This window comes from Sphingomonas sp. Y38-1Y, assembly GCF_032391395.1.
Lineage (GTDB): Bacteria > Pseudomonadota > Alphaproteobacteria > Sphingomonadales > Sphingomonadaceae > Sphingomonas.
Window position 1 is genome coordinate 3007631 of record NZ_CP135916.1, and the last position, 111947, is coordinate 3119577.

Annotated in this window: 109 protein-coding genes and 1 tRNA gene (1 of these 110 cut by a window edge); 35 read left to right on the forward strand and 75 right to left on the reverse strand. The window is 69.5% G+C overall.

Translation table 11 applies throughout. The features are described from left to right. Positions 1-210, forward strand: the 3' portion of a protein-coding gene (locus RS883_RS14270) for a phosphatase PAP2 family protein (protein WP_315760848.1). Its footprint begins 522 nt before the window's first position; 210 of the gene's 732 nt are visible here — the last part of the coding sequence; its start codon lies beyond the left edge, outside the window; the stop codon is at positions 208-210. On the opposite strand, the gene RS883_RS14275 is transcribed toward RS883_RS14270, so the two are convergent. Then, complete coding sequence (locus tag RS883_RS14275) at positions 162-1064, reverse strand: diacylglycerol/lipid kinase family protein (RefSeq protein WP_315760849.1); 903 nt, start codon at positions 1062-1064, stop codon at positions 162-164. The two genes, RS883_RS14270 and RS883_RS14275, sit on opposite strands and share 49 nt — an antisense overlap. A gap of 217 nt (positions 1065-1281) precedes the next feature. Between RS883_RS14275 and RS883_RS14280 the strand changes: the two genes are divergently transcribed. After that, complete coding sequence (locus RS883_RS14280) at positions 1282-2448, forward strand: nucleotide sugar dehydrogenase (RefSeq protein ID WP_315760850.1); 1167 nt, start codon at positions 1282-1284, stop codon at positions 2446-2448. Between the two features lie 104 nt (positions 2449-2552). After that, complete coding sequence (locus RS883_RS14285; protein WP_315760851.1) at positions 2553-5744, forward strand: helicase-related protein; 3192 nt, start codon at positions 2553-2555, stop codon at positions 5742-5744. 6 nt (positions 5745-5750) lie between these two features. Here the strand turns inward: RS883_RS14285 and RS883_RS14290 are convergent, their stop codons facing one another. The 4 genes from RS883_RS14290 to RS883_RS14305 are packed head-to-tail and all read right to left on the reverse strand — an operon-like array spanning position 5751 to position 9293. Beyond that, complete coding sequence (locus RS883_RS14290; protein ID WP_315760852.1) at positions 5751-6926, reverse strand: NAD(P)/FAD-dependent oxidoreductase; 1176 nt, start codon at positions 6924-6926, stop codon at positions 5751-5753. Positions 6927-6933: 7 nt separating this feature from the next. Further along, positions 6934-7113 carry a hypothetical protein gene (locus tag RS883_RS14295; protein ID WP_315760853.1) on the reverse strand — a complete coding sequence of 60 codons (180 nt, stop codon included), beginning with the start codon at positions 7111-7113 and terminating at the stop codon, positions 6934-6936. A 9-nt stretch (positions 7114-7122) separates the two neighbouring features. Then, entirely contained in the window at positions 7123-7590 is a 468-nt protein-coding gene (locus RS883_RS14300; protein ID WP_315760854.1) for a YaiI/YqxD family protein, read from the reverse strand. Beyond that, complete coding sequence (locus RS883_RS14305; protein WP_315760855.1) at positions 7587-9293, reverse strand: DEAD/DEAH box helicase; 1707 nt, start codon at positions 9291-9293, stop codon at positions 7587-7589. The genes RS883_RS14300 and RS883_RS14305 overlap by 4 nt, the downstream gene beginning before the upstream one ends. An 81-nt stretch (positions 9294-9374) precedes the next feature. On the opposite strand from RS883_RS14305, the gene RS883_RS14310 reads away from it, so the two are divergent. Continuing rightward, a complete protein-coding gene (locus RS883_RS14310) occupies positions 9375-9911 on the forward strand; it encodes a hypothetical protein (protein WP_315760856.1) in 537 nt (178 codons plus the stop codon). A gap of 34 nt (positions 9912-9945) precedes the next feature. Here the strand turns inward: RS883_RS14310 and RS883_RS14315 are convergent, their stop codons facing one another. Together RS883_RS14315 and RS883_RS14320 are read right to left on the reverse strand one after the other, a co-directional pair. Then, the gene (locus RS883_RS14315) at positions 9946-11217 is read right to left on the reverse strand and encodes a sorbosone dehydrogenase family protein (protein WP_315760858.1); all 1272 of its coding nucleotides are present in this window, start codon (positions 11215-11217) and stop codon (positions 9946-9948) included. A gap of 153 nt (positions 11218-11370) precedes the next feature. Next, positions 11371-11446 (reverse strand) — tRNA-Ala (locus RS883_RS14320). A 244-nt stretch (positions 11447-11690) separates the two neighbouring features. Between RS883_RS14320 and RS883_RS14325 the strand changes: the two genes are divergently transcribed. Together RS883_RS14325 and RS883_RS14330 are read left to right on the forward strand one after the other, a co-directional pair. Next, positions 11691-12929 carry a DUF2171 domain-containing protein gene (locus tag RS883_RS14325; RefSeq protein ID WP_315760859.1) on the forward strand — a complete coding sequence of 413 codons (1239 nt, stop codon included), beginning with the start codon at positions 11691-11693 and terminating at the stop codon, positions 12927-12929. A 202-nt stretch (positions 12930-13131) separates the two neighbouring features. Beyond that, complete coding sequence (locus tag RS883_RS14330; RefSeq protein ID WP_315760860.1) at positions 13132-13428, forward strand: hypothetical protein; 297 nt, start codon at positions 13132-13134, stop codon at positions 13426-13428. Positions 13429-13505: 77 nt separating this feature from the next. Here the strand turns inward: RS883_RS14330 and RS883_RS14335 are convergent, their stop codons facing one another. The 19 genes from RS883_RS14335 to RS883_RS14425 all read right to left on the reverse strand — a co-directional run bounded on the left by RS883_RS14335 (position 13506) and on the right by RS883_RS14425 (position 36266). Further along, positions 13506-14672: a deoxyguanosinetriphosphate triphosphohydrolase gene (locus tag RS883_RS14335; RefSeq protein ID WP_315760861.1), complete on the reverse strand. Its 1167-nt coding sequence runs from the start codon at positions 14670-14672 to the stop codon at positions 13506-13508. Next, on the reverse strand, positions 14669-17137 hold the full coding sequence (locus RS883_RS14340) for an SPOR domain-containing protein (protein ID WP_315760862.1): 2469 nt from the start codon (positions 17135-17137) through the stop codon (positions 14669-14671). The genes RS883_RS14335 and RS883_RS14340 overlap by 4 nt, the downstream gene beginning before the upstream one ends. A gap of 106 nt (positions 17138-17243) precedes the next feature. Then, positions 17244-18668 carry a cell division protein FtsZ gene (gene ftsZ, locus RS883_RS14345; RefSeq protein WP_315760863.1) on the reverse strand — a complete coding sequence of 475 codons (1425 nt, stop codon included), beginning with the start codon at positions 18666-18668 and terminating at the stop codon, positions 17244-17246. Between the two features lie 112 nt (positions 18669-18780). Continuing rightward, complete coding sequence (gene ftsA / locus RS883_RS14350) at positions 18781-20040, reverse strand: cell division protein FtsA (RefSeq protein ID WP_315760864.1); 1260 nt, start codon at positions 20038-20040, stop codon at positions 18781-18783. Between the two features lie 27 nt (positions 20041-20067). Then, positions 20068-21018, reverse strand: coding sequence for a cell division protein FtsQ/DivIB (locus tag RS883_RS14355; RefSeq protein ID WP_315760865.1), 951 nt, complete (start codon positions 21016-21018; stop codon positions 20068-20070). Continuing rightward, positions 21015-21950, reverse strand: coding sequence for a D-alanine--D-alanine ligase (locus tag RS883_RS14360; protein ID WP_315765149.1), 936 nt, complete (start codon positions 21948-21950; stop codon positions 21015-21017). Before RS883_RS14360 ends, RS883_RS14355 begins: the two co-directional genes overlap by 4 nt. A gap of 142 nt (positions 21951-22092) precedes the next feature. Continuing rightward, positions 22093-22965: a UDP-N-acetylmuramate dehydrogenase gene (murB, locus tag RS883_RS14365; RefSeq protein WP_315760866.1), complete on the reverse strand. Its 873-nt coding sequence runs from the start codon at positions 22963-22965 to the stop codon at positions 22093-22095. A 104-nt stretch (positions 22966-23069) separates the two neighbouring features. After that, positions 23070-23267 (reverse strand): hypothetical protein, encoded by a 198-nt coding sequence (locus RS883_RS14370; RefSeq protein WP_315760867.1) that lies wholly within the window; start codon positions 23265-23267, stop codon positions 23070-23072. Beyond that, on the reverse strand, positions 23264-24670 hold the full coding sequence (gene murC / locus RS883_RS14375) for a UDP-N-acetylmuramate--L-alanine ligase (protein ID WP_315760868.1): 1407 nt from the start codon (positions 24668-24670) through the stop codon (positions 23264-23266). The genes RS883_RS14370 and murC overlap by 4 nt, the downstream gene beginning before the upstream one ends. Beyond that, positions 24667-25758: a UDP-N-acetylglucosamine--N-acetylmuramyl-(pentapeptide) pyrophosphoryl-undecaprenol N-acetylglucosamine transferase gene (locus RS883_RS14380; RefSeq protein ID WP_315760869.1), complete on the reverse strand. Its 1092-nt coding sequence runs from the start codon at positions 25756-25758 to the stop codon at positions 24667-24669. Before RS883_RS14380 ends, murC begins: the two co-directional genes overlap by 4 nt. Positions 25759-25805: 47 nt before the next feature. Continuing rightward, on the reverse strand, positions 25806-27035 hold the full coding sequence (locus RS883_RS14385) for an FtsW/RodA/SpoVE family cell cycle protein (protein ID WP_409977353.1): 1230 nt from the start codon (positions 27033-27035) through the stop codon (positions 25806-25808). After that, positions 27032-28435: a UDP-N-acetylmuramoyl-L-alanine--D-glutamate ligase gene (gene murD / locus RS883_RS14390; RefSeq protein WP_315760870.1), complete on the reverse strand. Its 1404-nt coding sequence runs from the start codon at positions 28433-28435 to the stop codon at positions 27032-27034. Before murD ends, RS883_RS14385 begins: the two co-directional genes overlap by 4 nt. Beyond that, entirely contained in the window at positions 28432-29502 is a 1071-nt protein-coding gene (gene mraY, locus RS883_RS14395) for a phospho-N-acetylmuramoyl-pentapeptide-transferase (protein WP_315760871.1), read from the reverse strand. The genes murD and mraY overlap by 4 nt, the downstream gene beginning before the upstream one ends. Then, complete coding sequence (locus RS883_RS14400) at positions 29490-30869, reverse strand: UDP-N-acetylmuramoyl-tripeptide--D-alanyl-D-alanine ligase (protein ID WP_315760872.1); 1380 nt, start codon at positions 30867-30869, stop codon at positions 29490-29492. Before RS883_RS14400 ends, mraY begins: the two co-directional genes overlap by 13 nt. 211 nt (positions 30870-31080) lie before the next feature. Next, on the reverse strand, positions 31081-32496 hold the full coding sequence (locus tag RS883_RS14405) for a UDP-N-acetylmuramoyl-L-alanyl-D-glutamate--2,6-diaminopimelate ligase (protein WP_315760873.1): 1416 nt from the start codon (positions 32494-32496) through the stop codon (positions 31081-31083). Then, positions 32496-34196: a penicillin-binding protein 2 gene (locus tag RS883_RS14410; RefSeq protein WP_315760874.1), complete on the reverse strand. Its 1701-nt coding sequence runs from the start codon at positions 34194-34196 to the stop codon at positions 32496-32498. The genes RS883_RS14405 and RS883_RS14410 overlap by 1 nt, the downstream gene beginning before the upstream one ends. Beyond that, complete coding sequence (locus RS883_RS14415; protein WP_315760875.1) at positions 34193-34849, reverse strand: hypothetical protein; 657 nt, start codon at positions 34847-34849, stop codon at positions 34193-34195. Before RS883_RS14415 ends, RS883_RS14410 begins: the two co-directional genes overlap by 4 nt. Beyond that, on the reverse strand, positions 34849-35787 hold the full coding sequence (gene rsmH / locus RS883_RS14420; RefSeq protein WP_315760876.1) for a 16S rRNA (cytosine(1402)-N(4))-methyltransferase RsmH: 939 nt from the start codon (positions 35785-35787) through the stop codon (positions 34849-34851). Before rsmH ends, RS883_RS14415 begins: the two co-directional genes overlap by 1 nt. Beyond that, positions 35784-36266 (reverse strand): division/cell wall cluster transcriptional repressor MraZ, encoded by a 483-nt coding sequence (locus RS883_RS14425; RefSeq protein ID WP_315760877.1) that lies wholly within the window; start codon positions 36264-36266, stop codon positions 35784-35786. Before RS883_RS14425 ends, rsmH begins: the two co-directional genes overlap by 4 nt. Positions 36267-36606: 340 nt before the next feature. On the opposite strand from RS883_RS14425, the gene RS883_RS14430 reads away from it, so the two are divergent. Next, complete coding sequence (locus tag RS883_RS14430) at positions 36607-37911, forward strand: MATE family efflux transporter (RefSeq protein WP_315760878.1); 1305 nt, start codon at positions 36607-36609, stop codon at positions 37909-37911. A 32-nt stretch (positions 37912-37943) separates the two neighbouring features. Next, complete coding sequence (locus RS883_RS14435) at positions 37944-39164, forward strand: argininosuccinate synthase (RefSeq protein ID WP_315760879.1); 1221 nt, start codon at positions 37944-37946, stop codon at positions 39162-39164. 497 nt (positions 39165-39661) lie between these two features. Here the strand turns inward: RS883_RS14435 and RS883_RS14440 are convergent, their stop codons facing one another. After that, entirely contained in the window at positions 39662-42631 is a 2970-nt protein-coding gene (locus RS883_RS14440; RefSeq protein ID WP_315760880.1) for an L-glutamate gamma-semialdehyde dehydrogenase, read from the reverse strand. A 92-nt stretch (positions 42632-42723) separates the two neighbouring features. Here RS883_RS14440 and RS883_RS14445 point away from each other — a divergent pair, with 92 nt between their 5' ends. Together RS883_RS14445 and RS883_RS14450 are read left to right on the forward strand one after the other, a co-directional pair. After that, the gene (locus tag RS883_RS14445) at positions 42724-43176 is read left to right on the forward strand and encodes a MaoC family dehydratase (protein ID WP_315760881.1); all 453 of its coding nucleotides are present in this window, start codon (positions 42724-42726) and stop codon (positions 43174-43176) included. A 130-nt stretch (positions 43177-43306) separates the two neighbouring features. Continuing rightward, positions 43307-44482: an acetyl-CoA C-acyltransferase gene (locus RS883_RS14450; RefSeq protein WP_315760882.1), complete on the forward strand. Its 1176-nt coding sequence runs from the start codon at positions 43307-43309 to the stop codon at positions 44480-44482. Positions 44483-44919: 437 nt separating this feature from the next. Here RS883_RS14450 and RS883_RS14455 read toward each other — a convergent pair whose 3' ends face one another. The 10 genes from RS883_RS14455 to RS883_RS14500 form a co-directional block, all read right to left on the reverse strand. Continuing rightward, on the reverse strand, positions 44920-45339 hold the full coding sequence (locus RS883_RS14455; protein WP_315760883.1) for an Hpt domain-containing protein: 420 nt from the start codon (positions 45337-45339) through the stop codon (positions 44920-44922). Between the two features lie 73 nt (positions 45340-45412). Further along, positions 45413-45613 (reverse strand): sulfurtransferase TusA family protein, encoded by a 201-nt coding sequence (locus tag RS883_RS14460; protein WP_315760884.1) that lies wholly within the window; start codon positions 45611-45613, stop codon positions 45413-45415. Beyond that, positions 45610-46956 (reverse strand): ribosome biogenesis GTPase Der, encoded by a 1347-nt coding sequence (gene der / locus RS883_RS14465; protein ID WP_315760885.1) that lies wholly within the window; start codon positions 46954-46956, stop codon positions 45610-45612. The genes RS883_RS14460 and der overlap by 4 nt, the downstream gene beginning before the upstream one ends. Positions 46957-47224: 268 nt before the next feature. Next, positions 47225-48547, reverse strand: coding sequence for a PQQ-binding-like beta-propeller repeat protein (locus RS883_RS14470; protein ID WP_315760886.1), 1323 nt, complete (start codon positions 48545-48547; stop codon positions 47225-47227). Beyond that, positions 48544-49248 carry a tetratricopeptide repeat protein gene (locus tag RS883_RS14475; RefSeq protein WP_315760887.1) on the reverse strand — a complete coding sequence of 235 codons (705 nt, stop codon included), beginning with the start codon at positions 49246-49248 and terminating at the stop codon, positions 48544-48546. The genes RS883_RS14470 and RS883_RS14475 overlap by 4 nt, the downstream gene beginning before the upstream one ends. Positions 49249-49365: 117 nt before the next feature. Beyond that, the gene (panB, locus tag RS883_RS14480) at positions 49366-50235 is read right to left on the reverse strand and encodes a 3-methyl-2-oxobutanoate hydroxymethyltransferase (protein ID WP_315760888.1); all 870 of its coding nucleotides are present in this window, start codon (positions 50233-50235) and stop codon (positions 49366-49368) included. Between the two features lie 41 nt (positions 50236-50276). Beyond that, positions 50277-50717, reverse strand: coding sequence for a hypothetical protein (locus tag RS883_RS14485; RefSeq protein WP_315760889.1), 441 nt, complete (start codon positions 50715-50717; stop codon positions 50277-50279). Positions 50718-50798: 81 nt separating this feature from the next. Further along, entirely contained in the window at positions 50799-51146 is a 348-nt protein-coding gene (locus RS883_RS14490) for an arsenate reductase (protein ID WP_315760890.1), read from the reverse strand. Between the two features lie 15 nt (positions 51147-51161). Further along, positions 51162-51620, reverse strand: a complete 459-nt coding sequence (locus tag RS883_RS14495; RefSeq protein ID WP_315760891.1) for a DUF1465 family protein — start codon at positions 51618-51620, stop codon at positions 51162-51164. Between the two features lie 82 nt (positions 51621-51702). Further along, positions 51703-51900, reverse strand: coding sequence for a YdcH family protein (locus tag RS883_RS14500; RefSeq protein ID WP_315765154.1), 198 nt, complete (start codon positions 51898-51900; stop codon positions 51703-51705). Between the two features lie 163 nt (positions 51901-52063). Between RS883_RS14500 and RS883_RS14505 the strand changes: the two genes are divergently transcribed. Next, positions 52064-52219 carry a YdcH family protein gene (locus tag RS883_RS14505; protein WP_315760892.1) on the forward strand — a complete coding sequence of 52 codons (156 nt, stop codon included), beginning with the start codon at positions 52064-52066 and terminating at the stop codon, positions 52217-52219. Positions 52220-52479: 260 nt separating this feature from the next. Here the strand turns inward: RS883_RS14505 and RS883_RS14510 are convergent, their stop codons facing one another. The 5 genes from RS883_RS14510 to RS883_RS14530 form a co-directional block, all read right to left on the reverse strand. After that, positions 52480-52875: a PilZ domain-containing protein gene (locus RS883_RS14510; protein WP_315760893.1), complete on the reverse strand. Its 396-nt coding sequence runs from the start codon at positions 52873-52875 to the stop codon at positions 52480-52482. A gap of 87 nt (positions 52876-52962) precedes the next feature. Beyond that, positions 52963-53430: an RNA polymerase-binding protein DksA gene (gene dksA / locus RS883_RS14515; protein ID WP_315760894.1), complete on the reverse strand. Its 468-nt coding sequence runs from the start codon at positions 53428-53430 to the stop codon at positions 52963-52965. A gap of 638 nt (positions 53431-54068) precedes the next feature. Next, the gene (locus tag RS883_RS14520; protein ID WP_315760895.1) at positions 54069-54353 is read right to left on the reverse strand and encodes a hypothetical protein; all 285 of its coding nucleotides are present in this window, start codon (positions 54351-54353) and stop codon (positions 54069-54071) included. A 15-nt stretch (positions 54354-54368) separates the two neighbouring features. Further along, entirely contained in the window at positions 54369-54752 is a 384-nt protein-coding gene (locus RS883_RS14525; protein WP_315760896.1) for a hypothetical protein, read from the reverse strand. 175 nt (positions 54753-54927) lie between these two features. Continuing rightward, positions 54928-55386 carry a host attachment family protein gene (locus tag RS883_RS14530; protein WP_315760897.1) on the reverse strand — a complete coding sequence of 153 codons (459 nt, stop codon included), beginning with the start codon at positions 55384-55386 and terminating at the stop codon, positions 54928-54930. Positions 55387-55477: 91 nt separating this feature from the next. Between RS883_RS14530 and serS the strand changes: the two genes are divergently transcribed. The 5 genes from serS to RS883_RS14555 all read left to right on the forward strand — a co-directional run bounded on the left by serS (position 55478) and on the right by RS883_RS14555 (position 60109). Further along, positions 55478-56758, forward strand: a complete 1281-nt coding sequence (serS, locus tag RS883_RS14535) for a serine--tRNA ligase (RefSeq protein ID WP_315760898.1) — start codon at positions 55478-55480, stop codon at positions 56756-56758. A gap of 127 nt (positions 56759-56885) precedes the next feature. Beyond that, entirely contained in the window at positions 56886-57656 is a 771-nt protein-coding gene (gene surE, locus RS883_RS14540) for a 5'/3'-nucleotidase SurE (RefSeq protein ID WP_315760899.1), read from the forward strand. A gap of 10 nt (positions 57657-57666) precedes the next feature. Continuing rightward, on the forward strand, positions 57667-58743 hold the full coding sequence (locus RS883_RS14545; RefSeq protein WP_315760900.1) for a M23 family metallopeptidase: 1077 nt from the start codon (positions 57667-57669) through the stop codon (positions 58741-58743). After that, positions 58740-59765: a potassium channel family protein gene (locus RS883_RS14550; RefSeq protein WP_315760901.1), complete on the forward strand. Its 1026-nt coding sequence runs from the start codon at positions 58740-58742 to the stop codon at positions 59763-59765. Before RS883_RS14545 ends, RS883_RS14550 begins: the two co-directional genes overlap by 4 nt. Next, a complete protein-coding gene (locus RS883_RS14555; RefSeq protein ID WP_315760902.1) occupies positions 59762-60109 on the forward strand; it encodes a DMT family protein in 348 nt (115 codons plus the stop codon). The genes RS883_RS14550 and RS883_RS14555 overlap by 4 nt, the downstream gene beginning before the upstream one ends. Before the next feature lie 86 nt (positions 60110-60195). Here the strand turns inward: RS883_RS14555 and RS883_RS14560 are convergent, their stop codons facing one another. The 7 genes from RS883_RS14560 to RS883_RS14590 all read right to left on the reverse strand — a co-directional run bounded on the left by RS883_RS14560 (position 60196) and on the right by RS883_RS14590 (position 70592). After that, entirely contained in the window at positions 60196-61074 is an 879-nt protein-coding gene (locus RS883_RS14560; RefSeq protein ID WP_315760903.1) for a GNAT family N-acetyltransferase, read from the reverse strand. Beyond that, entirely contained in the window at positions 61071-62024 is a 954-nt protein-coding gene (locus RS883_RS14565; RefSeq protein WP_315760904.1) for a polysaccharide deacetylase, read from the reverse strand. The genes RS883_RS14560 and RS883_RS14565 overlap by 4 nt, the downstream gene beginning before the upstream one ends. A 47-nt stretch (positions 62025-62071) precedes the next feature. Next, a complete protein-coding gene (locus RS883_RS14570; protein ID WP_315760905.1) occupies positions 62072-64870 on the reverse strand; it encodes a DUF3857 domain-containing protein in 2799 nt (932 codons plus the stop codon). Between the two features lie 83 nt (positions 64871-64953). Next, a complete protein-coding gene (gene uvrC, locus RS883_RS14575) occupies positions 64954-66873 on the reverse strand; it encodes an excinuclease ABC subunit UvrC (protein WP_315760906.1) in 1920 nt (639 codons plus the stop codon). Positions 66874-67031: 158 nt separating this feature from the next. Further along, positions 67032-68084 carry an alpha/beta hydrolase gene (locus RS883_RS14580; RefSeq protein WP_315760907.1) on the reverse strand — a complete coding sequence of 351 codons (1053 nt, stop codon included), beginning with the start codon at positions 68082-68084 and terminating at the stop codon, positions 67032-67034. A gap of 49 nt (positions 68085-68133) precedes the next feature. After that, the gene (locus tag RS883_RS14585) at positions 68134-68790 is read right to left on the reverse strand and encodes a hypothetical protein (RefSeq protein WP_315760908.1); all 657 of its coding nucleotides are present in this window, start codon (positions 68788-68790) and stop codon (positions 68134-68136) included. Beyond that, positions 68790-70592 carry a DUF885 domain-containing protein gene (locus tag RS883_RS14590; RefSeq protein ID WP_315760909.1) on the reverse strand — a complete coding sequence of 601 codons (1803 nt, stop codon included), beginning with the start codon at positions 70590-70592 and terminating at the stop codon, positions 68790-68792. The genes RS883_RS14585 and RS883_RS14590 overlap by 1 nt, the downstream gene beginning before the upstream one ends. 157 nt (positions 70593-70749) lie before the next feature. On the opposite strand from RS883_RS14590, the gene RS883_RS14595 reads away from it, so the two are divergent. Beyond that, positions 70750-71895 carry a hypothetical protein gene (locus RS883_RS14595; protein WP_315760910.1) on the forward strand — a complete coding sequence of 382 codons (1146 nt, stop codon included), beginning with the start codon at positions 70750-70752 and terminating at the stop codon, positions 71893-71895. 215 nt (positions 71896-72110) lie between these two features. Here RS883_RS14595 and RS883_RS14600 read toward each other — a convergent pair whose 3' ends face one another. Both RS883_RS14600 and ypfJ read right to left on the reverse strand, forming a co-directional pair. Further along, positions 72111-72575 carry a GreA/GreB family elongation factor gene (locus tag RS883_RS14600; protein ID WP_315760911.1) on the reverse strand — a complete coding sequence of 155 codons (465 nt, stop codon included), beginning with the start codon at positions 72573-72575 and terminating at the stop codon, positions 72111-72113. 10 nt (positions 72576-72585) lie between these two features. After that, positions 72586-73476 (reverse strand): KPN_02809 family neutral zinc metallopeptidase, encoded by an 891-nt coding sequence (ypfJ, locus tag RS883_RS14605; protein WP_315760912.1) that lies wholly within the window; start codon positions 73474-73476, stop codon positions 72586-72588. Between the two features lie 136 nt (positions 73477-73612). Here ypfJ and RS883_RS14610 point away from each other — a divergent pair, with 136 nt between their 5' ends. From RS883_RS14610 to RS883_RS14620, 3 genes are all read left to right on the forward strand, one after another. Then, positions 73613-74776 carry a patatin-like phospholipase family protein gene (locus RS883_RS14610; protein WP_315760913.1) on the forward strand — a complete coding sequence of 388 codons (1164 nt, stop codon included), beginning with the start codon at positions 73613-73615 and terminating at the stop codon, positions 74774-74776. Between the two features lie 13 nt (positions 74777-74789). Then, complete coding sequence (locus tag RS883_RS14615) at positions 74790-75572, forward strand: 3-hydroxybutyrate dehydrogenase (RefSeq protein WP_315760914.1); 783 nt, start codon at positions 74790-74792, stop codon at positions 75570-75572. A gap of 278 nt (positions 75573-75850) precedes the next feature. Then, positions 75851-76501: a DUF4893 domain-containing protein gene (locus tag RS883_RS14620; RefSeq protein WP_315760915.1), complete on the forward strand. Its 651-nt coding sequence runs from the start codon at positions 75851-75853 to the stop codon at positions 76499-76501. Positions 76502-76760: 259 nt separating this feature from the next. Here the strand turns inward: RS883_RS14620 and RS883_RS14625 are convergent, their stop codons facing one another. Both RS883_RS14625 and RS883_RS14630 read right to left on the reverse strand, forming a co-directional pair. Continuing rightward, positions 76761-77342: an OmpA family protein gene (locus tag RS883_RS14625; RefSeq protein WP_315760916.1), complete on the reverse strand. Its 582-nt coding sequence runs from the start codon at positions 77340-77342 to the stop codon at positions 76761-76763. Next, entirely contained in the window at positions 77339-77899 is a 561-nt protein-coding gene (locus tag RS883_RS14630; RefSeq protein ID WP_315760917.1) for a hypothetical protein, read from the reverse strand. The genes RS883_RS14625 and RS883_RS14630 overlap by 4 nt, the downstream gene beginning before the upstream one ends. Positions 77900-78002: 103 nt before the next feature. Between RS883_RS14630 and RS883_RS14635 the strand changes: the two genes are divergently transcribed. Then, positions 78003-79328, forward strand: a complete 1326-nt coding sequence (locus RS883_RS14635) for an amidohydrolase (RefSeq protein ID WP_315760918.1) — start codon at positions 78003-78005, stop codon at positions 79326-79328. A gap of 45 nt (positions 79329-79373) precedes the next feature. Beyond that, positions 79374-80861 (forward strand): hypothetical protein, encoded by a 1488-nt coding sequence (locus RS883_RS14640; RefSeq protein ID WP_315760919.1) that lies wholly within the window; start codon positions 79374-79376, stop codon positions 80859-80861. Positions 80862-81179: 318 nt separating this feature from the next. Here RS883_RS14640 and recN read toward each other — a convergent pair whose 3' ends face one another. Both recN and RS883_RS14650 read right to left on the reverse strand, forming a co-directional pair. Continuing rightward, the gene (gene recN, locus RS883_RS14645; RefSeq protein WP_315760920.1) at positions 81180-82844 is read right to left on the reverse strand and encodes a DNA repair protein RecN; all 1665 of its coding nucleotides are present in this window, start codon (positions 82842-82844) and stop codon (positions 81180-81182) included. A 22-nt stretch (positions 82845-82866) separates the two neighbouring features. Further along, positions 82867-83697 carry an outer membrane protein assembly factor BamD gene (locus RS883_RS14650; protein WP_315760921.1) on the reverse strand — a complete coding sequence of 277 codons (831 nt, stop codon included), beginning with the start codon at positions 83695-83697 and terminating at the stop codon, positions 82867-82869. 143 nt (positions 83698-83840) lie between these two features. Here RS883_RS14650 and RS883_RS14655 point away from each other — a divergent pair, with 143 nt between their 5' ends. Both RS883_RS14655 and RS883_RS14660 read left to right on the forward strand, forming a co-directional pair. After that, on the forward strand, positions 83841-84662 hold the full coding sequence (locus tag RS883_RS14655; protein ID WP_315760922.1) for a class I mannose-6-phosphate isomerase: 822 nt from the start codon (positions 83841-83843) through the stop codon (positions 84660-84662). Between the two features lie 84 nt (positions 84663-84746). Then, entirely contained in the window at positions 84747-85313 is a 567-nt protein-coding gene (locus tag RS883_RS14660; RefSeq protein ID WP_315760923.1) for a glycine zipper 2TM domain-containing protein, read from the forward strand. Positions 85314-85367: 54 nt separating this feature from the next. Here RS883_RS14660 and RS883_RS14665 read toward each other — a convergent pair whose 3' ends face one another. Both RS883_RS14665 and RS883_RS14670 read right to left on the reverse strand, forming a co-directional pair. Continuing rightward, positions 85368-85589: a hypothetical protein gene (locus RS883_RS14665; protein WP_315760924.1), complete on the reverse strand. Its 222-nt coding sequence runs from the start codon at positions 85587-85589 to the stop codon at positions 85368-85370. Positions 85590-85620: 31 nt separating this feature from the next. Next, positions 85621-86223, reverse strand: a complete 603-nt coding sequence (locus RS883_RS14670; RefSeq protein ID WP_315760925.1) for a heme-binding protein — start codon at positions 86221-86223, stop codon at positions 85621-85623. Positions 86224-86303: 80 nt separating this feature from the next. Between RS883_RS14670 and RS883_RS14675 the strand changes: the two genes are divergently transcribed. The 4 genes from RS883_RS14675 to hslU all read left to right on the forward strand — a co-directional run bounded on the left by RS883_RS14675 (position 86304) and on the right by hslU (position 89255). Beyond that, on the forward strand, positions 86304-86864 hold the full coding sequence (locus tag RS883_RS14675) for a glycoside hydrolase family 108 protein (protein WP_315760926.1): 561 nt from the start codon (positions 86304-86306) through the stop codon (positions 86862-86864). After that, on the forward strand, positions 86861-87274 hold the full coding sequence (locus tag RS883_RS14680) for a holin family protein (RefSeq protein ID WP_315760927.1): 414 nt from the start codon (positions 86861-86863) through the stop codon (positions 87272-87274). The genes RS883_RS14675 and RS883_RS14680 overlap by 4 nt, the downstream gene beginning before the upstream one ends. Before the next feature lie 43 nt (positions 87275-87317). Next, a complete protein-coding gene (hslV, locus tag RS883_RS14685; RefSeq protein WP_315760928.1) occupies positions 87318-87869 on the forward strand; it encodes an ATP-dependent protease subunit HslV in 552 nt (183 codons plus the stop codon). Positions 87870-87962: 93 nt separating this feature from the next. After that, on the forward strand, positions 87963-89255 hold the full coding sequence (gene hslU, locus RS883_RS14690) for an ATP-dependent protease ATPase subunit HslU (protein ID WP_315760929.1): 1293 nt from the start codon (positions 87963-87965) through the stop codon (positions 89253-89255). Between the two features lie 147 nt (positions 89256-89402). Here hslU and RS883_RS14695 read toward each other — a convergent pair whose 3' ends face one another. The 4 genes from RS883_RS14695 to RS883_RS14710 all read right to left on the reverse strand — a co-directional run bounded on the left by RS883_RS14695 (position 89403) and on the right by RS883_RS14710 (position 91475). Continuing rightward, entirely contained in the window at positions 89403-89804 is a 402-nt protein-coding gene (locus RS883_RS14695) for a hypothetical protein (RefSeq protein WP_315760930.1), read from the reverse strand. After that, the gene (locus RS883_RS14700; RefSeq protein WP_315760931.1) at positions 89804-90220 is read right to left on the reverse strand and encodes a hypothetical protein; all 417 of its coding nucleotides are present in this window, start codon (positions 90218-90220) and stop codon (positions 89804-89806) included. The genes RS883_RS14695 and RS883_RS14700 overlap by 1 nt, the downstream gene beginning before the upstream one ends. A 68-nt stretch (positions 90221-90288) precedes the next feature. Next, entirely contained in the window at positions 90289-91020 is a 732-nt protein-coding gene (gene gloB, locus RS883_RS14705; RefSeq protein WP_315760932.1) for a hydroxyacylglutathione hydrolase, read from the reverse strand. Beyond that, positions 91020-91475 carry a VOC family protein gene (locus RS883_RS14710; protein ID WP_315760933.1) on the reverse strand — a complete coding sequence of 152 codons (456 nt, stop codon included), beginning with the start codon at positions 91473-91475 and terminating at the stop codon, positions 91020-91022. Before RS883_RS14710 ends, gloB begins: the two co-directional genes overlap by 1 nt. A gap of 90 nt (positions 91476-91565) precedes the next feature. Here RS883_RS14710 and RS883_RS14715 point away from each other — a divergent pair, with 90 nt between their 5' ends. Next, entirely contained in the window at positions 91566-92270 is a 705-nt protein-coding gene (locus RS883_RS14715) for an SIMPL domain-containing protein (RefSeq protein WP_315760934.1), read from the forward strand. Between the two features lie 104 nt (positions 92271-92374). Next, positions 92375-94828: a DUF2339 domain-containing protein gene (locus tag RS883_RS14720; protein WP_315760935.1), complete on the forward strand. Its 2454-nt coding sequence runs from the start codon at positions 92375-92377 to the stop codon at positions 94826-94828. Here RS883_RS14720 and RS883_RS14725 read toward each other — a convergent pair. Then, positions 94813-95283, reverse strand: coding sequence for a DUF6456 domain-containing protein (locus RS883_RS14725; protein WP_315760936.1), 471 nt, complete (start codon positions 95281-95283; stop codon positions 94813-94815). The genes RS883_RS14720 and RS883_RS14725 overlap by 16 nt on opposite strands. A gap of 85 nt (positions 95284-95368) precedes the next feature. Here RS883_RS14725 and RS883_RS14730 point away from each other — a divergent pair, with 85 nt between their 5' ends. Both RS883_RS14730 and RS883_RS14735 read left to right on the forward strand, forming a co-directional pair. Beyond that, positions 95369-95932 (forward strand): helix-turn-helix transcriptional regulator, encoded by a 564-nt coding sequence (locus RS883_RS14730; protein ID WP_315760937.1) that lies wholly within the window; start codon positions 95369-95371, stop codon positions 95930-95932. A 59-nt stretch (positions 95933-95991) separates the two neighbouring features. Next, positions 95992-98727 carry a TonB-dependent receptor gene (locus RS883_RS14735; RefSeq protein WP_315760938.1) on the forward strand — a complete coding sequence of 912 codons (2736 nt, stop codon included), beginning with the start codon at positions 95992-95994 and terminating at the stop codon, positions 98725-98727. Here the strand turns inward: RS883_RS14735 and RS883_RS14740 are convergent. From RS883_RS14740 to RS883_RS14800, 13 genes are all read right to left on the reverse strand, one after another. Beyond that, a complete protein-coding gene (locus tag RS883_RS14740; protein WP_315760939.1) occupies positions 98664-99668 on the reverse strand; it encodes a flagellar motor protein MotB in 1005 nt (334 codons plus the stop codon). The two genes, RS883_RS14735 and RS883_RS14740, sit on opposite strands and share 64 nt — an antisense overlap. Before the next feature lies 1 nt (position 99669). Then, positions 99670-100533, reverse strand: a complete 864-nt coding sequence (motA, locus tag RS883_RS14745; protein ID WP_315760940.1) for a flagellar motor stator protein MotA — start codon at positions 100531-100533, stop codon at positions 99670-99672. 132 nt (positions 100534-100665) lie between these two features. Next, entirely contained in the window at positions 100666-101535 is an 870-nt protein-coding gene (locus RS883_RS14750; protein ID WP_315760941.1) for a flagellin, read from the reverse strand. A gap of 5 nt (positions 101536-101540) precedes the next feature. Continuing rightward, on the reverse strand, positions 101541-102866 hold the full coding sequence (gene flgK / locus RS883_RS14755) for a flagellar hook-associated protein FlgK (RefSeq protein ID WP_315760942.1): 1326 nt from the start codon (positions 102864-102866) through the stop codon (positions 101541-101543). Next, a complete protein-coding gene (locus RS883_RS14760) occupies positions 102863-103177 on the reverse strand; it encodes a rod-binding protein (RefSeq protein WP_315760943.1) in 315 nt (104 codons plus the stop codon). Before RS883_RS14760 ends, flgK begins: the two co-directional genes overlap by 4 nt. After that, positions 103174-104301, reverse strand: a complete 1128-nt coding sequence (locus tag RS883_RS14765; protein WP_315765156.1) for a flagellar basal body P-ring protein FlgI — start codon at positions 104299-104301, stop codon at positions 103174-103176. The genes RS883_RS14760 and RS883_RS14765 overlap by 4 nt, the downstream gene beginning before the upstream one ends. A gap of 14 nt (positions 104302-104315) precedes the next feature. Continuing rightward, entirely contained in the window at positions 104316-105053 is a 738-nt protein-coding gene (locus RS883_RS14770; RefSeq protein ID WP_315760944.1) for a flagellar basal body L-ring protein FlgH, read from the reverse strand. Position 105054: 1 nt separating this feature from the next. Further along, positions 105055-105843: a flagellar basal-body rod protein FlgG gene (flgG, locus tag RS883_RS14775; RefSeq protein WP_315760945.1), complete on the reverse strand. Its 789-nt coding sequence runs from the start codon at positions 105841-105843 to the stop codon at positions 105055-105057. A gap of 12 nt (positions 105844-105855) precedes the next feature. Continuing rightward, a complete protein-coding gene (gene flgF, locus RS883_RS14780) occupies positions 105856-106602 on the reverse strand; it encodes a flagellar basal-body rod protein FlgF (protein WP_315760946.1) in 747 nt (248 codons plus the stop codon). A 26-nt stretch (positions 106603-106628) separates the two neighbouring features. Continuing rightward, complete coding sequence (locus RS883_RS14785) at positions 106629-107897, reverse strand: flagellar hook protein FlgE (RefSeq protein ID WP_315760947.1); 1269 nt, start codon at positions 107895-107897, stop codon at positions 106629-106631. Between the two features lie 27 nt (positions 107898-107924). Next, positions 107925-108608: a flagellar hook assembly protein FlgD gene (locus RS883_RS14790; protein WP_315760948.1), complete on the reverse strand. Its 684-nt coding sequence runs from the start codon at positions 108606-108608 to the stop codon at positions 107925-107927. 2 nt (positions 108609-108610) lie between these two features. Further along, positions 108611-109033, reverse strand: a complete 423-nt coding sequence (gene flgC / locus RS883_RS14795; RefSeq protein ID WP_315760949.1) for a flagellar basal body rod protein FlgC — start codon at positions 109031-109033, stop codon at positions 108611-108613. Then, positions 109030-109383: a flagellar basal body rod protein FlgB gene (locus RS883_RS14800; protein ID WP_315760950.1), complete on the reverse strand. Its 354-nt coding sequence runs from the start codon at positions 109381-109383 to the stop codon at positions 109030-109032. The genes flgC and RS883_RS14800 overlap by 4 nt, the downstream gene beginning before the upstream one ends. A gap of 511 nt (positions 109384-109894) precedes the next feature. On the opposite strand from RS883_RS14800, the gene RS883_RS14805 reads away from it, so the two are divergent. From RS883_RS14805 to RS883_RS14815, 3 genes are read left to right on the forward strand one after another with little or no spacing between them, the layout of a single operon-like run. Then, the gene (locus RS883_RS14805; protein WP_315760951.1) at positions 109895-110539 is read left to right on the forward strand and encodes a motility protein A; all 645 of its coding nucleotides are present in this window, start codon (positions 109895-109897) and stop codon (positions 110537-110539) included. After that, positions 110536-111096, forward strand: a complete 561-nt coding sequence (locus tag RS883_RS14810; protein WP_315760952.1) for a flagellar motor protein MotB — start codon at positions 110536-110538, stop codon at positions 111094-111096. The genes RS883_RS14805 and RS883_RS14810 overlap by 4 nt, the downstream gene beginning before the upstream one ends. Continuing rightward, entirely contained in the window at positions 111093-111617 is a 525-nt protein-coding gene (locus RS883_RS14815) for a flagella basal body P-ring formation protein FlgA (protein WP_315760953.1), read from the forward strand. Before RS883_RS14810 ends, RS883_RS14815 begins: the two co-directional genes overlap by 4 nt. Positions 111618-111947 lie beyond the last annotated feature (330 nt).

Below are 111947 nucleotides of genomic sequence, written 5' to 3' on the forward strand. Positions count from 1 at the left end.
CGCGTCTTCCTGATCGGCGCCGCGCTGGTGCTCACGCTGCTGATCGGGTTCTCGCGCATCTTCCTCGGCGTCCACTTCCCCACCGACGTGGTGGCGGGCTGGGCGATCGGGATCGCCTGGGCCGTGGCATCGTCATGGGTGGCGGCGATTCTCCAGCGTCGTCACGCGATCGAGGGCGTGGAGGGCACCACGACGTCGACGGCCCGCTGAGCGACGTGCACCGTTACCGGCGTGCGCGCCAGGCACTCGCCATCGACCGAGATCTTCTGCGTCGGCCGGGTACGCAGCCGCAGCTCTCGCCCGCGATACTCGACCGTGTTGGCGCCGCGCGACTTCAGCTTGAAGAACTTGGCGTACCAGTCGAAGGCGAGGCGCATCAGGCTGCGCCCGGTCACCGCCTGAATGACGATATCGCCGCTGTCGACGTCGGTCGTCTCGATCAGCTCGACCCCGCCGTGGAAGCGCCCGTTGAACACACGCACCTCGCTCGCCCAAGTGCGGTGCTCGCCGCGATCGTCCTCGACCGTCAGGCGGAACGGGCGAAAGCGCAGCAGGCACCACAGCGCCCAGCCGAGATAGCCGACACGGCCCAAATAGCGCTTGAGCTTGTGCGGCACGGTATCGCCGATCAGCGGTGACAGCCCGAGCGCTGCTGCGTTCACGAAGTGGTTGTCGTCGATCATGCCCAGATCGATGCGGCGCAGTTTTCCGGTCGCGATCGCCTCGACCGCGCCGTCCAGATCGAGCGGCAGCCCCAGCGTCCGCGCAAAGCTGTTGGCGGTGCCGAGCGGCAGCACCGCAAAGACGCTCTCCGTGTTGGCAAGGTGCTTGACGAGCCGCGCCAACGATCCATCGCCGCCGCCGATGATGACCATCGGCGCACCGCCCCTGACCGCGCCGCTGACGACGTCGTCCAGCTTCGCCGGATCGCGGACGGCGTGCGATGCGGTCAGCGCGATCCCCGCCGCCTCCAGCTTGGCCTTCGCCTCATGGCACAGCGCCTCGCCCTTTCGCGACTGCGCGTTGACGATGAGGACGGCCTCACGCGGAACGGACTTGCTCAACCTCTGTGATCCTGGCGGTCCGGCACGGGCTTCGTTCCTACGGGCGGGAAGCGCTCCGGCCGTTGCGGTCCATCATCTGCCCGATGTCGTCCCCGCGCGCCAGTGACATGCAGCGGTCCGCGGAAGCTTTGAAAAGGCGCGTCTATCCGCGCCCGACGGCAGCCCCTATAGGGCTCGCGCGTCGGTGCAGCACGGCGCGCTAAGAGGGCAAGGCAAGATGAAGATCGCGGTGTTCGGACTGGGGTATGTCGGACTGTCGAACGCGGTGCTGCTCGCCCAGCATAACGAGGTCGCGGCGGTCGATATCACGCCCGAGCGGGTCGAGATGCTCAACGCGCGCAAGTCGCCGATCATCGACGCCGAGCTGGAAGACTTTCTTGCCACCCGCGAGCTGAACCTGACCGCGACGCTCGACCCGAAGGCCGCGCTGGCGGGCGCCGACTACGTCATCGTCGCTACCCCGACCAACTACGATGTCGAGACCAACAAGTTCGACACGTCCTCCGTCGAGGCGGTGATCCAGACCGCGATCGATGGGGGGTCGCAGGCGACGATCGTCATCAAGTCGACCATCCCCGTCGGCTTCGTCGAGGACGTCCGCGAACGGCTGGGCACGACCCAGGTGATCTTCAGCCCCGAGTTCCTGCGCGAAGGGCGCGCGCTCTACGACAACCTCAACCCTTCGCGCATCATCGTCGGCGAGCGGTCGGAACGCGCGCGCATCTTCGCCGACCTGCTGCTGCAGGGCGCCGAGAAGAAGGATGTCGAGATCCTCTTCACCGACGCGAGCGAAGCCGAGGCGATCAAGCTGTTCGCCAACACCTACCTCGCGATGCGCGTCGCCTTCTTCAACGAGCTCGACAGCTATGCGATTGCGCGCGGGCTCAACTCGCGCCAGATCATCGACGGCGTCGGGCTCGATCCGCGGATCGGGCCGCACTACAACAATCCCAGCTTCGGCTATGGCGGCTATTGCCTGCCCAAGGACACCAAGCAGCTCCTCGCCAACTATTCGGAGGTCCCGCAGAACCTCATCCGCGCGATCGTCGACGCCAATCGGACGCGCAAGGACTTCCTCGCCGACCGCATCCTCGATCGCAAACCCGCCAAGGTCGGCGTGTTCCGGCTGGTCATGAAGGCGGGCTCGGACAATTTCCGCCAGTCCTCGATCCAGGGCATCATGAAGCGGATCAAGGCCAAAGGCATCGAGGTCGTGATCTATGAGCCGGCGATGCAGCAAGACGAGTTCTTCGGATCGCGCGTGGTCCGCGATCTCGACGCGTTCAAGGCCGAGGTCGACGTCATCGTCGCCAACCGCCTGACCGACGAGATCGGCGACGTGCCCGACAAGGTCTTCACTCGCGACCTGTTCGGGTCCGACTGACACGGTCCAAGGACCAGGCGAGAGCCAAGGAACTTCAAGCGCTTAGAACGGTAGTGCGTGGTCCTGGCCGCGCACGTTCCCGCTGCGCCCCGGGTGGGAGGGCGATGCGCGACATGGCGACGGCGGCGAAGGTGATCGACGAGCAGCCCCTGCCCGCCCCCACGCTCGGGATCGGCGAAACGGCGATTCAGCTGGCGCGTGCGCTTCGCGATGGCGATCTCCTTTATGCCGCGGCGGACGAGCCGCAAGGGACCGCGATCGCGGCGGCGCTGAGGGCGGCCGCGCCCGATGCCATCGTCGTATTCTGCCCCAGCAGCGATGCGCTGCCGGCCGACGCGGCACCCGCCTCTCCCTCCAATGTCGGGCAGCGCGTGTCGGCGCTCCGCGAGCTTCGCTGTACGCTCGGCGAGCGCAAGCGTCCCCGGATCGCCTGCATCACCACGGGTGAGGCACTCGGCCATCTCTACCCGGCGCCTGCCGCGTTCGATGCCGCGCCGCCCAGGATCGAGGTCGGCAAGCCGGCCGACCTGCCGGCCTTGTTCGAGACGCTCCAGGAGCTCGGCTACATCGTCGACGACCGCGTGGACGAGCCGGGCGAGGTCGCGCTGCGCGGTCAGGTGCTCGACGTCTATCCCGCCGATGCCGCGACCCCGCTCCGGATCGAAGTGGCCGACGGCGCGATCGCTTCGATCCGGCTCTACGATCCCGCGGACCAGCGCACGACGGGCGAGTGCGATGGGCGCGAGCTTGGCCGCGTCAACGAGCCGGCGCTGGATGGCAAGGGCGTGACCCTGCTCGACCATCTGCCGGACGCGCGCGTGATCCTGCCCGACGCCGCGGACGAGCGGCGGCGGCGGTTCCTGGCGCTCGTCCGCGATGCCGAGAAATATCGGCCCGCGCGTGCGATCCGGCAGGTCGCCAGCCAGGCGATCTGGTCCAAGGCATTGGCCGCGCGCGACCTGCTGACGCTCGACCGCGAGGATGAGCCCCCCGCCCGCTTCGTCGAAGCCAAGCGCCCGCTCAGGGCCTTTGCCGATGTCGCCAGGGCCGCGTTCGCGGCGGACCGGCGCGTCGTGCTGCTCGGCAGCGAGCGCGACCTGCGCTTCGTCGGGCGGCGCGTCGCCAAGACGCTGAAGCGAGCGGTCGAGCGTGTGGAAAGCTGGGCAGCGGTCGAGAAGGCCAAGCCGGGTGCGCTGTTGTCGCTCGTCATGCCCGCCGACCGCGGCTTCGCGGTGGAAGGCACGCTCGCGGTCGCCGCCGCCGATCTGCTCGGCAGTCGGGCGGAGGCCGGTCCCGCGCATCCCCCCGCCGCCGACAGCTCGATCTTCAGCCTGGGCGAGATCCGCGTCGGCGACGTCGTCGTGCATGAGGATCACGGGATCGGCATCGTCGCCGCGCTGGAGCGGATGCCCGCGACGACCGGCGCGCAACCGGGCGACGCGATCGCGATCACCTACGCCGATGGCGGCGTGCGGCTGGTGCCCGTCGATCAGGCCGACCGCATCTGGCGCTATGGCGCGGAGGAAGACGCGGTCACGCTCGACAAGCTAGACGGCGGGAGCTGGCAGAAGCGGCGCGGCGCCATCGATGCGGCGATCGCCGAGAGTGCGCGGGCACTGACCGCCATCGCTGCCGAACGCGACGCCCGCAGCGCGCCGGTGCTCGATCCGCCGAGCGACGCCTATGAGCGTTTTGCAGCCGGCTTCGCCTTTACCGAGACCGCCGATCAGGCGCGGGCGATCAACGCGGTTCGCGACGACCTCGCCTCGGGCAAGCCGATGGACCGGCTGATCGTCGGCGACGTCGGCTATGGCAAGACGGAGGTGGCGCTGCGCGCCGCCGCGATTGCCGCGCTGTCGGGCAGGCAGGTGGCGATCGCTGCGCCGACGACGGTGCTCGCGCGCCAGCACCTCGAAAGCTGTATCCAGCGGTTCGAGGCGGCGGGGATCGAGGTCGCCGGCCTCTCACGCCTGTCGACCGCGGCCGAGAAGAAGCGGGTCAAGGCCGGGCTTGCCGACGGGTCGATCAAGGTCGTCGTCGGCACCGGCGCGATCGCCGGCAAGGGCGTGACCTATCAGGACCTGGCGCTCGTCGTCATAGACGAGGAACAGCGCTTCGGCGCGGCGGACAAGGCGCGGATGCGCGACCTTGGCGCCGGCCATGTGCTCGCACTCTCGGCAACGCCGATCCCGCGGACGCTGCAAAGTGCGCTGGTCGGGCTCCAGCAATTGTCGGTGATCGCCACCCCGCCCGCGCGTCGCCAGCCGATCCGCACCGTCGTCGCACCGTTTGACCCCAACGCCGTCCGCACCGCGCTGCTGCGCGAGAAGAGCCGCGGCGGGCAGAGCTTCGTCGTCGTGCCGCGGATCGAGGACATGGCGCCGCTCGCCGAGAAGATCGCCAAGCTCGTCCCGGAACTCGATCTGCTTCAGGCGCATGGCAAGATGCCGGCCGCCGAGATCGACGACGCGATGGTGCGCTTCGGCGCGGGCGACGGCGACGTGCTGCTCGCGACCAACATCATCGAGGCGGGGCTGGACGTGCCGCGCGCCAACACGATGGTGATCTGGCGCGCCGACCGCTTCGGCCTGTCGCAGCTCCATCAGCTTCGCGGCCGCGTGGGGCGGAGCAGCCGGCGCGGTCAGGTGCTGCTGCTGACCGACGATGCCAAGGAGATCGCGCCGCGCACGCTGAAGCGGCTGCGCACGCTGGAGGCGTTCGACCGGCTGGGCGCGGGGTTCGCGATCAGCGCACGCGACCTCGACATCCGCGGTGCCGGCGACCTTCTGGGTGAGGCGCAGGCGGGTCACATGAAGCTGATCGGGATCGACCTCTATCAGCATCTGCTCGAAGCCTCGCTGCGCGCGGCGCGCGGCGAGGATGTCGAGCGATGGACCCCCGAACTGAACCTGGGCGTGACCGGCCGATTGCCCGAGGACTGGCTGCCCGACGAGGAACTGCGCGTCACCCTCTATTGCCGGCTCGCGCGGATCGAGGATGCCGACGCGCTCGCCGCCTTTGCCGAGGAGATCGAGGATCGCTTCGGCGCGCTGCCGGAGGATGCGGCGACGTTGCTCCGCGTCGCGGGCCTTCGGATCGCCGCCAAGGACGCGCGGATCGCCCGCATCGACGCCGGCCCCGCGGCAATCGCGCTGACGCCGCGCAAGGACTTCGCCGGCGATGCCGAGGCAGCGGGCTTGCAGGCGAAGGGCGAGCGGCTGATCCTGGCCGAGCGGATCGAGGGATCGGAAGAACGGCTGGAGCGGCTGGAGGCGGTGCTGGGGGCGCTCGACTGACCGCCCTCAGACGTTCTGCCCGGCCACCCAGCCGCTCGCCCAGGCCCATTGAAAGTTGTAGCCGCCCAGCCAGCCGGTGACGTCCACCGCCTCGCCGATCGCATAGAGGCCGGGGGCGCGGCGCGCTTCCATCGTCTTGGACGAAAGTTCGGCGGTGCTGATGCCGCCCGCAGTCACCTCGGCCTTGGCATAGCCCTGCGTGCCGTTGGGATTGAAGCGCCAGTTCGCCAGCCGCTGCTCGGCCGCGACCAGCCCGGCGTCGGTCAGGTCGGCGAGCGTCCCCTCGATCGCCAGCCGCTCGCCGAGCGCGGCGGCGAGGCGGTCGGGCAGCGCCGCCGAGAGGGTGCGCGCGACCGTCGCGCGCGGCGTCTCTCGCTTCAACGCCTTGAGCCAACCCTCCCCGCGATCGGGCAGGAAATCGATCGCGATCGGCTCCCCATGCCGCCAATAGGTCGACGCCTGGAGGATTGCGGGGCCGGACAGGCCGTGATGCGTGAACAGCGCCGCTTCGCGGAACGCCGCCTTTCCCGCGCGCGCGACGACCTCTGCGGCGACGCCGGATAGCGATCGGAACAGTAGCTCGTCCCCGCCCAGCGTCAGCGGCACCAGCGCCGGGCGCGGCTCGACGACCTTGAGCCCGAACCGCCGCGCGAGGTCATAGGCGAAGCCGGTCGCACCCATCTTGGGGATCGACGGCCCGCCGGTCGCAACGACGAGCGACGGCGCGCTGATCGTCCGCGCGCCGAAGCGGACGCGGTACTGCGCATCGGCATGATCGACCGCGGTGATCGGGTGCCCGAGCGCGGTCTCGACAGACCCGGCCGCTGCCTCGTCCAGCAGCATGTCGACGATCTGCCGCGCCGATCCGTCGCAGAACAGCTGGCCCAGCGTCTTCTCGTGCCAGGCGATCCCGTGCCGCTCGACCAGCGCCAGGAAGTCGGCGGGCGTGTAGCGCGCGAGCGCCGAGCGCGCGAAATGCGGATTGGCCGACACGAAGCGATCGGGTGCGGTGCCGATATTGGTGAAGTTGCAGCGTCCGCCGCCAGAAATCAGGATCTTCTTGCCCGCCCGGTCAGCATGGTCGACGACGAGCACGCGGCGCCCGCGCTGCCCCGCGACCGCGGCGCACATCAGCCCCGCGGCGCCCGCCCCCAGGACGATCGCATCATAGGCATCCGCCATGCGGCGATCAGCGCAGCTTGGCGATCGACAGCCCGTCGGCCTTGGCGCGGTCCTTGATCGATTCCTCGCTGCGGGTCAGCGCCTTGGCGATCGCCTTCAGCGCCATGCCCTTCTTGGCGAGCGTGTGGAGCTTCTGGATCTCGTCCGCGGTCCAGGGCTGGCGGTGTCGTTCAAAGCGTTCGGCCATGATCGTTCCTTAAACGGTCCCGCGCGTCCGCGCCAATCGCACCAGCGTCTCGTCGAGCGCCTGGAGGAAGCGCGACCGATCGGTCTTCGAGAACGGCGCCGGCCCGCCGAGCTGATCGCCGCCCGCGCGAAGGTCGGCCATGATCGCGCGCAACGCGATCGCCGACCCGATCGAGGCGGCGGTGAAGGGCTTGCCGGTGGGCGCGATGACCATGCCGCCGGCCTTCAGGCAGCGGTCGGCCAGCAGGATGTCGGCGGTGACGACCACGGTCGCCTTGTCCACGCGCTCGGCGATCCAGTCGTCGGCGGCATCGAAGCCGTCGCTGACCACTTCGCGCCCGATCAGCGGATGCACGGGCACGCGGATCGGGCTGTTGCTGACGATCGTCACCGGTACGCCGTGGCGAAGCGCCACCTTGTAGACCTCGTCCTTGACCGGGCAGGCATCGGCATCGACGAGGATGCGCGCGCCGCTCACCTTTTGGGGCGGGGCTTGTTCGGGCCGCGGCCGGTGGGCTTGGCGCGATAGGGCGGACGGCCGCGCGGTCCCGGGCGGTCGGTGCGCGGTGCTCCCGCAGGCGGCGGGCCGTCGGCCGCCTCGATGCGCACGCCGCTCTCGTCGTCGCCCTGCGGATCGGCACTGCGCGCGACCGCCGACGCGAACTTCGCGGCGATCGCGGTCGGCACCTGGAACCAGGTTTCGGCGGGCAGCACGCGGATCGCGCCGATCTCGTTCTTGGTGATGCGGCCGCGGCGGCAGAGGAGCGGCAGGATCCAGCGCGGATCGGCATTGTGACGGCGGCCGATGTCCATCCGGAACCAGGCGACGTCGTCGAAGCCGGGACGGTGATGCGCCTGCGCGCCCTCACGCGTGGTCACGTCGATCAGCTCTTCGGGCGCGGGCAGCTTGGCGCGCACGCTGCGGACGAGCGCGGCGGCGATGTCCTCGGCCGGCATCTGTTCCATCAGCTGCGCGGCGAGCGCGCGATCGTCCTCATCGGCCTCGACGGGGGCGAGCAGCGTCCGGAGCATCCGCTCACGATCCTTGGCTCGGATATCCTCCGGCGTCGGCGGGCCCAGCCACTCGGCGTTGATCTTAGCCGAGCGCAGCATCATGTCGACGCGGCGACGGCGCGGGAACGGGACGATCAGCACCGCCGTCCCCTTGCGCCCCGCGCGGCCGGTGCGGCCCGACCGGTGCTGGAGCGTCTCGGCATCGCGCGGCAGCTCGACATGGACGACCAGGCTGAGCGTCGGCAGGTCGATGCCGCGCGCGGCGACATCGGTCGCGACGCAGACGCGCGCGCGCCCGTCTCGCAGCGCCTGAAGTGCGGCGTTGCGCTCGTTCTGGCTGTGCTCACCCGACAGCGCGACCGCGGCGAACCCGCGCTCGACCAGGCTCGCGTGGAGGTGGCGGACATTGTCGCGCGTCGCGCAGAACAGCATCGCCGTCTCCGCCTCGTGCAGGCGGAGGAGGTTGATCGCGGCATGCTCGATGTCGGAGGGCGAGACGGCGACCGCCTGATACTCGATGTCGCCATGCCCGCGATCCTCGCCGACGGTAGAGATGCGCTCGGCATCACGCTGATAGCGGCGCGCCAGCGCGACAATCGCCTTGGGCATCGTCGCGGAAAACAGGAGCGTGCGGCGCCCTTCGGGCGTCAGATCAAGAATCTCTTCGAGGTCCTCGCGAAAGCCCATGTCGAGCATCTCGTCCGCCTCGTCGAGGACGATGACGCGCAGCCCCGACAGGTCGAGTGCGCCGCGCTCCAGATGGTCGCGCAGGCGGCCGGGCGTCCCGACGACGATCTGGACGCCGCGGCCGAGCGCCCGTCGCTCCTTGGCCGCGTCCATGCCGCCGACGCAGGTGGCGATCCGCGCCCCCGCCTTTTCGTAGAGCCAGCTGAGCTCACGGCTGACCTGCAGCGCCAGTTCGCGCGTCGGCGCGACGACCAGCGCGAGCGGCGTGGCGCTGGCGACCAGCGCGTCGTCCTCGAACAATTGCGCGGCGATCCCGAGGCCGAAGGCGACGGTCTTGCCCGACCCCGTCTGGGCCGAGACGATCAGGTCGCGTGCCTGGTCCGGCTGATCGAGCACAGCGGACTGGACCGCGGTCAGCGTATGATAGTCGCGAGCGGCGAGCGCTTCGGACAGAAGCGGGGGGAGCGTTTCGAATGTCATGGAGCGGCGCTACATGGGCCGCTTCGGCGCCTTGCGCAAGCGGCGCGGAGACAATCGGGTGCGGCGCGCGTTCCCGGCGGCATGGCGGCGAAGCTCAAGGTCTATCGAACGCCGATCGGCTTTCACGACGCCTTCGTCGCGGCGCCGAGCCAGAAAGCGGCGCTGGCGGCATGGGGCGCCGACGCCAATCTGTTCGCGCGCGGCGTGGCGGAGGTCGTGACCGATGCCGCCCTCACGAAGGAAGCGCTGGCCGACCCGGGCAAGGTCATCCGCAAGCCCCGCGGCACCGCCGCCGAGCATCTGGCGGCGCTCCCCGCCGACACGCCCAAGCCGAAGAAAGCAGCAGCCACCGCCAAACCAAGCAAGCGCGCGCCGGCACCCAAGCCCAAGCCCCGCCCCTCGCGCGCCGACCTGGATGCCGCCGAAGCGGCACTCGCCGAGGCGGAGGTGGCGCATCATGCGGCATTGCGCGAGCTCGATGCCGAAGCGGCCGACCTCGCCCGCCGCCGCCGCGCGGTCGAGGCCGAACAGAAGCGAGTGCAGGACCGCCTGGAACGCGAGCAGCGCGCGGCGGAGCGGAAGTACCGCGCGGCGCTCGACGCCTGGCGGGCCGACTAGCGGCTCCCCATTCCGAGGGGTAGCCGCTTCGGGATCAAGGCGCGCGGCGAACCAGCCACACCGTGTCGCCGGCGTCGTCGACTACGAAGATCGCCCCGTCGGCGCGCGTCTGGATGCTGACGGGGCGGCCATAGACATCGCCTTTCTTTGCATCCGCCACGAAGCCGGTCAGGAAGGGCTGCGGCTCTGCGGTCGGCCTGCCGTTGGCGAACGGGACCGCGAGCACGTCATAGCCGATGAACGATGCCCGGTTCCAAGACCCATGCCGCGCGACATAGGCGAGCTGATTGTCGGGACGGCTGTTCTTGGCAAAGGCCAGCCCGAGCGCGGCGGCATGCGGCCCCACCGCGACGTCGGGCAGCAGCGTGGTGGCGAGCAGCTCGCGCCCCTCGTCCGGGTGCCGCGGGTCCTGCTTGCCATAGTAGCTGTACGGCCAGCCATAGAAGCCGCCCTCCCGCACGCCGACGAGGTAGTCGGGTGAGATGTCGTCGCCGAAGTGATCGCGCTCGTTGACCGCGGTCCACAGCGTGCCCGTCGACGGCGCGAAGTCCATGCCGACCGGATTGCGCAGGCCGCTGGCGTAGAGCCGCTCCCGCCCGCTGGTCAGGTCGATGGCCAGGATCGCCGCGCGCCGCCGCTCCTCCTCCATCCCGTACTCGCCGACGTTCGAGGCGGAGCCGACCGACACGTAAAGCGTGCGCGCGTCTGGGCTGAGCAGCAGGTTGCGCGTCCAGTGATTGTTGTACCCGCCTGCCGGCAAGGTGACGAGCGTGCGGGGCGCGCCGTCGATGCGCGTCTGACCCGGCTTGAATGCAAAGCTCACCACGCCATCGGTGTTGCCGACATAAAGCCGCCCGGCGGCGTACTGCATCCCGAACGGCTGGTTCAGCCCCTCGCGAAGCACGAAGCGCTGTTCGGCGATCCCGTCGCCATCGGCATCGCGCAGCAGGGTGATGCGATTGGCGCTGACGCCGGTCGTCTTGGACAGCGCCTGGCCGCGCTGGACGTCCGGCTCGGCATCGAGCTTGGGCTTGGTACGCGCTTCGGAGACGAGGACGTCGCCATTCGGCAGCAGCAATGCCTGGCGCGGATAGTCGAGGCCGCCGGCGAACTTGACGACCTGATACCCGCGCGGCGCGGTGGGCGTGCGCCCCTCCGGCCAGCCGATCGTCCGCGGATGATTGACCACCGATTCGGTCTCATAAGGTGCCGGCTGCGACCGCGCGCCGAGCACCGGCTTCACCTGGTCCTGCGCGAGCGCGGCCGAGGGGATAGTGACGAGGACGGCAGCCAGCGTGATCTTCATGGAGCGCTCCGGATCGTTGATTGTCGATTCAACCCGTCCGGACGCGATCTGGCTCCGCCCCGCCCGCAACTTTGCCGCTCTCGGTACGGCAATGCCCGACGCCGCGACGGCAAGCTAATCAGGGATGTGAGCGCTCAGGAGACTAGGGGTGGCTGGTGGAGCTGAGGGGAATCGAACCCCTGACCTCTGCAGTGCGATTGCAGCGCTCTCCCATCTGAGCTACAGCCCCGCCACCGGTTCCAGGCCGCCTTGGGCGGCCGGAAGGTGGCCCCTCTAGCGCCGGTTCGGGCGCGATGCAACGCCCTCGATGCAGCATTTTTACGGGGGTTCCGGGACCCTCTCCGCTCGGTTCGTCGCCGCCCTCGGTGCGGCAAGTGGCGGAACCTTCGCACCCGTCGATCCTTAACCTTTCAGCATGCCGCGCAATCGGGCGCGTGCATCGGCTTGCAAGAACATCGCAGGAGGATCGTGAGATGGGCTACGAACGCAACCAGCGTGGCGGCTGGCGGAGCGACGACGATCGCGATTACGACAACTATTCGAGCGCGCGTGACTATGCGGCGGCGGGTCAATATGGCGATCGCAACCGTTCCGGTTCACAGCGCGACCAGGGCAATTGGCGCGGCGAAGGGCGCGACTATTATGGATCGCGCGACACCGGCTCGCGGGATTACTACGGCTCGCGCGATTTCGGACGCGACCAGCGTGGCAGCTATGGCGCGCAGGACAGCCAGGGCTATGACAATCGCTCGTCAAGCTATGGCAACCGGGACAGCTACGGCGCCCGGGACACCTACGGCAACCGCGACAGCTATGGCAGCCGGGACAGCTATGGCAGCAGCCAGGGCGGCTATGGCGACCGGTACGGCAGCCAGGGCGACCGCGGTCGCGACAGCTATGGCTTCGGCGGCGACTTCCAGGGCTATGGCCAGCGCGATTACGGTCAGCGCAGCTATGGCCGCGGCGAGGATCGCGGCGGCTATCAGCGCCAGGGCTATGGCCGCCAGGAAGGTCGCGGACGCGGCTATTCGGGCCAGCCGCAGGGCTATGACTATGAGGAGCGCGGCTTCTTCGACCGTGCCGGCGACGAGGTCCGCTCGTGGTTCGGCGACGAGGATGCCGAGCGTCGCCGCGAGGCCGACCGCCGCTTCGACGAGCGCTATGGCAACAGCTATGGCGAGCGCGACGAGCATTATTCGAACTGGCGCCGCCAGCGGATCGGCGAGCTCGACCGCGACTATGACGAATATCGCCGCGAGAACGCGACGAAGTTCGAGAACGAGTTCAACAGCTTCCGCACCGAACGCCAGACGCAGCGCTCGTCGCTGTCGCAGGTGAGCGAGCACATGGAAGTCGTCGGCTCGGACGGCGAGCATGTCGGCACCGTCGACAAGGTGCGCGGCGACCGAATCATCCTGACCAAGAACGACGTCGATGCCGGCGGCCGTCACCACTCGATTCCTTCACGCTGGATCGAGAGCGTCGGCGACAAGGTCAAGATCCGCAAGACCGCGAGCGAGGCCAAGTCGGAGTGGCGCGACGAAGAGCGCAACCAGGCGATGTTTGGCGACGACAACCGCTCGAGCTATGGCAACACCGGCACGACCGGCCAGTCGGGTACGGGCCAGTCGACGACCGGACTCGGCTCGACCGGCACCGACATGTCGGGCACGAGCGGCAATCTCAACAAGAGCTTCTCGGGCACCTACTGATCGCCGGAGAAACCGAAGTTGAACATTGGGGCCGGGCGGCAACGCCCGGCCCCTTCTGCATGGCCACGGTTGCGCGGCGCGCAACTGCAATGCCGCAGCTTGCGATTGTCGATCATGCTGCGATGCAACAATGTTGCGGACACAGAACATAATGGATGCCGATCAGGGCTCTTTCGGGGCTTTTCGCCAGAGGAGAATGATCGTGACCAAGCTGATTTTCGCTGCCGCCGCCGCTGCTTTCGTTGCCGCTCCCGCGCTCGCCGACGAGCGTGAGACCGTGTTCACGCGCGATGGCCAGACCTATGCCTATACCGTTGCCGCCGAGGGCGATGCGACGGTCATCAGCGGTCGCACGCTGCCGCAGAACGACCCGTTCCGCCTGGTCGTGCGCGGTCGCACCGCGTCGGGCGATGTCGACGGCCGTGCCGTCAGCTTCCGCGTCGCCAAGCCGCTGGCGGTCGCCGCCCGCGTGCAGAGCGCGAGCGTCGACGCCAACTGATCGGCCTTCATACCGGTTCGGAAAGGGCGGCCTCGGCCGCCCTTTTTCGTGTCCGCCGCGGGGAGAGAAGGCAGTCCTCAGAACCCTTCGGGCAGGTCGATCTCGCCCACCTGCTCGCGGTAGCGCGTGATCGCGTATCGATCGGTCATCCCCGCGATGAAGTCCGCGATGTGCCGGCTACGGCCCGGCTCGTCGCCGGGCAGCGCCTCGCGCCAGCCATCCGGCAGCCGTCGCGGATCGTCGGCATAGGCCGCGAACAGCCCCGCCACCACGCGCGACGCCACGTCCGCCGCGGCAAGCTGGCGCGGATGATGGTAGAGCTCGGCATACATGAAGCGCTTGAGCACGCGCTCCGCCTCCCGCATCGGCGGTGAAAAGGCCGCGAGGCATCGACCCGCGATGCGCACGTCCTCGGCCGTCTCGACGCCCGCTTCCGCCAGATTGGCGCGGGTCGAGGCGATCAGGTCGTTGACCATCGCGCCGATCTGCGAACGGACGAGTTCGCCCACCAGCCGGTCGGGCGGACAATCGGCAAAGCGCGCGCGCACCGCGTCCCATCCCGCGGCAATCATCGGCACCGCCAGGATCGCATCGAGCGACAACAGCCCCGCGCGCAGCCCATCGTCGATGTCGTGATTGTCATAAGCGATATCGTCAGCGATCGCCGCGACCTGTGCCTCGAGCGAGGAATGCGCGGTGAGGTCCAGCGGGAGCGCGGCATCCGCCTCCGCCAGCGCCCAGCCGGGGTGCCGGACGGGACCGTTATGCTTGGCGAGCCCCTCCAGCGTCTCCCATGACAGGTTGAGCCCCCGCCAGCGCGGATAGGGACTCTCCAGCCACATCAGCGCGCGCAGCGTATGACCGTTATGGTCGAAGCCCCCCTGCCCCATCAGCGCCGCCTTGAGCGCGGCCTCGCCCGCATGGCCGAACGGCGGATGGCCGATGTCGTGGGCGAGGCAAAGCGCCTCGGTCAGATCCTCGTTGAGGCCGAGCGAGCGCGCGATCACGCGGCCGATCTGCGCGACCTCGATACTGTGGGTCAGGCGGACGCGGAAATGGTCGCCGTCGGGCGCCATGAACACCTGCGTCTTGTGGCGCAGGCGGCGAAAGCTGATCGAGTGGATCACGCGGTCGCGATCGCGCTGGAACGCGTCGCGCGGCCCACGCTCGGCCGCGCCCGGCTCGACATGGAGCCGCCCCCTGCTGTGCGCCGGGTCCGATGCCCAGCGGGCGAGCGCGCTCATTTGGCGGGCAGCCTCGTCACCTTTTGACCCGCCTCGCTTTGGAAGCTGAACGCCGACTGCCCGCTCTTGCCGAGCGTGTTGACGAACGCCTGCGCCTCCGCGCCGCTCGCGAACGGGCCGGTCAGCAGGCGGTTGGTGAAGCGGAGCGGCGTCGTCCAGGCCTGACGCCCCTTCAACGCCGACGACTTGGCGGTGAGCGCGTTCCACGCCTTTGGCAGGTCGTCGACATTGGCGCCGCCGGCCACCTGGACCCACCAGCGGGCTGGCTCGGCGGGCTTCTTGGGCTCGGCCTTCTTCGGCTCCGGCTTCTTGGGCTCGGGTTTTTTGGATTCCGGCTTCTTGGCGACGGGCTTCTCCGCCGGTTTCTCGGGCGTAGGCTTAGCGGGCTCGGGCTTCTTGGCCGCGGGCTTCGGCTCAGGCGCGACCGTCGCTGGCGTGGTCGGTTTCGCCGCCGGTTTTGGCTCAGGGGCGACAGGCGTCGGTGCAGCCGGCTTCGGCGTGGGCGCAGGGGTTACCGGCTCGGGTGCTGGAGCCGGTGGGGGTGGCGGTGGCGGTGGCGGTGGCGGCGGTGGTGCCACCCCGAGCTCGGCGGCGGGAATGGCGATGTTCCGGACGATCATCGCCAGCATGTCGTCCTCGCGGCCGATCGCCGGATTGCCGGGCGACGCGGCGGCGGTCGTGACCGTAGACGCAGGGACGGCTGTGCTGCTCGCGGGTGCCGACGCCGCCGTTGTCGGAGCACTGCTCGCCACTGCCGAACCGGACGGGAGCGTGCCGTTGGCGGCAACCGCGCTTGTCGATGGCGTCGAGCTACTCGTAACCGGCGCAGCAGCCGTTGCGGGTGTTTCAGCGGGCGACGCCAGCGTTGAAGTGGCGGGAGCCGGCTGTGGGGGCGCCGTCGTCGGGGCGGAAGTTGGCAGCGGTGCCGAACCCACGCTGGCGGTCGACGGCGCGACGCTCGTCGTCCGCGCGGGGAGCGTCGCGGCGCCGCTTGCCGTTGCGGTCGCAGGCGTGACCCCTGAGGGCGCGCTGCTCGACGCCGAAGTGACCGGCGCCGCGCTGGGACGATTTGTGACAGGCGATGCCGCAGCGGGCGACGTTGCAACGCTTGCTGCGACGCTGGAACCTAGGCTCGGCTGCGAACTGGCCGGCGTCGTGCGAGCAGACGCCGCGCCCACGGCGTTGCGAGACGCGCTCCCATCCGCCCCGGCGTTCGCTGCGCCCGAGGTCGAGAACCCCGGGCTCGGCCGCGCCGCCAGCGTCGCAGGAAGCGATGACGACGCCGGGCTGGCGGCTGCGGTGGTGCTCGGCGAGCGCAGCGTCGAGGCAGCCGGCGTCACCGTCGTCGGACTGGTCGTCGGCCTCGAACCAGTCACCGTCCGTGCAGGCGCCGCGGCGCGGCTCGCTGCTTCCCGCACGCGCGGGTCGACCGCGGCGGTTTCGGTCCGCGTGCGACGGCCATAGCGTTCGCGCAGCATCGCCTCGCGCTCGGCGCGTCGTTCGGCGGCACGGCGCTCGCGGGCGCGGGCGCGCGTGTCGGCAGAGGCGGTCGCCTCGCCGCGGTCGCGGCGCGTGGTCCGGCGATCGTCGCGATCCTCCTCGCGCGCCGCGGGGGTCGGCGTGACGGAGGCGACGCGCACCGGCGCGACCTGCGGGAGCGGCGGCGCCGGCGGCGCAAGCCCTGCATCGGCGAGCCGCGCGGGCGTCCGCGTGAACTCACCCAGATGCGCGGCAAAGGCGCGGTCAGCGGGGTCGCGTATTTCGGACAGGCGGCGGAACAGCGGCAGATAGGCGGTCGAGAAGCCCGGCATCATCGTCGCCGTCACCCGTTCGGCATCGGCCGACTTGCCCGACAGCGCCATCACCAGCGCGCGCGTGCGCCACGCGGCGCGGTCCTGCTGGCGCAGCAGCGGATCAAGGATGCGCTCGGCCCCGGCATTGTCGCCGGCTATCGCCAGCGAGATCGCCATGCGCCGGCGCACCTCGGCCGGATCGCCGATCGTCAGCGCGCGGGCATATTCGACCTGCGCATGAGGCTGGTCGCCGACCAAGTCATAGGCAAGCCCGCGGTCGTCCGCGAAAGTGGCCGGGTTCAGTCCGCCACGCTCGGCATCGGCGAAGCGGCGCAACGCCTCGCCCGGCCGGCCCATGCGGACGAGCGCACGGCCACGCGCGGCGGGGATGCGTGGGTCGGACGGTCGCAGCTTCTCGGCCCGTGCGAGGAACTGGAGCGCGGCGGGTGCATCCTCAAGCAATGCGCTCGCCTCGCCCGCGGCGATCAGCGCCTCGAAATCTTGCGGCGAGATGCCAAGCGTCCGCATCGCCTGGGCCAGTCGGTCGGCGGTGGGGGTCGGCTGCGGCACGAAGCCGGGCGCGGTGGGCGCGGTCTGCTGCGCGAGCGCCGGAAGCGGCGTCACGGTCAGAAGCGCGGCGCCGCCCAGCCACAGGGCGGAATGACGAGTCATGCTTGATCTTGCCAATAGCACAGCGCGGCTGAACCGCGACTGTCCGCCCGCCGCCGGGGCGGCAGGACGGGGCCGCCCGGCGACGAGCCGGACGGCACGCGCCGGCTTACTGGTTGTTCTGGCGATGCAGGAAGCGCGGAATGTCGAGCGGATCCTTGTCGTCGCCGGTGCGGCCGATGCCGCGACCGGCGGCCGACATCCGCTCGAACAGCGTCCCGCCGGGGCGCGGCGCGGGCGGCTGCTCGGCCTCCGCTTCCTCGCCGCCGGTCAGCCAGCGACGACGCGGCGCACCGGCATCGGCCGCCGGAGCGGCAGGCGCCGCCTCGGGCTCACCGGCCGGCAGCGACGATTCGGCACCAAGCACCAGTTCGTCACCCTCGTCCTCGACCGGCTGCGACGCAGGCTCGGCCGCGGCGGTCGGCTGCGGCGCAGGCGGCACGGCCTCCTCGCTGAAGCCGGGCTGCGGCGCGGGGCTGGTCGCCGCCGTCGCGGGACGCTTGGGTGCCGAGAAGGTGAAGCTGCGCGTCGATTCGGCGGCGGGCGCCGGCGCGGGAAGCGCGCCCGCATCGGCCTCGATCCCGGTCGCGACGACCGACACGCGGATACGGCCCTCGAGCTCCGGGTTGAACGCCGAACCCCAGATGATGTTGGCGTCGGGATCGACCAGCTCGCGGATATGGTTCGCCGCTTCGTCGACCTCGAGCAGGCGCATGTCGTCGCCGCCGGTGATCGAGACGATGACGCCCTTGGCGCCCTTCATCGACACGCCGTCGAGCAGCGGGTTGGCGATCGCCTTCTGCGCGGCCTCGATGGCGCGGCTGTCGCCCTCGGCCTCGCCGGTGCCCATCATCGCCTTGCCCATCTCCTGCATCACCGACCGGACGTCGGCGAAGTCGAGGTTGATGAGGCCCGGCATGACCATCAGGTCGGTGATGCCGCGGACGCCCTGCTGCAGCACCTCGTCCGCCATTTCGAACGCCTGCTTGAACGTGGTGTTGGCGTTGGCGATCAGGAACAGGTTCTGGTTCGGGATGACGATCAGCGTGTCGACGAATTTCTGGAGCTCGTCGATGCCCGCATCGGCCGATGCCGAGCGGCGCTTGCCCTCGAACGCGAACGGCTTGGTGACGACGCCGACGGTCAGGATGCCCATGTCGCGCGCGGCCTTGGCGATGACGGGCGCGGCGCCCGTGCCGGTGCCGCCGCCCATGCCGGCCGCGAGGAAGCACATGTGGCTGCCCTCGAGCGCCTTCTGCACCTGCTCGATGGTCTCTTCGGCCGCGGCGCGGCCGATCTCCGGCCGGCTGCCCGCGCCCAGACCCTGCGTGATCTTGGCGCCCAGCTGGATGCGCTGCGGCGCGACCGACTGCTTCAGCGCCTGTGCGTCGGTGTTGGCGACGACGAACTCGACGCCCTGCACCTCGGCCCGGATCATGTTCGCGATCGCGTTGCCGCCGGCCCCGCCGACGCCGATGACGGTGATGCGCGGCGTCAGCTCATCGACGTCGGGCGGCAGAAAATCGATACCCATGTTCTTCTCCCCAGTGCCCACCAACTACTCGCGGGCGCCCGATACTCTCGCCCGTTCTGCACCATCCGTTTGCGCGATCCTAGCGGCAAAAGGGCCGCCGCGTCGCAAATTCTTAATAATTCGACCGGAACGCGGCCAGTAACCGCTTCACCATCGTCCCCATCGTCGGTCGCACCACCAGTTGATGCTGCGGCTCCATGCCGCGCAGGTCGACCGGATCGGCCGCGGCGAACATGGTGAGTCCGGCAAGCGTCGCGAACGCCGGACCCGAATGCGCCTCCGGCAGCGCGCTCAGCCCGCGCGGGCGGCCGACGCGGACGGTGCGGCCGAGCGCCTGCTGTGCGTAATCGGCGATGCCTTTCAGCTCGGCACCACCACCCGTCAGGACGATCTGGCGTCCGACCGGATCGTCGAAGTTCAGCTTCTTCAGCTCGCGCTGAACCTCCTGCATCAGCCGGTCTAGGCGCAGGCGGATCGTCGCGATCAGCTGCGCCTTGGTGATGCGGCTTCCCTCCTCGCCCTGTTCTGCACTGATCGGGGCGATGTCGATCATGTCGTGATTGTCGCGCGGGCTCATGTTGGCCGAGCCGTGGAAGCACTTGATCCGCTCGGCCTGAGCACGGCGGGTGCCGAAGGCGCTGGCGATATCGTCGGTGACGTCGGCGGCGCCCATCCCGATCGAGGCTAAGCCGGTCAGCACGCCGTGCTGGAAGACCGACACGTTGGTCACGCCCGCGCCGATCTCGACCAGCGCGACGCCCAGGTCGCGTTCCTCCTCGCTCAGCACCGCGAGCCCCGTGGCGACGGGCGCGGCGACGATCGACTTGACGTCCAGATGCGCGGAACGGACGCACAGGTCCAGGTTGCGGACGGGCGAACCGTCGGTCGCGACGACGTGGATCTCGACCCCGAGCCGGTCGGCATGCATGCCCGTCGGCTTGGGGGTGCCCGTCAGCCCGTCGAGCGTGTAGCGCGTCGGCTGGGCATGCAGCACCATCCGCCCCTGTGGGTCGAGCGCCTCGCCCGCGGCCTTCAAGAGCGCGTCGATGTCGGCCTGCTCGACGCGGTGGCCGCCCAGGTCGACCTCCAGCTTGACGATGTCGCTGACTAGGCCACCGGCGGAGAAGGCGACCCAGACGTCCTCGATCGACACGCCGGCGATGCGCTCGGCCTGTTCGACCGCCTCGCGTACCGCGACCTCGGTGGCGGCCATGTCGGCGATGTAGCCGCGCCGCACGCCGCGGCTTTCGCGCTGGCCGGTGCCGAGCACCACCAGTTCGCCGCCGTCACCCTTTTGCGCGATCAGCGCCGACACCTTCGACGATCCGATGTCGATCGCGGTAATCAGCCCTTCGGTCGCCTGCTTCGCCATTGCCTTCAAACCCCCTGTGGTTCGCCCCTATTCCGCGTCGCGGGGCAGCGACTTGTCCGCTTCCTGTTGTGCCTTGCGATTGGGATCGATCGTCGTCGTCCGCTCCAGCCCGCTGGCCTTGCGCATCACCAGGTTCTTGGGGATGCGAAGGTCGAAGCGCACATAGGGTCCACCAAGCAGCCGGTCGCGCCCGTCGAGCTCGGCGAACTTGATGAGCGCCGCCTGCGCCTCCGCCTCCCCCGCGGGCAGCATCAGCGTCTCGCCCGACACGAATTGCAGATCCCAGCGCCGATCGCCGACCCAGTTGGCGGCGCGCACCATCGGGCGCAGCGCCGGCGCCGCCTCGATCAGCCGCTGATAGGCGGGCGCCTGCGCGTTCGCCCCCTCCCCCACCAGCAGCGGCAGGTTGGGGACGGCGTCGGCGCGCACCGGCTCCAGCAGCGTGCCGCCCTCGTCGATCAGCATCAGTTGGCCGTTGTTCTGCCAGACCGCTGCGGGCGAGCGCTCGACCACGTCGATGACGATCGTGTCGGGCAGACGCCGCGACACGCGCGCATCGGCGATCCAGCCATAGCGGAGCAATCGCTCGCGCACCTCGTCTAGGTCGACCAGCGCCATCGCGCGGGATTGCTGGTCGAGCGCCACCGAGTAGACCGCCATCCGGTCCATCCGCTTGAGGCCCGTTACCTCGACCTGCTCGACCCGCAGCCCCGCGCGGCCCATCCCCTCGGCAATCGCGGTCCCGATCATGCCGGGCACGCCGAAGAAGGTCGCGACACCGATCGCGGCCCCGCCGATCGCGATGGTGAAGGTCCAGCCGAACGCCCGACGCAGCGTCGCTTCCGACACCGGTACCGCGGCGATCATCCGGTCGAGCAGTCCCGCGCGCTGCTTGCGCCCGCCGGGTTTGCGCGCGCCCGGCTTGCGCTGGGGGCCGGGTCGGCGCTGGGCGGTGCGGCGCTGTTCCATCCGGCTCATGCTTCGGCGTCCTTCATCGCTTCGTCAACGATCGCCTGCACCAGCGCGGGATAGCTCATGCCGCGATGCCGGGCCTGTTCGGGGACGAGGCTGAGCGGCGTCATGCCGGGCTGGGTGTTGACCTCCAGCAGGAACAGCCCGGCGACGCCGCGCTCGTCATCCCAGCGAAAGTCCGATCGCGACGCGCCGCGGCAGCCGAGCCGGCGATGCGCCTCGACCGCGATCGCCTCGCACGCCTGAGCGACGTCGTCGGGGATGTCGGCGGGATAGACGTGTTCCGTCAGGCCATCGGTGTACTTGGCCTCGTAATCATAAAAGCCCGCCTTGGTCCGAAGCTCCGTCACGCCCATCGCCTGGTCGCCCAGCACTGCGGTCGTCAGCTCGCGGCCACGGATGAACGGCTCGGCGAGCAGCTCGTCGAACTCGGCCCACGGCCCCTTGGCGTCGCGGGCGATCGGGTTGCCGTAGTTGCTCTCGTCGGTGACGATCGCGACGCCGACCGACGATCCTTCGTTGACGGGCTTGAGCACATAGGGGCGCGGCAGCGGGTCGCGTTCGTACAGCTCCTCGCTCTTGACGATGCGACCGCCAGGCATGGGCACGCCGTGCGGCACCAGCGCCTGCTTGGTGAGCTGCTTGTCGATCGCGATGACCGAGGTGGCGAGGCCCGAATGCGTGTAGCGCAGCCCCATCAGGTCGAGCATGCCCTGCACGCTGCCGTCCTCGCCCGGCGTACCGTGCAGCGCGTTGAAGACTAGGTCGGGCTTGGCCTCGCTGAGCCGGAGCGCCACGTCACGACCCATGTCGATGCGGGTGACGCGGTGGCCCAGGCTTTCGAGCGCGTCGGCGACGCCCGCGCCGCTCATCAGCGACACTTCACGCTCGGACGACCAGCCGCCCATCAGGACGGCGATGTGGAGGGGGGTCACCAGCACCTCCCCGGCACGGGAAGGGGGGCCGCGCTGCGGAGCAGCGTGGTGGAGGGGGGCTGCGGCAGGCGGTACGCTCGCGGCGATCCCCCTCCACCGCCTTCGGCGGTCCCCCTCCCCGTTCCGGGGAGGTGCTGAATCGCGCTCACTTCGCCACCCCCACCCGCTGAATTTCCCACTCCAGTTCGATCCCGCTCTTGGCTTTGACCCGCTTGCGCACCTCGTCGCCGAGCGCCTCAATCTCCGCGCTCGTCGCGGTGCCGGTGTTGATGAGGAAGTTGGTGTGCTTCTCGCTGACCTGCGCGCCGCCCATCGTCAGCCCGCGGCAGCCGGCGTCGTCGACCAGCGCCCACGCCTTTTCGCCCGGCGGGTTCTTGAAGGTCGATCCGCCAGTCTTGGTGCGAAGCGGCTGCGAGGCTTCGCGCGCGGCGGCAATTCGGTCCATCTCGGCCTGGATCGCGGCCGGCTCGGCCCGCTCGCCGCGGAAGGTCGCCGACACGACGACCGCGCCGCCCGGCAGAGCGCTGTGGCGATAGGTATAGCCGAGATCGGCGTTGGACAGCGTGACCCGCTCGCCCGAACGCAGCACCACCTCGGCCTCGACCAGCACGTCCTTGACCTCGCGGCCATAGGCGCCGCCGTTCATCCGCACGAAGCCGCCGACGGTGCCGGGGATCGAGCGCAGGAACTCGACGCCGCCGATTCCCGCATCGCGCGCGGTCGAGGAGACGAGGATCCCGCTCGCCCCGCCACCGCATCTGAGCGTGGTAGAGTCGAGCCGCTCGACCTGCGCGAACGGCTTGCCCAGGCGGACGACGACACCGGGCACGCCGCCATCGCGGACGATCAGGTTGGAGCCGAGGCCGAGCGCCATCACCGGCACCTCGGCCGGCAGCGCAGCGAGGAAAGCGGCCAGGTCTTCAATGTCGGCGGGCTCGAACAGCCACTCCGCCGCCCCGCCCGCCTTGAACCAGACGAGCGGCGCGAGGGGGGCGTTGGGGGTCAGGCGGCCCCGCACGTCAGGAAGAGCGTTCGTTTCGAGCGAAGTCGAGAAACCCTGGCCGGCGCTCTGCGTATCCAGCTTCTCGACTTCGCTCGAAGCGAACGCAGGTCGGGAGGCGCTCACTTCTTCCCGCTCCAGAACGCCATCCACGCCTGCCATGCGGCAAGGTTCGCTTCCGCGGCCTTGGCGGTCGCTTCCTGTGCGGCGGCGAGCGGCTCGGCCGCCTCGATCGCCTTGCGGCCCGCTTCGACCTGCGCGCGCTGGGCGCGCAGGATCTCACGCTGCATCTCGATCGCGGTGGAGAACCAGTCGCTCATGCGCGCGCGCCTTCGATCGCGGGGGCGAGGTTCGCGGCCCATTTGGTGATGTCGCCGGCGCCCAGGCAGATCACCTGGTCGCCCTGGCGCAGGTCCGCCGCCAGCGCTGCCGCCAGCGCGTCGGCGCCCTCAACCGTCTGCGCCGACCGGTGCCCGCGCTGGCGGATGCGCTCGGCCAACGCCTCGGCATCGACGCCCTCGATCGGCGCCTCGCCCGCGGGATAGACGGGCGCGACATAGACGATGTCGGCGTCGTTGAACGCCTGCGCGAAGTCGTCCATCAGATTGCCAAGCCGCGAATAGCGGTGCGGCTGGACCACGGCGATCACCCGCCCCTCCGCACTCTCGCGCGCGCCGGCCAGCACCGCGCGGATCTCTACCGGATGGTGGCCGTAATCGTCGATGATCGTGGCGCCGGCGACCTCGCCCACGCGCGTAAAGCGGCGCTTGACGCCGGTGAACGCGCCAAAGCCCTTCTCGATCGTCGCATCGTCGATGCCCAGTTCCAGCGCGACGGCGATCGCCGCCAGCGCGTTCTGGACGTTGTGGCGACCGGGCATCGGCAGCTCGATATTCTCGATCGAACGGACCGACCCGTCGCGCTGGCGGACGATCGCCTCGAAGCGGTTGCCGCCGGGATAGGGCGTGACGTTGACGCCGCGCACGTCCGACTGCGCCGAAAAGCCATAGGTGACGATCCGCCGGTCGCGAACGCGCGGGATGATCGCCTGTACCTCGGGATGGTCGAGGCAGAGGACGGCTGCGCCATAGAAGGGCACGTTCTCCACGAACTCGACGAACGCGTCCTTCACCCGCTCGAACGAACCGTAATGGTCGAGATGCTCGGGATCGATGTTGGTGACGATCGCATAGGTGCCGTCGAGCCGCAGGAAGCTGCCGTCGCTCTCGTCGGCCTCCACTACCATCCAGTCGCTCTCGCCGAGGCGCGCGTTGGAGCCATAGCTGTTGATGATGCCGCCGTTGATGACGGTCGGATCGACCCCGCCGGCATCGAGCAGCGAGGCGACCATGCTGGTCGTCGTGGTCTTGCCATGCGTGCCCGCGACCGCGATCGTGGACTTCAAACGCATCAGCTCGGCGAGCATTTCGGCGCGGCGGACGACGGGGATGCGCGCCGACAGCGCCGCCTCGACCTCCGGATTGCCGCGCTTGATCGCGGTCGAGGTGACGACCACCGCCACGTCGGCGACATTCTCCGCGGCATGGCCGATCGACACCGGGATGCCGCGGCCGCGCAGCCCCTCGATCACATAGCCTTCGGCCACGTCGCTGCCCTGCACGCGATAGCCGAGATTGTGCATCACCTCGGCGATCCCCGACATACCGATGCCGCCGATGCCGACGAAGTGGATCGTGCCAATGTCCGTGGCGACGCCCTTCATGCCGGCACCGCCAGGCTGCGGCGCGAATCGCGGTCGAGCAGCGAGGGCGCGTCGATATGCTCGACCAGATCGGCCAGGTCGCTGCCCGCCGCGGGCCGGCCGCACTGGCGTGCGCGGGCGGCGGCGTTGGCCAGCGCCTGTGTGTCGAGGCCGAGTTTCTGCATCTGCTTGGCGAGTTCCTGCGCGGTGAAGGCGCCCTGCGCGATCGTGCGCGCGCCGCCCGCGGCCGTGATCTCTCGCGCGTTCGCGGTCTGGTGGTCGTCGGTCGCGCTCGGCAGCGGCACGAGAATCGCGGGGCGGCCCGCCGCGGTCAGCTCGGCGATGGTCGAGGCACCCGCGCGCGCGATCACGACATGCGCCCAGGCCAGCCGCTCGGGCAGGTCGGGCAGATAGGTCGCGATCTCGGCCGGGATGCCGTGCTCGGCATAGCGCTGACGCACGCCGTCGATGTCCTCCGGCCGTGCCTGGTGCGTGACCTGAAGCCGCGCGCGAAAGTGCGGCGGGAGCAACGCGAGCCCGTCGGGGACGACGTCGCTCAGGATGCTCGCCCCCTGGCTGCCGCCGGTCACCAGGACGCGGAAGATACCGTCCTCGTCCAGTTCGGGGAACGGGCGTTCGCGCAGCTCGAGCACGGCGTCGCGGACGGGGTTGCCGACCAGATGGACCTTGCGCTCGTGCTGCGGCTTCAGCCGCTCGATATCGGGATAGCAGGTGGCGATCGCGTCGACGCGGCCCGCGGCCAGGCGGTTGACGCGGCCGAGCACGGCGTTCTGTTCATGGATGATCGTCGGCAGCTTGAGCTGGAACGCGGCCGCGAGCGCGGGAAACGCCGGATAGCCGCCGAAGCCGATCACCGCGGTCGGCTTGAAGCTGCGATAGAGCTCGATCGCCATCGCCCGGCCCGCCAGCATCTTGCGTCCCGCCTTCAGCCAGCCGACCGGCCCGCCGCTGAACCGCCCGGCGGGAAGCACATGCGTCTGCACGCCGTCGAACAGGCCGGGGAAGCGCACGCCGCGATCGTCGCTGACCAGCGCGACATGATGGCCCCGCCGCGTCAGCTCGGCGGCGAGAACGGCGGCGGGGACCATGTGTCCGCCGGTGCCACCGGCGGCGAGAACGTAATGGCGGGATATGCTCACGGACGATTCAACCTGACGCTATAGGGCGATCGCTTCAGATACGGATTCCGGCGCGTGAAGGCGAGCAGCAGTCCGAACCCGATCGAAAGCGCGATCATCGACGACCCGCCATAGCTGATGAAGGGGAGCGTCATGCCCTTCGACGGCGCGATCCCGGTGTTCACCGCCATGTTGATCAGCGCCTGAAGCCCGAACTGGACCGCGAGGCCGGAGGCGGCGAGCAGTCGGAAGGCGTCCTCCTCGTCCAGCAGCTTGACGAACACGCGCACGACCAGCGCGAGGTACAGCAGCGCGACGATCATGCAGGCGATCAGCCCGAACTCCTCGCCGATCACCGAATAGATATAGTCGGTGTGCGCCTCGGGCAGCTTAAACTTGACCATGCCGCCGCCAGGCCCCGTGCCGGTGAAGCCACCGCCGGTGATGACCGCATGCGCCATGTCGGTCTGGTAATGGTCCGTCATCGCCTTGTCGGGATCGGGGAACAGGAAGGCGTCGATGCGGACGCGCGCGGTGCTGTAGAGGAAATAGGCCGCGATGATGCCGCCAAGGCCGATGCCGCCCAGCGCGCCGATCGCCTTGGGGCTGGTGCCCGCGATCATCAGCATCGTCACCCAGACCGCGACGAAGATCACCGTCTGGCCGAAGTCGGGCTGGAGCATCAGCAACCCGCCGATCAGCCCGGTCAGCGCCATCGTGATCGGAAACAGCGGCAGGTCGGGATCGCGCGCGCGCAGCGACAACAGCCACGCGATCGTCACGACGAACAGCGGCTTCAGGAACTCCGACGGCTGGAACTGCGTGAAGCCGAGGCCGATCCAGCGGCGCGCGCCGTTCTTCTCGTCACCGACAAAGGGCACGATCGCGAGCATCAGCAGGAGGAAGCCCGTCCCCGCCAGCGCAAAGCGGCGCGCGACCAGCGTCGGCATCATCGACACGACCAGCAGCACCGGCACCGACAGCAGCACCCAGATCGCCTGGCGATAGAAATAATACATCGGCGGAAACGATTTGGTCGCATCCGAATAGCGGACCGCCGAGGCGGGGCTCGCCGCCGCGACGGCGACCAGGCCGATGCCGATCAGCAGCAGCGCCAGGAGCAGGAGGACGCGGTCGATCTCCCAGAACCAGAGGCCGAGCGGCGATCGGTTGCCGCGGCCCAGCCGCTCCTCGACCTTGCCGCGCAACCCCCGCGCCCCTGCCTCGCCGCGCATCATGTCGGTCATGCGAGCTTCTCCACGAGCGCCGCGAACGCTTCCCCACGCGCGGCATAGTCGGCGAACTGATCGAACGAAGCACAAGCCGGCGACAGAAGCACCGTCTCGTTGGGGTGTGCGGCGGCCGCCGCGCGCGCGACGGCGACGTCGAGCGTGCCGCAGGCCTCGACCGGGAAGCCTTCGCCGGACAGTAGCCGCTCGAACAACGGCCCCGCTTCGCCGATCGTATAGGCGGCGGCGACATGGGCGAAGCCGGGGCGGCATGCCTCCAGGCTGTCCGACTTGGCGACGCCGCCCAGGATCCAGTGGACGCGGTCGAAGGCGCGGAGCGCCGGCGCGACCGATTCCGGGTTGGTTGCCTTGGAATCGTCGACGAAGCGGACACCGTTCCTGATCGCCACGGTCCGGGTGCGGTGCGGCAATCCCTCGAAGCTCGCCAGCCCCGCATCGATCGCGGCGTTGCCGATGCCGAGCGCCTCGCACGCGGCGATCGCGGCGAGCGCGTTCTGGGCGTTGTGCGGGCCTTGGAGGGCGGGCCAGCGCGACTGGTCCATGCAGACACCAGGCGCGATCTTGGTCAGGTCCTCGGCGCGGCCCGCGCGCGCGACCTGCCGGGCAATGCCGGCCGACGCCTCGTCGCCGATGCCGACGATCGCGGCGTGCCCCGCCGACTGCATCGCGAACAATCGCGCCTTGCTCGCGGCATAGGCGTCGAAGCCGTCATACCGATCGAGATGATCGGGCGTGATGTTGAGCAGCACCGCGACGTCGCAATCGAGGCTCTGCGTCAGGTCGATCTGGTAGCTCGACAGCTCGAGCACATAGACGCCGCCCTCGGGCAACGGCTTCTGGCCGAGGATGGGGAGGCCGATGTTGCCGCCCATCAGGCTCGGCACGCCGGCGGTCTGGAGGATGTGATGGATCAGCGCGGTGGTGGTCGACTTGCCGTTGGTGCCGGTGATGCCGACCACTTTGTGTGGGGGCAGGTCGGCGCGGGCTTGGGCGAAGAGTTCGATGTCGCCGATGACGGGCACGCCGGCGGCCTTTGCCTGCGCAGCGATCGGATGCGTGTTGAGCGGCACGCCGGGGGATACGACGACACCAGCGAAGCCGGTGAGGTCGATCGTGAGCGGGTCGGCGATGACCAAAGCCCTCTCCCCTTCAGGGGAGAGGGTTGGGAGAGGGGAAGTCGCGAAACCGGATGACAGATCGCCGGCACCAGCCGACTGCCCCTCTCCCCGGCCCTCTCCCCTGAAGGGGAGAGGGAGATCGTTGCGCCGACCCTCATCGCTGTCCCACGCCGTCACCTCGGCCCCGCTTGCGACCAGCGCGCGCACCGTCGCCGCCCCCGACCGCGCAAGGCCGAGAACCGCGAAGCGCTTGCCGGCCCAGGCGGTGGAGCCGATCACCGCAGCTTCAACGTCGACAGGCCGGCGAGCGCCAGCACCAGGCTGATGATCCAGAAGCGGATGACGACGGTCGGCTCCGACCAGCCGAGCTGCTCGAAATGGTGGTGGATCGGCGCCATGCGGAACACGCGCTTGCCCGTCCGCTTGTAGAAGAAGACCTGGATGATGACGCTCATCGCCTCCATCACGAACAGGCCGCCGATGATGCCGAGCACGATCTCATGGTGCGCCGTCACCGCGATCGCGCCCAGCGCGCCGCCGAGCGCCAGGCTGCCCGTATCGCCCATGAACACCGCGGCCGGCGGCGCATTGAACCACAGGAAGGCGAGCCCTGCCCCCGCAATCGCGCCGCAGAACAGCGCAAGATCGCCCGCGCGCGGCACGTGCGGGATGCCCAGATAGTTCGAATAGATCGCGTTGCCGGCCAGATAGACGATCACCATGAACGCGACGCTGGCGATGATGACCGGCATCGTCGCCAGCCCGTCGAGCCCGTCGGTCAGGTTCACCGCATTGCCGAACGCGACGATCGTGAACGCGGCAAAGGCGATGTAGAAATAGCCTAGATCGACCGAAAACGCCGAGAAGAACGGGACGTACAGCATCGTCCCGTTCTGCTGCGTGATGATCCACCCGGCGATGCCCGCGATCGCGAACTCGGCAAGCAGCCGCGTCTTGCCCGACACGCCGGCGGTCGAGGCCTTTCGCACCTTGTCGTAATCGTCGAGGAAGCCGATCAGCCCGAACCCCAGCGTCACGAACAGGCACGCCCAAACGAACGGATTGGACAGGTCCATCCAGATCAGGATCGACAGCGTCATCGCAGTCAGGATCATCAGCCCGCCCATCGTCGGCGTGCCGCGCTTGGCCAGGTGGCTTTGCGGCCCGTCGGCGCGGATCGGCTGACCCTTGCCCTGGCGGATGCGCAGCCAGCCGATGAATTTCGGCCCGATGATAAGGCCGATGACCAGCGCCGTCGCCACCGCCCCGCCGGTGCGGAAGGAGAGGTAGCGCACCACGTTGAGTGCGCCCGGAAAACCCAGATATTCGGCGATCAGATAGAGCATGGCTGCCTGCGCTTGACGAGCGCGCCGACCAATGCCGACAGCCCGACCCCGTTCGATCCCTTGACGAGAACCGCGTCCCCGGCGCGAAGCATGCGATCGAGCGCAGCCCCCGCCTCCACGGCGCGGGGCACATGCACCAAGTCGATCTTCCCCTCAAGCGCGCTGGCGAGCGGGGCCATGTGGTCGCCCACCAATATGGCGTATTCGATGCCCGCTTCGGCGACGGGGCCGGCGAGCGCGGCGTGATAGGCGTCGCTGTCCTCGCCCAGCTCGCGCATCTCGCCGAGCACGGCGATCCGGCGCGCGGCGGGGGTGGCGCCGAGCACCTTGAGCGTCGCACGCATCGAGGCGGGATTGGCGTTGTAGCTTTCGTCGATCAGCCGGGCGGTGCCGTCTTCGACCACCACGTCATGCTGCGCGCCGCGACCCGCGAGGCCATCCAGCTCGGCCAGCGCCAGCCCTGCCTGCGCAAGATCGCCGCCCGCGGCGTCGACCGCCGCCAGCACCGCCATCGCGTTGGCGACCCAGTGCGCGCCGGGCTGCGCGAGCGTGAAGCTGAGTTCGCGCTCGCCCACGCGCGCGACGACGAAGCTGCCGTTCGCCGACGGCATCACCTCGATCGCGCGGACGTCGGCGCCTTCGTTCAGGCCGAAGGTGACGATGCGGCCGGCATGCGGCCGCGCGGCGGCGATCAGGCGATCGCGATAGGGACTGTCGAAGGGGACGATCGCGGTGCCGCCGGGCTCCAGCCCCTGGAAGATCTCACCCTTGGCATCGGCGATCGCCTCGACCGAGGGGAAGAATTGGGTGTGGGCGGGGGCGATCGTCGTGACGATGGCGATGTGCGGGCGGACGATCCGGGTCAGGGCGGCGAGTTCGCCGGCATGGTTCATCCCCATTTCGAACACACCGAAGCGGCTTTCGCGCGGCATCCGCGACAGGCTCAAGGGCACGCCGGTGTGATTGTTGTAGCTCTTGACCGACTTGTGCGCCTCGCCGGGCTCGGCGCGGTCGAGGGCGGCGTGGAGTGCTTCCTTGGTGCCCGTCTTGCCCGCCGACCCCGTGACGCCGATGATCGTCGCCCGCGTCCGCGCACGGCTGGCGCGGGCGAGCGCCTCCAGCGCCTCGGTCGTGTCGGCGACGAGGACGTGCGGGTGGTCGACCGGCTGCGCGACGATCGCGCCGGCCGCGCCCTGCGCAAACGCCTGCGGCACGAAGCGGTGGCCGTCGGTGCTCTCGCCCGACAGCGCGATGAACAGGTCCCCGGGCCCCACTTCGCGCGAGTTGAACGCGACGCCGGTGACGGCGAAGTCGATGGACGCGGTGCCGCCGGTGGCGGCAGCGATCTCGGACGAGGTCCAGAGCATCAAACCTTCTCCCCTTGCGGGAGAAGGATAGCGAAGCTTGGCAGCTTGCTGCCTAGCGGAGCTTGGATGAGGGGTAAGCGACGCAGCGCGTCGCGCGACCGCGAGTGCGGTCGCTGACCCCTCACCCAGCTGCGACTAGGCCCGCGCTGGAAGAGCGCGGACCAAGTCTGCGCAACCCTCTCCCGCAAGGGGAGAGGGGAAGAGAACCCACTCACGCCGCGCACTCCCGTGCGACGGTGACGTCGTCGAACGGCAGGACCAGGTCGCCGACGATCTGACCCTGTTCGTGCCCCTTGCCGGCGATGAGGACGATGTCCTCCGCCCCGGCCTGGGCGATGGCATGGGCGATCGCTTCGCGGCGGTCGCCGATCTCGGTGGCGCCGGGGGCGCCCTTTAGCACCTCGCGGCGGATCGCGGCGGCGTCCTCGGTCCGGGGATTGTCGTCGGTCACGATGACCAGGTCGGCGCCGCGCGCCGCCGCCTCGCCCATCGGCTCGCGCTTGCCGGTGTCGCGGTCGCCGCCGGCGCCGAACACGACGATCAGCCGGCCCGCGGCGTGGGGCTTCAGCGCCGCGATCGCCGCCTCGATCGCGTCGGGCGTATGGGCATAGTCGACATAGACGGGCGCGCCCGACGCCGCGATCGCCGCGCGTTCGAGCCGCCCGCGGACCGGCTGGAGCCGCGCAAGGCCCGCCAGCGTCGCCGCCACCTCGCCGCCGCACGCGATCACCAGTCCCGCGGCGACCAGCGCATTGGCGGCCTGGTACGCGCCGATTAGCGGCAGCTTGACGACATGGCGCTGGCCGTCCGCCTCGATCGTCAGCGTCTGACCCAGCAGGCTCGGCTCGCGCTGGACGAGGCGCAGCGTGTCGCCATGCTCGCCCACGGTGATGAGCCGGTTGCCGCGCATGCGGGCGAGGTCGATCACGCGCTCCGAATGCGGATCATCGACCCACACCACCGCGGTGCCGTCGGGATCGAGCACCTCGGCGAACAGGCGGAGCTTGGCGGTGAAATACTCCGCCATGTCCTTGTGATAATCGAGATGGTCGCGGCTGAGATTGGTGAACGCCGCGGCGCGCACCGGCAGCCCCTCGATCCGGTATTGCGACAGGCCGTGGCTCGACGCCTCGAAGGCGAGATGCGTGACGCCTTCGCGCGCGAGCCCGGCGACGTTGGACAGGAAGGTGACGATGTCGGGCGTGGTCAGCCCGGTCGAGACACGCTCGTCGGCGGTGGTGACGCCCAGCGTCCCGATCGAGGCGGCGTGCTGGCCCGCCATCCGCCAGAGCTGGCGCGTCATCTCAACGGTCGAAGTCTTGCCGTTGGTCCCCGTCACTGCCGCCGTGGTGGCGGGAAACGGCGCGAAGAAGCGCGATGCGAGCTCGGCGAAGCAGGCGCGCGGGTTGTCGGCCGCGATGTGCGCCGCCCCCTCGACGCGGACCTGCGGCCGCGCGACGACGGCGACGGCGCCGGCGGCGATCGCCTGATCGACATAATCCTCGCCGTTGACGCGCATCCCTTCGAAGGCGCCGAACACGGTGCCCGGCGCCACCTTGCGATGGTCGATGGCGAAGCCGGTGACGATGCGGTCCTCGCCCGTTCCGGTCAGCGTTCCCAGCCGCATCAGTGCGCCTTCGCCGCGGCGCCGCGCCAGATCAGCGGCATCAGCCCGCTGACGTCGACGTCGCGGTCCAGTTCGGGGACGACGCCCAGGATCGGGCCGGTGCGAGAGATGACGCGGCTGACCACCGGGGCGGCGGTCCAGGCGGCGGTGGTCAGGCCGAAGCTTTCGGCGTTCCCCTTGGGCGAGTCGAGCATGACGACCACCACATAGCGTGGTGCGTCCATCGGGAAAGCCGCCGCGAAGGTCGAGACGTTGATCTTCTTGCTGTAGCCGCCGGCGCCCGGCTTCTCGCCGGTGCCGGTCTTGCCGCCGACGCGGTAGCCGGGCGCCTCGCCCTTGCGGCCCGTCCCCTCGAGGACGATCAGCCGCATCATCGCGCGCATCTTGGCGCTAGTGCCCTCGCTGAACACGCGGCGACCCTGTGCGGCATGACCTGGCTCGACCTTGCGCAGCGTCGCGGGGCGCCACACGCCGCCATTGACCATCGCGGCATAGGCGCTGGCAAGATGGAGCGGCGTCACCGCGATGCCGTGGCCGTAAGCGGTGGTCAGCGTCGTTGCGCGGCCCCAATTGCGCGGCCATAGCGGGCGCGCCTTCTCAATCTCGATATCGGGTGCGGTGTCGAAGCCGAGCTTCTTGAACAGATGCTCCATCCGCCCCTGCCCCATTTCGTCGGCGATACGCGCCGTCGCAATATTGGACGAGTAGATCAGCAGCTCGGGCATGTTGAGCCAGCGGCGCTGGGGGTGATCGTCGCGAATCTGGAAGCGACCGATCGGCACCGGCGCGGTCGCATCGACGCGGCGCGAGATATCGGGCACGACGCCGCTCTCGATCGCCTCGGCCACGGTCAGCGGCTTGAACACCGACCCCAGCTCATAGACCGACTGCGTCACGTTGTTCATCAGCCCCGCGCCGCCGCTGGTCAGCTTGTTGGGGTTGAAGCTGGGCAGCGAGGCAACCGCGCGGACCTCGCCCGTCGCGACATCGAGGATGACGCCCGCCGCGCCCGCCGCCTGGAACGACGCCATCGACCGGCCGAGCTCGCTTTCCAGCGCGCCCTGAACGCGCAGGTCGATCGACAGCGCGACCGGCTTTCCTTTCAGCGCCGGGTTGGTGAGGTCGGCGTCGAGCACCTTCTCCATGCCGCTGATGCCGTGCCCGTCGAAATTCAGGCTGCCGAGCGCATGCGCCGCGAGCGTCGTTTGCGGATAGAGGCGCTCCGGCTCGCGCGCGAAGGCGATGCCGGGCTCGCCCAGCGCGTTCACGGCGTTCACCAGCTCGGGAAGCGCGCGGCGACGCAGATAGGTGAAGGACGCGCCGGAGCTCAGCGCCTTGTAGTAATAGGCCGCATCATGCTCGGGCATCAGCGCCGACAGCTCGTCGGCGAGCTGGAGCTTGTCGCCGATCACCTTGTCGGGATGAACGCCGATCGACCAGGCATCGATCGTGCGGGCGAGCGCGGTGCCGTTGCGATCGACGATGTCGCCGCGGATCGGCACCAGCGCGGCGGCGGCGTCGCGCCCGGACGCGGGCTCGGCAAAGATCGCCAGCATCGCCAGACGCGCGAGCACGATCGAGATCCCCGCCGCGAACAGCAGCATCAGGATCATCAGCCGCACATGCGCGGTCTGGACCAGCGCCTGCTGCCCGCCCGCCTTGCGGCGATCGGGGGTTCCGGGAGCGACGAGGACGATCAACGTTTGGACCGTTCGGCACGGGCGCCGCGCGCGAGGTCGCCCAGCGTCGAGTCGCTGAGCAGGACGTTGTCGAGCATCGCCACCGCCTGCGCCTTGCGCACCGGCTTGGGCGTTGGCTTCGAGGTCACGATCGCGCGATCCGGGCTGAGCGGCGCCGCGGCGGCGAGCGCCACCGGCGCGGGCGCGCGGCGGACGGGCGCGGCCGGCGTCGCCTCGGGCTTGGTCGCGGCGGGCGACGGCGCGGCAGGCGCAGTCGCGGCGACCGCCGGGGCAGCGGCGGGCACCGCGGGCAGCGGCGTGCTGGCGGCATAGCCGGCGGGGACGATGTAGCTGGCAGGGTGCACCGCGCCCTCACCCGCGGGCGCAAAGTGGAGCTGCGCCAGCGCCTCTTCGCTCGCGACATACTGGTCGGGGCGCGGCGCGGCGAGCGCGAGGACGTCGCCGTTCCAGCGCTCGAGCTGCGCCAGGTTGGCGCGCGTCTGGAACTCGGTCTCCAGGTCGCGGATGTCGCGGCGCGCCGACAGGATCGCGCGCTCCAGGCTCTCGACCTTGGCGCGCTCGGCCGCGACCCAGCTCGACACCAGATAGCAGGGCGGCGCCACGAGCACGCCGCAGACGAACCATCCGAAGCCCTTCAACCGCTGGGTCGCCATCATTGCCCTCCATTCGCGGACCAGGCTGCCGCCCCGGTCCGCTTTGCTACGCGTAAGGTGGCCGATCGTGCGCGCGGGTTGCGCGCAAGCTCGGCCTCGCCCGGGCGCACAGCGCGCTCGGGCGACTCGAAACTGGGTGCCCGCGCGGCAACGGCCGCGGGGCGGTGGCGCGAACCGGCGGGCTCGCTGCCCGACCGTTCGCGCAGGAAGCGCTTGACCATCCGGTCCTCCAGGCTGTGGAAGGTCACCACCGCCAGCCGGCCGCCGGGCATCAGCGCCCGCTCGGCCGCGACCAGCCCCTCGGCCAGCTCGTCGAGCTCGGCATTGAGGTGGATACGGATCGCCTGGAAAGTCCGCGTCGCCGGATCCTTCTTGTCGTGCGGCCGATAGCCGAGCGCACGGCGGACGACCGACGCCAGCTCGCCGGTGCGCAGGATCGGGCGCGCCGACACGATCGCCTTGGCGACGCGGCGCGCGCGCGGCTCCTCGCCATAGCGCGAGAGGATGTCGGCGATCACCGCCTCGTCCGCCTCGTTGACGAAGTCGGCGGCGCTCTCGCCCGACTGGCTCATCCGCATGTCGAGCGGGCCGTCCGACTGGAACGAGAAGCCGCGCTCGGGCCGGTCGAGCTGCATCGAGGAGACGCCGATGTCCATGACGACGCCCGCGACCGGCTCGTCGCCCAGCGCCGCGTCGAGCGCCGAGAAGGGCGATTCCACCAGCCGCAGCGCGCCCGCCGCTTCCGTTACCAACGCCTGGCCGTCGCGGATCGCGTCCGGGTCACGATCGAACGCGATCACGCGCGCCCCCGCCGCCAGCATCGCACGGGTATAGCCACCCGCGCCGAAGGTGGCGTCGACATGGGCCTCGCCCGGCTGGATCGCGAGCGCGTCGATCACCTCGTCCAGCAGCACGGGGATGTGCGGCGCGGCGCTCACAGCGCCACCTTCTTCGCCGCGGCATAATAGCGGCAGCGGTCCTTCAGGTCATCGTCGTCGATGTCGGCCGCCATCAACACCTCGGGCGACCAGATCTGGAACGTGTCGCTGTCGCCCGCGAAGAAGGCCCATTTGGCGATGCCGACGCGCTCGCGCTCGAAGCCCGGGATCACGAAGCGACCATTGGCGTCATAGGTCGCCTTTTCGGCACGCTGTGCGCGGCGCTCGGCGGTCTCGTCGAAGGGCTTGCCCTCCGCCTTGGCGGCGCGGGCGGCGTTGTTCAGGCGCTCGTTCAGTTCCTGCGCCCAGCCGGCGTCATAGCAGACCAGGCACGGCAGCGTCGCGTGGCGGGTGATGAGGACCTGCTTCGCCGGCGAATTGCCGTCCAGCGTCTCGCGCAGGTCGGCGGGGATCGCGACGCGACCCTTGTCGTCGACCGACTGAAGCGAAAAGCCGTGAAAGAGGTCCCTGTTCAGCACGCACATCCTCAAGGGCGGCGCACACGCTCTCCCGTTCCGAAAACCAACCACTTGGCCCCGGTCGAATTCGAACGTTGGAAAGGAGTGTGCCCCCTGTTGGAAGCGATAACAGAGCGTACGTTACCGTTCAATCCATTTGCCCCCATTTGACCCCATTTTTCCCCACAGGAAGCAATGTTCGTGGGGTGTTCTGCCACCCCTGGCCCAAAGGCGGTACTCTGTCGAGTGACGCACGAAGGCTGATGTGCATCATTGTGGCAGGTTTGGCAGGGTAAGCGCCTGTTTGGGCTGGCGAGGCCGGCGATGGACCCGGCCGGCGAGCCGTCCTAAGCGCGCGGCGATGTCCGCCCCCACCCTCACCCGCCGCGCGATCCTGGCGCAGGCCTGGCCAATCATGGTCGGGCAGGCGACGATCCCGCTGGTCGGCATCGTCGACACCGCGGTGATCGGCCGGACGGGCGACGCGACCGCGCTGGCGGCGGTCGCGCTGGGCACGACCATCGTCAATTTCCTGTTCTGGGCGTTCGGCTTCCTCCGCATGGGGATGACCGGCCTGACCGCGCAGGCGAGCGGTGCGGGAGACGAGGCTGAGGTCGCGGCATTGCTCCGCCGCGGTTTGCTGCTCGGCGGGGCGCTCGGCGCGTTGCTGTTCGCACTCCAGATCGTGATCGTGCCCGCCGCGCTGTCGCTGATGGCGGGCGGCGATGCGCTTGATGCGGCGACGCGCGCCTATGTCACTGCGCGGCTGTTCGGCGCGCCCGCGGCGCTCGCCTTCTATGCCGCCAATGGCTGGCTGCTCGGGCTGGGGCGGACGCGGGCGGCGCTCGGCGTCCAGCTTGTCCTCAACCTTGCCAATATCGCACTGACGACGCTGTTCGTGTGGGAGCTGGGCTGGGGCGTGCGCGGTGTCGGGCTGGCGACCGCGTGCGCGGACTGGATCGCCGTCGCCGCTGCGATCGTCGCGACGCGGAGCGGCTGGCGCGGCGGCGCGGCGCGGCTGTTCGACCGCGCGGCGCTCGCGCGGCTGTTCGCGGTCAATCGCGACCTGATGATCCGCACGCTGGCGCTGCTCGCTTTGTTCGCCTGGTTCACCAATGCCGGCGCGCGGCTGGGCGCCGAGACGCTGGCGGCGCAGCAGGTGCTGATGCAGTTCGTCGCGGTCAGCGCGTTCGTGCTCGACGGCTTCTGCTTCACCGCCGAGGCGCGGGTCGGGTCGGCGATCGGCAAGCGTGATCGCCCGGCGATTCTGCGCGCGGTGCGGCTGGTGGGCGAGTTCTGCCTTGCCACCGCGGTCGCCTTCGCGCTGGCGATCGCATTCGGCGGCGAGGCGTTCGTCGCGCTCTTGACGACGAGCGCGGAGGTGCGCGCGATCGCCGCCGGGCTGCTCCCGATCGTCGCGATCATCCCGCTGGCTGGCACGCCCGCCTGGCTGCTCGACGGCGTGTTCATCGGCGCGACGCAGGGCCGCGCGCTTCGCGACGCCGCACTCCTCTCCACCGCCGCCTATGTCGCCACCGACCTCGCGCTCCGCCCGCTCGGCGCGGCCGGCATCTGGCTCGCGCTCCTCACCGGCTATGGCTGGCGCGCGCTCGCGCTCGGCCTCTATTGGCCCGGCCTCTTGCGCCGCCTTGCCCCGACGCCCTAGAGGCGCGCGCGACCCCCGAACTGGAGCCTGCCATGTCCGATCCGATCAAGCGCGTCGTCCTTGCCTATTCCGGTGGCCTCGACACCAGCGTGATCCTGAAATGGCTCCAGCAGACCTATAATTGCGAGGTTGTCACCTTCACCGCGGATCTCGGCCAGGGCGAGGAGCTGGAGCCCGCGCGCGCGAAGGCCGAGCTGATGGGCGTGCGGCCCGAGCACATCTATATCGACGACCTGCGCGAGGAGTTCGTCCGCGACTTCGTCTTCCCGATGATGCGCGCCAACGCGCTCTACGAGGGCCTCTATCTCCTCGGCACGTCGATCGCCCGCCCGCTCATCTCGAAGCGACTGATCGAGATCGCCGCCGAGGTGGGCGCCGACGCGGTCAGCCACGGCGCCACCGGCAAGGGCAACGACCAGGTCCGCTTCGAGCTGTCGGCCTATGCGCTCAATCCCGACATCAAGGTTATCGCGCCCTGGCGTGAGTGGGACCTGACCAGCCGCAGCGCGCTGATCGCCTTTGCCGAGGCGCACCAGATCCCGGTGCCCAAGGACAAGCGCGGCGAGAGCCCGTTCTCGACCGACGCCAACCTGCTCCACACTTCGTCCGAGGGCCTGGTGCTTGAGGATCCGTGGGTCGAGACGCCGGACTATGTCTATTCGCGCACGGTGAACCCGGAGGATGCGCCCGACGCGCCGGAATACATCACCCTCGATTTCGAGCGCGGCGACGGCATCGCGCTCAATGGCGAGGCGATGTCGCCGGCGACGCTGCTCGCCGCGCTGAACGAACTCGGCCGCAAGCACGGGATCGGCCGCCTCGACCTGGTCGAGAATCGCTTCGTCGGCATGAAGTCGCGCGGCATGTACGAGACGCCGGGCGGCACCATCTATGCCGCCGCGCATCGCGGGATCGAGCAGATCACCCTCGACCGCGGCGCCGCGCACCTGAAGGACGAGCTGATGCCGCGCTATGCGGAGCTCATCTACAACGGCTTCTGGTTCGCGCCCGAGCGCGAGATGCTCCAGGCGGCGATCGACCACAGCCAGGAAAAGGTCGCGGGCACGGTGCGGCTCAAGCTCTACAAGGGCGGGGTGTACGTCGTCGGCCGCAAGTCGCCGAACACGCTGTACAGCGAGAAGGTCGTGACGTTCGAGGACGACGCCGGCGCATACGACCAGCGCGACGCGGCTGGGTTCATCAAGCTGAACGCGCTGCGGCTGCGGTTGTTGGGGCGCCGCGGCGAGGGTTGAGGCTGGGATCCCGGGTGGGCGCGCCTGCCCGCGCGACCATCGTCACCCCGGACTTGTTCCGGGGTCCACGGTTCGGCTTGCGCAGCGGTTCGAGCCTCTGGCGACGTGGTCTGCGGAGCGGTGGACCCCGGAACAAGTCCGGGGTGACGGTTGAGCGTTAGGGAACGTCATCCGCCCCGTTCGGTTCGAGCGAAGTCGAGAACCCTTGGCGAGCGAAGCCAAGCCGCAGCCGCTTCACGACTTCGCTCGAAGCGAACGCTGACAAAAGAACCGTTCGCCCTGAGCTTGTCGAGCGGCGTGCCACGAAGGGCACCGCCTCCGGCACGTGCTTCGACAAGCTCAGCACGAACGGATTGTACCGCCCGTTCGTCCTGAGTAGGGGCTGAGCGCAGCCGAAGACCCGTATCGAAGGACCATCCCGCGCAGGTCCTTCGATACGCCGCTTCGAAAAGCTCAGCGGCTACTCAGGACGAACGGAGGATGGATCCCCGCGCGGATCAAATCCCGCCCTCGTCCAGACTCAACAGCGTCGCATTCCCCCCGGCGCTCGTCGTGTCGACTGACACCGCGCGCTCCGCGCAGAAGCGTGGCAGGTAGTTCGGTCCGCCCGCCTTTGGCCCCGTTCCCGACAGCCCCTCGCCGCCGAACGGCTGCGAGCCGACTACCGCGCCAATCATCGACCGGTTGACGTAGAGGTTGCCGACATGCGCCTTGGCCTCGGCGATCTCGGCCGACCGTGCGATGCGGCTGTGGAGGCCCATGGTCAGGCCGAACCGCTTGGCGTTGACGCGCTCGATCGTGCGGGTGAGCTCGCCCGCGGGCCAGGTCGCGACGTGGAGCAGCGGCCCGAACCATTCGGTGTCGAGAGCCTCGATCGACCCCAGCCGGATCGCCGTCGGGGGCACAAAGCGGCCCGTTTCCGGCACGTCCACCGTGGCAATCCAGTCGCCGCGCCTGGCCTCGCGATAGTCCATCAGCTTCTCGTACGCCGCATCGTCGATCACCGGTCCCACATCGGTGCGCGGGTCGCCCGGATCGCCGATGACGAGCAGCTGCATCGCGCCCGCCAGCATCTCCAGGATCGGCTCGGCAATCTCCTCCTGAAGGATGAGGAGGCGAAGCGCAGAGCAGCGCTGGCCCGCCGAGCGGAAGGCGCTGGTGACGACGTCGGCGACGACCTGCTCGGGAAGCGCGGTCGAATCGACGATCATCGCGTTGACGCCGCCGGTCTCGGCGATCAGCGGCACGATCGCCCGGTTGTCGCCTTCCAGCAGCGCGCGCGCGATCTTCTTGGCGGTCGGCGTCGATCCGGTGAAGGCGACGCCGGCAATGCGCGCGTCGGTGGTCAGCGCGGCGCCGACCTCCGGCCCGCCGGTCACCAGCACCAGCGCGTCGGCGGGAACGCCCGCCTCATGCGCCAGCTCGACCGCGCGCGCGGCGATCAGCGGCGTCTGCGGCGCGGGCTTGGCGACGACGGTGTTGCCGGTGACGAGCGCGGCGGCGTTCTGGCCGGTGAAGATCGCCAGCGGGAAGTTCCACGGCGCGATCGTCGCCCAGGTGCCACGGCCGCAAAGGCGAAGCTCGTTGCGCTCGCCCGTCGGCCCGGGCAGCGCACGGGGCGCGAGGATGCCGCGTGCCTGCATCGCGTAATAGCGGCAGAAATCGGCCGCCTCGCGGATCTCGCCCAGCGCGTCGGGGATCGTCTTGAACGCCTCCTTGACGCAGATCGCCATCAGCTCGGCGCGGTTGGCCTCGAGCAGGTCGGCGTAGCGTTCCAGGATCGCGGCGCGCTCCTCGGGCGACCGTGCGTTCCAGGCGGGGAACGCGGCCTGCGCCTTGGCGATCGCGAGCGACACATCGTCCTCACGCGCGCGCGAAGTCTGCGGGACGGACGTGGTCGCGATGGTGTCGGTGGTCGCCTTCAGGATCGCACGGTCCTGCAGGTCGATGCCGCCGCTGTTGCCCCAGGCACCGAACAGGTCCTTGGGCAGCGGGATCGACGGATGGCGAGAGCCGCCCACCGCCGCGATCTTCTCGACCGGGTCGGCGAGCAGTTCCTCGTCGGTCAGATGCTCGTCGGCGAGCTGATGGACGAAGCTCGAATTCGCGCCGTTCTCGAGGAGCCGGCGGACGAGATAGGCGAGCAGGTCGCGGTGCCCGCCGACCGGCGCATAGATGCGGCAGTGGTAGCCCGCTTCGCGGACCAGCCGCTCGTACAGCCCCTCGCCCATGCCGTGCAGCCGCTGGAACTCGAAATCGCGGCTGTCGCCCGCCCATTCGAGGATGGTGGCGACCGTCAGCGCGTTGTGGCTGGCGAACGCCGGGCGGATGTGCACCGCCTCCAGCATGTCGCGCGCGCAGGCGAGATAGGAGACGTCGGTCGCGGCCTTGCGCGTGAACAGCGGATAGTCGGACAGCCCCTCGACCTGGGTGCGCTTGATCTCGCTGTCCCAATAGGCGCCCTTGACCAGCCGGACGTTCATGATCCGGCCGAGCGCATCGGCCCAGCGGATGACGGCGCGCGCGCGCTTGCCATAGGCCTGCACCGCCATGCCATAACCGTCCCAGCCGGTAAGCTCCGGCACCCGCGCCACCGCGCCGATGATCTCCAGGCTCATCTCCAGCCGCTCGCTCTCCTCGGCATCGACGGTCAGCGCGATGCCGTGACCCGCCGCCTGGCGTGCAAGCTGGATCAGCATGTCGCTCAATTCGGGGACGCAGCGGTCCCACTGCGCGACCTCATAGCGCGGATGGAGCGCCGACAGCTTGACGCTGATCGAGTGGCCCGCCGACGGGTCGCGGCCGACCGCCGCGATCGCGCCGCGATAAGCCTCGAAATAGCGCTCCGCATCCGCCTGGGTCCGCGCCGCCTCGCCCAGCATGTCGAAGCTGGCGGTGAAGCCGCGATTTTCGGGCTTGCGCATCCGCTTGGCGGCTTCGTCGATGGTGCGACCCATCACGAAGACCTCGCCCATCATCCGCATCGCCGCCCCGACCGCCTGGCGCACGAACGGCTCGCCGGCGCGGCTGATGAGGCGCTTGAGCGCGCCCGCCGCCCCCTCGCCCACCAGCGCGCGGCCGACGACCAGACCCCAGGTCGCCGAGTTGACGAGTGCCGAGTTCGACTTGCCCGTGTGCGACCGCCAGTCGGCGTCGCCCAGCTTGTCGGCGATCAGGAGGTCGGCGGTCTCCGGATCGGGCACGCGCAGGAACGCCTCGGCCAGGCTGAGCAGCGCCACGCCCTCGGACGAATTGAGGCGATATTCCTGAAGGAACTGGTTGACCCACCCCTTGGTCTGCGCGGCGCGCAGGTCGGCGATCAGCCCGGCGGCGTGGCCCAGCACCCGGCCGCGCGACTCGGGGGTCAGGCGCGCGCGCTCCAGCAGCGGCTTTAGAACATCGGGTTCGCTCGCGCGGTGCAGTTTTGCCAGCGCATCGCGGGCGGGTGACGTTAGGGCGGTCTGCATTTTCGTGTTTCCGGTTTCTTTGGGCTTGCGAGCGATCCCGCCCGGCCACTAGAGGATGGAGCGCGCTTAGCGCCAAAGCCTGCGGAGAGGAAATGCCCGTCACCATCACCCAGCGCGCTGCCGAGGTCGGAACGACCCGTACGTCGGACTGGGTGACCGTGGGCCAGTCGATGATCGACGCCTTTGCCGAGGCGACGGGCGACCGCCAGTACATCCATGTCGATACCGTGCGGGCCGCCGCGACGCCGTTTGGCGGCACCATCGCGCACGGTTTCCTGACACTGTCGCTGATGCCGATGCTGTCGCAGCGGACCGAGGGGCTGGCGATCGAGGGCGTGGCGATGGGCGTCAACTATGGCGGCAACCGCGTCCGCTTCCTGACGCCCGTCCGTTCGGGCTCGCGCGTGCGCGGCCATTTCAAGCTGCTCGAGCTCACCGAGAAACGGCCGGGCCAGTGGCAGCAGACCACCGAATTCACCGTCGAGATCGAGGGCGAGGACAAGCCCGCGCTCATCGCCGAATGGATCAGCCAGTTGTTCGTTTGAGCCTAATCTCCCCTCCCGCTTGCGGGAGGGGTCGGGGGTGGGCCTTCGGCCCTGCAAGCGCGACGTTCGCGGCCCCGCCCACCCCCAACCCCTCCCGCAAGCGGGAGGGGGGTAGAAGGACCGACCAGCCATGCGTTCCGCCGTCATCGTCTCCACTGCCCGCACGCCGATCGGCCGCGCCTATCGCGGTGCGTTCAACAACCTGCCCGCGCAGACGCTGGGCTCGAAGTCGGTCGAGGCCGCGGTCCAGCGTGCCGGGATCGAGGGGGGCGAGGTCGACGACGTCATCATCGGCGCCGCGCTCCAGCAGGGGCACCAGTCGACCAATGTCGCGCGCCAGATCGCGCTGCGCGCCGGCCTGCCGGTCACCGTCGCCGGGATGACCGTCGATCGCCAGTGCGCCAGCGGCCTGATGGCGATCGCCACCGCCGCCAAGCAGATCGTCCACGACCGCATGGATATCGTCGTCGGCGGCGGCGTCGAATCGATCAGCCTCGTTCAGACCCCGCAGATGCGGATCGCGCCCGATCCGGAGCTGCTGGCGATGCACAAGGACGTGTACATGCCGATGCTCCAGACCGCAGAGACGGTCGCCAAGCGCTATGGCATCGATCGCGAGACGCAGGACGCCTATGGCCTCCAGTCGCAGCAGCGCACCGCCGCCGCGCAGGCTGCGGGCAAGTTCGACGACGAGATCGTCCCCGTCACCGCGACGATGAACGTCGTCGACAAGGCGACCAAGGAGGTCAGCCAGAAGGAAGTCACCCTTTCCAAGGACGAGGGCAACCGGCCCGACACCTCGGCCGAGGGTCTGGCCGCGCTCCAGCCCGTCATCCCCGGCGGCGTCATCACCGCGGGCAATGCCAGCCAGCTGTCCGACGGCTCGTCGGCATGCGTCCTGATGGAGGAAAGCGTCGCCACCCGGCGCGGCCTGACCCCGCTCGGCCGCTATGTCGGCATGGCGGTGGCGGGCACCGAGCCCGACGAGATGGGCATCGGCCCCGTCTTCGCAATCCCCAAGCTGCTCGAGCGGTTCGAGCTCAAGATGGACGATATCGGCCTGTGGGAGCTCAACGAAGCGTTCGCGGTGCAGGTGCTCTATTGCCGCGACAAGCTGGGCATCCCGGACGAGCTCCTCAACGTCAATGGCGGCTCGATCTCGATCGGCCATCCCTATGGCATGTCGGGCGCCCGCATGACCGGCCACGCCCTGATCGAGGGCAAGCGCCGCGGCGCGAAGTACGTCGTCGTGACGATGTGCGTCGGCGGCGGCATGGGCGCGGCGGGGCTGTTCGAGGTGCTTTGAGGGCCTTCTTCGTCATCCCGGACTTGATCCGAAATCCCGCTTCTTCTGGCTATCGTTGCGAAGAAAGCGGGACCGCGGATCAAGTCCGGGGTGACGATATTGGATGAGCCTCGCCCTCCCCGTTCGTCCTGAGTAGCCGCCGAGTAGCTCGTTAGAGCGTATCGAGGTGGTGTATCGAAGGAGGTCGGCGCGCGTGACCGTGCTTCGATACGAGCCCTCGAAACGCCCTGCGGGCTGCTCGGTCTCTACTCAGCAGGAACGGTGGGGGATGAGGTTCGCATCCTCCCCTTTACCTACCTCCCCGGCGAAGGCCGGGGTCCAGGTGGGGAGGCTCTCGTGACAGCGCGGTACGCTCGATCGTGATCGGCCCGCAGCTGGGCTCCGGCCTTCGCCGGGGAACGAAGATTTAGAAGTAACCGGCGCGCTTAAAGGTGCCCTCACCCCACCGCGCGGCGGCCGAAGCCGCCCGGGCGGCGCATAACCAGCGGGTTCGCCTCGCGCTCCAGCAGCGTCAGCGTCGCTTCGAACAGCGGGCGGAGTTGCACCACCGGCTCGACGAGCAGGTCGGGCGCATCGTGACGCTCGATACAGCCGCGCGCGGCGACTTCGATGGTTTCGGCCAGGTCGGCGAGCGGGTCGGCGCCGAACTGACGCGATTCGCCCTTCAGCGTGTGCGCCGGCACCACCAGCCCGGTCGCCGATCGCGCGCGCATCGCTGCCTCGATCGCAGCGACCGACTTGGCGCCGTCCTCACGGAAATAGCCGAGAATGCGCACGAAATTGGCGCCGAGCTCGGCGCGGGCCTGCGCATAGCTCTGCCAGTTCACCAGCGATCGGTCGTCGACCGACAAAGTCATTGCGCGCCCTCCTGCCCCCGCACCGCGCGTGAACACTCGCCGGCAATCTAGGCGGCGGATGCTAAAGGAAGGGTTACCCGCGCGGTTGCGAAATGCGGAAGCGGCCGGGTGAAAGCGCTTCGAACTCAAGCCCCTGCGCGCTCGCCAGCGCCGCCAGCTCGCGCGCGGCGGCGGGGTCGTCGGCCTCGATCTCCACCGTCGGCGCGCTCCGCAACACCCGCGCCGCGCGCAGCGCCGGCCAGGGACAGCGCAGGCCGCGCGCGTCGACGATCACGGGTCGAACGGGTTCTTGGGCGCGCGCAGGTGCAGCCGCACCGGCACCGCGCCGAAATCGAACTCACGGCGAAGACCATTGACCAGGTAGCGGCGATAGCTCTCGGGCAGCTGGTCGACGCGGGTGCCGAACAGCACGAAGCTGGGCGGGCGGGTGTTGTTCTGAGTGATGTAGCGCGGCTTGATCCGCTTGCCGCCGGGCGCGGGGGGCGGATTGGCCTCGATCGCGCGCTCGAACCAGCGGTTGAGCGCGCCGGTCGACACGCGGCGGCTCCATGCCTCGCGCGTCTCGAACGCAACCTTGAGCATCGTGTCCAGGCCCTTGCCGGTCGCGCCCGACGTGGTGAGCAGCGGCACGCCCTTCACCTGCGCGAGCCCGTCGTCGAGCGCCGCCTTGACCCCGTTGAACAGATAGGACGCGTTCTCGGCCACGTCCCATTTGTTGAGGACGATCATGATCGCGCGCCCCTCCGAAATCACCTTGTCGGCGATCTTGAGGTCCTGGCCCTCAAGCCCCTTGGTCGCATCGAGCAGGATCACGACGACCTCGGCAAAGTCGATCGCGCGGAGCGCGTCGGCGACCGACAGCTTCTCCAGCTTCTCCTGCACCTTGGCACGCTTGCGCATGCCGGCAGTGTCGATCAGGCGGACGCGGCGGCCCTGCCATTCCCAGTCGACCGCGATCGAATCGCGGGTGATCCCCGCCTCCGGCCCGGTGATGAGACGATCCTCGCCGAGCAGCTTGTTGATGAGCGTCGACTTGCCCGCATTCGGCCGGCCGACGATTGCGAGCTTGAGCGGTGCGTCGGGGCTGTCCGCGTCCTCGATCTCCGCCTCCAGGTCGGGGCGGTCGATATAGGGGCGCAGCGAATCGAACAGGTCGGCGATCCCCTCGCCATGCTCGGCCGACAGCGCGATCGGATCGTCGAAGCCGAGCGCCATCGCCTCGTAGATGCTCGATTCGGCGAGCCGCCCCTCGGCCTTGTTGGCGGCGAGGATGACGGGAACGTCGGCGGCGCGCAGCCAGCGGGCGACCTCTTCGTCGAGCGGGGTCAGGCCCTGCCGCGCATCGACCAGGAACAGCGCGACGTCAGCCTCGCGCAGCGCCGCCTCGGTCTGCTGGCGCATCCGGCCGGGGAGCGAAGCGGCGTCCTCATCCTCGAACCCTGCGGTGTCGATGACGCGAAAGTCGCAGCCGAGCAAAGTCGCGTCGCCCTCGCGCCGGTCGCGCGTGACGCCGGGCTGATCGTCGACCAGCGCCAGCTTCTTGCCGACCAGCCGGTTGAACAGCGTCGACTTGCCGACATTGGGGCGCCCGATGATGGCGACGGTGGGTAGCGGCATTGGGGAGCTTTCGGAGAGGTAACGAAGCGGGAGCGCGGCGCCCTATACACTGTTCGTCCCGAGCTTGTCGAAGGACGTGGCGCGAGCGACGTGCGTGAGGCACGTGCTTCGACAGGCTCAGCGCGAACGGGGCGTGAGGCAGTCCCCGCTCCGTTCGTCCTGAGTAGCCATTGAGCTTGTCGAGATGGCGTATCGAAGGACCGCCAATCGGTGCTTCGATACGCGTCTTCGCCTTCGCTCAGCCGCTACTCAGCACGAACGTTAGGGATCACCGATACGCGCTCAACTCGCCCTGGTCGCTCAGCGTGTATAGCGTCGAGTTTGCGACCACGGGGGGAAGCGTATAGCTGCCCTTGGTCTCGATCCGCGCGCCGACGCTGCCGTCCGCCGGGTTGATCGACGCGATCGTCCCCTGCGAGCTCAGCGTCCACAGGCGGTTGCCCGCGAGCACGGGGCCGACCCAGCTGATCGAGCCCTTCTTCTTCTTCTCGTTGCGCCAGCGGCCGAGCGAGCCGATCCAGCGGACGCGGCCGGTGCCGCGCGCCATGCAGAGCAGGCGCGCCTCGTTGTCGACGACGAACAGCCACTCGCCCGCCACCCAGGGGGTCGAGATGCCGGCGATGTTCTGTTCCCAGATGCGCTGGCCGCTGACGATCTCCAGGCTGACCATGCGGCCGCCCTGCCCGACCGCGAACACGCGGCCCTGGTCGATCACCGGCTCGGCATCGATGTCGGCCAGCGCCGAGACCGAGGTCGACATGCTGGTGCGCGACAGGCTGTCGCCCCAGAGCGTGCGGCCATTCTCGTAGCGATAGGCGTTGAGCTCGCCCGAGCTGTAGCCGGCGACGACGGTGCCCTGCGCGATCGCGGGCGCCGCGACGCCAAACACACCCTGCGTCTCCAGGCTGCCCGACTGCGTCCAGACGGTCTTGCCGTCGGCGGCGTTGAGCGCGAACAACTGATTGTCCTGGGTGATGACGAAGATGTCGCCCAGACCGACGCCGGGGGCGCCGCGAAGCGGACCGCCGGGCTTGGCGCGCCAGACCTCGGCACCGTCGGCGGTGTTGAGCGCGACCACGTCGCCCAGGCCGTTGGTGGCATAGAGGCGCTCGCCATCGACGCTGACGCCGCCGCCGAAGCGGGCGGGCGACTTGCCCTGATCCTTGGCGGTCGGCGTCTTCCAGACCGCGGCGCCGGTCGACGCGTCGAACGCGTGCACCACGCCCTCGACATCGACGACATAGAGGCGGCCGCCGGCGACGACCGGAGCCGCGCCCAAGCGGACGCGCGTGTTGCCGCCGGGGATGCGCGCGGTCCACGCGCGCGACGGCTGATCGGCAAGCGCCAGGTGACCCATCGACTTGGCGGGGCTGCCGCCCGGCTGCGTCCAGGCGTCGTTGGCGGTGGCGGGGGGCAGCAGCACGTCCTGACCGGCCAGCGCCGGATCGACGTCGGTGCCGCTTTCGGCGACCAGGATCGGCACGCGATTGCCGACGACGGGCGTCTTCTTGTCCCCGCCCTTGAAGATACCGCAGCCGCTGAGCGCGGTCAGCGCCAGCACCGCGATCGGCAGCGTCAGCTTGTTGGTCATTCTGCCTTCTTCTTTTCCTGATCCTGGGGCACGGCGTCCACGCCGAGTACGCCTGCCAGCTGAACCGCGCGTTGACGGATGGTCTCGGGGACGGTTTCGGTGCCCGCAATCTCGCCGAACAGCTTGCCCGCCTCCGCGCGCTTGTTCAGGCGGATATAGGCGACGCCGACCATCTCGCCGGCGCTGCCGAACCAGGGGCTATCCTTGGTGGCGAGGCTGCCGAGCCGCTCGACCACCTTGGCGGGCGGGAGCGTGTCGTATTCGGCGGCGGTCTGGCGAACGAGCGCCAGGTCGCGATAGGGCTGGTCGAGCTTGGTATCCGCGGCGATCTCCGCGAACTTGGCGGCGGCGCCCTTCAGATTGTCGGCCTGGAGCAGCACGTCGCCCTCGACGAAGCGCGCCATCGCCGAATAGCCCTCGCGGTCGCTCTTGGCGAGCTCGGCCAGCGGCCCCTTGGCGGCATCGGCCCGACCGGCGCCCAGATCCTCCAGCGCCTTGGCATAGGCGACGCCCTCTTCGCCCGCCTTCACGGTCTGGCGGTGCTGCCAGTAGAACCAGCCCCCCAGCGCCGCGAGCAGGACGACGATCGCGACGATCACCCACCGGCCATAGCGCGTCCAGAAGCCCATCAGCCGGTCGCGACGCAGCTCCTCGTCGACCTCGCGCATGAAGACTTCATTGTTCTGGGGGGTAAGCGCCAAGGGGAAACTCCATGGGGTCGTGCGGCGGCGGACCTTAGCGGCGGTCGCGGCGAAACGAAATGGGTGAAGACTCACGTCACCTAGAGTTGATCGGGAGTGACGAAGGGATAGAAAGAACTACTTCTTCGACACCTCGGCCGGATAGAGCTGCTCGGGTCCGGGGAACTGCCGCGACCGCACTTCGCCGGCATAGGTTTCGACCGCGGCGGAAATGCGGCCGGCCATGTCGTCATAGCGCTTCACGAACCGCGCGGTGCGATCGAACAGGCCCAGCATGTCCTCGGCCACCAGCACCTGGCCGTCGCACGCCGCCGACGCGCCGATGCCGATGACCGGGCACGGCACCGCTTCGGTGATCGCCTTGGCCAGCGGCTCGACCACGCCCTCCACCACCAGCGCGAACGCGTCCGCGGCGGCGATCGCCTTGGCATCGGCCAGGATCTTCGCCTGCTCGGCCGCGTCGCGCCCGCGCGCGCCATAACCGCCGAGCGCGTTCACCGCCTGAGGCGTCAGCCCGACATGGCCGCATACGGGGATGCCGCGGCCGGTGAGGAAGGCGACCGTCTCCGCCATCGCCTCGCCGCCCTCCAGCTTGACGCCCGCGGCGCCAGTCTCCGCCATCACGCGGGCCGCATTCTCGAACGCTTGCGCGGGGCTCGCTTCATAGCTGCCAAAGGGCATGTCGATGATGACGACCGCGTGATAGCTGCCGCGCACCACCGCGGCACCATGCGCAACCATCATGTCGAGCGTCACCGAAAGCGTCGAGGGCAGGCCGTAGATCACCTGACCCAGGCTGTCGCCCACCAGCAGCATGTCGCAATGCGCGTCCATGATCTGCGCCATCCGCGCGGTATAGGCGGTCAGCATCACGATCGGCTCGCCGCCCTTGCGCCGCTGGATCGCGGGCACCGTCAGCCGGCGCATCGGCGCGGGCGTGGGATTGGCGCGGCTCGTGGCGGTGTCGAGCGTGAAGGTCGTGGACATGGCCGCGCCTTAGGCGCGCACGCGCGGCGTGGAAAGCCCGCTTACCGGAGCCAGCCGCGCCGGCCCGCATGCGTCGACAGCCACAGGCCGAACAGCGTCACCGCCAGGATGACGACCGGGAACGGCACCACCGTCGCGGCGCCCTTCGCCGCGATCAGATCGGTCGCGAGGAACACCCAGCCGAACTGGACGACCACCGCGATCAGCGAGACGATATAGAGCGGCCGCGCGAGCCGCCGATGCATCAGGAGCGCCGCTGCGCCGAACAGCCCCGCCCAGACCGCGGCGCCATAGACCCAGATGAACCAGCCCGGCCGCGTCAGGAAGAAACGACGGTCGTAATCGGCCATGGCTGCCAACCGCGATTCATTCATCGTGACATCGCTATAGAAGGCAAAGATGCCCGCGACGCCCCACAGCACCAGCAAGGCGGCGACGATGGTGAACCAGCGCGGCCGCGCTGTCCGGATATAGCTGGCCAAAGGCCCCCTCCCCATTTTCTACTAACCGAATGGTATCCATTCGGGCCGGGGGCGCAATGATCGCGACTCGCGCGGACCGCGTCAGCGCAACGCTTCGTCCCAAGCCGCGGGCGAGAAGCCGACGAGCAACCCGCCGCCATGCTCGACCACCGGCCGCTTGATGAGCGAGGGGTGCGCCACCATCAGCGCGACGGCGGCGTCCAGATCGCCGACCTGCCGCTCGGCCTCGGGCAGCTTGCGGAACGTCGTGCCAGCGCGGTTGAGAAGCTTCTCCCATCCGACCTGCCCCGCCCACGCGCGCAGCCGATCCGGGTCGACGCCCGCCTTCTTGTAGTCGTGGAAGCCGTGATCGATCCCGGCGTCGTTCAACCAGGCGCGCGCCTTCTTCACGGTGTCGCAGTTGGGGATGCCGTAGAGGGTCATGGTCATGATGGTTCCTGGCCGTCAGAACGCGCTCGACAGCCTCTCGATCATCACGCGGGCGGGGCTGGCGGGCGGGAGCGCGCTCGCCTGCGCGGCGTCGAGTTGCGCGACTCGCGCATGAAGCCGGCCGCTTGCCGACACCAGTGCGCGCGCACGATCGGGTAGCGCGGAGATCGTCGCGGGCTCGCTCAGCGGCGCATCGCCCAGCCGGCGCGCGCCGTCCATCGCATCGCGCGGCGTCAGCTCCCCCGCGGCGACCGCCCGCTGGGTCAGCAGCCAGGCGATGACGTGCATCAGCCGCGTCGTCACCTTGAGCGATTCGCAGGAGAACGAGACGCGGGCTAGCGGCGCCAGCGCCTCGCGCTCGGCGCGCCCGGCCTCGTCGAAATAGTCGCGTGCCTCGTCGGCGAGCAGCATCGCCTCGACATAGAGCGTGTCGATCAGCCGGCGTTCGAATCGAAGGGTGGCGTCCCTGTTCATGCCGCCGCGATGCCATAGCCGCGCGCCGGAGCAAATCTCCGTTTCGGCGACGTAACGCGCAATGTCCCGAACTGGCGCGACGTCACGCGATGATGTCGGGGATGAGTTCGTCCTCGACCCGCACGATCTCGTCGCGCAGGCGCAGCTTGCGCTTCTTGAGGCGGGCTAGCTGGAGCTGGTCGGCGCTGCCGGCGTCGCGAAGCGCGGCGATCGAGTCGTCGAGGTCGCGGTGCTCGACTCGCAAAAGCTCGAGTCGGCGTCGCAGTTCGGCGTCGTCCATCCGCGCTTTATCCCCCTTTACGCTCTCACCCGGCCGCTGCGACGAACCGCCGGGCGCGAAAAACGGCTCGGCATGTCGTGTCGCATGCTCTTTGGGGCGCGACAACCGGGTCGAAGGGTGGTTTACTCCCCATCCCCCAACCAGAGCCAAGGAGACCGCAGCAATGCAGACCTCGCACCAGACCGCGCTGGAAGCCAAGCACGCCACGCTCGACCGCCGCATCGCGGCCGAACGCCAGCGTCCGCTTCCCGATCAGGCGTTGTTGGGCGAACTGAAGCGCCACAAGCTCCGCGTCAAGGAAGAGATCGCGTCGATCTGACGCCCGGCGCACTGCCGCGCCGCTAGGGGCGGCGCGGCCTACCGTGAAATGATGCCGCGTGAGGCACGTCCTTTGACAAGCTCAGGGCGAACGGGGTTGGTGCGGCGACCTACCGGGTGATTGTATTGTCAGTCGCTCCTTGCCGCGCGCGATCGCAGCCTCTCACACCGTTCGTGCTGGAGCTTGTCGAAGCACGTGCCGCAAACGCTTCGTCCCGGAGCACGCCCTTCGACAGGCTCGACGAACGGTGGTTTGGGACCCTACCGCTTCATCCGCGGCGGCGTCGCTGCCGGATAGACGTGGAGCCAGCCATTGTCGCTGTCGACCTTGCCGCGGCCCACGGGCTTGCGCGCAAGCTTGGGATCGATCGGCTCGTCAAAGGCGATGCCGATGCGGCCGTCGGTAGCCCAGGCGACCCGCCCCTCGACCACGCCGATGCCGCGCACCTCGATCGTCACCGGCTGGCCGAGCGAGACGGGACGTGCGGTTTCGGCCATCAGGCCGCCCTCGGACAGGTTGCGGATGCGAACCTGTTCGCGGTGCTCGCCGATCTTGAGCGCGGCGGTCAGCAACAGGCTGTCGCGCGCGGCCGTGCGAGCCTGCCCCGTCGCGCGGGCGGCGCGGTCAGGCGATGGGCGGTCGGGCGAACGATCCATGGCGGACTCGGGGGCTCGTCGTGGTGAAAGCGGGCGAGGCCGACTTAAGCCGGACCCAGGTCACCAAAACGTTAACCCGGCCGGCGACTATTCGTCGCGCGAGACCTTTTCGTTGCGCTCGTGGCGCTCCTGCGCCTCGACCGTCATCGTCGCGATCGGCCGTGCTTCGAGCCTGGCGAGGCTGATCGGCTCGCCGGTCACTTCGCAATAGCCGTATTCGCCCTCGTCGATCCGGCGGAGCGCCGCCTCGATCTTGGAGATGAGCTTGCGCTGGCGGTCGCGGGTGCGAAGCTCGATCGACCAGTCGGTCTCGCTCGACGCGCGGTCGGTCAGGTCCGCCTCTCGCAGCGAATCGACCTGTAGCTGGCCGAGCGTCGCCTGCGCCTCGCGAAGGATCGCATCCTTCCACGCATGCAGCTTGGCCCGGAAATAGATTTGCTGCCGCTCGTTCATGAACGGCTCGTCCGGGCTGGGGCGGTAACCGTCCTCCAGGCCGTCATTCGCAGCGGTTACCACCGGCTCGCCGGCGTTCACTCGATCCAACGCAGTCGCCATGCCACTCTCCACGGCCGGGACGGCCGGTGCGGCACCCCCATGCCGCGGACGCCCGGGACCTCTTGCCTTGGGCTGCGCCTATAGAAGCGGCAAAGGGCCGCTACAAGCACGCAAAATCCGGTCGTTGCCGGGTTGATGCGTGCTTTACCTTCGACGAGCTTGCCGGAGGCTGAACATGCAGCCGCCGCACCCCCGGTTACAAAAGCTGCATCTGTCCCATGATTGGACGTTAACCATAGTTCCCGCTGCGACCCGACAAGAATCCTGCGGTGGGACGCCGTGAAGGTGGTTAACAACGTTGAACTTAATTCTTTGTTCTGCACTGTGGGGACATCGGCGGCGAGTGGCTGCTTCATCTGATGACCGGCCATCCGGACGTCAGCAACGGAAGAGATGAGCGGTATGTCGGTAAAGATGGCTCTGGCGAAACTTTGCGCCTGCACCTGCGGCGGCGCGATCGTCGGCGGGGGCGCCGTCCACGTTGCGGAGACCGCGCGTGCCGAGCGCGTCGTGACCAAGCGCGTCGTCGAAAAGCGCGTCGCGGCCAAGCGCGCCTATGCCGGCACCGGCAAGAAGCTGATGCGCCGGACCATCACCAAGACGGCGCAGTGCCAGCCGCAGACGGTCACCGTGACAACTCAGGGCGCGCCGATCCCCGTGCCCCCCGTGTTCGATGCGCAGCCCGTGATCTCGGGCGGTGGCGGCGGCGGGCCGGTGTTCGTCGGCGGCTCGGGCGGCTTCGGCGGCGGGTTCGGTGGTGGCTTCTTCGGCGGCGGCTTTGCCGGCGGCGGCGGCGGCGGGTCGATCGTCATCTCCTCGACCTCGTCGGGTGGCTCGACCTCTTCGGCGTCCAGCGCCTCGTCGGCGTCGAGCGCGTCGTCGGCGTCCTCGGCCTCGTCGTCGGGTTCGTCGGGCGGCGACAAGCCGGACAAGCCCGATCACCCCGGAAAGCCGGACAAGCCCGACCATCCGGGCAAGCCCGGCCATGGCTCCAGCGGCTCGTCGGGATCCTCGGGCTCCAGCGCGTCGTCGGCCTCCAGCGCCAGCTCGGCGTCGAGCGCCTCGTCGGGCAGCTCGGGTTCGTCGGGCGGGTCGGGCTCGGGCGCGTCGGGTTCGTCGGGCTCCAGCGCGTCGAGCGCCTCCTCGGCTTCCAGCGCGTCGTCGGCATCGAGCGGCTCCAGCGGGTCGAGCGGCTGGAGCACGTCGGGCGGCTGGTCGAGCACCTCGTCGGGATCGAGCGGATCGTCGGCGTCGAGCGCGTCCTCGGCCTCCAGTGCCTCCTCGGCTTCGAGCGCAAGCTCGTCGGGCGGGTCGTCGGGCAATCCGCCGACGCCGGTCCCGGCCCCGCCGATGCTGCTGCTGTTCGGCGCCGGCGCCGCGGCGCTGGTCGCGCGCGGCCGCTTCGCCAAGCGCAAGGCCGCGGCCACCGCCGACGCCTGATCTTTTCGGAACACTCCCTGCCCCTCCCGCGCGTACGGGAGGGGCTTTTCTTTGGGATCAGGCGTTCGCCAGCGCCTTTTCGATCTCCGGCACCGGATGGCCGGTCAGGTCCTTGTCGAGCTCGCCGGTCAGCCGCTGCTCGACCTCCTTGTGGTAGTGCTTGCGCAGCTCGCCCAGCGTCTTGGGCGGCGCGACAACGATCAGCGACTCGAAGTCACCGCGCAGCGCGCGCTTCTCGAGAAGCTCGGCCGTCTCTGCCGCGAACCGGTCCTCGGCAAGTTGGTGGAAGTCGACCCGCTCCGACGTCGCGCCGCCGCTCGCGAACGCACCGCCATAGCTGCGTGAGGATTGCGACTGGTCGGAGGGCGACGTTGCCTGCTCACGGTCGGGCGGGTTGTCCTGCTCGCGGACGCGCTCGACGACGAGGTTGAGGTGCTCGGCATCGCCCTGGTTGCGGAAGAACAGCATCTTGCGCCCGTCGGCGACGACGACGAATGCCTCGTGCGGAACCTGCATCGTTTCTCTCCTTGTTCTGGGTCCGCGCGATCAACGCGCCCTGCCCCGCGCGGGTTGCGCGAGGGGGCAGTGCCGGGCCATAGCGCCCGACATGCACGACATCCGCCTGATCCGCGACGACCCTGCCGCCTTCGACGCTGCTCTTGCCCGCCGCGGGCTGTCGCCGCTCGCCGCCGATCTGGTCGCGCTCGACGAGCGGCGGCGCGGCCTCGTCACCGAGCTTCAGGTCGGCCAGGCGCGCCGGAACGAGGCGTCGAAGGCGATCGGCGCCGCCAAGGGCAAGGGCGACCATGAAGCCGCCGAGGGCCTGATGGCCGAGGTCGCTGCGCTCAAGACGCGCCTGCCCGAGCTCGAGACGGAGGAGCGGCAGGTCACCGCCGACCTCGACGCGCGCCTTGCCGCCATTCCCAATCTGCCCCTCGCCGACGTGCCGGAGGGTGCGGACGAGGATGGCAATGCCGAGGAGAAACGCGTCGGCCAGCCGCGCGACTTCGGCTTTCCGGCAAAGGACCATGCCGATCTCGGCCCCGCGATCGGCCTCGATTTCGAGGGCGGCGCGGCGCTGTCCGGTGCGCGCTTCACGCTCATCCGCGGCGCGGCGGCGCGCCTCCACCGCGCGCTCGGCCAGTTCATGCTCGACACCCTGACGGCCGAGTTCGGCTATGAGGAGGTCGTGCCCCCCGTGCTCGTCCGCGACGAGGCGCTGTTCGGCACCGGCCAGCTTCCCAAGTTCGCCGAGGACCTGTTCCGCACCACCGACGGACGCTGGCTGATCCCGACCGCCGAAGTCAGCCTGACCAACACCGTCGCTCAGCAAATCCTGTCGGCCGAGGCACTGCCGCTCCGCCTCGCCGCGCTCACCCCCTGCTTCCGCTCGGAAGCGGGCGCCGCGGGCCGCGACACGCGCGGACTGATCCGCCAGCATCAGTTCGACAAGGTCGAGATGGTGTCGATCACCACCCCAGAGGCCAGCGACGCCGAGCATGAGCGAATGACCGGCGCCGCCGAGCGCGTGCTGGAGGCGCTGGGCCTTCCCTATCGCCGGATGAAGCTCTGCACCGGCGACATGGGCTTCTCGGCCGCGCGCACCTACGACCTCGAGGTCTGGCTGCCCGGCCAGGCCAAGTATCGCGAAATTTCGTCCTGCTCGACCTGCACCGATTTCCAGGCGCGGCGCATGAACGCGCGGTTCCGGCCGGAGGGCGAGAAGGCAACGCGCTTCGTCCACACGCTCAACGGCTCCGGCCTCGCGATCGGGCGGACGCTGGTGGCGGTGATCGAGAATTATCAGGACGAGGGCGGCGCGGTCGCTGTGCCCGACGTGCTGCGGCCGTATCTGGCCGGCGCCGAGCGGCTGGGGGGCACGCGATGAGCACCTCCCCGGCACGGGGAGGGGGACCGCCGCCGAAGGCGGTGGTGGAGGGGTCTCGCCCGGCCTCCAAACCCCTCCACCAGCCTGCGGCTGGTCCCCCTCCCCGTGCCGGGGAGGTACTTCTCTGATGCGCATCCTCGTCACCAATGACGACGGCTATCACGCCCCCGGCCTCAAGGTGCTGGAGGACATCGCCGCGCAGTTCAGCGACGATGTCTGGGTGGTCGCGCCCGCCGACGAACAGTCGGGCGCGGGGCATTCGCTGACGCTCACCCGGCCGCTGCGGCTGCGGCGTTTCGCCGACAAGCGCTTCGCCGTCGCGGGCACGCCGACCGACGCGGTGATGATGGCGCTCGCCAAGCTGATGGCGGATTCGCCCCCCGACCTCATCCTGTCGGGCGTCAACCGCGGCGCGAACCTGGCCGAGGACGTGACCTATTCGGGCACGGTGTCCGCGGCGATGGAGGGCGCGCTCGCCGGCGTGCGATCGATCGCACTCAGCCAGGTCTATGCCCGCCAGGGCATGGGCGACAGCGTGCCGTTCGACGCCGCGATCCAGTGGGGCGCAAGGGTGCTGGCGCCGCTGATCGACCTCGACTGGGCACCGCGCACGCTCGTCAACGTCAACTTCCCGCCACTCCCCGCCAATGAGGTCAAGGGCGTGCGCGTCGTGGGGCAGGGCCTGCGCGACTATGGCCGGCTCCAGATCGTCACCAACCGCGATCCGCGCGGATACGAATATCACTGGTTCGCGCTCGGCCCGACGACGACCCAGACGCCCGCGCACGCCACCGACCTGGAGGCGATCCGGGACGGTTTCGTCGCAGTGACGCCATTGCATCTTGACCTGACGCACGGTCCGTCGATGGATAGGCTGCACGCGGCCTATCGCGACTGAAGGGGGGACAATGGCGGGGTTTGGGCGTCACGCGGTCGCGGTCCTGCCGGCGCTGATGCTCGGCGGCTGCCTGATTCCCGGCGGCCGAGAGCCCGAGCGTGCCCCGCCGCCGCCCCCGCGGCAGGCGACCGAGCGCGAGGAACCCGTTCGCCGCGACGTCGATGAAAGCGTCCGCACGCTTCCCGCCCCCGCCCCCGCTTGGGTCGCGCGGCCCGTCACCCCCGATGCGCGACTGGTCGAGGCGAGCAGCTACACCGTCGAGCGCGGCGACAGCCTGCGTCGCATCGCCGACAGGACCGGCGCCGCATCCGAAGCGATCGCGCGCGAGAACGGGCTTGCCGCGCCCTACACGATCTTCCCCGGCCAGCGGCTGACGATCCCCGGCGGTCGCTGGCATCTGGTGCGAGAGGGGCAGACGGGCATCGCCATCGCCCGCGCCTATGCCGTCGACTGGTCGCGGATCGTCGACGCCAACCGGCTGGAGGAGCCGTACATCCTGCGCACCGGCCAGCGCGTGCTGATCCCCGGCGATGCGCGCCCGCGCAGCCGAAGCGAACGCGCCGCCGCCTTCCGCCTCGACCTCGACGACCTCATCACCGGCAGCCAGCCCGCCATTGCGGAGAATGCCGCGCCAGCCAGGCCGGTGGCGACCGCGCGCCGCGTCCTGCCCGCCACCGCCGCGGTGGCCGAACCGACGCGCATCACCAGCGGCTTCCAATGGCCTGTCGTTGGCGGTCGCATCGTCCGCCGCTTCGGCCCTGGCGCCAGCGGCGAGCGCAACGACGGCATCAAGATCGCCGTCCCGCTCGAAACCCCGGTCACCGCCGCCGCCGACGGCGTCGTCGCCTATGCCGGCAGCGACATCCCCTCGCTCGGCGGGCTCGTCATCCTCAAGCATGGCAGCCGGCTGACGTCCGTCTATGGTCATGCCGGCCAGCTCCTCGTCCAGCGCGGCCAGGCGGTGAAGCGCGGGCAGACGATCGCGCTGTCCGGCGATACCGGCGCGGCCAACCAGCCCGAGCTCCATTTCGAGATCCGCGACGGCCGCACCCCCGTCGATCCGACCAGCCGCCTGCCGCGGCGATGATCGGCAAGCGCGCGCCCGGCACCCTCCGGCGCAAGTCGCAGCTGCCGATCTGGCTGTCGATCGGCTGGCGCGTCACCGCGGTGCTGGCGCTGCTCGGCATCGCGATCGGCGTCCACTGGATCGACCGGGAGGGGCTGCGCGACAATTATGACGGCGAGATCAGCTTCGTCGACGTCGTCTATTTCACCTTCATCTCGATCACCACCACCGGTTATGGCGACATCGCCCCCGTCACCGAACGCGCGCGATTGTTCGATGCGCTGATCGTCACGCCGATCCGCGTATTCGTCGTGCTCCTCTTCATCGGCACCACCTACGACTTCGTCCTCAAGCGCACCTGGGAGAGATGGCGCATGGCACGCATCCAGCGCGACCTGACCGATCACATCGTCGTCGCAGGCTTCGGCCAGACCGGGTCGGAGGCGGTCGACGAACTGATCGCCCGCGGCCGCGACGCGTCGAGCATCGTCGTGGTCGATCCCGATCCCGAGCATCTCGCCGCCGCCGAAGCGCTGGGCTGCGCGACACTGGCGGGCGACGCGACCCGCGATCGCACGCTTCAAGACGTGCGGATCGCCAGCGCCTGCTCGCTGATCGTTGCGGCGGGACGCGACGACACCTCGATCCTCATCACGCTGACGACGCGGCACCTGGCGCCCGACCTGCCCATCAGCGTCATCGTCAAGGCCGAGGACAACGAGGTGCCCGCCCGCGCCGCCGGCGCGACGACGGTCATCAATCCCGTCAGCTTTGCCGGCCTCCTGCTGGCCAGCTCTTGCAGCGGCAACCACGTCGCCGACTATATGATGGACCTGGCGAGCTATGACGGCCGCGTCCAGCTCGCCGAGCGCAAGGCACGGCCGGAGGAAGTCGGGCGACCCTTGTCCGGCATCGAAACCGGCCTCGGCGTCCGCCTCTATCGCGGCGGCAAGCCGTTCGGCTTCTTCGATCCGGAAACGCGCTCGATCGAGGCGGGCGACGTCATCGTCGAGATCGTCGCGCGGCGGGGGCTGGCGGCATGAGCCCCGAATGGTCTCGGATCGCGCCGATCGCCATGCTGATCGGCTCGAACATCTTCATGACCTTCGCCTGGTATGGCCATTTGAAGCACAAGGGCGCGGCGCTCTGGGCGGTGATCCTGGTCAGCTGGCTGATCGCGCTTCCCGAATACATGCTCGCCGTCCCCGCCAACCGCATCGGCAGCGGCGTCTATTCGGCGGCGCAGCTCAAGGGGATGCAGGAGGTCATCACGCTGACGATCTTCGCGATCTTCTCGATCCTGTATCTGGGACAGAAGGTCACGCCCAACCACCTGATCGGCTTCGCGCTGATCGCCGGCGGCGCGTTCTTCCTGTTTCGGGCCTGACGCGCCCGATCCCAACCCCCGCTCGTGCTGAGCTTGTCGAAGCACGTGCCTAAAACGCGCCGCTCGCGGCACGTCCTTCGACAGGCTCAGGACGAACGGTGGAGGGTACGTTTCACCCAGGCCACCGCCCGATCGAACCCGTTCAGCGCCGCCATCGCCGCGCGGTTCGCCAGCGTCGGGCGCAGCAGGAACAGGTCGCAGCATTCGACATGGCCGGTCGCGAACTGGCGCTTGTGCTGCCCCTCGCCCTCGGTGAAGTCGAAGCGGGCATGGCCGCCCTCCTCCATCAAGTCCTTGAGCGCCGCGGCCATCAGCACCGTTCCCGGCGACAGCGCGTCGAACGCCTCGTCATGGCCGACATATTCATAGACGACGGTGCCGCGCTCGATCGGGCAGTAGAGATACGCCGCCGGCGCCTCGCCCACATAGAGCAGCCACCCGCGCGCCTGCCCCGCCGCCGCCTTTGCCAGCATGCCGGCGACCCATTTGGGATGCGCGGGCAGCCCCATGCCGAGCAGCTTCTCCTGATAGGTCGCCGCCGCCAGCGGTCGCGCGATTGCGTGAAACGCGGTCAGGTCGTCGGGCGTGCGATACCGACGCACGTCCAGCCGGCCATTCGTGGTCGCCGCGATCTTCTTGGCCTTGCGCTTCAGCGTCGAGCGGAGATTGCCCGACAGCTGCGCCTGATAGGCATCCCAGCCGAACCCCAGATCGGCATACCAGCGGCGATACCGCTGCCGTTCCGCCACGATCAGCCCGCGCGTCTCCAGCGCCGCGATCCGATCGACCGGGAGCGACAGCAGCGAATAGCCGTCGGCATCTTCGGGCAGCGGCGGCAGCACCGGCACGCGGCCATCGATCGCCCCCGCCAGCGGTACCGCCACGCGCACCAGCCGCCGCTTGAACTTGGCGAGCGTGCGTGTGCCGACGCGGAACGCGATCGGCAGGTCGAGCGCGGTGCTCACGCCGCGCGCTCGGCGACCAGGTTCGACCAGAGCTGCTCCGCCCGCCGCCGTGCCGTGCGCAGGCGATCGGCGCCGAGCGGCCGGTCGTTTTGCTCCAGCCGGAGCGCGGGTCGGTCGCGGTACCAGGCGGTCGGCAGCACCGCGCGCCGCTCCGCCAGCATCGCGCACAGCGCCTCAAACCGGCGGACATGCACCGCGTTCGCAGAGGTGCCGCTGCGCGTCGCCAGCTCGAAGCCATGACTGACGATCGTCACCGCGGCATGGTCCGCCGCTGCCGCATGATCCAGCGCCGCCCGCATCTCCGCCACCGACAGCGCGCAGATTTGGAAGTGGCGCAGGCGCCCCGGCGCTTCCTCGATCAGCGTCACCGGGCACTCGATCAGACCGCGATGCGAGACCGGCGCAATCTGCGTAGCCGACAGCGACAGGCCGCTCGGCCAAGGATGCGCCGAACCATTGTGGCTGCTGTCATAGGTAAAGCCGAGCGCCGCCAGCGCGTCGATCGTGTCGTCGTTCGCCGCATAGCTGCCCGCGCGGAACGCGACCGGCGCCTCGCACCCCGCCGCCACCAGCCACTCGGCCGCCTGCGCCAGCAGCGCCTGCTGCTCGGGCCGGGGCAGATCGACCAGCTCGAACACGCCGTGCGCCGCGCCGCCGTCACCCGCCGCCGCGCCCTGCCAGTTGGGGTGGAGGTGAAGCTGCACCTCCTGCCCCGCAACCAGGATCGGGTCGACGATGCGCTTGACCACATCGACGCTGTGGACCGCCGCCGGCATTGGATCGACGAAGAAGCACGCCTTCAGCCCATGCTCCGCCAGCATCCGGAGCTGATAGCCGACGCCCACCCCCGCCGGATCGATCGACCGCGCGACCTGTTCGGCCAGCGGCAAGCGTGCGGCATGGTGACGCCACATCAGCTCGGTATCGACGGTCAGGAACACGGGCGTCATTGCGCGCACGAATAGCCGTGCGGGCGTGAAGAAAGCGTGACCCCCGCTCAGCCGGTCACCCCCCAGCGCTTGTAATCGTCGGCGAGGCGGGGCGAGTCGAATGTGGCCGCTTCGATATCGGCGGCGCTGCCCGCCGCATCCCCCTGCCGCTTGCGAACGATTCCGCGCAGATAGAGCGCCGCGTTCATCTCCGGCGCGAGGCTCAGCGCCTGATCGAGGTCGGCGCGCGCCTGATCAAGGCGGCCGGCGCGAAAATGTACCAGCGCCCGGCTGTCGAGTGCCGCGGCGGTGCTGATCCCCAGCGCGATCGCCCGGTCGCAATCGGCGAGCGCGGCGTCGAGCTCGACATTCATCGTTCCGCGAAGCCAGCAGCGCGAGTTGAGCAGATCGGGATCGTTGGGCTTGTCGGCGATGGCACGGTCGATCGCCGCGACGGCCTCTTCCGCATCGCCCTTGCGCTCGAGCACCTCGGCACGCTCGGCAAGTGCCGCCCGCATGTCCTGGCCGCCGCCGACGATGAACGGCTCCAGCACCTCCAACGCTTCGTCATAACGCCCCGTATAAGTCAGCGCGCCGGCATAATAATTGGCATAGGTGACGCTCGAGTCGGCTTCGAACGCCGCCTTGGCTGCATCGACGATCTCGCCATCGCGCCGAAGATTGTAGAGCAGCGAATGACGCCGCGAGAGGCGTTCCGCGCTCGCCTCGATCGCGATCGCCTTGTCCAGATCGGCCAGCGCACCCTTGAAGTCGGCAAGGCGCCAGCGAAGGTTGGATCGGTCGTCCAGCGCGCTCGGGTCGTCGGGCTCGGCCTCTGCCACCGCCTTGTCGTACATCGCCATAATCGGCTTCAACCGGCCGCTGCGCATCGCGTCGCGTCGGATCACCGCGTCGCGCGCGACATCGACGGGTGCGACGACGTTCAACGGGCGCGCCTTGATCGCGGCAAAGGCGGCACGCTCCGCCGACACGCGCTCCGGGGCGATCTCGGCACCGCTGCTTGCGGTCCGATCCTCGACGGTGACGATGCCGTTCGCCAGCGTTACCTTGCGCGCGGCGCTCGCCCCCGCCAGCGCAGTCGGCAGCGTCTCGGCCCCCTCCAGGGTGTAACCCTTGCCGCCATCGGGCAGGATCACCCGCAGCGTCGCCACATTCGTCTCCGGATTGCCGGTCGCAACGGGGATCGTCTTCCATGCCGTGCGGCTGCGGTCGGGGGCAAAGGTCGCCTTGGCAAGCGCGAGCTCCAGCCCGCGTCGATTGCGGCCGTTGGCGAACGACCAGTCGCTCTGGGCGATCCCCTCGACTTCGATCGTGCCGGTATTCTCGGCCGCGTCGAAGTCCAGCTTGTGCGTGACGACGCGCACGCCGCTGACGATGTTGCCGGCAATGCCCTGCGCCATCGCCTTCATCTGCTCGGCGTTGCCCGCCGTTTGCGCCATCCGCATCATCTCGGCATTCGCCCCGCGCAGCGTCATTCGCAGCTTGAACGGGGCCGGCAGGCGGAGGCCGGCGCGTTCGTCGATTTCGACCGCCAGAACGGCATCGGGCCGCGCGTTGGCGCGCATCACGATCGGCATCAGCTCGGCCCCGGCGGTGCGCAGCGGCAGACCCCAGCGGAAGGGCGGCGTGTCGTCCAGGTCGGCGAGCCGCGCACCCTGACCCGTGCCGTCCAGCCACAGGTCCTTTCCGTCGATCGTCGCGTGGACCAGCACATGGTCGAACGCCGCGGATCCTGGCAGCCGCTTCGGCACATAGTCGCCGGCCTCGATGCTCGCGAGCACGGGCTCCGCCTCGACCTCCAGCGCCTGCAGCATGGCGAGCAGCAGCAGCGTCTTGGCCTTGCAGTCGCCGTAGCGCGCTTCCCAGGTGCGCGCCGGCGCCTGCGGCGTGTAGTTGCCGCCGGCCATCCCTTTGAACAGGTACCGGATCTCGGTCTGCACCGATTGCAGTGCCAGCGCCGCGCGCTCGCGCGGCGTCTTCGCGGCCGAGCGGATGCGCGCGACTTCGGCGGCGAGCAGCGAGCCCGGCGCGATCAGCCCCTCGGTCGCATAGAGCGGTGCGAAGGTCTTCGACACCGCCTGCCAATCGGCGAAGCTGCTTGCCTCCACCAGCGGCAGCGGCCGGAACCGCAGCGGCGCATCCATGGGCATCTCCACCGGCTTGGCGGCGGGTCCGATCAGCTCGACCTCGCGATAGTCGCCGACGGTGACCGGCTCCAGTGCCAGCCCATCGAGGTAGCCGCGCAGCCGCACGTCCGCGTCCTTGCGCCAGCTGATGCGATTGCGCGCCAGGCCCGCCGTCACCGGCTTGGTCATGACCGGCATCAGCCCGTCGACATTGCCCTTCAGCACCGGATCGCGCGACGTCACGGTAAAGGCGACGTCGAGAATGTCGCCCACCTGCGCGCCCTCCACTTCGAGCGCGGCAGTCAGGATGCCGGTCAGCATCCGCTGCTCCATCCCCAATTCGCGCTTGAGCACGTTGAAACGGTCGCCCTTGGCAAGCACGTCGATCGTCTCTGCCCCGCGCAGCAATCGGACGTGATGGATCACCACGTCGCCATGGTCGGGCTGCCAGTCGACGCGGATCGTTCCCGCCTGGTTGAGCATCGCCGGGTTGGCAATAACGTTGGCCGACCGGAGATAGGTCGAGAGCCGCCCGTCCTCGATCCGCTGCTGCTGGTCGAAGATCAGCACCTGGGGTCGCGGCGTCGGCAGCTTGTCCGCCACCGGCGCCGGCGCCTCCTTCACCCAGGCAGGCACCGGCTGATAGAGCGGCGTCTCGCCCGCCCATGCGGGTGCGGCACTCGCCAGCAGGCAAGCGGTGAAAGCGGCGACACGCAACATCTTAAACCCCCAAATCAGTCCCCGTGGCGGAGGCTAATCGGCGTCCGTGAGTTTGGCTAGCAACATTGCTCCGACAATGTCGCCTATCGCGCGTGGTAGAAGTCGTAGACCTGCTGCGCCGTCCCCTTCGATACGCCCGGCGCCTTTTGCAGGTCCTCCAGGCTTGCCGATCGCACCGCCTTTGCCGTGCCGAAGTGCATCAAGAGCGCCTTCTTGCGCGCGGGTCCGATGCCGGGAACCTCGTCCAGCGGCGAGGCGCCCATCGCCTTGGCGCGCTTTTCCCGGTGCGCGCCGATCGCGAAGCGGTGGACCTCGTCGCGGAGGCGCTGGAGGTAGAAGAGAACCGGCGAGTTGACGGGCAGCTGGAAGTCGCGGCCGTCCATAAGGTGAAAGACCTCGCGCCCCTCGCGCCCGTGGTGCGGCCCCTTGGCGATGCCGACGACGGTCACGTCCTCGATGCCCAGATCTTCCAGCACCTCCATCGCCACGCCCAGTTGCCCGCGGCCGCCGTCGACCAGCACCAGGTCGGGCCAGTCACCGCGATCGCGATCCGGGTCCTCGTCCTGCGCGCGGCGGAACCGGCGGCTCAGCACCTCGCGCATCATCGCGAAATCGTCGCCGGGGGCGGTCTCCGCGCGCTTGATGTTGAACTTTCGGTACTGGCCCTTCCGGTATCCTTCAGGCCCGGCGACGATCATCGCGCCCAGCGCGTTGGTCCCCTGAATGTGGCTGTTGTCATAGACCTCGATGCGCTGCGGACTGTCGGCCAGCCCGAACAGCTCCGCCACCTCGCGCAACAGCTTCGCCTGCGTCGTCGATTCCGCCAGCCGCCGGTCGAGCGCCTCGACCGCGTTGCGCTTGGCCTGTTCGATCAGACGGCGGCGCGCCGATCGCTGCGGCACCGACAGCGCGACGCGGTATCCGGCGCGCTCGCTCACCGCCTCTGCCAAGAGCTCGCATTCGGGCAGGTCGCGGTCGATCAGCACGGTGCGCGCGGGCGGCACCTCCTCGTAGAATTGCATCAGGAACTGGCTGAACACCTCGTCCTCCGGCACGTCGGCGACATGCGCGGGGAAGAAGGCGCGGTGGCCCCAATTCTGGCCGCCGCGAATGAAGAAGGCCTGGATGCCGACCTGCCCCTCCTTCTCCGCCATCGCGAACACGTCGGCGTCGCCCACGCCCTCGGCGTTGATCGCCTGCGTCCCCTGGATGAAGGTCAGCGCCTTCAGCCGGTCGCGCAGCACCGCGGCCAGCTCGAAGTCCATCTTCTCCGCCGCGTCCTGCATCTGCGCGCCGAGCTTGGCCTGCACCTCGGTCGACTTGCCCGCCAGGAAGCGCTTCGAGTCCGCGACCAGCTCGGCATAGTCGGGCGCGCTGATGCGATCGACGCACGGCGCCGAGCAGCGCTTGATCTGATAGAGCAGGCACGGACGATCGCGCGTGTTGAAGAAGCCGTCGGTGCAGCTTCGCAGCAGGAACAGCTTCTGGAGCGCGTTCAGCGTCTTGCGCACCTGCCCGGCGCCGGCGAACGGCCCGAAATAGTCGCCCTTCGCCCGCCGCGCCCCGCGATGGAGCTGGACGCGCGGATAGTCGTGGTCGGCGCGGATCAGGATGAAGGGGAAGCTTTTGTCGTCGCGCAACAGCACGTTGTAGGGCGGGCGATAGCGCTTGATGAGCTGCGCCTCGAGCAGCAGCGCCTCCGCCTCGCTGTTGGTGGTGACGACGGTCATCGACCGCGTCTGACCGACCATCCGCTGGAGCCGCTTCGAGAGCCGCGTGACCTGCGTATAGTTGGTGACGCGGTTCTTCAGCGCCCGCGCCTTGCCGACGTACAGCACGTCGCCGCGCGCATCCTGCATCCGATAGACGCCGGGGCGCGTCGGCAGCGTCTTCACGACATTGCGGATCGCGGCGACGCCGGTCTCCAGATCGGGAGCGTCGGCGCCCTTGACGGCATAGGTGGCGGCGTCTTCGTTGAAACGGTCGGGGGTGCGAACGGACATCCGCGCTGATCTAGGACGCGCGGGGGCTGGGGTGAAGCCGGTTGCTAACCTTCTTCGTCATGCCGGACTTGTTCCGGCATCCACCGGCCCGCAAACGCAGCGGCCGCGGCGCGTGCGGAACGGTGGACCCCGGAACAAGTCCGGGGTGACGGTATGGGTTATCGAAACGCCAGATGCCGGCTGAAGAACGGCAGCACCTTCTCCTGCACGCGCAGGCCGATGCGGTTCGTGTGGTCGCCGTCATACACTTCATAGTCGTGTGTGATGCCATAGGCGCCGAGCTTGGCGTGCAGCACCGCGGTGTCCGCCGCCAGCCCGTCCTTGTCGCCCACGTCCAGCGCGATGGCCTTGTAGCGCTTCAGATCGCCGACATGCTGGTCGACAAAGGCGAGCGGCGCGTTCGCCGCCCAGCGCGCGAGCACGTCAGCCTTTTGCGCCTCGTCGCCGAACGGCAGGTCGAGATAGAGCGGGGCCTTCTTCGGATTGGGCGACCAGGCCGCCGCCGCCGCGAGCGTGGCGCGCTGGAGCCAGCCGAGCTTCTGCGCGTCCTCCATCGTCCGGATGCCCGCGAACGCCGCCTCCGCCTTGGCGTCGAGGCCCTGGGCCGAGCGCGCCGACATGCAGCACGGACTCATCATGTAGAGCGCGCCAAACACGTCCGAATGGTTCATCCCGATCCGCGACGCGCCATAACCGCCCATCGAGTGACCGACGAGGCCGCGGCTCTCGCGCTTCGGGAGGGTGCGATACCTGGCGTCGATCGCGGCGACGAGGTCGCGGGCGATGAACATCTCGAAGTCGCCCGTCGTCGGCGAGCGCGAATACATCGACCCGTTGTGCACCGTCTTGCTGTCCGGCATGACCACGATCATTTCACGCGCGCCCTTGCCGAACGCGCCCTCGATCGATCCGGGGACGTGGATCTCCTTGGCCCATTGCTCGGCGCCGATCGAATAGCCGTGCAGCGCATAGACGACCGGGTAGCGGCGGCGCGCATCCGCCTTGTAGCCCGGCGGCAGGATCACCAGCACGTCGCGGTCGGCGCTGTCGCCTTCCAGATTGCCCGCGATGCTCGGCGAGTGGACCTTGATCCGCTCGACCCCCACCGGCTTGGCGCCAGGTACCGCAGGCGGTGCCGGCGTCGCCACTTGCGCCGACACGGCAACGGGCACCGCGGCCAGCAGCAGCGCGAGCTTCAGAACATGCTTCATCGGACCTCTCCCCTTTTGAAGCAAATTTGTCGGAGTTATCGGCGCGCTGTCAATCGGCGAAGCGGAAATTGACCGCGCGGCGATACTCCGGCCGCGCATCGAAGGCGTGCCCGGCGAACGGTCCGCCCCGCGTCACCCAGTGCATGAAAAGATGCGCCGACCAGCCGTTCGGATTGGGGGTGGTGCGCCCGTGCCGGCGATGCACGCCGTTGTAGAGCACGCCATCACCCGGCTGCATCGCAAAGCTGCGCATGCCGTCGCCCTCGAAATCGTCGGTGACGTGCTTCAGCGGCTCCGGCAGCGCGGTCGTGCCCACGTCCAGCGGCCAGACCTCGCCGTCCGAATAGTCGAGCGTCAGCGACAGGCTGTGTTCGCACGACGGGCGGTCACTGTGGACGCGGCACAGGTCGCCCTCGCGGTAGACGCGCAGGTAATCGTAGCTCGGGACGAGGTCGAGGCCGGTGATCGACCGGATCGTCGGCGTGAGCCCCCACAGAAAGGTGACGAGCGGCGACCAGGCGAAGCCATAGACCTCCGGCACGTCGCGGACGAGCAGCGGCGACCCGGTCCGCGGCGCGTCGAGGCCCGCTTCATCCGGATCGAGCTCGCGCTGGAACTGGCGGAGCAGCGCGTTGCAGATCTCGGGCGGGACGAGGCCGCGCACCAGCGCCGCCCCGTCCGCCGCATAGTCGCCTTCAACCTCCATCAGGCCATGCGCGCTCGCGCCACCCGCTCGAGCACGGTCAGCGGCATCGCGCCCATCGTCAGCACGCGGTGGAACGCCTTGGGGTCCCAGTTCGCGCCCGCCTTGCGCTTCGCCTCGTCGCGCAGGCGGACCCAGACGGTGTGGCCGATCTTGTAGCTGCACGCCTGGCCCGGCCAGACGGTGTAGCGGTCGATCTCGCCCTGGCTGCGCCCGCGCGCGATGCCGGTGGTGGCGATCAGATAGTCGGTCGCCTTCTCCCGGCTCCAGCGCTTGGCGTGCATGCCGCTGTCGACGACCAGGCGCGTGGCGCGGAACAGCAGCGACTGGAGATAGCCGACCTGCCCCAGCGGATCGCCGTCATACATCCCCATCTCGTCGGCAAGCTGCTCCGAATAGAGCGCCCAGCCCTCCGAATAGCCCGAATAGCCGCCGCGGCGGCGGATCAGCGGGATGTCCTCGCTCTCCAGCGCCGACATGACCTGAAGGTGGTGGCCCGGTACGCCCTCATGATAGCTGAGCGTCGCCAGCCCGAACTTGGGGCGGTCGAACGTGTCGCGCAGGTTGATGAAGTAGATCGCCGGCCGCGTCCCGTCGAGCGAGGCCGACTGGTAATAGCCACCGGGCGCGCCCGCCTGGATCGCGGGCGGCACGCGGCGGACCTCGACCGGCGCCTTGGGCAGTACCGCGAACTGCTCGGGCAGCCGCTTGGTCATTGCCGCGACCTGCGCGCGAAGCTGTTCGAGCAGCGCCTCGCGGCCCGGATCGGTGTTGGGGTAGAGCTGATCGGGCCGCTTGTTGAGCGCCACCAGCCGGTCGCCGACGGTCCCCTGGCCCATCCCCTGCTTCTTGAGGATGCCGTCGATGCGCCCGCTGATCTCCGCGACCTGCTCCAGGCCGAGCTTGTGGATCTCGTCGCCGGTCAGCTGAGTGGTGGTCGCCGCGCTGGCGGCGGCGGCATAGTAGGCCTCGCCATCGGGCAGGCGCCAGACGCCGGCATCGTGCGTCGCCTTGCCGCGCAGTTCGGTGACGAGCGCGCGCTGGCGGTCGAGCGCGGGGTACACGCGGCTCTCCATCAGCCGCGCCAATTCGGTCGCGCGTTCGGGCGGGAGATTGGCGGCCTTGAGCTTGGCGGCGAGATCGGTGGCGGGACCGCTTGCCGCCGGGGCCTTGTCGCGCGCCTCGGCAAGCTGCTTGAGCGTGGTGTCGAGGATATAGTCGGGCGCGAACACGCCCTTGGCCGCATCCTCGCGCTGGCGCTGCGTCTCGGCATCGATCGCGCCCGCGAACGCCGCGACGCGCGCGACATAGGCGTCGGCATCGGCGGCGTCCTTGACGCGGTGCTGGTTGGCGAGGAAGTCGGGCACGTCGCGATACGCGCCGGTCAGCTGCGTCAGCACATAGGGCGCATACCGCCCGGCGCTCGCGCCATAGGCATAGCGCTCACCCTCGATCGTGCGATTGAGGCTGTATTCGACGACCTCGTAATCGAGCTGCGCGGTTTCGCTCAGCCGATCGCGCGGAACCGCCTTCAGCGCGGCGAGCTCCTGCCTGGCACGGGCGAACTGCTTCGCCTGCCCCGCCCGCGAATTGTCGCCGAGCTTCGACTTGAGCGAGGCGCGCGCACCCGTGTCGAGGCCGAGCGAGGTCGCGCCCTCCGGATTGTCCTCCAATCGTGCATAGAAGAAGCGGTCGAGCATCGCACGCAGGTCGGCGTCGGCACCGTTCTGCGTGCGGGCGGCGACGGGGACGGCGGCAGCCGCGGCGGCAAGGCCGGTGGAGGCGAGGAACTGGCGACGACGCATGGGCACTCCCGGATCGAACTGGTTGCACCGACAACTAACCGATCATCCATGCCACGCAAGCAATGCACCGCAACTTCCTGAACGTTCGCGTTTTTGAGCAGTTGACCGCAAAGCGCCTGGCGGTCACGCTGCGTGCAGGTCGATCGGGAGACTCGTGATGTCGTTGCTGCTCACGCTGATGCTCACACAGGTGGTGCCGAACCCGGCGCCCGCTTCCTCCGACATCATCGTCCGGGCGCGGCGATCGGGCGATGCGCTCGAAAAGTGCATCGCGACGAACTGCCCGACGCCCGACGATGCGCGCTTCGCGATCGCCCATGCCGAGGCGCAGTTTGCGCAGGGCCAGTATCACGACGCCCGCCGTACGCTCCAGGCGGCGCTTTCGCGGCAGAAGGGCAACGCCAAGCGTTTCCCGCGCGTGGTGTCGGCGCTCTACGAAGCATCGGCGACGGTCAACCTGCACATGGGCGACATGGACGCCTATCGCAGCATGACGATCGGCCAGGGCAAGGCGCTGACGGAGAACCTGCCCGCCGACGACAAGCAGGCGCTGCTGATGCAGCTTCGACTGGGCGACTTCTGGCTCAAGAACGACGACCCGTTCACCGCGCGCAAACAGTATCTGGCGGCTGCCGACGGGTTCGAGATGCGCGGCGAGCATCAACTGGCGGCGCTGTCGACCTTGCGCGCGGCGATGGTCGACCTCGCCATGCGCAACACCAATGGCGCGGAGAAGCGTCTGGCCGCGGTCGCAACGTCGCCGGCGGCCAGCGATCCATCGGTGATGCAGATCGCCGCCGTGGTGCAGGCACGCCTCGCCAGCTTCCGCGGCGACGGCAGCGGCGTCGACCGGCTGCTCGCCAATCTGCGCACCCAGCCCGATCTGCCGCCATTGCTCATCAAGGATGCCGAGGTGGTCGATGGCGCCACCCTCGCCGACCGCCATGCGATGAAGTTCGGCGACGCGATGATCCCGACCTGGAAGACGTCGTCACCGACGATCCGGTGGGTCGACATCGGTTTCATGGTCACGCCCGACGGTACCGTGAGCGACGCCGAGATCCTGCGCGGCAGCAACATGCGCGAATGGGCCCAGCCCTATGTGCAGGCGATCGGCAAGCGCCGCTATGCCCCGATCGCGCTGCCGGAGGGAAGCCCGGGCCTCTATCGCGTCGAGCGGCACACGATCCGCCCGCAACGCATCGTCCCGACGGGATCGCTGGTCCGCCAGGCGGCGGGGCGCCAGTCGGTCGAGGTGCTCGACATCACGCGCGACCCCGCGGCGGCGCAGCCCGCGACGTGAGGGTGCAGCGCGTTCCGGGTCGCCAGCGCGATCATTTCAAGGGACGCAGCGTTCTCCCACCATCTTCTGACTTCCCCGGCGAAGGCCGGGGCCCAGTTGGGTGGCGGTAGCGCTTCTATCGATAGACCTTCCCAACTGGACCCCGGCCTTCGCCGGGGAGGTGCAAAGGTGTCGAGCGGCGGCTGATCCTTCCCCGGGGCTCCGACTCGCCTCGTCTAGTCCAGCAATTCGACCGCAATCACCTCGATCGCGCCCTCGCGGCCCTGATAGTCGACCGCCTCGCCCGGCTCCGCGTCCATCATCGCCTGGGCGATCGGCGCGGTGAAGGGGATGGCGTTCTCGGTCACGTCGGCCTCGTCGCTGCCGACCAGCGCAACCGTGCGCTCGGCCCCATTCAGCCGATAGGTCACCCGCGTGCCGAACGCGACCGCGTCGCCCTGGGCGTGCGGCTGCACCTGCGCGGTGCTGGCGCGCGCGAGCCAGTAGCGAAGATCGCGGCGGATGGGCTTCGCCGCCTCCGCATCCGCCGCGTTCGCGACCGCCGCCTCGAGCGCCGCCACCCGCGCCTCGATCAGCGAGAGCCCGCGGGGCGTGACGAGGTTCGGGCCGGGCGGGAGCGGCAGCTCGAAGACGGGCTCGCGATGCGCGTCGTCGTCCTCGCGCCGGAAAGCAACACTCATGGGGTCGGACTCAGATCGGCTGGTTGAAAGTGTCGCAAGCGGCGGGGTTGCCGGTCTGGAGCCCCGTGCGCAGCCACTTCACGCGCTGCGCAGAGCTGCCATGCGTGAAGCTGTCGGGCACCACCGCGCCGCCGGCCTCGCGCTGGAGCGTGTCGTCTCCGATCGCATTGGCGGCGCGCAGGCCCTCCTCGATGTCGCCGGGCTCCAGCCGATCCTTGTTCTGCGCCGCCCAGACGCCGGCATAGCAATCCGCCTGAAGCTCCAGCCGCACAGACAGCGCATTGCCCTGCGCCTCGGGCAGCGTGCGCTGCGCCTGCGTCACGCGCTGCGCCTCGCCGGTCAGGTTCTGGATGTGGTGGCCGACCTCGTGCGCGATGACATAGGCCTGGGCAAAGTCGCCCGCCGCGCCGAACTTGTTCTCGAGCTCGTCGAAGAAGCTGGTGTCGAGATAGATGCCCTGGTCCGGCGGGCAGTAGAACGGCCCCGCCGCCGACGTCGCCGCACCGCAGCCCGACGACACGCCCCGCTGATAGAAGTTGAGCGTCGGCTCGCGATAGGTCTGGCCCTGCTGCTGGAACAGCCTGCCCCAGGTCTGCTCGGTCGAAGCGAGCACCTGGCACGAGAAGCGCCGCTCCGCCGTGTTGCAGACGCCTGCGCCGCTGGTCGCGCCGCCCTGGCTCGTCGGCGCCCGGCCGCCACCGCCGCCGCCGGTCAGGCCGCCGAGCCCGCCCATCGACAGGAAGATGATGCCGACCACGACCAGCAGTCCGATGCCGCCGCACCCCATGCCGCGCCCCAGGAACAGGGGCAGCAGCCCGAGCAGCGGAAACCCGCCGCCCCCGCCGCTGCCGGAGCCCAGGTCGCGGACATTGTCGCTGGGGTCGAAGTCGTCGAGGCGCATCGCGCGTACCGCCCTTTGTCAATCGTTACGGCTGTGCAAATGCGTGAGGGCGCCTGCGCGTTGCAAGCGTCGCGGCGCATTTTTCATCGACCCCGCCCATTGCCGCGTCGCAGCATCAATCCCATAACCCGCATCAATGGCCGACGCTGAAGCTCCCCCGCCCCGTCACCGCCGCCGCAGCCGCGAGGCGATGCCGCTTCCCGAGTGCGTGGCGCTGGTGCTCCAGGGCGGCGGCGCACTCGGCAGCTTCCAGGCCGGGGTGATCGAGGCGCTGGCCGAGGGCGAGGTCGAGATCGATTGGGTCGCGGGCATCTCGATCGGTGCGATCAACGCGGCGATCGTCGCGGGCAACCCGCCGGCGCGCCGCATCGAGCGGCTGCGCGCCTTTTGGGACACGGTCACCGCCGCGCTCCCCAGCTTCCCGATCTTCGAAGACGAGCGCGTGCGCGAGGCGGTGCACGAATGGTCGGCGATGGCGGTCATCACGCAAGGGGTGCCGGGCTTCTTCCGCCCCCGCCCCTGGCCGCCGGCGCTGGCAGTGCCGGGCACGTGCGGCGCGCTCAGCTTCTACGATACCGAGCCACTTCGCGCGACGCTGGACACGCTGATCGACTGGGACCTGCTCAACGACGGGCCGGTGCGCGTGTCGATCGGCGCGGTCGATATCCTGTCGGGCAATTTTCACTTCTTCGACAACCGGCTGGGCTGCCGCATCGATGCGCGGCACATCATGGCGTCGGGCGCGCTGCCCCCCGGCCTGCCGCCGGTGGAGATCGACGGGCGGCTCTATTGGGACGGCGGCCTTGTCTCGAACACGCCGCTGACGCATGTGCTCGACCATCAGAACGAGGCGATGCTGGTGTTCCAGTGCGACCTCTTTTCCGCCGCCGCCGACGCGCCCCGGACGCTGATGGACGTGATGGCGCGTGAAAAGGAGATCCGATACTCCAGCCGCACCCGGCAGGTGTCGGCCGAGGCGCTGCGGCGGAGCGACATGCGCGCCGCGATCCGCCGCGTGCTCGACAAGCTGCCCGGCGATCTCGCGCAGGATCGGGACGTCGCCGCGCTGGCGGCGCTCGCCACCGAGCATCCGCTGTCGCTGGTCCAGCTCATCCACCGCGCCAATGCGTGGGAGGGCGGCAGCCGCGACTACGAATTCTCGCAGCGGACGATGCGCGAGCATTGGCAGTCCGGCCGCGCCGCCGTCGCCGAGACGATGGCGAACTCGCGCGTGCTCGCTCAGAACATCGTCGACGGCCGCACCGCCGCGTTCGACCTCACCCCCCGCCATCATCACTGACCGGAGCGCATCCATGTTCCTCAAGGGCAAGACCGCCATCGTCACCGGATCGACCTCGGGCATCGGCCTTGCCTATGCCAAGGCGCTGGCAGCGGAGGGCGCGAACGTCGTCATCAACGGCTTCGGCGATGAGGACGCGATTGAGAAGGAGCGCGCCGCGCTGGAGGCGACGAGCGGCGGCAAGGCGCTCTACGACGCCGCCGACATGACCAAGCCCGACCAGATCGCGGCGATGGTCCAGCGCGCGCATGACGAACTCGGCGGTCCCGACATCGTCATCAACAATGCCGGCATCCAACACGTGTCGAAGATCGAGGATTTCCCGATCGACAAGTGGGACGCGATCATCGCGATCAACCTGACCTCCGCCTTTCACGTCATCCGCGCCGCGGTGCCGTTCATGAAGGAGAAGAAGTGGGGCCGGATCATCTCGACCGCGTCGGCCCACTCCAAGGTCGCGAGCCCCAACAAGGCGGCGTATGTCGCCGCCAAGCATGGCATCGCCGGCCTAACCAAGACGGTCGCGCTGGAGACGGCAACGTTCGGCATCACGGTGAACGCGATCTCTCCCGGCTATGTCTGGACGCCGCTGGTCGAAAAGCAGATCCCCGACACGATGGCGACGCGCGGCCTCACCCGCGAGCAGGTCATCAACGACGTGCTGCTGGAGGCACAGCCGACCAAGGAGTTCGTGACCTCCGAACAGGTCGCCGCGCTCGCGCTGTTCCTCTGCCGCGACGAGGCGGCGCAGATCACCGGCGCGAACCTGTCGATCGACGGCGGCTGGACGGCGTAAGCGGCGCTCCTGCCCCGGCGAGGGCCGTGCCCAGTTGAGAAGCGCGACCCCAGTACGTGCTCCCGCGAAGGTGGGAGCCCAGAGCCGCAAACGGTGCGCGCAGTAACCCTGGGCTCCCGCCTACGCGGGAGCACGAGCGTGGCGCTTGTTCCGCGCTGCTGCACGGCCTTCCCAACTGGACCCCGGCTTTCGCCGGGGAGGCGCGCTTAGACTTGGTGGCTTCCCCCTCGTCCGAAATGGTCGATTGACGGATGAGCCCCGCACGCCATGATGGCGGCGTGCGTACCAGGATTTCGAAAATCGCGGGCCTTTGCGGTCTATCGCTGGCCCTCTCGGCATGCGGCGGCGGCGACCGGCCCGAGGCCGAGACCGCGGCGAGCACCCCCTCCGCCAACCCCACCGACTGGCGCGCCGTCGCCACCCCGGCCGATCGCGACCGCCTTCGCCGCTGGCGTGAGGCATGGACGACGGCGCTCCCCGCCGCCCGCGCGGCCGAGCCCGCGAAGATCGCGGCGGAGGGCGCGCTGTTCGACCCGGACCGCGCGCTCGCCAATCCCGCGCCCCCGGCGGGTCGCTATCGCTGCCGCGTGTTCAAGCTCGGCTCGCCGCGACCCGGCGGGCTCGCCTATGTCGCCTATCCCTATTTCGACTGCCGCGTCGGCGACGAGGGCGAACTGCTCAGCCTGTTCAAGGTCTCGGGCTCGCAGCGGCCGGTCGGGCTGATCTTCCCCGACGTCCCCACGCGCCGCGTCTTCCTCGGCACGCTGGTGCTCGGCGACGAGCAACGCGCGCTCGATTATGGCCAGGACGGCGATCGCGACATGGCGGGCGTGATCGAACGCGTCGGCGAGCGGCGCTGGCGGCTGGTGCTCCCATGGCCGCGGTTCGAATCGCAGCTCGACGTGGTGGAGCTGGTCCCGGCGGGGTAAGGGTTTCGGGGCACGTGCTTCGACAGGCTCAGCGCGAACAGGTTTCCACCTGATCGCCGTTCGTCCTGAGCTTGTCGAAGGACGTGTACGAGGCGCCGCATCTCAACCCAATCGTCACCCCGGACTTGTTCCGGGGTCCACCTGTCCGATTGTCCAGCGGCTGGTTTGGCTGGGTCGCGGGAATCGGCGCAATCGACCCGATAGGCACGCCACCGAGGCACGGTGGACCCCGGAACAAGTCCGGGGTGACGGCTAGGAGCTAGCCGCCGTTCGGCACCACCAACTCCACCCGCCGGTTCTTCGCGCGGCCCGCCGGATCGTCGCTGCCGTCTGGCCGTGCGTTCGGCGCCACCGGCTCGCTTTCGCCCTTGCCCGACACCTCGAACCCGCGCGTGCGCACACCGACCTGCTGGCCCAGCCAGTCCGCCACCGCCTGCGCCCGCGCGACCGACAGCTTCTGGTTATAGGCATCGTCGCCCTTGTCGTCGGTATGGCCGATGACCTTGAGCGCGCCCGGCGGGCTGCGGCGGATGAGGTCGGTCGCCTTGCGAAGCTGATCCTCCGCCGCCGGCGTCAGCGTCGCCTTGTCGAACTCGAAGAGCGCGTCGGAGGGCAGGTCGATGACGAGCCCCATGTCGGTGACGCGCGTGTTGAGGCCGCTGACCGCGCCCGTCAGGCTGCTCACCGTCCCGCGCATCCCGCTCCCGGTCGCACTCACCGCAGCGGGCGCGGGCTCAGCGGGTTCGGCCGCATTGCCCGTCGCCGCCGCGCTTTGCTGCTGCTCGGCGCCCGAACAGGCCACGAGCCACGCCGCCGTGACCAGCGCCGCCGCCACTCTCATCGCGTCACGGGCACGCCGTCGAAGGGCGCCACTTCGGGAAGGTTGATCGAAACCGTCTGGCTGGTGGCGGGCGGTGCCGGGAACTTTGCCCAGATGATGCCGGGCTTGGCGGTGCAATCGGCGGTCATGAAGTCGCCGCTGACCTTCGAAGCCATCCACTTGCCCTCATTGTCCTTGAGGATCGAGATGCGCTGCGACGTGGCGTCGTCGATGACGCTGATGTCGGACACCCTGAAGCTTTCGGTGTTGATGCGCTCGCTGCTCGCACAGCGAAGCGTCACGGTCAGGATGTCGCCCGTCACCGCCACCTTGAGCAGGTCGACCTGCGAACCGTCGGGGCCGGGCTGGCTCTGGATGACCGTCGCCGCCGCCATCGGCGTGACCACCGGCTGCTCGGGAGCGGCCACGTCGCGGGTCACGCCGCCGGACGCGGCCGGTGCCGAGGTGTCGCGGACGGTGACCAGCGACGAGTTCTGCGTCGCCGCTTCATCCGACTGGTTGCACGCGCCGAGCAGCGCACCGCCCGCCAGCACGACGGCCACCGATGACCTGAGCATCAATATCCTCCCGTAACGATCGTCGGCAATATACGGCCATTTCGTGGCGAGGTTCCAAGTCGCCCGCTTTCCAGTCGGTGCGCCAGCGGGTTAGAAGCCCGGCATGCGCCTGCTGCTCCCCGCCTTCGCCCTCCCCGCCCTTACCCTTCTTGCCGCGCCCGCCGCGGCGCAGGAACCCGTCCGCGACGCGACCGCGGCGCAAATGTCCGCATTGACCGCGCTCTACCGCGATCTCCACGCCAATCCCGAACTCGCCTTTCAGGAGAAGCGCTCGGCCAAGCTGATGGCGGACGCGGCGCGCAAGGCGGGTTTCACCGTGACCGAGGGGGTCGGGGAGACCGGCGTCGTGGCGGTGATGAAGAACGGCGCCGGACCGACGCTGTTGATCCGCACCGACATGGACGGACTGCCCGTCGCCGAGAGCACCGGCCTCCCGTTCGCGTCCAAGGCGCGCGCGACCACCGCGGAGGGCACCGAGACCGCGGTGATGCACGCGTGCGGTCACGACACGCACATGGCTGGCTGGGTCGGCACGCTCAACAACCTGGCCAAGATGAAGGATCGCTGGTCGGGCACGCTGGTGATGATCGCGCAGCCCGCCGAAGAACGCGGATTGGGGGCCAAGGCGATGCTCGATGCCGGCCTCTACACGAAGTTTCCGAAGCCCGACGTCGCGCTCGCTTTCCACGACAGCGCCTCGCTGCCCGCCGGCACGATCGGCGTGCGGCCGGGTTTCGCGCTGGCGACGGTGGACTCGGTCGATCTCAAGGTGCGCGGCGTCGGCGGGCACGGCGCCTATCCCAGCGGCACGCGCGATCCCGTCGTGCTCGGCGCCAAGATCGTGATGGCGCTCCAGACGCTCGTCAGCCGCGAGAACGACCCGCAATCGCCCGCGGTCGTCACCGTCGGCAGCTTTCGCGCCGGCACCAGCCACAACGTCATCGGCGACGAGGCGACCTTGCTCATCACCGTCCGAAGCTACGAGGAGAAGACGAGGCGGCTCCTCCTCGACGGCATCGCCCGGATCGCGCGCGGCGAAGCGATCGCGAGCGGCGTGCCCGAGGATCGGATGCCGGTCATGACCGTGCGACCGAATGCGACGCCGGCCACGTTCAACACCGACCCGCTGACCGGGCGGATGCGGGATGTGTTCGCTGCGCGCTTCGGCAAGGATCGCGTCGCCGACGTGCCCGCCGCGATGGTGGGCCAGGATTTCAGCCGCTTCTATCTCGCCGACAAGGAGCATGTGCAGAGCCTGCTCTTCTGGGTCGGCGGCGTGCCGCAGGCCAAATGGGATGCAGCGCAGCAGGGCGGCCCCGCCCTCCCCTCGCTCCACAGCCCCGATTGGGCGCCCGATGCCGAAAAGGTGATCGCCACCGCCGCCGAGGCGATGACGGCTGCTGCGATTGAGGTGCTGAAACGCGGCTGACTCTGCTGCGAAGATCCTATAGCATCCGCCGAAACGGAGGGGCGGATGCGGGTCTGGCTGGCGATTGGCGCATTGATGGTGGCGGGGACGGCGGCGCTGGCGCAGGCGCCGACGAGCGATCAGGCGCGGGCGGACATGATGAAGCGGATGCGCATCACGCGGCTGATCCCCGGCCCGGCGGCGGACCCCGCCGCGCCGAACGCCGCCAATTATGACGAGGCGAGAGCCAATCCGTATCCCTCGCTGCCCGACGCGCTGACGACGACGGCGGGACGGCCGGTGCGAACCCCCGCCGACTGGTGGCGCGTCCGCCGGCCGGAGATCGCCGCCGCCTATGCGCGCGAAGTCTATGGCGAGGTGCCCGCGAACGCGCCGCGTATCGACTGGCGCGTGACCATCACCGACCGGGAGCGCGTCGGCTTCACGCCGGTGATCGCGCGGCGCGTGATCGGCCATGCGGAGGCCGCCGATGCGCCCGGCCTGTCGGTCGATATCCGCATGACCGTGGTGACGCCCGCCGATGCGAAGGGGCCGGTGCCGCTCCTCGTCATGTATGGCCGCGACGACTTCCCGGCGCCGTCGCAGCCCAGCCGTGCCGAGTTCGAGCGGATCGACGCCGCGATGAAGGCGGCGCTGATCGCACAGGATGCGACGCTGAAGGCGGTGTTCGACGCGCATCCCGCTTTTACGCTCGCCCAGCAGCCGCCCTTCGCCTTTCCGCAGCGCGACGCGCAGGGTGACCTGCCCCGTCCCGATCAGGTGATCGCCGCCGGCTGGGGCTATGCGATGCTGGATTCCGAGACGATCCAGCCCGACGACGGCGCGGGGCTGACGCGCGGCGTCATCGGCCTCGCCAACCGCGGCCAGCTTCGCAGTCCCGAGCAATGGGGCGCGCTTCGCGCCTGGGCCTGGGGGGCGAGCCGCGCGCTCGACTTCCTCGCCGCCGATCCGGCGGTCGACGGCAAGCGCGTCGGGATCGAGGGCGTGTCGCGCTATGGCAAGGCAGCGCTGATCGCGATGGCGTTCGACGATCGCTTCGCCGTCGCGCTGGTGGGATCGTCGGGCAAGGGCGGCACGACGCTCCTCCGCCGCAACTATGGCGAGGCGGTAGCGAGTCTTGCGGGCGGGCAGCATCACTGGATGGCGGGCAATTTCATGCGCTATGCCGCGGCCGAGGGGCGCGACGTTCGCAATCCCGGCGACCTGCCCGTCGATGCGCACCTCCTGCTGGCGCTGTGCGCGCCGCGGCCCGTCTTCATCAGCTATGGCGTGCCCGAAGCGGGCGACGCGCACTGGCTCGACCATCGCGGCAGCCTGATGGCGGCAGTGGCGGCGGGGCGGGTCTATCGCCTGCTGGGCGCGCGCGATCTGGGCCTCGGCGACGACTGGCGCGCCGCGACCTTGCCGCCGGTGAACACGGGGCTGCTCGAGAGAGCGCTGGCATGGCGGCAGCATGATGGCGGACACACCGATACGCCGAACCTGACGATCTTTGCGAAATGGGCGGACCGGCAGCTCGGGGTGGTGCGGTAGGGCGGCGTTCCGGGCACGTCCTTCGACAGGCTCAGGAAGAACGGCGAGGAACATCCCCAACCCCGTTCGTGCTGAGCTTGTCGAAGCACTGCCTTCTTCTCGACCGGCAAGAAGAAAAGGCAGCCCTTCGACAGGCTGAGGGCGAATGGGTTTTGAGTTTTGTCCACTTCCCGTTCGTGCTGAGTAGAGACCGAGCGAAGTCGAGGGCTCGTATCGAAGCATCGTCGACGCTCGATCGCATGTCCTTCGATAGGCCGCTTCGACAGGCTCAGCGGCTACTCAGGACGAACGGGTGGCCATGGTGGGCATTCGCACGCGCTAGGCGATCTCGAGCAGCCGCTCCGCCTGTGCCCGAGCTTCGGGCGTGACCTCCGCGCCCGACAGCATCCGTGCGATCTCCTCGCGTCGCTCGTCCGCATCCAGGGGCGTGACGCCGGTGCGGGTGACGGTGCCGTCGCTCGACTTGGCGATGCGGTAATGCCGGTCGCCCCGCGCCGCCACTTGCGGGCTGTGCGTGACGACGAGCACCTGGTTGCGGCGTGAGAGCCGCGCAAGCCGCTCGCCGATCGCACTCGCCACCGCACCGCCGACCCCGCGATCGATCTCGTCGAAGACGAGCGCGCGCGCGCCGCCCTCTTCGGCCAGCGCGACCTTCATCGCCAGGATGAAGCGCGACAACTCGCCGCCGCTGGCGATCTTCATCAGCGGCGCGAACGGCGCGCCCGGATTGGTCGATACCTCGAACTCGACGCGGTCGCTGCCCTCCGGCCCCCAGGCCTCGCGAGCGTTGGGCGCGACGACGGTGCGGAAGCGCGCGGCGTCGAGCTTGAGCGGCGCAAGCTCGCCCGCCACCGCCTTGTCGAGCCGGACGGCCGCGGCGGTGCGCTGCGCCGACAGCGTTTCGGCGGCGGCGGCATAGCGCGCCTCGGCATCCGAAGCGGCGCGGGTCAGCGCGGCGATCCCCGCCTCGCCCCCTTCGACCAGCGCCAGCCGCTCCGCCAAGTCGGCGGCAAGCGCGGCGAGATCGTCAGGCTGAACGCGGTGCTTGCGCGCCAGCCCGCGAAGCTCGAACAGCCGCGCCTCGTCCGCCTCCAGCACCGCAGGGTCGAAGGCGAGCGCATAGGCGGCCGCGTCGATCTGTTCCTGGGCGCCTGCGCCCTCGACGATCGCGCGGTCGATCGCCGCCAGCGCCTCGGCAAGCGCCGGGTGCGCGTCGCCCGCACGCTCCAGGATGCGTGCCGCCTGCCGCAGCCGCGACAGCGCCCCGTCCGATCCGTCGAGCAGGTCTGCGACCGCAGAAAGCTCACCCGCCGCCCGCTCGCCGCGCTGCATCGTCGCGCGCCGTTCGGCGAGGCTTGCCTCCTCGCCCGGTTCCGGCGCGAGCGCCGTCAGTTCCTCGACCGCATGCGCCAGATAGTCGCGGTCGCGCTCCGCCACTGCCTGTGTCTCACGCGCCTCGTCCAGCTTCGCCAGCGCCGCCCGCCACTCGCGCCACGCGGCGCCCACCGCGGCGGTATCGGCGCGCGCGAACGCGTCGAGCAGCGCCCGGTGTCCGCGCGGGTTGAGCAGGCCGCGGTCGTCGTGCTGGCCATGGATCTCGACCAGCATCGCACCGAGTTCGCGCAGCAACGCCGCCGATGCCGGCTGGTCGTTGACGAAGGCGCGGCTGCCGCCATCGGCCTTGACCAGCCGCCGGATCATCAGCGGCTCGCCTGGCTCGAGATCGAGGCCGTTGTCGGCCAGCAGCGCGGCGATCGGGCTATCGGCGGCCGGCGTCTCGAAGCTCGCGGTCACCACCGACTGAGCTGCACCGTGACGCACCAGCCCGCTGTCGCCCCGCGCGCCCAATGCCAGGCCGAGTGCATCGAGCAGGATCGACTTGCCCGCGCCGGTTTCGCCCGTGAGCACGCCCAGGCCGGGCACGAAATCGAGGTCGAGCGCCTCGATCAGCACGACATCGCGGATCGACAGCGCCGTCAGCATCGAGTGCGCGCCCCGTCCGGGATCAGGCGCCCGCCTGCTGGATCTCGGTCGCGGGCTTCACCACCTGCTGCGGCGGCAGCACCGGATATTCCTCGACCAGCTTGTAGGCGCGCTGATACCAGTCGGTGCCCGGATAGTTGGCGCCGAGCACGGCAGCCGACTTCTTCGCCTCTTCGCGCAGGCCCAGGTTCAGATACGCCTCAACCAGGCGCATCAGCGCCTCTGGCGCATGGCTCGTCGTCTGATACTGATCGACAACCGAGCGATAGCGCATCGACGCCGCCAGCCACTGACCACGGCGGCCATAGAAGCGGCCGACCTCCATCTCCTTGCCGGCCAGGTGATCGCGGACCAGGTCGACCTTCAGCCGCGCATCGGCGGCATAGCGCGTGTCGGGATAGCGACGCGACAGCTCACCCAGCGCGTCGAGCGCCTGCTGCGTGATCTTCTGGTCGCGCGTCACGTCGGTGATCTGCTCGTAATAGCCGAGCGCGATCAGGTAATAGGCATAGGGCGCGTCGCGATTGCCGGGGTGGACCGACAGGAAGCGCTGCGACGACTGAATCGACTCGGTGTAATCCTTGTTCAGGTAATAGCTGAACGCACTCATCAACTGCGCGCGGCGCGCCCAGATCGAATAGGGATGCTGGCGCTCCACCTCGTCGAACAAAGCCGCCGCCTGCTTGTACTGGCCGCGGTCCAGCCGCTGCTTCGCCGCGGTGTAGAGCGTGCCGACGTCGCGCGCGACATAGGGGAGGTCCGCCCCCTTGTTCGAACGCGCGCAGGCGGAAAGGCCGAAGGCGGCAACAGCGGTCGCGGCGAGCACGAACGGACGGGCGGTCAGGGTACGCATCGCGCCTCCTTACCCGAGGGGACAAGGGGCGAACAACGGATTTTTGGGCGGGCGGTGCGGCACCGCTTTTATCTTTGTCGTTGCGGAGCCGGAGCGAATGCGCTGCGTTGCAGCAGCTATCAGATTCCGCCGGAGAAATCGCCTTGCCCGCCACCAAGCTTGCCACCCACCGCGTCGAGAAGCCCTGGGGGCGCACGCACCTGTTTCCCGGCTTTCCCGACCCCGCGCCGGGCGCCGAGCCGATCGGCGAGGTGTGGTTCCAGGAGCCGGGCAATTCGACGCCCGACCTGCTCATCAAATATCTGTTTACCAGCGAGAAGCTGTCGGTTCAGGTCCACCCCAATGACGAGCAAGCTCAGGCGCGCGGCCTGCCCCGCGGCAAGGACGAATGCTGGCTGATCCTCGATGCCGAACCCGACTCGACGATCGCGGTCGGCACCGTCCGTCCGCTGTCGCAGGACGAGCTGCGCGCCGCCGCGCTCGACGGGTCGATCGAGGACCTGCTCTACTGGAAGCCGGTCAAGGCGGGCGACTTCCTCTATTCGGAATCGAACACGGTCCACGCGATCGGCGCAGGCATCACGCTGATCGAAGTGCAGCAGAACAGCGAGACGACGTATCGCCTCTACGACTATGGCCGGCCGCGCGAGCTGCATCTCGACGACGGTGTCGCGGTGTCGGACGCGGTGCCGTACGTCCCCTATGACTCGCCCGGCGAAGTCGAAGCGGGGCGGACGATCCTGGTCGAAGGGCCGAAGTTCGTGCTGGAGCGCTGGACCGGCGGGCGCGAGGTTTCGCTGCCCGATGGGGTCACCGCTTGGCTCGTTCCCGTACGCGGCAGTGGAAAGGTCGCCGATGTCGACTGGCAGGCAGGTGAATGCGTGTCGGTGACAGGTGAGGTAAAAGTCGAGGCAAATGAAGAGGCTGACCTCCTCTTTGCCTACCCCGGCACGACCCGTCTCTAGTCTGAACCGGCCGTAGTTTTACGTTCACGCAACTGTCCAGGGTTCGCGTCGTTCTTCCGCCACCAAAAAGCAGGAGGAAGTTCGATGCGTACCCCGATCCTCACCGCGCTGATTGCCGCCGTCGCGATCCCCGCGGTGCCCGCCATGGCCCAGCAGACGCCGGGCGAGTATAACCGCGAGTATCGCCGCGAAGTGCGCGATGCGCAGCGCGACTATCGCCGCGACCTTCGCAACGCCGATTCGCGCCGCGATGTGCGCGAGGCGCGCCGCGAATATCGCGAGGACGTGCGTGACGCACGCCGCGACCTTCGTGAGGACCGCCGCGACTGGCGCCAGGCCCGCAATTATGACTGGAACCGACTGCCCCCGGGTCAGCGCCGTTATTATGCCGACAACTATTATCGCGACGGCCGCTACTATGACCAGCGTCGCCTAGGTCGCAACGACCGCATCTATCGCGGCAACGACGGGCGCTATTACTGCCGCCGCAACGACGGCACCACGGGCCTAATCGTCGGCGCGGTCGGTGGCGGCGTGCTCGGCAACGTGCTGACCAACGGCAATTCGGGCCTGCTCGGCACGCTGATCGGTGGCGGCGCGGGTGCGCTGCTTGGCCGCGAGATCGACCGCGGCGGCGTCAACTGCCGCTGATCCACGGCCAGTAGATGAAGGGCCCGGCGAGCGATCGCCGGGCCCTTTTCCATGTCAGATGACGCCGCCGCCGAGCGCGAGGCGCAGCGCACCGATCACGATGATGATGAGGTTGAGATTCCGGCCGGCATTGCTGTCCGACAGCGCGCCCACGACGGCGCCGACCACGGGGATCATCAGCCCGAACCACAGCGACCATCCCAGGAACGGGATGAACCCGAACAGCAGGAACGGGAGCGCGACGAGGCCGATCAGGATCGAGAGCAGGTTCAGCATGGAAGTGATATAGTCCCCTAAGGCACCAGCTTCAATAGATGCTGGCCACCGGCAACAACACCTCGTTGCGGCGAAGGGGTCCCGGGACCGCCGGAGCATTGTAGAAGGCGTATTCCGGGTCGCCGGTCGGGCGAAGGCCATAGCCTTCCAGCCATTCGCGCAGCGCTGCTTCCTTCTCGGCGAGCAGCGCATCGTTCGCGCGGCCCGGAAAGCGGATCGCGGCCACACGGCGCGCGGGGATCGTCGTCGTGGCGACGTCGGGACCGGGCTCCGGCGGAGCCATGTCGAGGTAGCGCGGCGGCAGCACGAAGCGCGTCCGCCACCGATCGCCGTCGCGATCGGCAAGCACCGGCGCGGTCATCCCGATCCGCTCACCCGAGCGCGACTTGGCAAAGATGTAATCGGCAAGCGCGCGGAAGCCGGTACCCAGCGCCGCATCGCGATCGCCCGGCGCGGTCGCCTCGACGATCGGCAGCACGCCGTAAGCGCGCACCTCGATCGCCCCGTCCTTGAGCACGAGCGTATAGTCCGGCGTCGGCGTGCGCGTCAGCCACCACGCCGTCGCCCCTGCCACCGCCGCCGCGGCGATGCCGCCACCGATGATCTGCGTCCGCCGGTCGATCGTTCCTGCCATGAACCCTCCTTAGCCGCTATCTGTCCTACATTGTACCAAATCGGTTAGCGATCGAGTCGAACCAACGGCGGGAGCCTAGCATGGAAATCGACACGCTGATCGAGGAACTCATCGCGCGCGAGGGCGGGTTCGTCGACCATCCCGCCGATCGCGGCGGCGCGACGCGCTGGGGCGTGACGGAGGCGGTCGCGCGGGCGGCGGGCTATCGCGGGGCGATGCGCGACTATCCGCAAAGCGCCGCGTCGGGGCTGTATCGTGCGCGCTACTGGCTGGCGCCGCGCTTCGATGCGGTGGCAGAGCGCGCACCGCGGCTCGCGGCCGAGCTGTTCGACACCGGCGTCAACATGGGGACGAGCGTCGCCGCCGGCTTCCTCCAGCGCGCCCTCACCGCGCTCAACCACAATGGCCGCGACTATGCCGACATCGCCTTCGACGGCCGCATCGGCCCGCGCACGGTCGCCGCACTCGACGCCTTTCTCGACATCCGCGGCTCGCGCGGCGAGACGATCCTGCTCAAGGCGGTCGAGGCGATGCGGGGCGAACGCTACCTCCGCCTTGCGGAGCAGCGGCCCGCCAACGAGGCGTTCCTCTATGGCTGGCTCGCCAATCGCCTTGCCGATCCCAAGGAGGACGGCCGATGAGCGTGCTCGACGCCGTTATCGGTCCGATCGCAGGCTTGATCGACAAGCTCATTCCCGATCCGCGCGCGCGGGATGCGGCCAAGCTCGAACTCCTCAAGCTGCAAGGCAGCCAGGAACTGGAAGCGCTCCGAACCCAGCTGTCGGCGATCGTGGCCGAGGCCCAGTCAAGCGATCCCTGGACCAGCCGCGCACGGCCCGGCTTCCTCTATGTCATGTACGCGCTGTTCCTGTGGGCGATCCCCATGGGCCTGATCGCCGCCGCCAGCCCCGCCACCGCCGACGCGATCGCGCGCGGGATCACCGGCTATCTCCGCGCACTGCCGGAGGAGCTCTACACGCTCTTCGGCACCGGCTACCTCGGCTATGCCGCCATGCGCCAGTGGGGCAAGGTCAAGGGCGTGGAGAAATAGCGCCGCCCTTGGCAGCGCCCTTCCCCACCCCATATGCCGCGCCATGAGCAAGTCGAATGCGTGGCACGGCACGACGATCCTATCCGTGCGCCGCGGGGGCCGCGTGGTCATCGCGGGTGATGGCCAGGTCTCCGCCGGCCAGACCGTCATGAAACCCAATGCCCGGAAAGTCCGCCCGCTGGGCGACGGCAAGGTGATCGCCGGCTTTGCGGGCGCGACCGCCGACGCTTTCACGCTGTTCGAGCGGCTGGAGGCCAAGCTCGAGCGCCACCAGGGACAGCTCCTGCGCGCCGCAGTCGAGCTTGCCAAGGACTGGCGCACCGACAAGTTCCTCCGCAATCTGGAGGCGATGCTGATCGTCGCCGACAAGGACGTGACGCTGGTCGTCACCGGCAACGGCGACGTGCTGGAGCCCGAGGCGGGCATCGCCGCGATCGGATCGGGCGGCAACTTTGCGCTCGCTGCTGCCCGGGCGCTCGCCGACTACGAACCCGATCCGGAGGTGCTGGCACGCAAGGCGATGGGCATCGCCGCGGAGCTGTGCGTCTATACCAACGACCGGCTGACCGTCGAAGCGCTCGACAGCGCGACGTGACCGTCATCCCAGCGAACGCTGGGATCGCCCTCAATTTGGCGTGCCCTTGCCGCACGCGATCCCAGCCCTCGCTGGGATGACGAAGTGGAAGACATGAACGACACCCTCACCCCCAAGGCGATCGTCGCCGCGCTCGACTCGCACATCATCGGGCAAAAGGACGCCAAGCGCGCGGTTGCCGTCGCGCTGCGCAACCGCTGGCGCCGTCAGCAGCTGTCGCCAGACCTGCGCGACGAGGTTTCCCCGAAGAACATCCTGATGATCGGCCCCACCGGCTGCGGCAAGACCGAGATCAGCCGCCGCCTGGCGAAGCTGGCCGACGCGCCCTTCGTCAAGGTCGAGGCGACGAAGTTCACCGAGGTCGGCTATGTCGGCCGTGACGTCGAACAGATCGCCCGCGACCTGGTCGAGGAAGCGATCCGGCTGGAAAAGGAACGCCGCCGCGTCGCGGTGAAGGACAAGGCGGAAGCCGCGGCGATGACCCGCCTGCTCGACGCGCTGACCGGCAAGGATTCAAGCCAGGCGACGCGCGAGGCGTTCCGCCAGCGCCTGAACGAAGGCCATCTCGACCATACCGAGATCGAGATCGAGCTGGAGGCGTCGAGCCCGATGCCGTTCGAGATCCCCGGCGGCGCGCCTCAGATGATCAATCTGGGCGAGATGATGCGCGGGCTCGGCGGGCCGCAGCTCAAGCGGCGCAAGATGAACGTCCATGACGCTTGGGCCAAGCTGGTCGAGGAGGAGGCCGACAAGCGCCTCGACCAGGACGAGGTCCACCGCGCGGCGCTCGCCGATGCGGAGGCGAACGGCATCGTCTTCCTCGACGAGATCGACAAGATTGCCGTCAGCGATGTGCGCGGCGGATCGGTGAGCCGTGAGGGGGTGCAGCGCGACCTCCTGCCGCTGATCGAGGGCACCACCGTCGCCACAAAATACGGACCGATGAAGACCGATCACGTCCTCTTCATCGCCTCGGGCGCGTTCCATGTCGCAAAGCCGAGCGACCTCCTGCCCGAGCTTCAGGGCCGCCTGCCGATCCGCGTCGAGCTGAAGGGCCTGACCGAAAACGATTTCGTCGCGATCCTGACCGACACCAAGGCGAGCCTGCCCGAGCAGTATCGCGCGCTGATCGGCACCGAGGGGGTCGAGATCGCCTTTACCGACGACGGCATCCGCGCGGTCGCGCGCATCGCCGCGCAGGTGAACGGCGAGGTCGAGAATATCGGCGCCCGCCGCCTACAGACGGTGATGGAGAAGCTGCTGGAGGAAGTGAGCTTCGACGCCGAAGACCGCGGCGGTTCGACGCTGACGGTCGATGCGGCCTATGTCGAGGCGCAGCTCTCCGGCATCGCGCGGAACACCGACCTCAGCCGGTACGTGCTGTGATCGAGAAAATAGCGGCTATCTTCAAAATGTCGTCATCCTGGACTTGATCCGAGATCCCGCTTCTTTCTTCTTCACACTCGAGCAGAAGAAGCGGGACCCCGGATCAAGTCCGGGCGACTATAGGGTTCCGATTGGCGGCGATCCGGATCAGCGTTCCCGCCGATAGGGCGTGAAGTTGCCGTAGCGGCAGAACGGCCCCGGGATCGCCGCGCCGCCGCGCTGGACCGTGCGGAAGCGGTCGTTGCGGCAGAGCTGCCCGCCGAACACCTCGGCGATGACGATCTGGTCGCGATTGATGAACGGGCAGCCCTCCACCCTCGTCACCCAGGTCGTGCCGGCGTCGCGATAGACGAGCGCGTCGGGCGCGATCAGTTGCGGGCCGGAACTTTGCTGGGGATCGATGCAGCGCTGCGGCGGGCCGGCGACGCGACCCTTTGTCGCGGCGGCAAGCTCCCGCTCGCCGCGGGCGCGGGTGTCGGACGCTGCGCGCTCGGTCGAGGTGCAGCCCGCGACCAATGCCGCCGCCGCCAGCACGAGGCCCGCTCGCATCAGCTCCGCCGCTTGCGATAGGGGACGAAGTCGCCCAGCGCACACGATCCCGTGTTGAAGCGCGACGCACGATCGACCGTCCGCGCGATGTCGCCGCGGCACAGCCGCCCGAGCGGGGTCGAAGTGACGAGGATGTCGTCACGCTCCAGCGCGCAGCCGCCCGTCGTGTCATTGCGATAGACGAGGTTGCCGCTCACTTCGTAGATGATGGTATCGCCATAATATTCGGTGCGCCGCGGGTTGGTGATCGGCATGCACGATTGCGGCTGTTCGGCGGTGAAGCCCGCCAGCGCCTTGTCGAGCCGCGCGGCACTGTCGGCGCGGCGCTCGGCGGTGCGAGCCTGCTGTTCGGGCGTGGCGGCGCACCCGCCGACCAGGGCGGCGGCGGCGAGCGCGAGAAAGGCAGTTCGCGACATGGGCTTGTCCTCCAACCGAGCTATCGAGCGCTTCAACGCATGAACACAGGCTGAGCACCCTATCCTGCTTAAAATTGGTCTTTTTTCGTTCGGAGCGCCGCCAGCTGATCGGCCGATCCGGCGCGCACGAAGGGGTTGGTGGCGCACTCATCGGCGATCGTCGTCGGCACCGTCGCTTCGCCTGTGGCACGCGCGGCCTCGACCGCCTGCAACCGCTCGGCTATCGCGTCATTGTCGGGCTCGACATGCGCGGCGAACCTGGCGTTCGACAGCGTGTACTCGTGTGCGCAGTAGACCGCCGTCTCGGGCGGCAGCGTCGCCAGCCGCTGGAGCGCCGCGTGCATCTGCGCGGGCGTCCCCTCGAACAGGCGTCCGCACCCCATCGCGAACATCGTATCGCCGACAAAGGCGAGCGCCGGGTCGGCAAACACGAAGCTGACATGACCCGCGGTGTGCGCGGGCGTTTCCCAGACCGCCGCCTCGATCCCGCCGACCGACACCCTATCGCCCTCGGCGATCAGGCGATCGGCGGTCGCGATCTTCGCCGCCTCCACTGCCGGCGCGACGACGACGGCGCCGTGCGCGTCCTTGACCGCCTGGTTGCCGCCGGTGTGGTCGGGGTGCCAGTGGGTGTTCCAGACCTCGCCGAGCCGCCAGCCGCGCGCATCCGCCGCGGCAAGCACCGGCCCCGCCTCCCCCGGATCGACGACGACGGTCTCGCCGCTCGCCGCGTGATGGATCAGCCAGACATAATTGTCGCTGAGCACGGGGACGCGAACGATCTCAAGCGGTGAAGGCATCACCAGGTTCCGGTATTGGGCATCGACGACCAGGGCTCGGCGGGCGGCAGCGGATCGCCCGCCTGGAGGAGCTCGATCGAGATGCCATCCGGCGTCTTCACGAACGCCATGTTGCCGTCGCGCGGCGGGCGGTTGATCGTCACGCCGCCGTCCATCATCCGCTGACAGGTCGCATAGATGTCGTCGACACGATAGGCGAGATGGCCAAAATTGCGCCCGCCCGAATAGGTCTCGGCATCGCTGCCATCCTCGGGGGGCCAGTTGTAGGTGAGCTCGACCTCGGCCTTCGCACGCTCGCCGGGACCGTTCATGTCCTCGGGCGTGGCAAGGAAGATCAGCGTGAAGCGGCCCGCCTCATTCTCCATCCGCCGCACTTCCTTGAGCCCCAGCAGCTCGAAAAAGGCGATCGTCGCGTCGGGATCGGTGACGCGGATCATGGTGTGCAGATAATTCATGGTGGACTGCGCTCCGTTCATCGTATGTAAGCAACGGTTCATCGGCGAAGTATCAGGATCGCCGTTCGACCATATGGGGAGTGGAGGCCGATGGAAAAGCGTGGATCGACGGTGCTGATCGCGGCGGCGCTGATCGCATTGGGGCTGGTGATCGGCGGCTATCTGCTGGGCGACGGCCTGCGCCGGTCGCGCGCGGCGGATCGTTCGGTGACGGTGCGTGGACTGGCCGAGCGCGACGTGACCGCCGACCTGGCCGTCTGGACGCTCAACTATGCGCGGTCGGGCGAGGATCTCGCCGCGGTGCGCGCGCAGGCGGATGCGGATACCGGCGCGATCACGCGGTTCTTCGCCGGGCTCGGCTTCCCCGCCGATGCGCTCCGGCCGGCGGGCGCGAGCGTGATGCAAAGCTATGACAATGGCGTCCAGCGCTTCACCGTGAACCAGCGACTCCAGCTTCGCACCGGCGACGTCGCCCGGGCACAGCGCGCCGCGGCGCGCCAGTTCGACCTGGTCCGCGACGGGGTCGTGCTTCAGGAGGGGTCGGGCATCACCTACAGCTTCACCAAATTGAACGACATCAAGCCGCCGATGGTGGCGGAGGCGACCCGCGACGCCCGTGCCGCGGCCGAGCAGTTCGCCAAGGACAGCAACACCGGCGTCGGCGCGATCAAGAGCGCGACCCAAGGCTATTTCTCGGTCGAGGCGCGCGACGGCGACCAGGGGAATTACGGCGTGGCGGACACGCCGTTCAAGAAGGTGCGCGTGGTGACGACGGTGGACTTCTACCTGCGCTGACGCGGCGCGGCCCGCCGCAGCCAGCGACGAAAGCGCGCGCGTTTTCCGTCACCTGACGCTATGTCCTCGCGCTCGGGCGCAAACGACGTCCTGGGGAGTGCCGCTTGGAGCCATTGCTGCTGATCGCCGTGATCGCGCTGGGGATCGTGCTCGCCGACACGCGTCGCCGGCTCGGCCGGGCGGAGGCGGCGCTGCGCTGGCTCGACAACCGCCGCGCCGACGACGCCCCCGTGGCGCCCGACGACGCGGTCGTCGTCCGCCGCCAGCCGCCTGCCTTCGAGCCCCGCTCCGTGCCGACGCGCGCCGTCCCCCAACCTGCCGAGCGTGAGGCGATCGAGGCGCTGGCGGCGCCGCCCGCCCGCGCCCCGGCGCGTGATCTCGAAAGCCTGATCGGCGGGCGTTTGCCGGTATGGATCGGCGGCGCGGCGCTGGTGCTTGCGGGCTTCTTCCTCGTCCGCGCAGCGATCGACAGCGGGTGGTTCGGGCCGGGCATCCGCGTCGCGCTCGCCTGCCTGCTCGCGCTCGTGCTGATGGCGGCGAGCGAAGTCGCGCGCCGCCTTCCCGCGACCGCCAGCGACCCGCGCATCGCTCAGGTGCTGGCCGGCGCAGGCGTGGCCAGCCTCTATGCGACGCTGTATCTCGCGGCCGCGCTTTATCACCTCGTCGCGCCGCTGCCCGCGTTCGTGCTGCTGCTCGGCATCACTGGTGCAGGCCTCGCGCTGTCGATCCGGCACGGACCACCGACCGCGATCATGGCGCTGATCGGCGGGTTCCTCGCGCCGCTGGTCGCCGGCTACGACGCGGCGGGCGTCGCGCCGCTGCTCGTCTATCTCGCGCTGCTGCTCGGCGCTTTGTTCGTGCTGGCGGTGCGACGCGGCTGGGGCTGGCTGGCGGTGGCGAGCGCGGCGGCGGGGTTCGGGTGGACCGGCTTTCTCGCGCTCGTGCTTGACGGGCCGGAGCGGACGATCGTCGGCGGCTTCATCGTCGCCTTGTCGATCGCCGCGGCGGCGGCGCTGCCGGCAAGCGGCGCGCGCGGGCTGCCGCTTCGCGTCGCCCCGCTGGCGCTCGGTCTGGCGCAGTTGTTCGCACTGGCACCCGCGCTCGACTTCTCGGGGCTCGGCTGGGCGTTCTATCTCGTCCTCGCCGGCGCCGCGGCAATGCTGGCGTGGCGCGACGCCCGGCTGGTGCCCGCGCCGCTGATCGCCGCCGTGCTCGTCCTCGTCCTGCTCGCGCTCGCCCCGCCCGAGCCCGCCACCGGCCTGGCCGCGATCGCGACGACGCTCATCCTGGGCGGCGCCGGCGTCGCGCGGTCCCGCGCGGCGCAGGGCTGGGCCGCGCTCGCGGTCGTCGCGCTCGCGGGGCCGCTGGCGGTGCTCCAGCTAGGCACCCCGCAGCTCCTGCCACGCGCCGCCTGGGCACCGTTCGACCTGGCCGTCATGGGCGCGGCGCTTTGGCTTGCCTGGCGCCATCGCGACCGGGTCGAGGGCGCCGATGCCGGGTTGATCGGCGGCGTGCCCGCAGGGGCAGGCGCAGGGGTGCTCGCCGCGATGGCGCTGTTCGGCGAGAATGCCGCCAGTATCGCGCTCGCCGTCGCGATCGTCGCGGTGGCGGAGGCGGGGCGGCGCAGCGGCGCGCGCGCGCTATCGACCGCTGCCGCCGTGCCGCTCGCGCTCGGCATCGCCGCCGCCTATCGCGAGATCGCCGGGCTGACCGAGGGGCTGATCCGCTCGCTCGCCGGCGAGGAACTGATCTACCCGCATCTGCCGCCGGCCGGCGATGTGGCGCTTCACCTGCTCCCGGTCGCAATCGCCGCGCTGCTGCCGCTCCGCGCACCCGGCGGCTATGGCGCGTGGCGCCGGCCGGCGGCGATCGCCGCGGGGCTGCTCGCCGCCGCGACCGTCTATCTCCTCATGAAGCAGCCGCTGGCGATCGGCGACGACGCTCGATTCGTTCGCTTCGGCTTCGTCGAGCGCGCGGCGATCACGCTGGCGGCATTGGGCGCTGGGCGGCTGCTCGCGACGCGAGCGCCGCTCGCTGCCCGTGCGCTCGCCATCGCGGCGCACGCGCGGATCGTCTGGTTCGACCTGCTTCTCCTCGCGCCCTATTTCGCGCCGCAATCGGTCGGCGCGATCCCGCTCCTCAACGCCGCGGTCCTCCTCCCCGCGCTATCGGCGGCGATGCTCTGGACCTGGGGCGAGCGGCGGTGGCGCGTGCCCGCGCTCGGCCTCATGCTCGTCGCCGCGCTGGCGGCGATCCGGCAGGCGGCGCAGGGCGACATCCTGACCGGCGCGATCGGCACGGGCGAGAATTGGGGCTATTCGGCGGCGATGCTGATCCTCGCGCTCGTCTGGCTGTGGCGGGGCCTCACCAGCGGCGCGCGCGACCTGCGCTTTGCCGGGCTCGGCCTCGTCATGGTGACCGCGCTCAAGGTGTTCACGATCGACGTCGCGCTGGAGGGGCTGCTCCGCGTCGTCTCCTTCCTCGGCATCGGCGTCACGCTGATCGCGATCAGCTGGGCCTACACCCGCTTCCTGAAGAGCCCTCACCCCAACCCATAATGGCTCGCCAGCCGGTCGAGCGCGAGGCCCAGCACCACCCGCCCCGCCCGCGCGGGCCAGCCCATCGCGCGCTCGGCGGCGGGCACGGGTTCGTTGGCGCAGACAACGCGCCACAGCATGTCCGCAAGGCCCGGGCCGACCGCGACCACCGCCGCGTCGAACCGCTGCTTCGCCGCGATCTGTGCGCTCGTCGGATCGAGCGCCTCCGCCCGCGCGTGGCGTCCGGACGGTGCCGCGTCCCAGCGCATCGTCAGCAACGGCGCCAGCTGCGCCCGCTCGTAATCGGCGCGCAGCCGCTCGCCCGCCTCGACCTGACGCGCACTCAACAGCCCGCGCGACGCAAGCCAGCCGAGCGGCGATTCGGCCAGGTTCACCGTCACCCGTCGCCCGCCCTTGCGCGGCGGCGCCGCCGTCACCCGTCCATCCTCGAACCCGCGTTCCACCCACTCGCGCATGAAGGCACCTCCCGATCGATGCCACTTGCCACGATGGCACGGTTGTAGGACAGGGTGCGAACCGATCCGGTTAGGAGCCGTGCCGATGATTACCGCCATCCGCGAAGTCCGCCGCGCCCGCGGCCTGACGCTCGACGACGTCGCGCGCGCCTGCCAGCCGCCGACGACGGCACAGACGATCGGCCGGCTCGAAACGGGGACGCGCACCGTCTCGGTCGCCTGGCTCAACCGCATCGCCGCCGCGCTCGGCGTCGAGGCGGCCGACCTCGTCCGCCTGCCCGAGCGCCCCGAACTCCCCGTCGCGGCGCTGCTCGGCGGCGAGGGCGCTCGCGCACCGCAGCGGGCGGAGCAGGTGGTGCCGCCCGTCCTCGCCCCCGGCCTCGTCGCGGTGCGCGTCACCGGCAGCATCGGCGACTATCGCGCAGGCGACGAGCTCTGGTGCGAGCGGCTGGACCCCGCCCGCTTCGGCCGTGCGCTCAATCGCGACGTGCTGGTGCCCCGCCCCGCCGGCCGCTTCGTGTTCGGACGGATGATCGACCGCGACGGCGGCCGCCTCCAGCTCCTGCCCCCCGGCCCCGGCGCGCGCCAGATCGTCGCCGCCGACCCGCCATGGCTGGCGATGGCGGTGCGGCTCGTCCGCGCACTCTGACAAACTTCTGCGACAGGCGGGGCCTAATCGACCTCGACGCGTTTCGCGCCGGAGTCATCATGCGTAACCTTGCCTTTCTCCCGATCGTCCTCGCTCTGCCCGCCGCCGCCCAGGCGCAAGCGGTTTCGGGAGAACTCGCCGACACCGCCGCCGACGAGGCCGATGCGGCAACCGAGGATGGAGGCGGCGAGATCGTCGTCACCGGCCAGCGTCCGCGCGGATCGGTCGCTGGCGACATTCCGCCCGAACAGACGCTCTCGCCCGCCGATGTCCGCGCATTCGGCGTCAGCACCATCGCCGAGCTGCTCACCGAATTGTCGCCGCAGACCGGCAGCGGCCGGGGGCGCGGCGGCGAAGGGCCGGTGCTGCTCCTCGAAGGACGCCGCATCTCCGGCCTGCGCGAGATTCGCGACATCCCGACCGAGGCGATCGCCCGCGTCGAGATCCTGCCGGAGGAAGTCGCGCTCAAATACGGCTATCCCGCCGATCAGCGCGTGGTGAACATCGTCCTTCGCCGCCGCTTCCGCGCGATCACGGCGGAGCTGGAGGGCGGCGCGCCCACCGCGAGCGGCAGCGCGAGGAGCGAGGCGGACGTCAACTACCTGCGCATCAACCGCAGCGGCCGGCTCAACATCGACATGGAGGTCTCGGGCGAAAGCGCGCTGACGGAGGCCGAGCGCAACCTCCTCCTCAACCCCGCGGGCCTCCCCTACTCGCTCGGCGGCAACGTCGTCGCCGCGAACGGATTTGGCGAGATCGACCCGGCCTTGACCGCGCTCGCCGGGCAGACCGTCACCGCCGCGCCCGTCACGGGCGCAAACCCGTCGCTTGCCGACTTCGCGGCGGGTGCCAATGCGCCGTCGCTCACCGATCTCGGCGCGTTCCGCACGCTGCGGCCGCGTACGCGGTCGGTCGAGGGCAATGCGGTCTATTCGCGCAACCTGCCCGGCGATATCGCCGCCACCGCCAATCTGGGGTTCACCGCCAGCAACACGCAAGGATTGGTCGGCCTGCCCACCATCGATGTGACGCTGCCGGGTGCCAGCCCCTTCTCGCCCTTCGACAGCGACGTGCGCGTACTCCGATACTCCGACGCGACCAGCGCGCTGACGCGAGAGACACGGTCGCGCAGCGTGCAGGCTGGCTTCAGCGCCAACGGCAATGCCGGCGAGTGGCGCTGGACGCTGACGGGCAGCTATGATCGCAGCCAAACCGATACGGAAACCGAGCGCCGCCTCGCCCTCGACGACTATCGCGCCGGGGTCGCGACGGGCGCGGTCAATCCGTTCGCCGCGCTCCCCTCGCTCGGCCTAGCCGCCAGCGACACCGCGCGATCGGTCAGCAACACCGCGGAGCTCGAGGGGCTGGCGAACGGCAGCCTATTCACATTGCCCGCAGGCGACGTCGGCGCATCGTTCCGCATGGGTGTCGGCAGCCGCGACCTCGACAGCCGATCGAACCGCGCCGGTTTCATCCAGACGAGCGACGTCACGCGCCGCAATGCGGGCGCACGCGTCAATTTCGACCTGCCGATTGCCAGCCGCCGCCGCGATGTGCTCGCCGGCCTTGGCGACCTGTCGTTCAACCTCAACGGCGCGGTCGAGCAGCTCTCCGACTTCGGCACGCTGACGACGGTCGGCTACGGCGCCAACTGGTCGCCCGCCCCGCGCCTTCGGTTCCTGGCCTCACGCACGCATGAGGAGGGCGCACCAACCCCGCAACAGATCGGCGCGCCGTTCCTGCTGACGCCGAACGTCCGCACCTTCGACTATGTGCTCGGCCAGACGGTCGACGTAACGGAGATCACCGGCGGCAATCCCGGCCTGACCGCCGACCGCCGCGATGCGCTGAAGCTCGGCGCGAACTGGCGGCCGATCGCCGACCTCGATCTCGACCTGCGTGCCGACTATACCGCGAACACCATCGACGGCGCGATCGCGAGCTTCCCCGCCGCGACAGCCGCGATCCAGGCCGCGTTCCCGGAGCGCTTCCTGCGCGGCGATGGCGGGCGGCTGGTCCAGATCGACACGCGCCCGATCAACTTCGCGCGGACCGAACGGTCTCAGCTTCGCTGGGGCATCAACCTGTCGCTGCCGGTCACCGGCACGCTCCAGCGCCGCGTGCGCGCCGCGCGTGAGGCCGGGCAGGACCCCCGCGCGGTCCTGCGCGAGGCGCTCGGCGACCGAGCGCCGCAGGGACGGCGGCGCGAGGGCGGCGAAAATGCCGGCGAGCGCCCGCGCCGCGCCGGCGGCGGCGAGGGACCGCGCGGCGGCGGCTTCGGCGGGCGCGGTGGTGGCGGGCGCGGCGGCGGTGGCTTCGGTGGCGGCGGCCGCGTTCAGTTCGCGCTGTTCCATACGCTTCGGCTCAAGGATCGCATCCTCATTCGGGACGGCCTGCCCGAGCTCGATCTGCTGGGCGGCGACGCGGTCGGCGCGCGGGGCGGTCAGCCGCGGCATCAGGTCGAGCTGCGGAGCGGCTTCACCAAGGATGGCCTGGGCATCCGCGTCAATGCCGACTGGCAGTCGGCGACGCGCGTCACCGGCCTCACCCCCGCGGAAGATCTGCGCTTCGGCAGCCTGTTCACGCTCAACCTGCGCGGCTTCGCCAATCTGGGCCAGGTCGCGCCGAAGACCGAGTGGCTGCGCGGCGCGCGCGTGTCGCTCCGGCTCGACAACCTGCTCGACCGGCGCATCCGCGTCACCGACGCCAACGGCGCGACGCCGCCGGGGCTTCAGCCCGCCTTGCTCGACCCGCTGGGGCGCTCGTTCCGGGTGGAGCTGCGCAAGCTGTTCTGATCGGCGACGGCGCGGATCGGCCCGGCGGGTGCATCGTCGCCGAAGCCGGAGCGGCGATAGAGCAAGGTGATCGCCACGCGCCGGTTGCGCGGGTCGCTGGGGTTGTCGACGATCATCGGCTGGCGATCCGCCACCCCCTCGATCCGCTCGAACCGCGCTTCGCCGACGCCGCCGCTCGCCAGCCGGCGGCGGGTCGCCTCGGCCCGGCCGCTCGACAGCATCCAGTTGTTCATGCGCAGCGGATCGTCATAGCCGAGCGAATCGGTATGGCCGCGGATCATGATCGGGTTTTCCATGCCGCCGATGCTCGACGCGATCATGCCGATCAGCGAATTCGCCTCCGGCACCAGCACCGTTGTCCCCAGGTCGAACATCGAGTATTTGGCATCGTCGACCAGGTCGATGCGCATGCCGTCGCGCGTCTGGACGAAGCGGATGTGCCGCGCGAGCTTGGCCATGCGGCCGTCCTGCTTCATCTTGGCCTGAAGCGTCGCGCGCATCCGGCTGAAGTTCTTGCGATCCTCCTGCCGCATCGCCGACTGGTCCTTCAGCGTGCCCTTCTCGCCCGACCCCTCGCGGTTGCCGCCATCGGCGCCGATCGGGATCGTCATCGACCGCGTGCCCGTCTGGCCAGCGCGATTGGGATAATTGTCCTTGTCGGTCAGGCTGGACCCGCCGAACATGCCGTTCGACCCGGCCGAATTCTGCTTCAGCTCGATCAGTGTGGGCGTGAAATAGTCGGCCAGCGCCTTGCGCTGCTTCTCCGTCGTCGCGCCGAGCAGCCACATCAGCAGGAAGAACGCCATCATCGCCGTCACGAAATCGGCATAAGCGACCTTCCACGCGCCGCCGTGATGGCCGCCATGCCCCTCGACGAACACCTTCTTGACGATGATCTTGGGCGGCTGGTTGTTGCCGTGCGGCGCCCGGGCGGCGGGCACCTTACCTACCCCTCAGACCGTCGAACACCTCGGCGAAGCCGGGCTGGTTGTGGTGCGCGATGCCAGACCGCGCCGCCTCGATCACCAGCGGCTGAGGATGGCCGTGGAGCGAGGCGATGATGATCTGCTTGACGGTGTGATAGATCGCGGCGTCCGCGTCGATCACCTGCTGGAGCCGCGTCGCCAGCGGGCCGACGATGCCATAGGCGAGCAGCACGCCCAGGAAGGTGCCGACCAGCGCCGAACCGATCATCGCGCCAAGGATCGAGGGCGGCTTGTCGATCGAGCCCATCGTCTTCACCACGCCCAGCACCGCCGCGACGATGCCGAGCGCGGGGAGCGCGTCGGCCAGGCCCTGAAGCGTCGTCTGCGGCCCCTGCACCTCGTGGTGGTGGGTCTTGATCGAGTTGTCCATGACCTCCTCGACCGCGTGCACGTCGAGCGTGCCCGACGAGACGACGACGAGGCGGAGCGTATCGGCGATCAGGCCGGTCAGCGCGTGATCGGCCAGGATGCGGGGATATTCGGCGAACAGCGCGGAGGATTTGGGATCCTCGACATGCGGTTCCAGCGCGATCGGCCCCTCGACGCGCAGCATCTTCATCAGCTTGGAGACGAGGAAGATGACGTCGAGATAATCCTGCTTCTTGTACTTGGGGCCCTTGATGACCTTCATCACCCCGCCGCCCATCGCCTTCAGCTCACGGCCCGAATTGCCGATGATGAGCGCGCCCAGCGCCGCACCGCCGATGATGAGCATCTCGTGCGGCAGCGCGTGTAGCACCGGGCCGAGCGCACCGCCGGTGATGACGAAACCGCCGAACACCATCGCGATGAGCACCACGAAACCGATTGCAGGAAACATCGACGCTTGCCCCTCGGGTCCACACGCGGGTTGCGCATGGCGACCCCCTGTCCCGTCTTGTGACGCCGAAGCGTCGAGAAATGGTTACCGAGCTTCCACTTTGCGCACCGGACCTGATCCGGAAGACGATAACTAGCGAAGCTGGTCGAACAGGCTGAGGCTGGTCAGCTTGGAAAAGCTCGCCTGCGTGGCCGACAGGATCGTGAGCGTCTTCTGAAGCTCGATGACCGTCGCGGAAATGTCGGTGTCCTCGATCGCCGACCGCGCTTCCTCGCGCCCGACCGCAACCTCGTCCAGCCGCTCCATCTCCATGTCGAGGCGCATGGCGCGGGCGCCGATGCTGCCGCGCATCCCGGAAACGGTATCGATCGACGCGGTGACCGCGTCGCCCGCCTCGCCGATCCCCTTGCCTTCCTTGACCGCCGCCGACAGCGCGGAGAGCGTGTCGAACATCGCCTGAAGGCGCGTGCCGTCCTCGGTCACCTGGACCGCCGTGCCCTCGCCGGTCGGGATCGATCCGGGCGTGGTGCCGCCGACATAGGTGACGCGGCCGTTTGCGCCGGTCGCGAACGCCGCTTCACCGCCGCCGCCGAACAGGGGCACGCCGCGCGCATCCTTCTGGTTGGCGAGCGCGGCGACGTCCTCGAGAATGCCGTCGAGCTGCGTCGCGATCACCGCGCGCTGGTCGGCGGTCAGCGTGCCGCTGTTCGCCTGGATCGCCAGTTCCTTGGCGCGCTGGAGCTGGTCGGTGATGCTGCCGAGCGTCGCGTCCGATTGCGCGAGGATGCCGGCCGCCAGGTCGAGGTTCGCGCCGACCGCCTTGTCGTCCGCCGCCGCGCGCTTCAGCCCCGCCAGCCGCGTGAAGCCTGCCGCATCGTCCGACGCGACCGCCAGCTTCTTGGTCGAGGCGATCTGCGTCTGGAGCTTGTCGGCCTTGACGTTCAGCCCGGTCATCTGGGTCAGGCTGCGGCCATAGAATTGGCTGGTGGAAAGTCGGTCCATGGCGCTCACCGGATCTGGAACAGCGTGTCGAGCGTCTCGCGCGCCACCTGGATGACGCGCGCCGACGCCTGATAGGCTTGCTGGAAGCGCAACAGATTGACCGCTTCCTCGTCGAGGTTGACGCCGCTCACCGCATCGCGCGACGCGACGGCATTGTCGTGGATCGCCGATTGGGCGTCGATGACGCTGCGCTTGGCGGCGATCGCCGCGCCGGTCGCGCTCTGCATCGTCGTCAGCCGATTCTCGAATCCGCCGCCGGTACGCAGGGCAGCGAGCGCGGCGAGGTTGCCATTGCCCTGCTTGCCCGAACCCGGCGTCGCTGCCGCGATGCCCGCGCCATCGGTCAGGACCATCGTCATCGTCGTGGCGCTGTCGCCCGCGAACATCGGTTTGCCCGCGGCACCGTTCAGGTCGTGGCCGCCCGCCTGCACCGCGTTAACGCCCTCGGCAAAGTCGCTGGCCAGGTCGTCGAGCGACGCGCGCGCGTCCGCGACGCGCTGGGCGCCATCGACGATCCCCGCCATCGCCCCGCCCTGTGCCGGGATCACCGATGCTTCGCCGCCGATGACGAGGTGGAACTGGACGACACCGCCCTTGCCGTGCGTCACGCCGACATTCGCCGACTGGTCGCCAACGACCAGGGTCGGGCCGCCCTCGGCGCCGGCCTTCACCGTCGCGCGACCGGCCGCGTCGAAGCTGACGGAGGTGTCGACGATCGCCGACATCGTTTCGAGGATGCGGTCCCGCTCGTCGAGCAGCGCCGGCGAGGGCATCCCGCCGGAGCGGCCGAGTGCCGAATTGACCTTTGCCAGCGCGGCGGCGGCGGCGCTGAGATCGGTCGCGGCGCTTTGCGCATTGGCGTCGATCTCTGCCGCGGCATCGGCGAGCGCGCTGCCGGTCGAGCGGAACGCCGCCGCGATGGCGCTCGCCTGCTCCAGCATCACCGCGCGCGGCGCGCTGGCGGCGGGGTTGGCGGCCAGGCTCTGGGCCGCGTTGAAGAAGTCGCCCATGCGGGCGGAAAGCTGGCTGCCGTCGAGCGCGGTCTCGATCCGGTCGAGCCAGACCATGCCGGTCTCGCTGCGCGCCAGTTCGCTCCCGCTCGACCGGACAGCGGCGGAGCGGAAGGCGTCGGCGGCGCGATCGACCAGGCCGAGCGTGACGCCCGCCTGTACCGTGCCGCCCGTCCCGGCGGTCGCCGCGACCTCGCGCAGCGTCGGGCTGCGCCGGACATAGCCGACGGTGCCCGCATTGGCGATGTTGTCCGACGCCGTCGCCAGCGCGCCCTGATAGGCGCGGACGCCGCTGGCGCCGATGCCGAGCAGGTCGCTCATTTGAGCGTGTCCCCGCCCTGCTTGGCCAGGAACTCGGTCATCGCCTTGCCGATGCCGATCGGCGCGTGCTCGGCCATCGCCTTGGCAAGCTGCTGGTCCTGCATGTCACGGAACTGCGTCAGCGCGTTCGATTCGAACAGGCCGTCGGCCAGCTTGGCCTTGCGCATCGATCCCAGCATCATGCCGGTAAAGATCGCCTCGAACTTCTTGCCCGCCGCGTCCAGATTGGCGCGCGTGCCCAGTCGCCCCGTGTCGGTCGACACGGTGGCAAGGCTGCTCGGCGCCTGCGAAAGGGCGGGAAGATCGGTCACAGCACCACCAGCTCGGCCTTGAGCGCCCCGGCTTCCTTCAGCGCCTCCAGGATCGCGACCAGGTCGGCGGGCGAGGCACCGATCGCGTTCACGGCCTTGACCACGTCGGCCAGCTTGGGCCCGGGCTCGAGGAGGAACATCGGCTTCACTTCTTCCTGCACGCCCACGTTGCTGCGCTGTTCGGTGGCGGTCTGGCCCTGGCTGAAGGGCGCGGGCTGGACCACCTGCTGAGCCTCATCGATACGCACGGTTAGTTTACCATGCGTTACCGCGGCGGGCGCGACGCGGACGGCCGAGTTGATGACGACGGTGCCGGTGCGCGCATTGACGATGACGCGTGCCGCCGCCTCCGCTGCCTCGACGGGAATGTTCTCGATCTGCGCCATCATCTGCGTGCGCAGGTCTGCGCCCGGCGGAGCGGCGACGCTGACCGACACGGCATCGACCGCGCGCGCGGTCATCACGCCGAAGCGGCCGTTGATCGCCGCGGCGACGCGCTGTGCCGTGGTGAAGTCGGCGCGCGCGAGATTGAAGGTGAGGCCGGGCGCGGTGTCGAAGCCGGTGTCGACCGCCCGCTCGACCGTCGCCCCATCGGGAATGCGGCCGGACGAGGGGATGTTGACGACGATCTTCGACCCATCGGCGCCCTCGGCACCCAGGCCGCTGACGGCCAGATTGCCCTGCGCCATCGCATAGATCTGGCCATCGGCACCCAAGAGCGGCGTCAGGATCAGCGCGCCGCCGCGAAGCGACTTGGCCTTGCCCATCGACGCGACCGTGATGTCGATCCGCTGGCCGGGCTTCGAAAAGGCGGGCAGCTCGGCGGTAATCATCACCACCGCGGCGTTCTTCAGCGCCGGATTGATCCCCGGCGGCAGCTGAAAGCCGAAGCGTGCGGTCACGCCCTTCATCGACTGGACAGTATATTCCAGATTGTCGTCACCCGTCCCCGGCAGGCCGACGACGATGCCGTAACCCGTCAGCTGGTTGGCGCGGATACCCTGGAACGCGCCCAGGTCCTTGATCCGCTGCGCATGCGCCGGCGCGCCGAATGCTGAGACGAGCGCGAGCGCGATCAGCGTCCAAATGGGAACCGGACGCGCGGGGATCAGGCGGCGAAGCATGGTGGCGATTTCCATCAGAACGGGCTCACGACCTGGAAGAAGCGGCTCAGCCAGCCCTGTCGGCTGGCGCGGGCGACGTCGCCCTTGCCGGTGTAGCTGATCTTGGCATCGGCGACGCGGGTCGAGGCGACGCGGTTGTTCGCGTCGACGTCGATCGTCCGCACGATGCCCTTGATCTGGACATATTCGTCGCCGCGATTGAGCGTCACCTGCTTGCGCCCCTGCACCAGCATGGTGCCGTTGGGGTACACCTCGGCGACGGTCACGCTGACTTCGCCCGACAGCGCGTTCGACTGGTCGGCGGTGCCCTGGCCCTGGAAGCCGCGATTGCCGCTGGCGCGCGCATCGCTCGGGCTGAACAGGTTGAGCGGCCCGGTCGACGGGCCGACCAGCCCGAACCCGCCCTTGCTGTCGAGGTTGGAGGTCGCCGACTTCGACGCGGCAGTCCGCTCGACCAGCACGATCGTCAGCGGGTCGCCGACACGGCGGGCGCGCTGCCCCTCGTAGAGCGCGGCATAGCCGTCGCTCGCCTGAAAGATCGCGCCGTTGGCCGGGCGCACGGGCGCGGCGACGGGCATGGTCGCGGTGTAATCCTCGCGCGGCTGCCTCTTGCCGAACACCTGGGCGTGCGCGGGCGCGGCGGCGAGGCCGATCGCCGCGAGCGACGCGGTGCCGAGCGCGAGCCCGGCGGCGAACTCGACCCAGCCCGACCGGCTGGGGAGCGCGCGGCGGCGAAGCGTGATCGTCCGCATCTCAGAGGTTCTGGTTGACATATTTCAGCATCTCGTCGGTGGCCGAGATCATCTTGGAATTGACCTCATAGGCGCGCTGCGTCTCGATCATGTCGACGAGCTCCTCGACGACGTTGACGTTCGATCCCTCGAGCATGCCCTGGCGGATCTGGCCGCGGCCGTCCTGACCGGCGATGCCCAGGTTGACCGGGCCGCTCGCCGCGGTCTCGATCAGGTAATTGTCGCCCGTCGCCTGGAGCCCGGCCGCGTTGGGGAAGCTGGCGATCTGGATCTGGCCGATCTGCGCCGCCTCGGTCTGGCCGGGAACCGTGGCCGAAACCGTGCCGTCGCCGCCGATGGTGATGGAGGTCGCGCCCTCCGGAATGGTGATGCCGGGCATCACCTGATAGCCTTCGCTCGTCACCAGGAGCCCTTCGGGCGAGCGCGCGAAATTGCCCGCGCGGCTGTAGCCGAGCTGGCCGCCGGGGAGCTGGATCTGGAAGAAGCCGTCGCCGTCCAGCGCCATGTCGAGCGAGTTGCCAGTCGTCTGGAGCGACCCTTGCGTGTTCATGCGGCTGGTGCCCTGAACGCGGACGCCGGTGCCGAGATTGAGGCCGGTGGCGTAGCGCGTTTCGGACGTGCTCGCCGAGCCCGCCGCGGTGACGACCTGATAGGCCAAGGTCTCGAAGCTCGCGCGGTCGCGCTTGAACCCCGTCGTGTTGACGTTGGCGAGATTGTTCGAGATCACCCGCATGCGCATGTCCTGGGCGTCGAGCCCGGTGCGCGCGATGTGCATGGCGGCGTTACCCATGATCGGGTCTCCTTATCCCTGGATGCGCATCAGCGATGCGCTCTCTTCGTCCATCTTCTTGGCTTCGGCGAGCAGGTTGGCCTGCACCTCGTAACCGCGCTGGTTCTCGATCATGTCGACCAGCGCCTGCGTCAGGTTCACGTTCGACTGTTCGAGCGAGCCGGAGACGAGCTTGGCATCCATGTCGTCGGGCAGGATGCCGCCGCCCTCGACATGGAGGAGGTTGTCCAGGCCCTTGACCGTCTTGGTCCCCTCCGGGCTCACCATCTTGATCTTGCCGACCGGCTGCATCGGCGTGCCGGGCTCGGCGCCCTTGGGCTGGATCGTGATCGATCCGTCGTCGGCGATCATGATGCGGTCGTGCGGCGGCACCGTGATCGGCCCGCCCTCCCCCATCACCGGAAAGCCGTCGCCGGTTTCCAAGACACCCGACAGCGCGACCTGAAGGTCGCCGCGGCGCGTATAGGCCTCGGTCCCGTCGGCGGACTGCACCGCCAGCCAGCTGTCGCTGACCACCGCCACATCGAGCGTGCGTCCGGTCGAGACGATCGCGCCGGCGCGGCGGTCGAAGTCGGCGACCTCCTCCGCGGCGGGCGAGCGCGTCTCCAGCGCCTGGCCCTTCAGCATCAGCCGCTCGAAGCTCACCCGGTCCTGACGGTATCCGACGGTATTGGCGTTGGCGATGTTGTTCGCGATCACGCCTTGCGCCGCCATCTGGCTCTTGAGCCCCGACAGCGCGGTGTAAACCAGCTTGTCCATCGCCTAAGCCCCCGCCCCCTGTTCGATCACGAGCGGATGTTGAAGATGGTCTGCGAGATCTGGCTCGCGGTATCCAGCGCCTTGGCATTCGCCTGGAAATTGCGCTGCGCCGCGATCAGCGCGACGAGTTCCTCGGTGATGTCGACGTTCGAACCCTCGACGATGCCGGTCATCAACCCGCCGAACCCGTCCTCGCCCGCTTCGCCGAGCTGCGGCTCGCCCGAGACCCCCGTCGCCGACCAATAGCTGTTGCCAAGCTGGCGCAGGCCCGAGGGGTTGGAGAAGTTGGCCAGCGCCACCTTGCCCAGCGCCGTCGTGTCGCCGTTCGAGAAGCTGGCGCGGACGATGCCCTCGGCATCGACCGCGACGGACTCGAGCTTGCCGACCGCCTTGCCGTCCTGCGTCCGGTTGACGACCGTGAAGGGCGCCGCCGCCTGGGTCGAGCCCGAAAAGTCGAGGCTGATCGCCTGCTCGGCGGTCGAGCCGGCGGGCGTGAAGGCGGCGAACTTGGTCGGCACCGTCGGCTGCGTCAGCGCGCCCGTGCCGTCGAAGTTCATCGTCACCGGCTGCGGATTGGCAGCATCGACGCCGAGCTGCTGGTCGCCGACGAAGCTATAGACCTGCCACTGGCTGCTGGGATCGGCGACGGTCGACGCCTTGGTCCGCACGAAATAGTTGGTCATCGTGACCGGATTGCCGTTGCCGTCATAGACCGTGGTCTGCGTCGACTGGTTGTAGCTGGTGGCGTCGAACCGATCGAACGCCTTGCCGTTGACCGCGGAGCTGGCATTCAAATTGACGTTCAGGCCGACCGCGCCGGTGGGCTTGGGCGTGCCGCTCGTCTCCGGCAGGCGCAGGCTGACGAGGCCGTCGACGCCGCTGGCGACCACCGTCCCCGACCCGTCGACCGGATAGACCTGAAGATGGCCGCCGTTCGAATCGACGACATAGCGGTCGCTATCGACGTTGAAGCTGCCGTTGCGGGTATAGTTGATCTGCGCGCCCTCGGTCCCCGGCTTGGTCGCGAAGAAGCCGTCGCCCGACACGACCAGGTCCAGCGCGCCGCCGGTCTGGATCAGGTTGCCCTGGCCGAACTGCTGGCGGATCGCCTTGGTCACCACGCCCGAGCCGACCTGGGCATTGGGGCTGACGGTGACGCTCGACGCGATCACGTCGGCGAACTCGACGCGGCTCTTCTTGAAGCCGTCGGTCGCGACGTTGGCCAGGTTGTGGCTGATCGTCGACATTTCCTTCTGGCTGGCCTGAAGCCCGCTGAGCGAGGTGTAGAAGGACATTTCCCTGTTCCTTTCGCGAAATCTGAATCAGCCGACCGAGCGGACGGCGCTTGCCTTGACCTGACCGATGCCGGGGAGCGTGAGCATCGGCTCGCCGCTCGCCATCGACACCGAAGCGACCGGCGCCCAGACGAGGCTGCGCGCGGTGACGGCCGCGGCGCCCTCGCTCGCGCGGACGCTGACCTTGAACGGTCCTGCGCCGGCATCCTCGCCCGCCTCGGTCTTGCCGTCCCAGTCGAACCGTGCGGTGCCCGCCTTCTGCGCGCCCAGCGGAATCGTCTTTAGGACGCCGCCATTCATGTCGGTGATCGTAACGCTGACGTCGGTCGCCGCCTTGTCGAGCTCGACCGCACCCTCGATCCCGCCAGAGGCGCGCGCGAACGCGACCGACCCTTCGGTCAGCACGGTGCGCCCGGCCCAGCCGATCGCATCGCCGATCGACGACGCGCCGAGCTTGTCGGCGATCGCCTTCAGCGTCGAACCCATCTCGGTGATGCCGGCGAGCGACGAGAATTGCGCCATCTGTCCGACCATCTGGGTGTTGTCGACGGGCTCGAACGGGTCCTGGTTCTTAAGCTGCGCGGTCATCAGCGCGAGGAAGTCGTCCTGGCCGAGCGTCTGCTGCTGCGCGCGGGTGATCGTCTGCGGCGTGGTCGCGCCGGTGCGGTTGATGCCCAGGCCCGCAAGCGTCGTGTCGAAGCTGCTCGCCATCGTCAGCGACCCAGCCGCAGCGTTTCGGTGATGAGAGACTTGGCCGTCTGCATCACCTCGACATTGTTCTGATAGCTGCGCGCGGCCTCCATCATGTCGACCAGCTCGCGCGTCTCGTCGACCGCGCTTTCCCAGACATTGCCGTCGGTGTCGGCGAGCGGATTGCCGGGATCGTAGCGCTTGGTCGGCGCCTCGCCCGCGGTCTTCACTTCCTCGACGTCGACAGTCGACATCTGGCTCGCCGCATCGAAATGCGTGCGGAAGACGGGCTTCATCGTCCGGTACGCCGCCGCTTCGCTGGTCGCGACCGCGCCGGCATTGGCGAGGTTGGAGGCGGTGGTGTTCATCCGGATCAGCTGCGCCGACATGGCGCGGCCCGAGACCTGGAAGATGTTCATGGGGTTCTGGCCGGGTGCCATGGTCATTCGCCCTTCAGCGCGCGGGTGATGGTGTTGATCCGGCCGTTGAGGAACGCGAGGGTCGTCTGATAGGCGACGGCGTTCTCGGCAAAGGCGGTCTGTTCGGTCGAGAGCTCGACGGTGTTGCCGTCCATCGATGCCTGAAGCGGCACGCGGTATTTGGTGGCGGCGTGGATCGCCATGTCCATGCGGCCGCCCGGCGCCTCGGCCCCGCGCATCGCCGCTTGGAAGTCGATGTCCTTGGCCTGGTAGCCGGGGGTCGAGGCGTTGGCGATGTTCGAGGCAAGCGCACCCATGCGCTGCGAGCGCACCTGGAGCGCGGTCCCGTGAACGCCGAAAAGTCCTTCATTCGCCATCTGCCCGCGCCTCCTTTCCCTGCGCGTGGGATTGTCCCGGCGGGATGACAGCAAGGGGCGTGCCAGTTTTGGCTAGCCGTGGTCGGAAGAAAGAAGGGAGTGGGTTCACGCAGCGACGCAAAGGCACGAAGCGGATGCGCCCTATGGCCGCACAGCGGCTCTCATAGCCTTACGATCGATGTAGGGCGCGTCGCCCGAACCAGCCCTACAGCTCCGCGCCTCCGCGTGAACCCAGTCTGCCGTCAGCCCGCTTCCGAGAGGAGGTTAGCTCACGCGGAGGCGCGGAGACGCGGAGGAGTCGCGCTCCAGGTGATCCCCACGTACACAGTAAAGGAGCTGGTGAAAGCCGCTGCGCGGCCGAGCACGACCTCTTTGCGCCTTTGCGCCTTTGCGTGAACCACCTTCTCCTTCTTCTTTGAACCCCATGAGGGCGGCACCGGCAACAACTTGCCGCCACCCCGGCAAGCGGCAACCGGGCGGCAATGGCACGGGTCTTGCTGCAACGACGCGCATGAATCCGATCGCGACCTTTGCCGATCCCGTCGCCGCCGCCATCGTCGTCGGCGGTGTCGCCGCAGCGAGCTTGATCCGCTTCTCGCCCGGCCAGCTCGGCCGCGCGGTCGCGGCGCTCGGCACGCTCGGCCGGCGCAGCGCCCGGCTGGACAGCGAGATCGACCAGATCGCCGCGCTCGCCCGCATCGCGCGCAAGCACGGCGCGATGGCGCTCGACCGCTCGGTTATCGCCGATCCCGACATCGCGCTCGCCGTCCGCATGATCGTCGACGGCGACGCGCCGGAGGCCGTACAGGCCGCAGTAATCCGCGCCCGCGACGCCCGCGCCGAACGCCACCTCGCCGCCGCCGAAGTCTGGGCCAGCATCGCCGAGGCGGCGCCCGCCTTCGGCCTGATCGGCACCATCGTCGGCCTCGTCCGCATGTTCACCGCGATGCAGGATCCGGCCGCGATCGGCCCGGCGATGGCGGTCGCGCTGCTCGCCACCCTCTATGGCGCGATCATCGGCAACCTGATCGCACAGCCGATCGCCGGCCGCCTGCGCCGCCTCGCCCGCGCCGAAGCGTTCGAGCGCGAGCGGCTGGAGGCGCCGCTCGTCTCGCTCGCCCGGCGCGAGCGCCCGCGTGGTGTGGTCGCGGCATGAGCCGCACGCGCTTCGACACGGTCGAGCCCGGCCGGCCGCTGTGGCTCATCACCCTGGCCGACCTGTGTCTGCTGCTCGTCGGCTTCTTCGTGTTCGTACAGGCGACTCAGCTCGACAAGCAGCAGCTGGCAGCGGCGATCCGCGAGGGCTTCGACGCGCCGCCGCCCAAGGCCGAGCCGATCGCGCTGGACCGTGCGGCGGTGCGCGGCTTTGCCGTGGCGGATGCGACGCCGCCCGGGTTCGCCCACATCGTCGACTGGGCGCGCGGCGCCGCGGGCGATGCGCGCACCACCGTCACCATCACCGGATCGACCGACGGGAGCGAGGCGGACCGCGATCCGCTGACGCTGTCGGCGCCGATCCTGGCCGCCGATCGCGCGCGCGCCGTGGCCGCCGCGCTGGTGCGATCGGGCGCCGTCTCGCGCGACCGCATCACCATCTCCACCGACCCGGCGACCAACGGCCGTCACGTCCTCATCTCGATCGGCTTTGCCGGTGAGCGGCAAGCGCTTGCCGCCCGGCAATTGCCGCCTGCCGCCCTAGGAGCACGTCCATGACCCCCGCCCTTTTCCTCCTCGCGCTAGCCGGCGCGCCCGATTTCCAGTCGACCGCGCTGATCGACACCGCCGTCCAGCAATTCACCGGCCACGCGATCGGCGATGAAGGCGGCGCGATCACCCGCGTCGATACGCGGCTGAAGCTCGCCGCCTGCCCGCTGCCGCAGCTCGAATGGCGCGGCAGCACCAAGGATGCGGTGGTGGTGCGCTGCATGGCGCCAGTCTGGCGCATCTATGTGCCCGTCCGCGCCGCCGCGGTCGCCGCGCCCCGACCGATGATGGCCGCCGCCGCCCCAGTGCCCGTCGCCCCCGCCGCCAAGCCCGAGATCGTCGTCAAGCGCGGCGATCCCGTGACCGTCGAGGCGGGCAGCGCCGGCTTCTCGATCACCCGCGACGGCGTCGCGATGGGCGACGCGGCCAAGGGCGCCAGGCTGATGGTGAAGGTCGACCCGGCCAAGCCGCCGATCCAGGCGGTGGCGGTGGATGCGGGGCGCGTTACGCTGCCGGGCTGGGGAAACTGAGGGCGGCCGGGGATGTGAGGCCGCTAACTGGTTATGGGCGAACGAGCGCCATCAGGCAGGTTAGTTGCCGTTAGCGAGGATAAGCCGCCCTTCGTTCAAGGCGTCCTCGATAGTCTCGAAAAAGCCTACACGCGGTTGTGCAGATATTTTCCAATAAGGCGTCCAACTCGCGTCACGAGGAAATGGAACGTATGCAGAATTAATCTCATCGCCCGCCTCGTAGCTACGTACGCGCTCCTCCACGATCATGTAGCGAAAGTCTGCTCGGTCATAGATCACTAAACGAAGCTTAGCGTCGGCGGAAAGCAGTGCGCAGTGGCGGTGTCGAGG

Excerpts from the sequence above, each read along its gene's own strand:
- RS883_RS14280 (WP_315760850.1), top strand. The coding sequence starts at position 1,282 with ATGAAGATCGCGGTGTTCGGACTGGGGTATGTCGGACTGTCGAACGCG.
- RS883_RS14285 (WP_315760851.1), top strand. The coding sequence starts at position 2,553 with ATGCGCGACATGGCGACGGCGGCGAAGGTGATCGACGAGCAGCCCCTG.
- RS883_RS14290 (WP_315760852.1), bottom strand. The coding sequence starts at position 6,926 with ATGGCGGATGCCTATGATGCGATCGTCCTGGGGGCGGGCGCCGCGGGG.
- RS883_RS14295 (WP_315760853.1), bottom strand. The coding sequence starts at position 7,113 with ATGGCCGAACGCTTTGAACGACACCGCCAGCCCTGGACCGCGGACGAG.
- RS883_RS14305 (WP_315760855.1), bottom strand. The coding sequence starts at position 9,293 with ATGACATTCGAAACGCTCCCCCCGCTTCTGTCCGAAGCGCTCGCCGCT.
- RS883_RS14310 (WP_315760856.1), top strand. The coding sequence starts at position 9,375 with ATGGCGGCGAAGCTCAAGGTCTATCGAACGCCGATCGGCTTTCACGAC.
- RS883_RS14315 (WP_315760858.1), bottom strand. The coding sequence starts at position 11,217 with ATGAAGATCACGCTGGCTGCCGTCCTCGTCACTATCCCCTCGGCCGCG.
- RS883_RS14325 (WP_315760859.1), top strand. The coding sequence starts at position 11,691 with ATGGGCTACGAACGCAACCAGCGTGGCGGCTGGCGGAGCGACGACGAT.
- RS883_RS14335 (WP_315760861.1), bottom strand. The coding sequence starts at position 14,672 with ATGAGCGCGCTCGCCCGCTGGGCATCGGACCCGGCGCACAGCAGGGGG.
- RS883_RS14340 (WP_315760862.1), bottom strand. The coding sequence starts at position 17,137 with ATGACTCGTCATTCCGCCCTGTGGCTGGGCGGCGCCGCGCTTCTGACC.
- ftsZ (WP_315760863.1), bottom strand. The coding sequence starts at position 18,668 with ATGGGTATCGATTTTCTGCCGCCCGACGTCGATGAGCTGACGCCGCGC.
- ftsA (WP_315760864.1), bottom strand. The coding sequence starts at position 20,040 with ATGGCGAAGCAGGCGACCGAAGGGCTGATTACCGCGATCGACATCGGA.
- RS883_RS14355 (WP_315760865.1), bottom strand. The coding sequence starts at position 21,018 with ATGAGCCGGATGGAACAGCGCCGCACCGCCCAGCGCCGACCCGGCCCC.
- RS883_RS14370 (WP_315760867.1), bottom strand. The coding sequence starts at position 23,267 with ATGAGCGACTGGTTCTCCACCGCGATCGAGATGCAGCGTGAGATCCTG.
- murC (WP_315760868.1), bottom strand. The coding sequence starts at position 24,670 with ATGAAGGGCGTCGCCACGGACATTGGCACGATCCACTTCGTCGGCATC.
- RS883_RS14380 (WP_315760869.1), bottom strand. The coding sequence starts at position 25,758 with ATGGTCCCCGCCGCCGTTCTCGCCGCCGAGCTGACGCGGCGGGGCCAT.
- RS883_RS14385 (WP_409977353.1), bottom strand. The coding sequence starts at position 27,035 with ATGACCGACATGATGCGCGGCGAGGCAGGGGCGCGGGGGTTGCGCGGC.
- mraY (WP_315760871.1), bottom strand. The coding sequence starts at position 29,502 with ATGCTCTATCTGATCGCCGAATATCTGGGTTTTCCGGGCGCACTCAAC.
- RS883_RS14400 (WP_315760872.1), bottom strand. The coding sequence starts at position 30,869 with ATGCTCTGGACCTCGTCCGAGATCGCTGCCGCCACCGGCGGCACCGCG.
- RS883_RS14405 (WP_315760873.1), bottom strand. The coding sequence starts at position 32,496 with ATGCGGCTGGGAACGCTGACCGGAACGGGCGAGGACCGCATCGTCACC.
- RS883_RS14415 (WP_315760875.1), bottom strand. The coding sequence starts at position 34,849 with ATGGCGACCCAGCGGTTGAAGGGCTTCGGATGGTTCGTCTGCGGCGTG.
- RS883_RS14430 (WP_315760878.1), top strand. The coding sequence starts at position 36,607 with ATGTCCGCCCCCACCCTCACCCGCCGCGCGATCCTGGCGCAGGCCTGG.
- RS883_RS14435 (WP_315760879.1), top strand. The coding sequence starts at position 37,944 with ATGTCCGATCCGATCAAGCGCGTCGTCCTTGCCTATTCCGGTGGCCTC.
- RS883_RS14440 (WP_315760880.1), bottom strand. The coding sequence starts at position 42,631 with ATGCAGACCGCCCTAACGTCACCCGCCCGCGATGCGCTGGCAAAACTG.
- RS883_RS14445 (WP_315760881.1), top strand. The coding sequence starts at position 42,724 with ATGCCCGTCACCATCACCCAGCGCGCTGCCGAGGTCGGAACGACCCGT.
- RS883_RS14450 (WP_315760882.1), top strand. The coding sequence starts at position 43,307 with ATGCGTTCCGCCGTCATCGTCTCCACTGCCCGCACGCCGATCGGCCGC.
- RS883_RS14455 (WP_315760883.1), bottom strand. The coding sequence starts at position 45,339 with ATGACTTTGTCGGTCGACGACCGATCGCTGGTGAACTGGCAGAGCTAT.
- der (WP_315760885.1), bottom strand. The coding sequence starts at position 46,956 with ATGCCGCTACCCACCGTCGCCATCATCGGGCGCCCCAATGTCGGCAAG.
- RS883_RS14470 (WP_315760886.1), bottom strand. The coding sequence starts at position 48,547 with ATGACCAACAAGCTGACGCTGCCGATCGCGGTGCTGGCGCTGACCGCG.
- panB (WP_315760888.1), bottom strand. The coding sequence starts at position 50,235 with ATGTCCACGACCTTCACGCTCGACACCGCCACGAGCCGCGCCAATCCC.
- RS883_RS14490 (WP_315760890.1), bottom strand. The coding sequence starts at position 51,146 with ATGACCATGACCCTCTACGGCATCCCCAACTGCGACACCGTGAAGAAG.
- RS883_RS14495 (WP_315760891.1), bottom strand. The coding sequence starts at position 51,620 with ATGAACAGGGACGCCACCCTTCGATTCGAACGCCGGCTGATCGACACG.
- RS883_RS14500 (WP_315765154.1), bottom strand. The coding sequence starts at position 51,900 with ATGGACGACGCCGAACTGCGACGCCGACTCGAGCTTTTGCGAGTCGAG.
- RS883_RS14505 (WP_315760892.1), top strand. The coding sequence starts at position 52,064 with ATGCAGACCTCGCACCAGACCGCGCTGGAAGCCAAGCACGCCACGCTC.
- RS883_RS14510 (WP_315760893.1), bottom strand. The coding sequence starts at position 52,875 with ATGGATCGTTCGCCCGACCGCCCATCGCCTGACCGCGCCGCCCGCGCG.
- dksA (WP_315760894.1), bottom strand. The coding sequence starts at position 53,430 with ATGGCGACTGCGTTGGATCGAGTGAACGCCGGCGAGCCGGTGGTAACC.
- RS883_RS14530 (WP_315760897.1), bottom strand. The coding sequence starts at position 55,386 with ATGCAGGTTCCGCACGAGGCATTCGTCGTCGTCGCCGACGGGCGCAAG.
- serS (WP_315760898.1), top strand. The coding sequence starts at position 55,478 with ATGCACGACATCCGCCTGATCCGCGACGACCCTGCCGCCTTCGACGCT.
- surE (WP_315760899.1), top strand. The coding sequence starts at position 56,886 with ATGCGCATCCTCGTCACCAATGACGACGGCTATCACGCCCCCGGCCTC.
- RS883_RS14545 (WP_315760900.1), top strand. The coding sequence starts at position 57,667 with ATGGCGGGGTTTGGGCGTCACGCGGTCGCGGTCCTGCCGGCGCTGATG.
- RS883_RS14550 (WP_315760901.1), top strand. The coding sequence starts at position 58,740 with ATGATCGGCAAGCGCGCGCCCGGCACCCTCCGGCGCAAGTCGCAGCTG.
- RS883_RS14555 (WP_315760902.1), top strand. The coding sequence starts at position 59,762 with ATGAGCCCCGAATGGTCTCGGATCGCGCCGATCGCCATGCTGATCGGC.
- RS883_RS14565 (WP_315760904.1), bottom strand. The coding sequence starts at position 62,024 with ATGACGCCCGTGTTCCTGACCGTCGATACCGAGCTGATGTGGCGTCAC.
- RS883_RS14570 (WP_315760905.1), bottom strand. The coding sequence starts at position 64,870 with ATGTTGCGTGTCGCCGCTTTCACCGCTTGCCTGCTGGCGAGTGCCGCA.
- uvrC (WP_315760906.1), bottom strand. The coding sequence starts at position 66,873 with ATGTCCGTTCGCACCCCCGACCGTTTCAACGAAGACGCCGCCACCTAT.
- RS883_RS14580 (WP_315760907.1), bottom strand. The coding sequence starts at position 68,084 with ATGAAGCATGTTCTGAAGCTCGCGCTGCTGCTGGCCGCGGTGCCCGTT.
- RS883_RS14585 (WP_315760908.1), bottom strand. The coding sequence starts at position 68,790 with ATGGAGGTTGAAGGCGACTATGCGGCGGACGGGGCGGCGCTGGTGCGC.
- RS883_RS14590 (WP_315760909.1), bottom strand. The coding sequence starts at position 70,592 with ATGCGTCGTCGCCAGTTCCTCGCCTCCACCGGCCTTGCCGCCGCGGCT.
- RS883_RS14595 (WP_315760910.1), top strand. The coding sequence starts at position 70,750 with ATGTCGTTGCTGCTCACGCTGATGCTCACACAGGTGGTGCCGAACCCG.
- RS883_RS14600 (WP_315760911.1), bottom strand. The coding sequence starts at position 72,575 with ATGAGTGTTGCTTTCCGGCGCGAGGACGACGACGCGCATCGCGAGCCC.
- ypfJ (WP_315760912.1), bottom strand. The coding sequence starts at position 73,476 with ATGCGCCTCGACGACTTCGACCCCAGCGACAATGTCCGCGACCTGGGC.
- RS883_RS14610 (WP_315760913.1), top strand. The coding sequence starts at position 73,613 with ATGGCCGACGCTGAAGCTCCCCCGCCCCGTCACCGCCGCCGCAGCCGC.
- RS883_RS14615 (WP_315760914.1), top strand. The coding sequence starts at position 74,790 with ATGTTCCTCAAGGGCAAGACCGCCATCGTCACCGGATCGACCTCGGGC.
- RS883_RS14625 (WP_315760916.1), bottom strand. The coding sequence starts at position 77,342 with ATGAGAGTGGCGGCGGCGCTGGTCACGGCGGCGTGGCTCGTGGCCTGT.
- RS883_RS14630 (WP_315760917.1), bottom strand. The coding sequence starts at position 77,899 with ATGCTCAGGTCATCGGTGGCCGTCGTGCTGGCGGGCGGTGCGCTGCTC.
- RS883_RS14635 (WP_315760918.1), top strand. The coding sequence starts at position 78,003 with ATGCGCCTGCTGCTCCCCGCCTTCGCCCTCCCCGCCCTTACCCTTCTT.
- RS883_RS14640 (WP_315760919.1), top strand. The coding sequence starts at position 79,374 with ATGCGGGTCTGGCTGGCGATTGGCGCATTGATGGTGGCGGGGACGGCG.
- recN (WP_315760920.1), bottom strand. The coding sequence starts at position 82,844 with ATGCTGACGGCGCTGTCGATCCGCGATGTCGTGCTGATCGAGGCGCTC.
- RS883_RS14650 (WP_315760921.1), bottom strand. The coding sequence starts at position 83,697 with ATGCGTACCCTGACCGCCCGTCCGTTCGTGCTCGCCGCGACCGCTGTT.
- RS883_RS14660 (WP_315760923.1), top strand. The coding sequence starts at position 84,747 with ATGCGTACCCCGATCCTCACCGCGCTGATTGCCGCCGTCGCGATCCCC.
- RS883_RS14665 (WP_315760924.1), bottom strand. The coding sequence starts at position 85,589 with ATGCTGAACCTGCTCTCGATCCTGATCGGCCTCGTCGCGCTCCCGTTC.
- RS883_RS14670 (WP_315760925.1), bottom strand. The coding sequence starts at position 86,223 with ATGGCAGGAACGATCGACCGGCGGACGCAGATCATCGGTGGCGGCATC.
- RS883_RS14675 (WP_315760926.1), top strand. The coding sequence starts at position 86,304 with ATGGAAATCGACACGCTGATCGAGGAACTCATCGCGCGCGAGGGCGGG.
- RS883_RS14680 (WP_315760927.1), top strand. The coding sequence starts at position 86,861 with ATGAGCGTGCTCGACGCCGTTATCGGTCCGATCGCAGGCTTGATCGAC.
- hslV (WP_315760928.1), top strand. The coding sequence starts at position 87,318 with ATGAGCAAGTCGAATGCGTGGCACGGCACGACGATCCTATCCGTGCGC.
- hslU (WP_315760929.1), top strand. The coding sequence starts at position 87,963 with ATGAACGACACCCTCACCCCCAAGGCGATCGTCGCCGCGCTCGACTCG.
- RS883_RS14695 (WP_315760930.1), bottom strand. The coding sequence starts at position 89,804 with ATGCGAGCGGGCCTCGTGCTGGCGGCGGCGGCATTGGTCGCGGGCTGC.
- RS883_RS14700 (WP_315760931.1), bottom strand. The coding sequence starts at position 90,220 with ATGTCGCGAACTGCCTTTCTCGCGCTCGCCGCCGCCGCCCTGGTCGGC.
- gloB (WP_315760932.1), bottom strand. The coding sequence starts at position 91,020 with ATGCCTTCACCGCTTGAGATCGTTCGCGTCCCCGTGCTCAGCGACAAT.
- RS883_RS14710 (WP_315760933.1), bottom strand. The coding sequence starts at position 91,475 with ATGAATTATCTGCACACCATGATCCGCGTCACCGATCCCGACGCGACG.
- RS883_RS14715 (WP_315760934.1), top strand. The coding sequence starts at position 91,566 with ATGGAAAAGCGTGGATCGACGGTGCTGATCGCGGCGGCGCTGATCGCA.
- RS883_RS14725 (WP_315760936.1), bottom strand. The coding sequence starts at position 95,283 with ATGCGCGAGTGGGTGGAACGCGGGTTCGAGGATGGACGGGTGACGGCG.
- RS883_RS14730 (WP_315760937.1), top strand. The coding sequence starts at position 95,369 with ATGATTACCGCCATCCGCGAAGTCCGCCGCGCCCGCGGCCTGACGCTC.
- RS883_RS14735 (WP_315760938.1), top strand. The coding sequence starts at position 95,992 with ATGCGTAACCTTGCCTTTCTCCCGATCGTCCTCGCTCTGCCCGCCGCC.
- motA (WP_315760940.1), bottom strand. The coding sequence starts at position 100,533 with ATGTTTCCTGCAATCGGTTTCGTGGTGCTCATCGCGATGGTGTTCGGC.
- RS883_RS14750 (WP_315760941.1), bottom strand. The coding sequence starts at position 101,535 with ATGGACCGACTTTCCACCAGCCAATTCTATGGCCGCAGCCTGACCCAG.
- flgK (WP_315760942.1), bottom strand. The coding sequence starts at position 102,866 with ATGAGCGACCTGCTCGGCATCGGCGCCAGCGGCGTCCGCGCCTATCAG.
- RS883_RS14765 (WP_315765156.1), bottom strand. The coding sequence starts at position 104,301 with ATGCTTCGCCGCCTGATCCCCGCGCGTCCGGTTCCCATTTGGACGCTG.
- RS883_RS14770 (WP_315760944.1), bottom strand. The coding sequence starts at position 105,053 with ATGCGGACGATCACGCTTCGCCGCCGCGCGCTCCCCAGCCGGTCGGGC.
- flgG (WP_315760945.1), bottom strand. The coding sequence starts at position 105,843 with ATGGGTAACGCCGCCATGCACATCGCGCGCACCGGGCTCGACGCCCAG.
- flgF (WP_315760946.1), bottom strand. The coding sequence starts at position 106,602 with ATGGACAAGCTGGTTTACACCGCGCTGTCGGGGCTCAAGAGCCAGATG.
- RS883_RS14785 (WP_315760947.1), bottom strand. The coding sequence starts at position 107,897 with ATGTCCTTCTACACCTCGCTCAGCGGGCTTCAGGCCAGCCAGAAGGAA.
- RS883_RS14790 (WP_315760948.1), bottom strand. The coding sequence starts at position 108,608 with ATGGCGAGCAGCTTCGACACGACGCTTGCGGGCCTGGGCATCAACCGC.
- flgC (WP_315760949.1), bottom strand. The coding sequence starts at position 109,033 with ATGACCATGGCACCCGGCCAGAACCCCATGAACATCTTCCAGGTCTCG.
- RS883_RS14800 (WP_315760950.1), bottom strand. The coding sequence starts at position 109,383 with ATGGCGAATGAAGGACTTTTCGGCGTTCACGGGACCGCGCTCCAGGTG.
- RS883_RS14805 (WP_315760951.1), top strand. The coding sequence starts at position 109,895 with ATGAATCCGATCGCGACCTTTGCCGATCCCGTCGCCGCCGCCATCGTC.
- RS883_RS14810 (WP_315760952.1), top strand. The coding sequence starts at position 110,536 with ATGAGCCGCACGCGCTTCGACACGGTCGAGCCCGGCCGGCCGCTGTGG.
- RS883_RS14815 (WP_315760953.1), top strand. The coding sequence starts at position 111,093 with ATGACCCCCGCCCTTTTCCTCCTCGCGCTAGCCGGCGCGCCCGATTTC.